This is a genomic window from Pectobacterium sp. F1-1, from assembly GCF_025643735.1.
GTDB classification, from domain to species: domain Bacteria; phylum Pseudomonadota; class Gammaproteobacteria; order Enterobacterales; family Enterobacteriaceae; genus Pectobacterium; species Pectobacterium colocasium.
In genome coordinates, this window is the sequence record NZ_CP104733.1 from 2,364,528 (window position 1) to 2,479,870 (window position 115,343).

At 52.0% G+C, this 115,343-nt stretch carries 100 protein-coding genes and 12 pseudogenes (2 of these 112 cut by a window edge); 44 read left to right on the plus strand and 68 right to left on the minus strand.

Features of this window, described 5'->3' with window-relative positions:
• From araG to NAL19_RS10425, 5 genes are all read left to right on the plus strand, one after another.
• On the plus strand, positions 1–1,165 hold the 3' portion of the coding sequence (gene araG / locus NAL19_RS10405) for an L-arabinose ABC transporter ATP-binding protein AraG (protein WP_225084668.1). The gene continues 359 nt to the left of window position 1, outside the view; only the last 1,165 of its 1,524 coding nucleotides appear in the window; its start codon lies off the left edge, out of view; its stop codon occupies positions 1,163–1,165.
• Positions 1,166–1,183: 18 nt separating this feature from the next.
• Complete coding sequence (gene araH / locus NAL19_RS10410; protein ID WP_225084669.1) at positions 1,184–2,170, plus strand: L-arabinose ABC transporter permease AraH; 987 nt, start codon at positions 1,184–1,186, stop codon at positions 2,168–2,170.
• Positions 2,171–2,246: 76 nt separating this feature from the next.
• Complete coding sequence (araC, locus tag NAL19_RS10415) at positions 2,247–3,179, plus strand: arabinose operon transcriptional regulator AraC (protein ID WP_263059614.1); 933 nt, start codon at positions 2,247–2,249, stop codon at positions 3,177–3,179.
• Positions 3,180–3,283: 104 nt separating this feature from the next.
• Complete coding sequence (locus NAL19_RS10420; protein WP_263059615.1) at positions 3,284–4,330, plus strand: oxidoreductase; 1,047 nt, start codon at positions 3,284–3,286, stop codon at positions 4,328–4,330.
• A gap of 152 nt (positions 4,331–4,482) precedes the next feature.
• Positions 4,483–5,472, plus strand: coding sequence for a bile acid:sodium symporter family protein (locus tag NAL19_RS10425; RefSeq protein ID WP_263059616.1), 990 nt, complete (start codon positions 4,483–4,485; stop codon positions 5,470–5,472).
• A gap of 253 nt (positions 5,473–5,725) precedes the next feature.
• Here NAL19_RS10425 and add read toward each other — a convergent pair whose 3' ends face one another.
• From add to manA, 4 genes are all read right to left on the minus strand, one after another.
• On the minus strand, positions 5,726–6,739 hold the full coding sequence (add, locus tag NAL19_RS10430; protein ID WP_263059617.1) for an adenosine deaminase: 1,014 nt from the start codon (positions 6,737–6,739) through the stop codon (positions 5,726–5,728).
• Between the two features lie 121 nt (positions 6,740–6,860).
• Complete coding sequence (locus tag NAL19_RS10435; RefSeq protein ID WP_263059618.1) at positions 6,861–7,838, minus strand: arsenic resistance protein; 978 nt, start codon at positions 7,836–7,838, stop codon at positions 6,861–6,863.
• Between the two features lie 99 nt (positions 7,839–7,937).
• The gene (locus tag NAL19_RS10440; protein ID WP_263059619.1) at positions 7,938–9,491 is read right to left on the minus strand and encodes a YdgA family protein; all 1,554 of its coding nucleotides are present in this window, start codon (positions 9,489–9,491) and stop codon (positions 7,938–7,940) included.
• Positions 9,492–9,629: 138 nt separating this feature from the next.
• Positions 9,630–10,802 (minus strand): mannose-6-phosphate isomerase, encoded by a 1,173-nt coding sequence (manA, locus tag NAL19_RS10445; RefSeq protein WP_263059620.1) that lies wholly within the window; start codon positions 10,800–10,802, stop codon positions 9,630–9,632.
• Between the two features lie 240 nt (positions 10,803–11,042).
• Here manA and fumC point away from each other — a divergent pair, with 240 nt between their 5' ends.
• Positions 11,043–12,440, plus strand: coding sequence for a class II fumarate hydratase (gene fumC / locus NAL19_RS10450; RefSeq protein ID WP_263059621.1), 1,398 nt, complete (start codon positions 11,043–11,045; stop codon positions 12,438–12,440).
• A 58-nt stretch (positions 12,441–12,498) separates the two neighbouring features.
• On the opposite strand, the gene tus is transcribed toward fumC, so the two are convergent.
• Positions 12,499–13,434: a DNA replication terminus site-binding protein gene (gene tus, locus NAL19_RS10455; RefSeq protein WP_263059696.1), complete on the minus strand. Its 936-nt coding sequence runs from the start codon at positions 13,432–13,434 to the stop codon at positions 12,499–12,501.
• A gap of 171 nt (positions 13,435–13,605) precedes the next feature.
• Positions 13,606–14,874 (minus strand): MFS transporter, encoded by a 1,269-nt coding sequence (locus tag NAL19_RS10460; protein ID WP_263059622.1) that lies wholly within the window; start codon positions 14,872–14,874, stop codon positions 13,606–13,608.
• 114 nt (positions 14,875–14,988) lie between these two features.
• Here NAL19_RS10460 and NAL19_RS10465 point away from each other — a divergent pair, with 114 nt between their 5' ends.
• From NAL19_RS10465 to NAL19_RS10480, 4 genes and pseudogenes are all read left to right on the plus strand, one after another.
• Positions 14,989–15,885 carry a LysR family transcriptional regulator gene (locus NAL19_RS10465; protein WP_225084680.1) on the plus strand — a complete coding sequence of 299 codons (897 nt, stop codon included), beginning with the start codon at positions 14,989–14,991 and terminating at the stop codon, positions 15,883–15,885.
• Positions 15,886–16,066: 181 nt separating this feature from the next.
• Positions 16,067–17,284, plus strand: coding sequence for an ROK family transcriptional regulator (locus NAL19_RS10470; protein ID WP_263059623.1), 1,218 nt, complete (start codon positions 16,067–16,069; stop codon positions 17,282–17,284).
• A 133-nt stretch (positions 17,285–17,417) separates the two neighbouring features.
• Entirely contained in the window at positions 17,418–18,083 is a 666-nt protein-coding gene (bioD, locus tag NAL19_RS10475) for a dethiobiotin synthase (protein WP_263059624.1), read from the plus strand.
• A 102-nt stretch (positions 18,084–18,185) separates the two neighbouring features.
• Positions 18,186–19,674, plus strand: a pseudogene (locus tag NAL19_RS10480) (MDR family MFS transporter).
• A 63-nt stretch (positions 19,675–19,737) separates the two neighbouring features.
• Here the strand turns inward: NAL19_RS10480 and NAL19_RS10485 are convergent.
• From NAL19_RS10485 to NAL19_RS10515, 7 genes and pseudogenes are all read right to left on the minus strand, one after another.
• Positions 19,738–20,037: a DUF1161 domain-containing protein gene (locus tag NAL19_RS10485; RefSeq protein WP_263059625.1), complete on the minus strand. Its 300-nt coding sequence runs from the start codon at positions 20,035–20,037 to the stop codon at positions 19,738–19,740.
• Between the two features lie 104 nt (positions 20,038–20,141).
• Positions 20,142–20,759, minus strand: coding sequence for a hypothetical protein (locus tag NAL19_RS10490; RefSeq protein ID WP_317630316.1), 618 nt, complete (start codon positions 20,757–20,759; stop codon positions 20,142–20,144).
• Between the two features lie 282 nt (positions 20,760–21,041).
• Positions 21,042–21,392, minus strand: a complete 351-nt coding sequence (locus NAL19_RS10495; protein ID WP_263059627.1) for a DUF1283 family protein — start codon at positions 21,390–21,392, stop codon at positions 21,042–21,044.
• A gap of 286 nt (positions 21,393–21,678) precedes the next feature.
• Entirely contained in the window at positions 21,679–22,428 is a 750-nt protein-coding gene (gene ydfG, locus NAL19_RS10500) for a bifunctional NADP-dependent 3-hydroxy acid dehydrogenase/3-hydroxypropionate dehydrogenase YdfG (RefSeq protein ID WP_263059628.1), read from the minus strand.
• 601 nt (positions 22,429–23,029) lie between these two features.
• Positions 23,030–23,284 (minus strand): annotated as a pseudogene (locus NAL19_RS10505) (glycosyl transferase); the annotation flags it as partial.
• A 91-nt stretch (positions 23,285–23,375) separates the two neighbouring features.
• Positions 23,376–23,534: pseudogene (locus NAL19_RS10510) on the minus strand (helix-turn-helix domain-containing protein); the annotation flags it as partial.
• A 2-nt stretch (positions 23,535–23,536) separates the two neighbouring features.
• A pseudogene (locus NAL19_RS10515) lies at positions 23,537–23,638 on the minus strand (MBL fold metallo-hydrolase); the annotation flags it as partial.
• A gap of 259 nt (positions 23,639–23,897) precedes the next feature.
• Here NAL19_RS10515 and pptA point away from each other — a divergent pair.
• Entirely contained in the window at positions 23,898–24,128 is a 231-nt protein-coding gene (pptA, locus tag NAL19_RS10520; RefSeq protein ID WP_225084689.1) for a tautomerase PptA, read from the plus strand.
• 298 nt (positions 24,129–24,426) lie between these two features.
• Here the strand turns inward: pptA and NAL19_RS10525 are convergent, their stop codons facing one another.
• Both NAL19_RS10525 and NAL19_RS10530 read right to left on the minus strand, forming a co-directional pair.
• On the minus strand, positions 24,427–25,923 hold the full coding sequence (locus NAL19_RS10525) for a pyridoxal phosphate-dependent decarboxylase family protein (protein ID WP_225084690.1): 1,497 nt from the start codon (positions 25,921–25,923) through the stop codon (positions 24,427–24,429).
• 9 nt (positions 25,924–25,932) lie between these two features.
• On the minus strand, positions 25,933–27,318 hold the full coding sequence (locus NAL19_RS10530) for a diaminobutyrate--2-oxoglutarate transaminase (protein WP_263059629.1): 1,386 nt from the start codon (positions 27,316–27,318) through the stop codon (positions 25,933–25,935).
• Between the two features lie 518 nt (positions 27,319–27,836).
• On the opposite strand from NAL19_RS10530, the gene NAL19_RS10535 reads away from it, so the two are divergent.
• On the plus strand, positions 27,837–28,064 hold the full coding sequence (locus NAL19_RS10535) for a hypothetical protein (RefSeq protein ID WP_263059630.1): 228 nt from the start codon (positions 27,837–27,839) through the stop codon (positions 28,062–28,064).
• A gap of 63 nt (positions 28,065–28,127) precedes the next feature.
• On the opposite strand, the gene NAL19_RS10540 is transcribed toward NAL19_RS10535, so the two are convergent.
• Both NAL19_RS10540 and NAL19_RS10545 read right to left on the minus strand, forming a co-directional pair.
• The gene (locus NAL19_RS10540) at positions 28,128–29,420 is read right to left on the minus strand and encodes a glycoside hydrolase family 10 protein (protein ID WP_225084691.1); all 1,293 of its coding nucleotides are present in this window, start codon (positions 29,418–29,420) and stop codon (positions 28,128–28,130) included.
• A gap of 5 nt (positions 29,421–29,425) precedes the next feature.
• Complete coding sequence (locus NAL19_RS10545) at positions 29,426–29,713, minus strand: VF530 family DNA-binding protein (protein ID WP_225084692.1); 288 nt, start codon at positions 29,711–29,713, stop codon at positions 29,426–29,428.
• A gap of 256 nt (positions 29,714–29,969) precedes the next feature.
• On the opposite strand from NAL19_RS10545, the pseudogene NAL19_RS21830 reads away from it, so the two are divergent.
• Positions 29,970–30,050 (plus strand): annotated as a pseudogene (locus NAL19_RS21830) (IS1 family transposase); the annotation flags it as partial.
• 14 nt (positions 30,051–30,064) lie between these two features.
• On the opposite strand, the pseudogene NAL19_RS10555 reads toward NAL19_RS21830, so the two are convergent.
• From NAL19_RS10555 to NAL19_RS10570, 4 genes and pseudogenes are all read right to left on the minus strand, one after another.
• Positions 30,065–30,919, minus strand: a pseudogene (locus NAL19_RS10555) (site-specific integrase); the annotation flags it as partial.
• Positions 30,903–32,300 carry a site-specific integrase gene (locus NAL19_RS10560; protein ID WP_263059632.1) on the minus strand — a complete coding sequence of 466 codons (1,398 nt, stop codon included), beginning with the start codon at positions 32,298–32,300 and terminating at the stop codon, positions 30,903–30,905. The gene NAL19_RS10560 and the pseudogene NAL19_RS10555, both read right to left, overlap by 17 nt.
• A gap of 250 nt (positions 32,301–32,550) precedes the next feature.
• Complete coding sequence (locus tag NAL19_RS10565; protein WP_263059633.1) at positions 32,551–32,940, minus strand: nuclear transport factor 2 family protein; 390 nt, start codon at positions 32,938–32,940, stop codon at positions 32,551–32,553.
• A gap of 25 nt (positions 32,941–32,965) precedes the next feature.
• A complete protein-coding gene (locus NAL19_RS10570) occupies positions 32,966–33,301 on the minus strand; it encodes a nuclear transport factor 2 family protein (protein ID WP_263059634.1) in 336 nt (111 codons plus the stop codon).
• An 81-nt stretch (positions 33,302–33,382) separates the two neighbouring features.
• Here NAL19_RS10570 and NAL19_RS10575 point away from each other — a divergent pair, with 81 nt between their 5' ends.
• On the plus strand, positions 33,383–33,928 hold the full coding sequence (locus tag NAL19_RS10575; protein ID WP_263059635.1) for a GNAT family N-acetyltransferase: 546 nt from the start codon (positions 33,383–33,385) through the stop codon (positions 33,926–33,928).
• A gap of 14 nt (positions 33,929–33,942) precedes the next feature.
• Here NAL19_RS10575 and NAL19_RS10580 read toward each other — a convergent pair whose 3' ends face one another.
• The 6 genes and pseudogenes from NAL19_RS10580 to NAL19_RS10605 form a co-directional block, all read right to left on the minus strand.
• Positions 33,943–34,824, minus strand: a complete 882-nt coding sequence (locus tag NAL19_RS10580; protein ID WP_263059636.1) for an HTH-type transcriptional regulator ArgP — start codon at positions 34,822–34,824, stop codon at positions 33,943–33,945.
• Between the two features lie 177 nt (positions 34,825–35,001).
• Positions 35,002–36,975: a methyl-accepting chemotaxis protein gene (locus NAL19_RS10585; protein ID WP_263059637.1), complete on the minus strand. Its 1,974-nt coding sequence runs from the start codon at positions 36,973–36,975 to the stop codon at positions 35,002–35,004.
• A 151-nt stretch (positions 36,976–37,126) separates the two neighbouring features.
• Positions 37,127–37,603, minus strand: a complete 477-nt coding sequence (locus tag NAL19_RS10590) for a GNAT family N-acetyltransferase (protein ID WP_225084699.1) — start codon at positions 37,601–37,603, stop codon at positions 37,127–37,129.
• A gap of 71 nt (positions 37,604–37,674) precedes the next feature.
• Positions 37,675–37,857, minus strand: a pseudogene (locus NAL19_RS10595) (MFS transporter); the annotation flags it as partial.
• Positions 37,858–38,019: 162 nt separating this feature from the next.
• Positions 38,020–38,415: a cytochrome b562 gene (locus NAL19_RS10600; RefSeq protein WP_263059638.1), complete on the minus strand. Its 396-nt coding sequence runs from the start codon at positions 38,413–38,415 to the stop codon at positions 38,020–38,022.
• Between the two features lie 317 nt (positions 38,416–38,732).
• A complete protein-coding gene (locus NAL19_RS10605; RefSeq protein ID WP_263059639.1) occupies positions 38,733–39,161 on the minus strand; it encodes an OsmC family protein in 429 nt (142 codons plus the stop codon).
• Positions 39,162–39,496: 335 nt separating this feature from the next.
• Between NAL19_RS10605 and NAL19_RS10610 the strand changes: the two genes are divergently transcribed.
• The 8 genes and pseudogenes from NAL19_RS10610 to NAL19_RS10645 form a co-directional block, all read left to right on the plus strand.
• The gene (locus tag NAL19_RS10610; RefSeq protein ID WP_225084701.1) at positions 39,497–40,186 is read left to right on the plus strand and encodes an expansin EXLX1 family cellulose-binding protein; all 690 of its coding nucleotides are present in this window, start codon (positions 39,497–39,499) and stop codon (positions 40,184–40,186) included.
• Positions 40,187–40,492: 306 nt separating this feature from the next.
• Positions 40,493–41,908, plus strand: coding sequence for an SrfA family protein (locus tag NAL19_RS10615; protein ID WP_263059640.1), 1,416 nt, complete (start codon positions 40,493–40,495; stop codon positions 41,906–41,908).
• A 2-nt stretch (positions 41,909–41,910) separates the two neighbouring features.
• A complete protein-coding gene (locus tag NAL19_RS10620) occupies positions 41,911–44,898 on the plus strand; it encodes a virulence factor SrfB (RefSeq protein ID WP_263059641.1) in 2,988 nt (995 codons plus the stop codon).
• Positions 44,895–47,357: a putative virulence factor gene (locus NAL19_RS10625; RefSeq protein WP_263057304.1), complete on the plus strand. Its 2,463-nt coding sequence runs from the start codon at positions 44,895–44,897 to the stop codon at positions 47,355–47,357. The genes NAL19_RS10620 and NAL19_RS10625 overlap by 4 nt, the downstream gene beginning before the upstream one ends.
• Before the next feature lie 253 nt (positions 47,358–47,610).
• A complete protein-coding gene (locus NAL19_RS10630; RefSeq protein WP_225084705.1) occupies positions 47,611–48,090 on the plus strand; it encodes a nuclear transport factor 2 family protein in 480 nt (159 codons plus the stop codon).
• Positions 48,083–48,460: pseudogene (locus NAL19_RS10635) on the plus strand (FAD-dependent oxidoreductase); the annotation flags it as partial. The gene NAL19_RS10630 and the pseudogene NAL19_RS10635, both read left to right, overlap by 8 nt.
• A 130-nt stretch (positions 48,461–48,590) precedes the next feature.
• Positions 48,591–49,056, plus strand: a pseudogene (locus tag NAL19_RS10640) (FAD-dependent oxidoreductase); the annotation flags it as partial.
• A 12-nt stretch (positions 49,057–49,068) separates the two neighbouring features.
• Positions 49,069–49,508 (plus strand): annotated as a pseudogene (locus NAL19_RS10645) (class I SAM-dependent methyltransferase); the annotation flags it as partial.
• A 68-nt stretch (positions 49,509–49,576) separates the two neighbouring features.
• Here NAL19_RS10645 and NAL19_RS10650 read toward each other — a convergent pair.
• Positions 49,577–50,896: an ABC transporter substrate-binding protein gene (locus NAL19_RS10650; RefSeq protein ID WP_225084706.1), complete on the minus strand. Its 1,320-nt coding sequence runs from the start codon at positions 50,894–50,896 to the stop codon at positions 49,577–49,579.
• A gap of 115 nt (positions 50,897–51,011) precedes the next feature.
• Entirely contained in the window at positions 51,012–52,307 is a 1,296-nt protein-coding gene (locus NAL19_RS10655) for a Gfo/Idh/MocA family oxidoreductase (protein ID WP_263057305.1), read from the minus strand.
• A 502-nt stretch (positions 52,308–52,809) separates the two neighbouring features.
• On the opposite strand from NAL19_RS10655, the gene ogt reads away from it, so the two are divergent.
• The 3 genes from ogt to uspE all read left to right on the plus strand — a co-directional run bounded on the left by ogt (position 52,810) and on the right by uspE (position 55,517).
• Positions 52,810–53,343, plus strand: coding sequence for a methylated-DNA--[protein]-cysteine S-methyltransferase (ogt, locus tag NAL19_RS10660; RefSeq protein ID WP_263057306.1), 534 nt, complete (start codon positions 52,810–52,812; stop codon positions 53,341–53,343).
• 285 nt (positions 53,344–53,628) lie between these two features.
• On the plus strand, positions 53,629–54,375 hold the full coding sequence (gene fnr, locus NAL19_RS10665; RefSeq protein ID WP_010274971.1) for a fumarate/nitrate reduction transcriptional regulator Fnr: 747 nt from the start codon (positions 53,629–53,631) through the stop codon (positions 54,373–54,375).
• Positions 54,376–54,566: 191 nt separating this feature from the next.
• Entirely contained in the window at positions 54,567–55,517 is a 951-nt protein-coding gene (gene uspE, locus NAL19_RS10670; protein ID WP_225084709.1) for a universal stress protein UspE, read from the plus strand.
• A 133-nt stretch (positions 55,518–55,650) separates the two neighbouring features.
• Here uspE and pntB read toward each other — a convergent pair whose 3' ends face one another.
• The gene (gene pntB, locus NAL19_RS10675) at positions 55,651–57,039 is read right to left on the minus strand and encodes a Re/Si-specific NAD(P)(+) transhydrogenase subunit beta (protein WP_263057307.1); all 1,389 of its coding nucleotides are present in this window, start codon (positions 57,037–57,039) and stop codon (positions 55,651–55,653) included.
• A 10-nt stretch (positions 57,040–57,049) separates the two neighbouring features.
• Positions 57,050–58,579: a Re/Si-specific NAD(P)(+) transhydrogenase subunit alpha gene (gene pntA / locus NAL19_RS10680; RefSeq protein WP_225084711.1), complete on the minus strand. Its 1,530-nt coding sequence runs from the start codon at positions 58,577–58,579 to the stop codon at positions 57,050–57,052.
• A 581-nt stretch (positions 58,580–59,160) separates the two neighbouring features.
• Between pntA and ydgH the strand changes: the two genes are divergently transcribed.
• Complete coding sequence (gene ydgH, locus NAL19_RS10685) at positions 59,161–60,114, plus strand: DUF1471 family protein YdgH (RefSeq protein ID WP_263057308.1); 954 nt, start codon at positions 59,161–59,163, stop codon at positions 60,112–60,114.
• 164 nt (positions 60,115–60,278) lie between these two features.
• On the opposite strand, the gene kdsA is transcribed toward ydgH, so the two are convergent.
• From kdsA to hemA, 6 genes are all read right to left on the minus strand, one after another.
• Positions 60,279–61,133, minus strand: a complete 855-nt coding sequence (gene kdsA, locus NAL19_RS10690) for a 3-deoxy-8-phosphooctulonate synthase (protein WP_180740953.1) — start codon at positions 61,131–61,133, stop codon at positions 60,279–60,281.
• 75 nt (positions 61,134–61,208) lie between these two features.
• Positions 61,209–62,018, minus strand: coding sequence for an invasion regulator SirB1 (gene sirB1, locus NAL19_RS10695; RefSeq protein ID WP_263057309.1), 810 nt, complete (start codon positions 62,016–62,018; stop codon positions 61,209–61,211).
• A gap of 2 nt (positions 62,019–62,020) precedes the next feature.
• Positions 62,021–62,422: a SirB2 family protein gene (locus tag NAL19_RS10700; RefSeq protein ID WP_263057310.1), complete on the minus strand. Its 402-nt coding sequence runs from the start codon at positions 62,420–62,422 to the stop codon at positions 62,021–62,023.
• A gap of 5 nt (positions 62,423–62,427) precedes the next feature.
• Entirely contained in the window at positions 62,428–63,273 is an 846-nt protein-coding gene (prmC, locus tag NAL19_RS10705; protein ID WP_263057311.1) for a peptide chain release factor N(5)-glutamine methyltransferase, read from the minus strand.
• On the minus strand, positions 63,273–64,355 hold the full coding sequence (prfA, locus tag NAL19_RS10710; RefSeq protein ID WP_015840345.1) for a peptide chain release factor 1: 1,083 nt from the start codon (positions 64,353–64,355) through the stop codon (positions 63,273–63,275). Before prfA ends, prmC begins: the two co-directional genes overlap by 1 nt.
• Before the next feature lie 46 nt (positions 64,356–64,401).
• Complete coding sequence (gene hemA, locus NAL19_RS10715; RefSeq protein ID WP_225084716.1) at positions 64,402–65,658, minus strand: glutamyl-tRNA reductase; 1,257 nt, start codon at positions 65,656–65,658, stop codon at positions 64,402–64,404.
• A 232-nt stretch (positions 65,659–65,890) separates the two neighbouring features.
• Here hemA and lolB point away from each other — a divergent pair, with 232 nt between their 5' ends.
• The 3 genes from lolB to prs all read left to right on the plus strand — a co-directional run bounded on the left by lolB (position 65,891) and on the right by prs (position 68,475).
• Positions 65,891–66,514, plus strand: coding sequence for a lipoprotein insertase outer membrane protein LolB (gene lolB, locus NAL19_RS10720; protein ID WP_263057312.1), 624 nt, complete (start codon positions 65,891–65,893; stop codon positions 66,512–66,514).
• A gap of 3 nt (positions 66,515–66,517) precedes the next feature.
• Positions 66,518–67,390: a 4-(cytidine 5'-diphospho)-2-C-methyl-D-erythritol kinase gene (gene ispE / locus NAL19_RS10725; RefSeq protein WP_225084718.1), complete on the plus strand. Its 873-nt coding sequence runs from the start codon at positions 66,518–66,520 to the stop codon at positions 67,388–67,390.
• 137 nt (positions 67,391–67,527) lie between these two features.
• A complete protein-coding gene (gene prs, locus NAL19_RS10730; RefSeq protein ID WP_010274915.1) occupies positions 67,528–68,475 on the plus strand; it encodes a ribose-phosphate diphosphokinase in 948 nt (315 codons plus the stop codon).
• A 159-nt stretch (positions 68,476–68,634) separates the two neighbouring features.
• On the opposite strand, the gene ychH is transcribed toward prs, so the two are convergent.
• Positions 68,635–68,904, minus strand: coding sequence for a stress-induced protein YchH (gene ychH, locus NAL19_RS10735; RefSeq protein ID WP_263057313.1), 270 nt, complete (start codon positions 68,902–68,904; stop codon positions 68,635–68,637).
• A gap of 314 nt (positions 68,905–69,218) precedes the next feature.
• Here ychH and pth point away from each other — a divergent pair, with 314 nt between their 5' ends.
• Both pth and ychF read left to right on the plus strand, forming a co-directional pair.
• Complete coding sequence (gene pth / locus NAL19_RS10740) at positions 69,219–69,806, plus strand: aminoacyl-tRNA hydrolase (RefSeq protein ID WP_263057314.1); 588 nt, start codon at positions 69,219–69,221, stop codon at positions 69,804–69,806.
• A gap of 129 nt (positions 69,807–69,935) precedes the next feature.
• Positions 69,936–71,027: a redox-regulated ATPase YchF gene (gene ychF, locus NAL19_RS10745; RefSeq protein WP_263057315.1), complete on the plus strand. Its 1,092-nt coding sequence runs from the start codon at positions 69,936–69,938 to the stop codon at positions 71,025–71,027.
• A gap of 177 nt (positions 71,028–71,204) precedes the next feature.
• On the opposite strand, the gene NAL19_RS10750 is transcribed toward ychF, so the two are convergent.
• Complete coding sequence (locus NAL19_RS10750) at positions 71,205–71,483, minus strand: hypothetical protein (RefSeq protein WP_225084721.1); 279 nt, start codon at positions 71,481–71,483, stop codon at positions 71,205–71,207.
• 56 nt (positions 71,484–71,539) lie between these two features.
• The gene (locus NAL19_RS10755; protein ID WP_250160533.1) at positions 71,540–71,827 is read right to left on the minus strand and encodes a sulfatase-like hydrolase/transferase; all 288 of its coding nucleotides are present in this window, start codon (positions 71,825–71,827) and stop codon (positions 71,540–71,542) included.
• 23 nt (positions 71,828–71,850) lie between these two features.
• Here NAL19_RS10755 and NAL19_RS10760 point away from each other — a divergent pair, with 23 nt between their 5' ends.
• Positions 71,851–72,393 carry a sensor histidine kinase gene (locus tag NAL19_RS10760; protein ID WP_263057316.1) on the plus strand — a complete coding sequence of 181 codons (543 nt, stop codon included), beginning with the start codon at positions 71,851–71,853 and terminating at the stop codon, positions 72,391–72,393.
• A gap of 20 nt (positions 72,394–72,413) precedes the next feature.
• Here NAL19_RS10760 and NAL19_RS10765 read toward each other — a convergent pair whose 3' ends face one another.
• Both NAL19_RS10765 and NAL19_RS10770 read right to left on the minus strand, forming a co-directional pair.
• On the minus strand, positions 72,414–73,490 hold the full coding sequence (locus tag NAL19_RS10765; RefSeq protein WP_263057317.1) for an MBL fold metallo-hydrolase: 1,077 nt from the start codon (positions 73,488–73,490) through the stop codon (positions 72,414–72,416).
• Positions 73,491–73,737: 247 nt separating this feature from the next.
• Positions 73,738–74,331 carry a hypothetical protein gene (locus NAL19_RS10770; protein WP_263057318.1) on the minus strand — a complete coding sequence of 198 codons (594 nt, stop codon included), beginning with the start codon at positions 74,329–74,331 and terminating at the stop codon, positions 73,738–73,740.
• Between the two features lie 501 nt (positions 74,332–74,832).
• On the opposite strand from NAL19_RS10770, the gene NAL19_RS10775 reads away from it, so the two are divergent.
• Both NAL19_RS10775 and NAL19_RS10780 read left to right on the plus strand, forming a co-directional pair.
• Complete coding sequence (locus NAL19_RS10775; protein ID WP_263057319.1) at positions 74,833–75,726, plus strand: RNA ligase family protein; 894 nt, start codon at positions 74,833–74,835, stop codon at positions 75,724–75,726.
• Entirely contained in the window at positions 75,723–76,868 is a 1,146-nt protein-coding gene (locus NAL19_RS10780; RefSeq protein WP_317630274.1) for an AAA family ATPase, read from the plus strand. Before NAL19_RS10775 ends, NAL19_RS10780 begins: the two co-directional genes overlap by 4 nt.
• Here the strand turns inward: NAL19_RS10780 and NAL19_RS10785 are convergent.
• From NAL19_RS10785 to ascF, 5 genes are all read right to left on the minus strand, one after another.
• A complete protein-coding gene (locus NAL19_RS10785) occupies positions 76,865–77,281 on the minus strand; it encodes a hypothetical protein (protein ID WP_263057321.1) in 417 nt (138 codons plus the stop codon). The two genes, NAL19_RS10780 and NAL19_RS10785, sit on opposite strands and share 4 nt — an antisense overlap.
• A gap of 16 nt (positions 77,282–77,297) precedes the next feature.
• Positions 77,298–77,684, minus strand: coding sequence for a VOC family protein (locus tag NAL19_RS10790; RefSeq protein ID WP_263059697.1), 387 nt, complete (start codon positions 77,682–77,684; stop codon positions 77,298–77,300).
• Positions 77,685–77,737: 53 nt separating this feature from the next.
• Positions 77,738–78,538, minus strand: coding sequence for a histidinol-phosphatase (gene hisN / locus NAL19_RS10795; protein ID WP_225084730.1), 801 nt, complete (start codon positions 78,536–78,538; stop codon positions 77,738–77,740).
• 234 nt (positions 78,539–78,772) lie between these two features.
• Positions 78,773–80,203, minus strand: coding sequence for a 6-phospho-beta-glucosidase (locus NAL19_RS10800; RefSeq protein WP_263057322.1), 1,431 nt, complete (start codon positions 80,201–80,203; stop codon positions 78,773–78,775).
• Positions 80,204–80,243: 40 nt separating this feature from the next.
• Positions 80,244–81,704, minus strand: a complete 1,461-nt coding sequence (ascF, locus tag NAL19_RS10805) for a PTS cellobiose/arbutin/salicin transporter subunit IIBC (RefSeq protein ID WP_263057323.1) — start codon at positions 81,702–81,704, stop codon at positions 80,244–80,246.
• A 359-nt stretch (positions 81,705–82,063) separates the two neighbouring features.
• Here ascF and NAL19_RS10810 point away from each other — a divergent pair, with 359 nt between their 5' ends.
• Entirely contained in the window at positions 82,064–83,077 is a 1,014-nt protein-coding gene (locus tag NAL19_RS10810; protein ID WP_263057324.1) for a LacI family DNA-binding transcriptional regulator, read from the plus strand.
• A gap of 96 nt (positions 83,078–83,173) precedes the next feature.
• Here NAL19_RS10810 and NAL19_RS10815 read toward each other — a convergent pair whose 3' ends face one another.
• From NAL19_RS10815 to NAL19_RS10830, 4 genes and pseudogenes are all read right to left on the minus strand, one after another.
• Complete coding sequence (locus NAL19_RS10815; protein ID WP_263057325.1) at positions 83,174–85,126, minus strand: autotransporter domain-containing protein; 1,953 nt, start codon at positions 85,124–85,126, stop codon at positions 83,174–83,176.
• A 399-nt stretch (positions 85,127–85,525) separates the two neighbouring features.
• Positions 85,526–85,753 carry a hypothetical protein gene (locus NAL19_RS10820; RefSeq protein WP_263057326.1) on the minus strand — a complete coding sequence of 76 codons (228 nt, stop codon included), beginning with the start codon at positions 85,751–85,753 and terminating at the stop codon, positions 85,526–85,528.
• A 201-nt stretch (positions 85,754–85,954) separates the two neighbouring features.
• Positions 85,955–86,074, minus strand: a pseudogene (locus NAL19_RS10825) (ClbS/DfsB family four-helix bundle protein); the annotation flags it as partial.
• A gap of 55 nt (positions 86,075–86,129) precedes the next feature.
• Complete coding sequence (locus NAL19_RS10830) at positions 86,130–87,110, minus strand: LLM class flavin-dependent oxidoreductase (protein ID WP_225084736.1); 981 nt, start codon at positions 87,108–87,110, stop codon at positions 86,130–86,132.
• A 418-nt stretch (positions 87,111–87,528) separates the two neighbouring features.
• On the opposite strand from NAL19_RS10830, the gene NAL19_RS10835 reads away from it, so the two are divergent.
• Positions 87,529–88,725: a M20 peptidase aminoacylase family protein gene (locus NAL19_RS10835; RefSeq protein ID WP_263057327.1), complete on the plus strand. Its 1,197-nt coding sequence runs from the start codon at positions 87,529–87,531 to the stop codon at positions 88,723–88,725.
• A 181-nt stretch (positions 88,726–88,906) separates the two neighbouring features.
• Here the strand turns inward: NAL19_RS10835 and NAL19_RS10840 are convergent, their stop codons facing one another.
• Positions 88,907–89,452 carry a flavin reductase gene (locus tag NAL19_RS10840; protein WP_263057328.1) on the minus strand — a complete coding sequence of 182 codons (546 nt, stop codon included), beginning with the start codon at positions 89,450–89,452 and terminating at the stop codon, positions 88,907–88,909.
• A 320-nt stretch (positions 89,453–89,772) separates the two neighbouring features.
• Here NAL19_RS10840 and NAL19_RS10845 point away from each other — a divergent pair, with 320 nt between their 5' ends.
• From NAL19_RS10845 to NAL19_RS10875, 7 genes are all read left to right on the plus strand, one after another.
• The gene (locus NAL19_RS10845) at positions 89,773–91,101 is read left to right on the plus strand and encodes an LLM class flavin-dependent oxidoreductase (RefSeq protein ID WP_225084739.1); all 1,329 of its coding nucleotides are present in this window, start codon (positions 89,773–89,775) and stop codon (positions 91,099–91,101) included.
• 22 nt (positions 91,102–91,123) lie between these two features.
• On the plus strand, positions 91,124–92,059 hold the full coding sequence (locus NAL19_RS10850) for an ABC transporter substrate-binding protein (RefSeq protein ID WP_263057329.1): 936 nt from the start codon (positions 91,124–91,126) through the stop codon (positions 92,057–92,059).
• Between the two features lie 75 nt (positions 92,060–92,134).
• The gene (locus NAL19_RS10855; RefSeq protein WP_263057330.1) at positions 92,135–93,118 is read left to right on the plus strand and encodes an ABC transporter substrate-binding protein; all 984 of its coding nucleotides are present in this window, start codon (positions 92,135–92,137) and stop codon (positions 93,116–93,118) included.
• An 83-nt stretch (positions 93,119–93,201) separates the two neighbouring features.
• On the plus strand, positions 93,202–93,756 hold the full coding sequence (locus NAL19_RS10860) for a GNAT family N-acetyltransferase (RefSeq protein ID WP_263057331.1): 555 nt from the start codon (positions 93,202–93,204) through the stop codon (positions 93,754–93,756).
• 81 nt (positions 93,757–93,837) lie between these two features.
• Positions 93,838–94,782: an amino acid ABC transporter permease gene (locus tag NAL19_RS10865; RefSeq protein ID WP_263057332.1), complete on the plus strand. Its 945-nt coding sequence runs from the start codon at positions 93,838–93,840 to the stop codon at positions 94,780–94,782.
• A gap of 152 nt (positions 94,783–94,934) precedes the next feature.
• Entirely contained in the window at positions 94,935–95,957 is a 1,023-nt protein-coding gene (locus NAL19_RS10870) for an IS110 family transposase (RefSeq protein ID WP_263057333.1), read from the plus strand.
• A 279-nt stretch (positions 95,958–96,236) separates the two neighbouring features.
• Positions 96,237–97,061: an amino acid ABC transporter ATP-binding protein gene (locus NAL19_RS10875; protein WP_284144896.1), complete on the plus strand. Its 825-nt coding sequence runs from the start codon at positions 96,237–96,239 to the stop codon at positions 97,059–97,061.
• An 83-nt stretch (positions 97,062–97,144) separates the two neighbouring features.
• On the opposite strand, the gene NAL19_RS10880 is transcribed toward NAL19_RS10875, so the two are convergent.
• The 15 genes and pseudogenes from NAL19_RS10880 to NAL19_RS10950 all read right to left on the minus strand — a co-directional run bounded on the left by NAL19_RS10880 (position 97,145) and on the right by NAL19_RS10950 (position 113,920).
• Complete coding sequence (locus NAL19_RS10880; RefSeq protein WP_039467335.1) at positions 97,145–97,444, minus strand: TM2 domain-containing protein; 300 nt, start codon at positions 97,442–97,444, stop codon at positions 97,145–97,147.
• Positions 97,445–97,752: 308 nt separating this feature from the next.
• Positions 97,753–98,178 carry a glutaredoxin-dependent arsenate reductase gene (gene arsC, locus NAL19_RS10885; RefSeq protein ID WP_225084744.1) on the minus strand — a complete coding sequence of 142 codons (426 nt, stop codon included), beginning with the start codon at positions 98,176–98,178 and terminating at the stop codon, positions 97,753–97,755.
• Between the two features lie 12 nt (positions 98,179–98,190).
• The gene (locus NAL19_RS10890; protein ID WP_263057334.1) at positions 98,191–99,480 is read right to left on the minus strand and encodes an arsenic transporter; all 1,290 of its coding nucleotides are present in this window, start codon (positions 99,478–99,480) and stop codon (positions 98,191–98,193) included.
• Positions 99,481–99,525: 45 nt separating this feature from the next.
• On the minus strand, positions 99,526–99,846 hold the full coding sequence (locus NAL19_RS10895) for a metalloregulator ArsR/SmtB family transcription factor (RefSeq protein ID WP_225084746.1): 321 nt from the start codon (positions 99,844–99,846) through the stop codon (positions 99,526–99,528).
• A gap of 147 nt (positions 99,847–99,993) precedes the next feature.
• On the minus strand, positions 99,994–100,443 hold the full coding sequence (locus tag NAL19_RS10900) for a hypothetical protein (protein WP_225084747.1): 450 nt from the start codon (positions 100,441–100,443) through the stop codon (positions 99,994–99,996).
• Positions 100,440–100,685: pseudogene (locus tag NAL19_RS10905) on the minus strand (hypothetical protein); the annotation flags it as partial. The pseudogene NAL19_RS10905 and the gene NAL19_RS10900, both read right to left, overlap by 4 nt.
• A 165-nt stretch (positions 100,686–100,850) precedes the next feature.
• Positions 100,851–101,549, minus strand: coding sequence for an urea ABC transporter ATP-binding subunit UrtE (gene urtE / locus NAL19_RS10910; protein WP_225084748.1), 699 nt, complete (start codon positions 101,547–101,549; stop codon positions 100,851–100,853).
• A gap of 1 nt (position 101,550) precedes the next feature.
• Positions 101,551–102,345 (minus strand): urea ABC transporter ATP-binding protein UrtD, encoded by a 795-nt coding sequence (urtD, locus tag NAL19_RS10915; protein ID WP_263059698.1) that lies wholly within the window; start codon positions 102,343–102,345, stop codon positions 101,551–101,553.
• A 70-nt stretch (positions 102,346–102,415) separates the two neighbouring features.
• Positions 102,416–103,492 (minus strand): urea ABC transporter permease subunit UrtC, encoded by a 1,077-nt coding sequence (gene urtC / locus NAL19_RS10920; protein ID WP_263059699.1) that lies wholly within the window; start codon positions 103,490–103,492, stop codon positions 102,416–102,418.
• Between the two features lie 11 nt (positions 103,493–103,503).
• Positions 103,504–105,093, minus strand: coding sequence for an urea ABC transporter permease subunit UrtB (urtB, locus tag NAL19_RS10925; protein ID WP_263057335.1), 1,590 nt, complete (start codon positions 105,091–105,093; stop codon positions 103,504–103,506).
• Positions 105,094–105,144: 51 nt separating this feature from the next.
• Positions 105,145–106,413: an urea ABC transporter substrate-binding protein gene (gene urtA / locus NAL19_RS10930; protein WP_263057336.1), complete on the minus strand. Its 1,269-nt coding sequence runs from the start codon at positions 106,411–106,413 to the stop codon at positions 105,145–105,147.
• A complete protein-coding gene (locus NAL19_RS10935; RefSeq protein WP_263057337.1) occupies positions 106,410–107,228 on the minus strand; it encodes a GntR family transcriptional regulator in 819 nt (272 codons plus the stop codon). Before NAL19_RS10935 ends, urtA begins: the two co-directional genes overlap by 4 nt.
• An 83-nt stretch (positions 107,229–107,311) precedes the next feature.
• Complete coding sequence (gene uca, locus NAL19_RS10940; RefSeq protein WP_263057338.1) at positions 107,312–110,926, minus strand: urea carboxylase; 3,615 nt, start codon at positions 110,924–110,926, stop codon at positions 107,312–107,314.
• Complete coding sequence (gene atzF / locus NAL19_RS10945; protein ID WP_263057339.1) at positions 110,919–112,721, minus strand: allophanate hydrolase; 1,803 nt, start codon at positions 112,719–112,721, stop codon at positions 110,919–110,921. The genes uca and atzF overlap by 8 nt, the downstream gene beginning before the upstream one ends.
• Before the next feature lie 191 nt (positions 112,722–112,912).
• Positions 112,913–113,920: a Gfo/Idh/MocA family protein gene (locus tag NAL19_RS10950; protein ID WP_263057340.1), complete on the minus strand. Its 1,008-nt coding sequence runs from the start codon at positions 113,918–113,920 to the stop codon at positions 112,913–112,915.
• Positions 113,921–114,065: 145 nt separating this feature from the next.
• Between NAL19_RS10950 and NAL19_RS10955 the strand changes: the two genes are divergently transcribed.
• The gene (locus NAL19_RS10955) at positions 114,066–114,242 is read left to right on the plus strand and encodes a hypothetical protein (RefSeq protein WP_180740915.1); all 177 of its coding nucleotides are present in this window, start codon (positions 114,066–114,068) and stop codon (positions 114,240–114,242) included.
• A gap of 40 nt (positions 114,243–114,282) precedes the next feature.
• Here the strand turns inward: NAL19_RS10955 and NAL19_RS10960 are convergent, their stop codons facing one another.
• Positions 114,283–115,343, minus strand: partial view of a type III effector HrpK domain-containing protein gene (locus tag NAL19_RS10960; protein ID WP_263057341.1) — the 3' portion only. It continues 700 nt past the right edge of the window; 1,061 of the gene's 1,761 nt are visible here — the last part of the coding sequence; the start codon falls outside the window, past its right edge; it ends in the stop codon at positions 114,283–114,285.

Here is a 115,343-nt window from a genome sequence, read left to right on the forward strand (position 1 = left end):
GCGTTATGAAGCCAGGCTCCAGCTACAGCATTTGGGATTGGATATCGATCCTGATACGCCGCTGAAATACCTGTCCATCGGGCAATGGCAGATGGTGGAAATCGCCAAGGCGCTAGCCCGCAACGCCAAAATTATCGCTTTTGATGAACCGACCAGTTCGCTGTCTGCCCGTGAAATCGAGCAGCTTTTCCGTGTGATTAAAGAATTACGCAGCGAAGGCCGGGTCATTTTGTATGTTTCGCACCGGATGGAAGAAATTTTTGCACTGAGCGATGCCATTACCGTGTTTAAAGATGGCCGCTATGTGCGCACGTTTGACGATATGCAGCAGGTGAACCATGAGTCGTTGGTACAGGCGATGGTGGGGCGTAATCTGGGGGATATCTATGGTTATGCGCCGCGTCCGCACGGCGAAGCGCGTTTGACGCTGAAAGACGTCAAAGCGCCAGGTGTGAAATCCACGGTCTCTCTGAACGTCAAGCAGGGGGAAATTGTCGGGTTATTTGGTCTGGTAGGGGCGGGCCGTAGCGAACTGATGAAAGGGTTGTTTGGGGCGACCAAAATCACCGGCGGTCAGGTGCTGCTGGATGGTAAGCCGCTGGTGGTGAATTCCCCGATCGATGCGATTCGTCAGGGCGTGATGCTCTGCCCGGAGGATCGTAAGGCGGACGGTATCATTCCGGTGCATTCGGTGCGTGACAACATCAATATCAGTGCGAGGCGTAAAAGCCTGAAAGCCGGTTTTATTATTAATAATCAGTGGGAAGCGGATAACGCTGCGCAGCGTATTGACGCGTTGAACATCAAAACGCCGTCCGATGAACAGCTGATTATGAATCTTTCCGGCGGAAACCAGCAGAAAGCCATTCTTGGGCGCTGGCTGTCTGAAGAGATGAAAGTCATTTTGCTTGATGAACCTACGCGCGGCATCGACGTCGGCGCGAAGCACGAAATTTATCATGTCATCTATGAACTGGCGAATCAGGGGATCGCGGTGCTGTTTGCCTCCAGCGATTTACCAGAAGTGCTTGGGCTGGCCGATCGGATCATTGTTATGCGCGAAGGTGCCGTCTCCGGCGAACTGCTGCATGGCGATGCCACGGAGCAGAAGGTGCTCAGTCTGGCGATGTTACGAACCCCCGATATCGAATCTGCGGTTGCCTGACCGCGAAGGAGCAAAATAATGTCAACGGTTACGTCTGCAACCTCAGAGAAGAAGACCGGCAGTTCGGGGTTATCCCGCATTTGGGATAACTACGGCATGCTGGTGGTTTTTGCCGTGCTGTTTCTTGGCTGTGCGATATTTGTCCCGAATTTCGCGACGTTTATCAATATGAAAGGGCTGGGGCTGGCAATCTCCATGTCCGGTATGGTGGCCTGCGGGATGTTGTTCTGTCTGGCTTCTGGTGATTTCGACCTGTCGGTGGCCTCCATCATTGCCTGCGCAGGGGTGGCCACGGCGGTGGTGATCAATATCAGCGAAAGCCTGTGGATCGGTGTCAGTGCCGGGCTGCTGCTGGGCGTGGCGTTCGGCTTGCTCAACGGTTTTGTTATTGCCCGTTTGAAGATTAACGCGTTGATCACCACGTTGGCGACCATGCAGATTGCGCGCGGGCTGGCGTACATCATTTCCGACGGTAAAGCGGTAGGGATTGAAGATGAGCGTTTCTTCGCGCTGGGCTATGCCAACTGGTTGGGTTTGCCTGCGCCAATCTGGATCACCATTGGTTGCATGATTGTGTTTGGCCTGCTGCTGAACAAAACCACCTTTGGCCGTAATACTCTGGCGATTGGGGGCAATGAAGAAGCGGCGCGTCTGGCCGGGGTGCCGGTTGTGCGTACCAAGATTATCATTTTCGCTTTGTCCGGTTTAGTCTCCGCCGCCGCGGGGATCATTCTGGCCTCGCGTATGACCAGCGGCCAGCCAATGACCTCCATCGGGTATGAGTTGATTGTGATTTCTGCTTGTGTGCTGGGCGGCGTGTCGCTGAAAGGCGGGATCGGTAAAATTTCTTACGTGGTGGCTGGCGTGCTGATTTTGGGGACGGTGGAGAACGCAATGAACCTGCTGAATATCTCTCCGTTTGCCCAGTATGTGGTGCGCGGTCTGATTCTGCTGGCGGCGGTTATCTTTGACCGCTACAAACAGCTGGCGAAGAAAACGGTATAAATGCCCGTGCGGCAGGTGAGTAAGCCTGCCGCGTTCTCTCCTATTTCTCTCATAATTAGCGTGTACCGGAGGCTCGATGTATCACCGTATGGCGCATGAATCTCAGCCTAATCCGCTGCTGCCGGGATATTCGTTCAACGCTTACCTCGTGGCAGGCCTGACGCCGATTCTGGCAGAAGGGCCGCTCGACTTCTTTATCGATCGCCCCGATGGGATGAAAGGCTACATCATTAATCTCACCATGAAAGGACAAGGACAGGTCTTTGATGGCGATGAGACTTTTTTCTGTAATCCTGGCGATCTGCTGTTGTTCCCACCGAAATCGAAGCATTTTTATGGTCGCTCACCGAGCAGCGACTGCTGGTATCACCGCTGGGTCTATTTTCGCCCGCGCGCCTATTGGGCAGATTGGCTGGAGTGGCATACCAAAAGCAGCGGTATTGGCCGCATGAGTCTGCCGAATAATCAACTGCTGCTGGAGTTCGACAGGCTATTTGCCAATATTGAGCAGACGCAGCGTTCCGGGCGGCGTTTTTCCGAAGAGCTAGGCATGAATCTGCTGGAGCGTCTGTTGCTCAGAGCGATGGAAGAAGACCCACAGAGCCCGCAGAAGATTATGGATCCGCGCGTAATAGAAGCCTGCCAGTTTATTACCAGCAATCTGGCTGGTGAACTGCGTATTGATGAAGTGGCGCGGCACGTTTGCTTATCGCCGTCGCGGCTGGCGCATCTGTTCCGCGAGCAGGTGGGGATTAATATCCTACGCTGGCGTGAAGATCAGCGCGTGATTCGCGCCAAACTGCTATTGCAGACGACGCAGGAATCTATCGCCAACATTGGCCGCGTGGTGGGGTATGACGACCAGCTCTATTTTTCACGGGTGTTCCGTAAGCGAGTCGGCGTCAGCCCCAGTGATTTCCGTCGTCGCAGCAGTGAAATCAACTATCCGGCAGCCAAAACGTTGCCCGTAGCGTGGGGAGAGCGGATGCCCAATGCCGTAGGCGGCTAACGAATCAGATTCCCCTGACTCTTATCCCTCTCTGCAATCTGGCGGATGACGAGTATATACTGAGTGAGAAATCACAAAGTCAAACTACGCTAAGGGGAATCGTCATGAGTGAGACCGTTCGTGTTGGGCTGCTGGGCTATGGTTATGCCAGTAAGACATTCCACGCGCCGTTGATTGCCGGTACGGCAGGTATGGAGCTGGTGGCTGTGTCTAGCAGCAGTGCTGAAAAAGTGCATGCGGATTGGGCCAATCTGCGAGTAGAGAAAACCCCTCAGGCGTTGTTTAACGATCCCGATATTGACCTCATTGTTATTCCTACCCCTAATGACACGCATTTCCCGCTGGCGAAACAGGCGCTGGAGGCGGGTAAGCATGTTGTTGTCGATAAACCTTTCACAGTGACGTTGTCACAAACCTATGAGCTGGGTGTGGCGGCTGAACGGGTCGGAAAGGTGCTTTCTGTTTTCCATAACCGCCGCTGGGACAGCGATTTTCTGACGCTGAAGCAGCTACTGTCAGCGGGAACACTAGGGAATGTGGTGTACATGGAATCACATTTCGATCGTTTCCGTCCTGAAGTACGTCAGCGCTGGCGTGAAGATGGCAGCGAAGGCAGCGGGATCTGGTACGATCTGGGGCCACATTTGTTGGATCAGGCGCTGGAGCTGTTTGGCTTGCCGGTAGCGATTCAGGTGGATATGGCGCAGCTAAGGCCGGGCAGTAAGGCCACAGATTATTTCCATGCGACGCTGATTTACCCGCAACGTCGGGTTGTCCTGCACGCCAGCATGCTGGTGGCGGCGGCCTCTGCCCGCTATACCGTGCATGGCACACGCGGCAGTTTTGTCAAATATGGCCTCGATCCACAGGAAGATCGTCTGAAAGCGGGTGAACGTCCGCCGCTGGCCGATTGGGGACAGGATAAACGTGATGGTGTGCTGACGTTATCGCACGACGGCATCATGGCGGAGCAAACGATCGCCACGATTCCGGGTAACTATCCGGCGTACTACGCTGCCGTGCGCGATGCGCTGCTCGGTAAGGGAGAAAACCCCGTCAGCGTACATCAGGCCATTCAGGTGATGGAACTCATCGAACTGGGGCTGCTTTCTCATGAGCAGAAAAAGGCCGTTACGCTGAAAAATAGCTAGATTTATTGCGTTTTATTCCAGATAGTTAACGGTTTGTTTAAACAGGCGAGCTTAGGATCGCCGTAGGCTACTGTTTTTGGGCGATCTTCGGGTCGCCCGTCTTGTTAGAGTGTGAAGTAGATCGATAACAGGCTAGGGGAAAGGTGTCAGGCATGGGGTGGTTACAACGGTTACGCATTGATAAGTTCTTATTGGTTTTGATTCTGGTCGTGGCGACGGCATCGGTTCTTCCTGCTCAAGGCATCGCGAAGGTTTTCTTTGAAAATCTGACAACAGCGGCGATTGCTCTGCTGTTCTTTATGCACGGCGCGAAGCTGTCGCGTGAAGCGATTACCGCCGGTATGGGGCATTGGCGTTTGCATCTGGTGGTATTTGCCAGCACGTTTATTCTGTTTCCGCTGCTGGGCATCGGCATGAGTCTGCTGTCACCGGTGGTGCTGACGCCGACGTTATATCTTGGCTTCCTCTATTTGTGTGCGCTCCCTGCAACGGTGCAGTCGGCTATTGCGTATACCTCGATGGCTGGCGGCAATGTGGCGGCGGCGATCTGTAGTGCATCTGCATCCAGTATTTTAGGCGTGTTTCTTTCGCCGATTCTGGTCGGTTTGTTGATGCACACGCAGGGCGGAGAAACGGATACGCTGCATGCTATCGGTTCCATTATCATGCAGTTGATGGTGCCTTTCGTGATTGGCCATCTGTCTCGTCCGTTGATAGCTGGCTGGGTCGATCGCCACCGTAAGCTGATTAATATCACTGACCGGTCATCCATTCTTTTGGTGGTGTATGTCGCTTTCAGTGAGGCGGTTGTGCAAGGCATTTGGGGACAAATCAATTTCTGGTCATTGCTCGCAGTCGTGGGTTGTTCGATGGTGCTGTTAGCGATTGTGCTGGTGGTAAATACGCTGGCTGCCCGCAAGTTGGGCTTTAACACCGCGGATGAAATAACCATCGTGTTCTGTGGTTCGAAGAAAAGCCTGGCGAATGGGATCCCGATGGCTAACGTGCTATTTCCTGCCGCAGCGGTGGGGGCGATGGTGCTACCGTTAATGATTTTCCATCAAATCCAACTGATGGTGTGCGCCGCATTGGCTCAGCGTTATGCTAAACGGCTACACAAGGAACAGGAGCCTCATCAGTAAGGGATTATCGGTCTCTCTGACATACAAAACGCCCCCGGTCTGTGTAAGGCCAGGGGCGTTTTGCTTTGTCGCCATCACTTGTCACAATCGTTTGTAACTACATCTGGGACGTGAAGCAGAAACAGTGGTTGATTAGTTCACACCATTCCTCTGCGACCCCTAGCGACTGAATTCTGTAACCCATTGGAAACAAAATTATGTCAAACGGCTAACCTTTGTTAGCCGTTTCTTCATGCACATTGATATGACGTTATCAGGCAGCGCCGCGTTTCCGCAGAACCTTTTCACGTAGTTGCTGTTTTTCCTGCTCGCTGATAAACGCAATATTCAGACCATTTTCCTGCGCTTTACGGGTTTCTACCGCTGTCAGGCCAGCAAGTGGTGCGGCGATCTCATATTCGTGGCGGATCTCTATGCCCTGAACTGCCGGATCATCCGTATTGATAGTGGCGGGGATTTCATAACGCAGGAAGTGGATGAGCGGGTGCTTATCCAGAGATTCCACCGTACTGGTCTGAATGTTGGATGTCAGGCAGGATTCAATCCCGATTCCCTGTTCTGCCATGTGTGTCATCAGATGCGGATCGATAATGGCGGTCACGCCGTGTCCGATACGCTCCGCCCCCAGATGATTAATCGCCTGCCAGATACTTTCCGGCCCAGCCGCTTCACCTGCGTGAACGGTGATGTGCCAGCCGGCATCGCGAGCCTGTCGGAAATGGGACGTGAATAACGCACCAGGGTGCCCCAGCTCATCGCCAGCCAGATCGAGTGCGATGATGTGGTCACGCTGGGACAGCAGGGCGTCCAGCTCTTGTTGACACGCCTCGGTGCCGAATGTCCGGCTCATGATGCCAATCAGGCGAATGTCGGTATCGAAATCACGGCAGCCCGCAGTAATGCCGTCGATCACCGCTTCAACCACGCCAGCAACCGGAAGCTTATGGTTCATCGCCATATAGTAGGGAGAGAAACGCAGTTCTGCGTAATCTAATCCGGCTTTCACGGCATCTTCAACGTTCTCATAAGCAACGCGGCGACAGGCGTCCAGTGAACCGAGCACAGCCACGCCCCAGTCGAGTTTTTGTAAAAAGCTTACCAGATCAGGCTCATTTTGGGTGACCTGAACGTGAGGGCGAAGCGCTTCAAGATCGCGGGCAGGTAACGTGACATTGTACTGGTGTCCGAGCTCCAGAATACTCTGGGCGCGGATATTGCCATCCAAATGGCGGTGGATATCCGTCAATGGCAGGTGTAAATCAATCATAATGTTATTGTCTGATTACTGTTTTTCGTACGACAAAGTATAAAAAGAAATCGTGGTAAATAGCCAATTGTAACCGCTGAAACCCGAACGCCCTGGACAATCATTGAGCAAAAACAAACTGTTATTGCTTTTCCTGCCCCGTGTCACGTGCGTTCAACTTAGGAATTACACGGATATAAATGAGTTCGCTGAGCAGTTCCACCAAGGTTTGGCTGACGATGACGGCGGGAAGGAGCGGCAACGCGCCCGGTATAGCCAGCGCCAGCGGCAAGATAACCAGAGAATTACGCGTGCTGGCACTAAAGGCTACGGCGCGTCCGCCAGTAGAATCCAATCGGAACGCGCGACCAGTGAACCAGCCGAGTAGCGGTGCCAGTAGCGCGAAGAGTAGGTAAAACGGTATCGCAAGCAGTACTGACGTCCAACTGGCGCGCAATTGTGGAATCACCGCCGCAACCACGATAAACAGCACCAGCGCGGTAGCCGGGACGGGAAGATAGCCCAATCCATCCGACAATGCCGACATCGTGCGCTGACGTGCCGCCAACCATTGCAGAAGCGCGGCCAGCGCTAAAGGCACGGCAATCAGCCAGATAAACGCGTCGATAAAGAGCGCGAAGGTGACGAGTCCGGCGGCGTCGCTGCCGAGAAACAGCGTCAGGTAGAACGGCAAGGCCAGCATTTGCAGCAACAGTAAAATAGGCGTTGCAGCCAGCAGGCGTGCGGCATCAGCTCGTCCCACGTGCGCGAAGGTCACCACGTAGTCAATACACGGCGCGAGTAACACCAGTATGATGCCTAGCCTGACCAGCGGCTCGTCAGGGAGAAAGGGTAACAGCGCCGCGACCAGCAAGGGAATCACGATGAAGTTGGCAACGAGCAATGCGCCGATGAATCTGAGCTGCGTGATGCTTTTTCCGATCGTGGTCAGCGGGACTTGTAGAAACGTGACAAACAGCATCAGTGCCAGCGCCGGATTAATCACGACATCCCATTGCTCCGTTTCCGGCAGCACCCTGGCCGTTGCCATCGCCGCTATCACAGCAACAAAGTAGATCGCAGCCTGATGGGATTCCAGAAAGGGTTTTAACGCGGACATGGCGTAATCTCAAAATCAAACTGAAGAGGCGGGCAGAAAAAACGGTGGCTGAACGGCGGCCACCGTGTGTATTAGCACGTAATATTACCGTGTGTCGGCTTATTGCGCAGGGGGTGGTGTAACGGGTTCTTCCTGCGCGCCAGGCTGTGATTCTTCACCTTCTTCCGTTGGGACGGAGAAATAAGGCGCGATGAAATCGGCCAGCGAAATTTTGTTGCCGTTGAAGTCAATTTGACCATCGGCATAGTGCAGCGAGCTGGTAATAGCGTTGTCTTTCGTGACGCTCAACTGGTTCTCCTGACCCATCTCGGCCATCATGGTAACCTGCTGTTTCGCCATGTCCTCCAGCTGTTTTTGCTCTTCCGCATTGGCCGTTTTGGGGGCGCTCAGAACCATTAATTCCGTCAGCATATCCAGCGGCAGATTGAGTTTGGCATCGAGTTTTTTGACCGACTGACGAATGATTTTTTCTTCGTCAGATACCGCTGATTCAGCGGCTTTATCCGTGCTTTGCAAGGGATCGGTTAAATCCAGCGCCAGTGTGAACGTCCCTTCACCTTTGCTGTTTTTCCAACTGATCGGGGAGATAGCAATGTTCGGGTTGCCTTTCAACAGCTGCGGCAGGTATTGCAGAACAGACATGACAACTTCGTGCTGATACGTGTCGGGATCCATGGCGGCCGGATCCTGTAACAGCTTCTGCACTTTTTCCTGATAGGCGGTGAGGAATTGCTTGGTGCCCGCGCCATCAAGCTGTGAGATAGACATGTTTATGTTACCCGAACCCAGATTGCGGTCACCGATGATTAACGAGCCCAGCGTCACAGCCATGTTGCCCGCCAGGTTTTTGTCATCTTCCGTTGCGCTACTTTTTAAAGAAAAATCGTTCAACGTAACGGGTTCGCCACCTTCTACGGTAAACGTCATCGCTTTAAGAGTCAGTGCGCCATCGCCTAAATCAAGATCGAATTTGCCTTTTTGATTGGTTCCCTTAATGGAGAAATCGGTGATATCGACGTTCTCTGTCTGGCCCCAGGCATTTTTCCTTTCCATCTTCACGCTGCTGATGGTGGTGTCCAGCTTGCTGCTGCGCAGGTCATGCCCGATATCCACCAAGGCTTCCGCACCGCTGAAAGAGAATTTCTGTTCTGGCGACTGGTGGTCAATCGGTGCCAGCGTAACAAGTGATTGTGTATCACCGTTGTAAGCGACGCGAGTTTCCGCCGTAAAGAACGGTTTGTCTTTAGTCAGCTCAAACCAGGCTTTGACGGCTGGCGTGTTGGCTAACTCGGTATGGACAGAACCCATTGCCGGTAACAGGTTGAATTTCTTGAGATGTGCCAGCGGGAATGGGCCGTGAGACACCGTTTCGTTGAAGACCAGTTCTTCACCGGATGCCAGGAACTGGGCGCCTTTTGCTGTGCCGTCTGTCTGTAAAACATAGGACAGCGTGCTGCTGAATACACCGCCCTGATAGTCGCGATAGACGACTTTCAATCCTGCGTTAGGGTAGGACTGCTTGAGTTTAGTATTCAGCGTATCGGTAAAACCATCAATCTGCTGAGCCAACTGCTTGCCGGTGTACCAGGATGCGCCGGTCCAGACGGCACCCAGAGCAACAATAACGCCTACGGCGGCTAACGACTTCTTCATTTTTATTCATCCTTTAGTAAAAAAATGCGCGTTTTCAACGCGAAACGCAGGTAACTATCAAGCAATTAACCACCACGTAATTCACTATCACCGCAATGTGAAACGCGATGTGCGGGTAGTGGCAGTGTGGGGAACAAGTTATCGGTTAAATACGCGAGCGAGACGTCCCTGTCCCTCAACCGTTATCGGTGACTCATTGGCGGAAATAAAGCAGGATTCTCCCGGACGTAGCGAGAGCCGCTGCTCATTTTTTTGCAGGACGGCGTGGCCGTCAACGCAAAAGACAATCGCGGCACTGTCCTGATTGAGCGTTTGCGGGCTCTGGCTCAGTTCGTGCAGCGAAAAAGCAAAATCATCAACAGGGATCGGGAAACTGAGTTCATTACCCTGTCGACGTGGCGTTGTCAGCAAGTGGTTTGCGGGTTTGGCTTCAAACACGACATTATCCAGTAGCTCTGGAATATCAATGTATTTCGGCGTGAGCCCGGCCCGCAGTACGTTATCCGAATTCGCCATGACTTCTAATGCCACACCTTTCAGATAAGCATGTGGCGTTTGCGCAAACAGGAACATGGCTTCGCCAGGCTGAAGCGTAATGACGTTCAGCAACAGCGGGGAGAACAATCCGCTGTCATCGGAATAGTATTGTGTAATCGCGCGGATGGTTGCCCAGGGCTCGTCATTCTGACTGTTTAGCGCGGCTTTCAGCACGCCGATCGCCCGTGTTTTTTGCTCACCGTCCATACTCAACAGGTTGGCGAACAGCATGGCGAGATTCTTCGCGTCAGGCTGTTGTAAAAACGCTGTGATTGACGGATGTGCGTTGGCAACCGGCTCCAGCAGGCGCACAATTTCAGATAATTCTCGGAACCCGTTCATGGCCTGAAAAGGGGTTAATGCATAGACCAGTTCCGGTTTGTGATTGGCATCTTTGTAGTTTCTTTCGGCCGCATCTAGCGGGATGCCGGCGGCATTTTCTTTTGCAAAGCCTTGTTCTGCCGCTGTTTTACTGGGGTGAACCTGAATAGAAAGTGGCTGTTCCGCGCACAATACCTTAAACAAAAAGGGCAGTTCGCCGAAACGTTGCGCGGTGGTTGCGCCAAGATGCGTCGTTACGTCTTCGGCAATAACGTCCCGCAGATTACGAGTGTCGCCTTTTTCATCAATAATCGTCGAACTACTTTTAGGATGGGCGCCCATCCACAGTTCTGCCATAGGTAAATCGTTAGGATTATCAATGCCGTATAGCTCGGTTAAGGCGTGTTTACTGCCCCAGGCATAGTGCTGGACGCAGTTGAGCATTTTTTGCATGTCGGCTTCCTGCTATTACATTAATTGTTAATTTCTGTGATGCTAGCTGTTAATTACTTGAGTGATTATGAATACACTGCATCTTCTTCGCTTCATGGTAATGTTTTATGTAGCGCGATACCAGACAGTGTTAGTCGACCCGTACGTGTTATCAGGCCAGTGAGTGTTACCAGAATAGGCCCAGCGATGTGATTCAATGTCTTCTACTAGTTAATTGTGTATTTTTAAGGAGGAAAAGTAATGAGCACGACGCGTAGTGAAAAAGACTCAATGGGACCGATTGATGTTCCTGCCGAACGTTTATGGGGAGCACAAACGCAGCGGTCGCTGGAACACTTCCGTATTTCTGAAGAGAAAATGCCGCGTGCGCTGATTTATGCATTGGCGCAAACCAAGCGCGCGGCGGCCCGCGTCAACATGGATCTCTCGCTTCTGCCTGCCGATCGGGGAAATGCGATTATTCAGGCGGCGGACGAAGTGTTAGCCGGCAAACATGCTGGGGAATTCCCGTTAGCGATCTGGCAAACGGGATCGGGCACGCAAAGCAATATGAATATGAATGAGGTGCTGGCTAACCGCGCCAGTGAACTACTGGGGGGAGAGCGGGGTAATAATCGACTCGTTCATCCCAATGATGATGTAAACAAAAGTCAGAGTTCCAATGATGTCTTTCCTACGGCGATGCATGTCGCGGCCGTGGTTGCGATCAACGAACATCTGATTCCTGAATTGAAGGCGCTACACGCCACGCTGGCGTCGAAGGCTGAGCAGTTTAAGGACATCGTCAAGATTGGCCGTACGCATTTACAGGACGCGACGCCGCTGACGCTGGGACAGGAAATCTCTGGCTGGGCCGCGATGTTGCAGCATAATCTGAAGCATATCGAAAACAGCGTCCCGCACATTTGCGAGCTGGCGCTGGGCGGCACCGCCGTTGGTACGGGACTCAACACGCATCCTGAATATGCGGTGCGTGTAGCGGCGGAATTGGCGAAACTCACCGGTCAGCCGTTTGTTACTTCACCGAATAAATTCGAAGCGCTGGGGACCTGTGATGCACTGGTCCACGGGCACGGTGCCTTGAAAGGGTTGGCCGCATCGTTAATGAAGATTGCCAATGATGTACGTTGGCTGGCCTCTGGCCCGCGCTGTGGTATCGGCGAATTGAGTATTCCTGAAAACGAACCGGGTAGCTCCATCATGCCGGGCAAGGTCAACCCGACACAGTGTGAAGCGCTGACAATGTTGTGTTGTCAGGTGATGGGCAATGATGTTGCCGTGAATATCGGCGGGGCGTCCGGCAATTTTGAGCTGAACGTGTACCGCCCGATGGTGATTCATAACTTCCTGCAATCGATTCGCCTGCTGGCTGATGGCATGAAGAGCTTCGATGAGCACTGTGCGGTGGGGATCGAACCGAATCGCGATCGTATCAATCAGTTACTGAATGAATCGCTGATGCTGGTGACGGCGCTGAATACGCACATTGGTTATGACAAAGCGGCAGAAATTGCCAAAAAAGCGCACAAAGAAGGGCTGACCCTGAAGGCCGCCGCGCTCAAACTGAACTACCTGACGGAAACGCAGTTTGATGAATGGGTTCGCCCGGAAGATATGGTCGGTAGCCTGAAAAAGTAATGGCGCGGTAACTAGCGCGTTATCCCGCAGCCTGCTGGTGTTGAACAGCAGGCTTTTTTCATTCTGGAGCATCGGTATACAGGTGCAAACGCGGTATCAGCAGGCGAAGTTCGGCCGCTTTCGGTTTGTGTTTATGCTTGATGTTGTTGGCGTCATAAGGATTCAGTTCGCCGATGATTGGCACATCACCGCCGGATTCCTGCTGGCAAAGCACCAGTAGGGGAGACGGGCAGGGATGCTGAACCTGTTTCTGCTGTTCGGAATACCACACACGAGCGATGGGCTGCACTTTCACCGGGCGTTTGATTTTCAAGACGGCGTCTTCCGGTAGCGGCAATACCGCGTCAATTTCCTGCTCGATATGCTCAACCCATTGCGCTTTGGTATACGGCGCCGTGTGTTTTGCAGCATTGCGGCTTTTGGTCAGTTGTTCCAGCAGTTCCCCGCGCGTCATATTTTTGATGACGTGTTTATTCGCCCAGCCAAAGCGGACTGACGCCGGGTTTGTAATCAGCGCTAACGACCGGTAAGCGCTAAGCGTGATCAATCCTTTCAAGTGCGTGTGGACGAATTCAAAGCGCTGTTCCGGCTCCAGCCCGGACTCGACGGTAATAATATGTTCCAGCTCTTTTTTCAGCTTATTAATTTCCGCGATGAGTGACTGTGCCTGCTGATATTGTGCGGCGCTTACGCCAAAACAGAGCGCGCCGGGTAAACGAATCGCACTTTTACTGCTGAGCGTTTCTGGGTAGTGGTGAATGAACAGACGCTGAAAATGCGCCAACCCTTTATCGCGTGCCTCCTGCCCGACGTACTGTGTTACCGCGATATGCTCGATCGGATCATGCTCCGCGCCTTTTTCCACCGGGGGAAGGGAATAGACGCGGCCTGCCAGCAACCGATACTCGGCAAACTGTTGTTGCATCAGGGCAAGTTTCTTCTCTAGCATCTGAAAATTGTGGTTCATGCGATCGATTAGCGTGTAGCGATTCATCATTTACATCTTTTTAGTTACAACATACTTATAGTTATACTCATAAACACACACTTCAGCAATCATGAATATCATCGGTTTTAACAGGGCTGGTGGGGGAAAGACAAGTGAAGTGGGCAGGAGCAGCACGGAGTTTACCTGAATGCAGGTAAACTCCGGTAAGAAAGGGGTTTAAAGACGTTTTTTAAGTATCAGACTTACTCCCAGCGCGAGCAGTAAGAGTGCGCTCAAAAAGACGGTGATACCCGTCCACCCAAATGAATGCCAGAAGAATCCCCCCAGCGTGCCAGCCAGGCTTGACCCCAGATAATAAGAGAAGAGATACATTGACGATGCCTGACCCTTCGCACGCCGTGCCCGTTGACCAATCCAACTGCTGGCTACCGAGTGCGCCGCGAAAAAGCCAGCGGTAAAGAGCATCATCCCGCCAAAGATAGCGAATACCGGTGTCAGCGCCGTTATCCCCAGTCCTGTCAGCATCAGGAGGATAGAAATGCTGAGTACGGGGCCGCGTCCGTAGCGAGCCGTTAATGCTCCGGCTTTTGGCGAGCTGTAACTTCCGGTGAGATAAACCACGGAAAGTAAGCCCACTACCGCCTGACTGAGTAAATACGGTGGGGCTAACAGCCGATACCCAATGTAATTAAACAGGGTAACGAACGCCCCCATCAGTAAAAATCCCTGAAGGAACAGCAGTGGCAAACCCGCATCACGCCAGTGCAGTTTGCTATTCAGCAACAGCGTTTTCGGCCGTAACGATCCGGGGCGGAAATGGCGTGATTCGGGCAGAATACGCCAGAAGGTTATCGCCGCAATGAGCGCCAGTACGCCGATCGTGCCGATGGCAACCCGCCACGGGAAGTAGTCCGTCAAGACGCCACTGACCAAGCGGCCACTCATGCCACCAATCGAGTTACCGCTGATATATAACCCCATCGAGAACGCCAGCACGCTTGGATGAATTTCTTCACTCAGGTAACTCATGGCGACCGCTGCGACACCGCTTAGCGACAAGCCAATCATCGCCCGCATGATCAATATGCCATTCCAACTGGTCATAAATGCGCAGATTACGGTACAGAGCGCAGCCAGCATTAAGGACACGACCATGACATTCTTACGACCGATGGTGTCGGAGAGCGGGCCGGTGAACAGTAGACCAAACGCCAGCATCACGGTTGATACGGAAAGCGACAAACTACTGGTAGCCGGCGAGATACCGAAATCCTGAGACAGTACCGGCAGCAGTGGCTGAACACAATACAGCAGGGCAAACGTCGCTAATCCGGCAGAAAACAGCGCCAGCGTGACACGGATAAATTGTGGTGTACCACGAGCAATATAAGGGGTTTTGCCCGACACTTTCAGGGCAATATCATCTGCATCGTCGGCCGCAGAAAGAGGCCAGTCGTTTGGTGCAGAGGATGGCAGGTTACTCACAATAATTCCTTACCAGAAAAGGCAAATCAGGCGTAAAACAACTGTAGGACGATCATAGAAGAGTGATATTATTTTGTATAATATATTAATAATCATGATTGATATGTTTAAAATATGAATATTGAACTCCGCCACCTTCGTTATTTTATTGCGGTCGCCGAAGAGTTGCATTTTGGCCGAGCCGCAGAAAGATTACGCATTTCACAGCCGCCGCTGAGCCAACAAATTCAAATACTGGAAGAGCAGGTGGGGGCGAAACTGCTGGCGCGCAACAACCGTAATGTCCAGCTCACTCCTGCGGGCGAGATGTTCCTGAAAGAAGCCTGGTCAATTATCAGCCAGGTCGATCAGGCGGCGGAGCGAGCTTCTCGTATTCAACGTGGCGAAATTGGGGAATTAACGATCGGCTTTACGTCATCTGCGCCGTTTATCAAAAAGATCTCCAGTAGCCTGCTGCGTTTTCGTCAAACCTACCCGGAAGTGCATATTCAGATGATGGAGCTCAACACCAAACAGCAAATTGAACCACTGCTGAACGGTAAGCTTGATATCGGCATTATGCGCAATAACCCGTTGCCGGAGGCACTGGATCACCAGTTGCTATTACGTGAGCCGCTGATTGCCGTCGTACAGGAGTCCCATCCCTTAGCGCAGCAGGACGCAGGGCGAGCAATCAACATCACACAACTGGCGAATGAACCGTTCGTTTTCTTCTCCCGTGCGGTTGGCACCGCGCTGTATGACGATACACTGACACTGCTGAAACGCTATGGCATCAGCCCCTACATTACGCAAGAAGTGGGTGAGGCGATGACCATCGTCGGGCTGGTGTCGGCGGGGTTGGGCGTGTCCATTTTACCGGCGTCATTTTTGCGTATTCGGGTCGATGGCGTGAAATATTTGCTGCTGGAAGAAGAGGACGCCACAACGGAAGTCTGGCTGGTCACCGCGCGACATCATCCGCAAAGTGCGGCGGCTAAAATGCTAATGTCGCTGATGCTGGGTGGATAATCGTTAAAATATGCGCGCTAAATCACATAACGAATCAAATATTTGACGAGTTTAGTGAAAAGCCCCACCATACCCGCAGTTTTTTTATTTTGCAGCGTGAAAAATAGTTATGCCGCAATAATAAAGATAAATTTTTCAACAGCAGTGCCAGATATAATACGAATGCGTAGGAGCCAGGTTTGTGATTGCCGACGGTCAACCAGGACACATCGATCAAATCAAACAAGTGAATGCCGGAGCGGTGTATCGGCTGATCGATAAGTACGGCCCGATATCACGTATCGAACTGTCAAAACGCGCTCAGCTCGCCCCCGCCAGTATTACCAAAATTGTCCGTGAACTACTGGAAGCTCATCTGGTGCAGGAAACCGAATACCAGGATGTAGGCAGCAGAGGGCGCCCTGCGATCGGCCTGATTCTGGATACCGAAGCCTGGCACTATCTTTCCGCCCGCATCAGCCACAATAGCATTTCATTGGCGCTGCGCGATCTCAGCAGCAAGCTGGTTGTGGAAGAGGATATCCTGCTTCCCGCAGAGGCGCCGCAGCCGCTGCTTGACCGTATTCTGAATGAAATCGACCAGTTCTTTATTCGTCACCAGAAACGGCTGGAGCGATTAACTGCAATCGCGATTACCGCGCCGGGCATGATTGGCGCCACTAAAGGCGTTATTCATCGGATGCCGTTCTATGACGTTGAGGAAATGGCGATTGGCCCGGCGCTGGAACAGCGTACGGGGCTACCGGTGTATTTGCAGCACGATATCTGCGCCTGGACGATGGCCGAAGCGTTATACGGCGCGGCGCGCGATTGCCAAAATGTGATTCAGGTGGTGATCGACCATAACGTTGGCGCGGGTGTGATTACCGGCGGACGCATCCTGCACGCAGGAAGCCGAAATCTGGTTGAAATCGGACACACGCAGGTCGATCCTTATGGCAAGCGTTGTTATTGCGGCAACCATGGCTGTCTGGAAACGGTCGCCAGTACGGAGAATATGCTGGAACTCGCGCAGCAGCGTATGAATACGTCAATGAGTTCACTTCTACATGGGGCGCCGCTTAGCGTTGAGAACCTGTGTGACGCCGCGCTCAGGGGCGATCAGTTAGCCAAAGATATCATTAACGATGTCGGGAATAACGTAGGCCGAATCGTCGCCATCATGGTGAATCTCTTCAACCCCGATAAAATTCTGGTGGGTTCCCCCCTGAATAAAGCGGCCAGCATTTTGCACCCTGCCATTTTAGGCTGTATTCAACAGCAGTCATTCCCTCCCTATAGCCACAACATCCAGGTGGAAGCGACCCAGTTCTACAATCAGGGTACGATGCCCGGTGCTGCACTGGTAAAAGACGCGCTCTATAACGGATCGCTGCTGGTTAAACTGCTACAGGGGTAACCATAAAGGCGTAGACCAACAAAACATTGCGCTAACGCAAACCGCCCGAATGAGGCATAGCCTAGACTTTCACGCTTGGAAAGCATTTTAGCTGTGCTTGTTTTTTGGTATTCAGGTGGTCTGGAGTTATCCCATGTTGAAACGTATTTTTGTCACTGGTACTGATACCGCCGTTGGCAAAACGGTGGTATCCAAGGCGCTACTGCAAAAACTGGCGCTGGCAGGCAAATCGGTCGCGGGCTATAAACCGATAGCGAAAGGGTGCGAAGAGACGGAAGCGGGCCTGAGAAATAAAGATGCACTGCTGCTACAGGCGGCCTCCACGCTGGAATTGCCCTATAACATGGTGAACCCCATCGCACTGCGAGAGGATGAAATCAGCGCCAGTGAAGGAACGATTGATTACTGCATGATGACGCAGGGTCTGCGCCACATGGGCGAGGCGGTCGATGTCGTGGTGGTTGAGGGCACGGGCGGATGGCGGACGGTCATGAACGATCTACGTCCCTATTCCGAGTGGGTAGTACAGGAACAACTGCCCGTTGTGTTGGTTGTCGGTATTAAGCTGGGCTGTATCAGCCATGCACTGCTGACGGCGCAGGCGATCATTAACGATGGTTTACCGCTGGTCGGCTGGGTCGCTAACCGTATTAATCCCGGACTGGCGAATTACGCTGAAATCCTTCATGTCCTGCGGAAAAAAATTCCGGCACCACAGCTGGGCGAATTACCTTACTTACCCCGTGCCGAACAGCGGGATCTCTCGCCTTATATCGATCTTTCTGCCATCAGCGACTAATTCCTGTCGTCTTCAATTCCCGCTTCTCTGCGGGAATACATTTTCTCCGTCACGCCACCTGTTATACTCACTGACAGTTTTTCTTCTTATCCTGAAAATATAATGAAAACAGAGAATAACCAGCAGCAAACACCTGTCCCACATCGCCATTGGATTTTGATTGCCTGTATGCTGGCCATGTTTACGGCGGCGATTGAGGTGACGATTGTCGCCACGGCGCTGCCTACCATCATCGCGGATTTAGGCGGGTTTTCCCTGTTAGGATGGGTCTTTGCGGGTTATTTGCTGACGCAGTCGATCAGTATCCCGATTTATGGCCGCCTGGCCGATCTCTATGGCCGCAAAAAGATTTTCTTTTTCGGTATGCTGGTATTCCTGCTGGGGTCGGTTTTGTGCGGATTTTCGACGCAAATGGGCTGGTTGATTGTCTTCCGTACCTTGCAAGGACTGGGGGCCGGTGCGATAACCCCGATTGCGTTCACTATTGTTGCCGATGTCTACAGCTCGACCGAACGCCCGAAAATACAGGGTTATCTGTCCAGCGTGTGGGGTGTTTCCGCGATTATCGGCCCGCTGCTGGGGGCGTTTATCGTCCAACACTTCAACTGGGCGCTGGTTTTCTGGGTCAATGTACCGATTGGGCTATTTTCCATCTTCCTGCTGGCTCGTTACCTGCCGACGATCAATGCCGTGCGCCAACATCAGTTGGACTGGATGGGCGCGTTCTATCTGGTGGTGTCCGTCGCCAGCCTGCTGATGGCGCTGCTACAGGCTGAGGTGTTTGGTTACTGGGTGATCCCGCTGCTTGCGATCTCTGCCGTGGGCTGCATTCTGCTGGTTCGACAGGAAAAGCGCACAGCAGAGCCGCTGTTCCCGCTAGCGCTCTGGCGCAATCGGGTCATTATTGCCGGTAATCTAGGGGGGATTAGTGGTCGGAGCCGCCATGATGGGCGTGAGCGCCTTTTTACCGACGTTTATTCAGGGCGTGATGGGCAAAACGCCGCTGGAAGCGGGCAGTATATTGGCGATGATGTCGATTGGCTGGCCGCTGGCCAGTACGCTGAGCGGACGCTTAATGCTGTGGACATCTTACCGCTTTACGGCAATGCTCGGCGGCGTTGTGCTGATTATCGGTAGCCTGACGCTGTTAACCGTTCAGCCAGACAGTAATCTCATGTGGGCGCGGCTTGCGGCATTTTTGATCGGTTCGGGAATGGGGCTAAGTAGCACAACGTTTCTGGTGTCGATACAAAACTCGGTGGACTACTCCATCCGCGGCATTGCGACGGCCTCCGCCATGTTTACCCGCATGCTGGGTTCCGCGTTGGGCACGGCAATCCTTGGTGCCACGCTGAACATCAATCTGCACTGGCGATTGCCGGACGTGAGCGATCCACTCCAGACGCTCATGGATCCGGCCAGGCGCATCCTGTTAAGCGTAAACCAGCTCGATACGCTGGCATCGCAAGTCGCTTCATCAATCCACGGCGTATTTATCGTTTCCGCACTGATTGCCGCCATCACGCTACTTTCCGCCAGAATGATTCCGGCAAGCCAGCGGCCAGAGCAGGCCGAAACCAGACAGAAATAACGACGAAAGAAAAGGCGCAAAAAGCGCCTTTTTAACATCTATATTGAACATCCAGAGGAAGGGCTACGGTGTGGTTGTCGGCTGGCCTTCTGCTGGCGCAGGCGCACTTTCAGTATTGGCGTAGCCCTCGGCATGACGGCTGTAAACAATCTTGTGCGAATCATTCTCACAGTGACCAACCACCAGACCACCGGCCTGATTCACCTGATCGTTCGGGACAATATCCAGCGTAAAACCAGATTCTGGCACGCCATTGGCGATGATTTTCTGAGCAATATCCGCTTTCACGCTTTCGCAAGATGCCTGTGCAGCCAACGGAGCAACCAGGAATAACGCGGCACCAAAAATGACGGTTTTTTTCATCTTTTGATCCTTTTCTCTGAAAAAAGTCTCTTTGAGTATATCAAACGATGAAAATAACGCGAAAAAGCAGCGAAATCAGGCCATCAATGATGGCCTGAAGAACGTTAAACGCAGGGGCCGGTGGCGCAGCCATACATCATGAATAGGGGAAAAAGGACAACGGCCGGAATCATGAGAGGGGCAAGTAACACCTCTTTACCGGAATTATCGCTGCTATTGATCACCACTGGAATGGGCTGTGGCAGGCGGCCCGTCGTTGTCGGGCTGACCAGTGAACCTTCTTTCTGACTGAATGTGCCACTCGCGCTAAAGGTGACTTCACCTTTTCCCATTGTCGTGGGAATGTTCGCCGAGAAGAGTTCGCGCAAATCGACTTTCTGCTCTTTGGTCAATCGGCGAGTATCAATCACGTTTTTATACTTCGCGTAAACCTGGCCATTACGGAGAGAAAAATCGACCCTCACACCAAGGATGATGTCTTTGTAATCACGATAAAACGCGTAATAGTCCTGATACTCTTTTTGTGCTCTTGCGTCGGAGAATTTATAAACGTAGGTATCGGACTCAGCAACAATCGTTCCGTTGTTATTGGTGATAGCCGTGATGTTGTCCGTCTCTGGGTACGAGTTTGCACACGAGCTGACTAGTAGGCACATGATGAGCACGCCCCATAGTTTGAGGTGAAAAGCGCGTGAAAATAATCGAGCTGAATCCATATTCATCCTGATGCACTCCATTTTCTGGATATATCCGTCATACTTCAAGCTGCTTGTGCGTTGGCCGCCCTTACTCACCCGAATCACTTACCAGTGTAAGCTCATCGGGATTCCTTCCCTTGCCGCCTTCCTGCAACTCGAATTATTTAGGGTATAAAAGCCAATGTTGCCATGTGATAAAGCGATAATCGTTGAATTGAAAGGGAATGTCATCTTTTGATGATCGGGGGGATGTGCCGTAATACGAAGAAAAGGGGGAAACCCACGCCGGAAGGCGTGGGTGAGGAATCAAGGGGCAACCGGGCGGCCAGTACGGCGATCGAGACAGCGTTCGGTCGTGTTTTCCCAGTAAGCATTGACGTTGTAGCTGGCGTTGCATTTTTCACGCCCATCAATGGCTTTTTCCGTTTTATCGAATTCTTTCTCTACGCGGTTATTCACTTTATTGCGCAGTGAGCGGGTTGATTCCCATTGCTCTTTGCTTTGACGCGCCGCTTCTTTCGACAGCGTGCTGTCGCCGGAATCGACAATGATATGGCGCGTATCTGCCAGTGCGGCAGGCTGCCAGGCAGCGGAAACGATAACCAGAGAAAGCGGGATGAAAGCCCGAATCAAAGAAGAAAAAGAGTAGTGGTTCATGTTTCACCTTGACAGAACGAATGATAAAAACAAACGCCGATGCTGCAGAACGATAACATGCGCACGGCAAGCGGTAGACAACAAAAGGCGACCGCCGTTCCCTGTAACCTTCGCGCGTCGTGCAAAACGAAAGGTTGCCTATAACAGAAGTATACATCCTTCGCTTCAACGGCACTATAACCGTGCTGCATCAACCGTGCCGCGCCGCGCGACAAGGATTATCGCGCCAATAGAAAAGGGCATGAAACCGACGTTCATGCCCCGATTTTTTTCGCCGTGGTGGCTATCAGCCTTCGCGGTGTACGCTTAAACCGGCAAAAGACTGGCTGACCGGCATCATTTCCAGTGTGTTGATATTGACGTGTGCTGGCAAGGTGGCCACCCAGAAAACGGCTTCGGATACATCTTCGGCCGTCAGCGGTGTTGTGTTGTCATAGGTTTTGCTGACTTTCTCATCGTTGCCTTTGAAGCGCACGGCCGAGAACTCGGTTCCACCGACCAGACCCGGTTCAATATTCGTGACGCGAATTCGGGTGCCAGACAGGTCGGCACGCAGACCCAGGCTGAACTGCTGCACAAATGCCTTGCTGGCGCCGTACACGTTACCGCCTGCGTATGGCCAGTTGCCCGCAGTAGAACCGATGTTGATGACATGCCCGATATTACGTTCCACCATGGCAGGCAGCAGCGCACGTGTCATAAACACCAGACCTTTATTGTTGGTATCGATCATATTTTCCCAATCATCTACCGAGGCTTTATGTGCAGGTTCCAGACCCAGCGCGAGTCCGGCGTTGTTCACCAGCACATCAATAGTCCGCCATTCGGCTGGCAGGGTGGCAACCGCCTTTTCAATCGCCTGACGATCGCGCACGTCCAATTTTAACGTATACAGCGCATCACCTAATTCTGCCTTCAGCGCGTCCAGACGTTCTTGACGGCGACCCGTTGCGATCACTTTATGACCTGTGCTAATAAATTTACGTGTAATTGACTCACCAAACCCAGCCGTTGCACCGGTAACAAAAATAATCATACTTTTATTTCTCCCTGACCGTTTTCATATTCTGCTTGTGCCTGATATCACTATAAATAACGAAAGGCATGCGAATCATTTAGCCGCGCAATTTCTCGTGGGTCAAGCGTTACTCGGGTTTCAACGATGTGGCTCAGGAAAAATCGCCCCTCAGAACGAGGGGCGAATGCCGCGCTACCGCAGGCGATAAGGCAGGTATGACGCGGGGTTAAATCCAGTTCTTGCTACGGAATTCGCGCATGGTATCCGCAACCCACTGCATTTCCTGCTGTGTCCCTAACTCTTTTTGCTGTAGGTAATAAATGCCGAATCGTTCATGGATGCGAGTGCAGCATCCACGCCGCTAAAGTTGATTTTCTCACCCGCGACATACCTGCCCATCAACGCGATAACGTTAAGTAAAATACTATTTTCTTACGACACGTTTTCCTGTGTGGCGGGATATTTCAGCTTTTTTGTGTACCGATAAAAGATAAAAAAAATTTATTTATTCATCGGGTAATTAAACCAAGCAATATGAATTACTTATGTGAAGGTTCCACCATGACGCATGAAATGATGCACCCTGATGCACTTGCCCTATGAGGTAGCGAGGAAAGCATCACCTTTCCTGATTGTCAGCTTCTACGGCAGCGTACAGGCGTTCAAGAATATCGGGAAACGCAGACTGCACACGGTTCCAACTCGGTACAAAGGGTTTATCACCAGGGCTATCGCTATAAGCATGACCGTAAAAAGTGATCACATCAGAGAATAATTCGACTGCCGACTCTTCTTTATGCCGATCAAAGCTCAGGCCGTTCATACGAGCGTCATGCTCGAAAGCATCGATCATATCAAGGGCGTTTTGACGGAAGTCGCGTATTTCTCGATATACTGTTTTTTATCCAGATCCGTATATTCGCCAATAGCATAATGATCTGGCTACTTTCCTGTTCGCGATGGGATTAGCGGACGCTGCTTTTATCCTGAAACGTTTTACGCCAGTCGGTCGGGCTCACGCTAAAACGCTGTTTGAATTGCTGGCGAAAGGTTACCGCTGACTGAAACCCGACGCTATCCGCAATCGCTTCGATGGAGTGGGAGGTCGATTCCAGCAATACCTGGATCCAGGATAAGTCGCTTTCGCTGCCAACATAGGATCAATCAAAAACGTTTTTCCACCAAATTCCAATTGCAGTGTCACATTGCGAATCTGCGTTATTTTCATCTTATCGCTTCCTATCAGGTTAACTGGCGGTGCCATTATGCACCAAACAGCAGCAGTATAAGAATCTGACAGAACGCTAACAGTGGCCTGAATGACACACTTCGATGAGTTTAGGCCAATTTATCTCAGGCAGGATGTTTATCATCAAGTTGCTTATCATCGGGCGGGTTATCTATTGCTGTCTTCATGCACACTAGCTATCTTAACCAACTGGCTATATTAACCAACGTGCTGTTTCATCACTGAAAAGGACAATTTCATGCCCCATATTGATGTCAAACACTTTCCAAGAAACCTGTCTGAAGAAGAGAAGAAAGTCATTGCTGAAGATCTTGCTGCGGTTCTGAAGAAGCACTTCGGTTCTTCTGACGATTCGCTTTCTGTCGCGTTCAACGAAATTCAGCCCGATCTCTGGAAGGATGAGGTTTACGATCCGATCATCAAGCCGCAGCTGGATACGTTGGCGAAAAAACCGGGATATTCGTACTAAGTCTTTGTTTTACTCCCATCCCTGCGGGTTTCCCCCGTAGGGCTAAAAAAGCTATTCACGGTAAATCCTTGCAAATACGGGCACCTGAATTTATTGTTATAACATAACAATAAATTCAGGTGCCTGTGCTTATCTGCGCGGGCTATCCAAGAACGTCTATTCATGTATTCGATAGCGTTACAAGCCAGAAAAGGATGCGAATAATGTCTGAAGTTTCCCAATATGAAAGGAGAGTAAAAAGCCGATAACCATTGAGGTTATCGGCTTGTCTTCAGGCAATACTGACGTAGCAGCAGCGTTACGCGTTCAACAACGGCTGAGCCGTGCTTTCAACCAGTGCCAGCAGGACTTTGACATCGTCCAGGCTAACGGTTGGGTTCAATAACGTCAGTTTCAGGCAGGTCACACCATTAAATTCGGTGACACCCACGTTGGCGCGGCCTGATTCCAGCAGAGCATCGCCAATGCGTTGGTTAAGCAGTGCAATAGTCGCATCATCTGCTGTCGCCAGTTGCTGCGGACGATAACGGAACAGTACGCTTGCCAGCTGTGGCTGCATCACCAACTCCAGCGAAGCGTGTTCAGCCACATACTGTGCAACCTGCTGCGCCAGCGTGACGCCGTGATCGATGATCGCCGCGTACTGCTGTTGACCTAACGCTTCCAGACCCATCCACAGTTTCAGCGCGTCAAAACGACGCGTCGTCTGCAATGACTTAGACACCAGATTCGGAACGCCCTGCGCTTCATCGAACTCAGAGTTCAGGTAAGCCGCCTGATAGCGCATCAGTTCATAGTGGCGGGCTTCTTTCAGCAAGAATGCACCACAGCTGATGGTCTGGAAGAATTGCTTGTGGAAATCCAACGTAATGGAATCCACCAGTTCAATACCGTCCAGATAATCGCGATACTTCTCGGACAGCAGCAGGGCGCCGCCCCAGGCTGCATCAACGTGTACCCAAATCTGGTGTTCTGCCGCCAGCGTTGCAATCGCCCGCAGAGGATCGATCGCCCCCGCATCCGTGGTACCCGCTGTCGCGACAATCGCCAGAATCTGCTCGCCGTTAGCTTTGGCCTGCGCCACTTTTTCCGCTAAATCGTTCAGATCCATCCGCGCGAAGCGGTCGGTTTTCACCAGCGTAACGCATTGATAACCCAGCCCCAGTAAAGCCATGTTCTTTTGCACCGAGAAGTGGGCGTTTTCAGAACAAAACACTTTAATTTTCTTCAGGTTACCCACCAATCCATCTTGCTGGATCGAATGTCCCTGACGGGCAAAGAAGGCATCACGCGCCAACATCAACCCCATCAGGTTACTCTGGGTGCCGCCGCTGGTGAACACGCCCGCGTCGCCAGACTGATAGCCAACCTGAGTACGCAGCCATTCAATCAGCTTCATCTCGATGATGGTCGCTGACGGGCTTTGATCCCAGGAGTCCATGCTCTGGTTGGTGGCGTTAATCAAGACTTCCGCCGCCTGACTGACCACCAGACTCGGGCAGTGCAGGTGGGCGACGCACTGTGGGTGATGTACCGACAGACTGTCTTTCAAAAAGTACTCAATCGCACGCTCGATAGCGGCCTGGTTACCCAGGCCCTGAGGATTAAAATCCAGCGTGATGCGTTCACGCAGTTCGGCAACGGTTTTTCCCTGATACATCTCAGGCTGTTGCAGCCACTGCATGACGGCCTGACTACTCTGCGTAATCGCTTCCTGATAGGCTTCGATACTCTGCGCAGAAGAGGCCAGAATCGGGTTAATGGCTGTTTCTACTAATTGGGACATCGTGGTCATTCGCTCCACTCAGACTGGCTTCACGCCAGCAGACAGCAGGGCGTTTTCAAATTTATCCAGGAAGATTTCCAATTCAGCATTGCTGATCAGCAGAGAAGGCAGCAGACGCAGAACGCAACCGTTACGGCCACCGCGCTCCAGAATCAGGCCTGATTCAAAGCATTTTTTCTGCAACAGCGCAGACAACTCGCCGTCAGCTGGGTAGCAACCCATGTGATCCTGCGCTTCGCCAGGTTTAACAATCTCAATCCCGATCATTAATCCCAGACCACGAATGTGACCGATCACCGGATAGCGTTTTTGCAGCTCAGCCAGTTTCGCTTTCAGCCATTCACCTTGTTCAGCGACTTTGTTTGCCACCTGATTATCTTTCAGATGCTTCAGCGTCGTCAGGCCAGTCGCCATCGCGAGTTGGTTACCGCGGAAAGTCCCCGTGTGGTGACCTGGCGCCCAGGCATCGAACTGCTTTTTGATACCCAATACGGCTAATGGCAGACCGCCACCAACGGCTTTGGACATCACGATGATGTCTGGCTCAATGCCGGCGTGTTCAAAGGCGAAGAATTTACCAGTACGTGCAAAACCGGCCTGAACTTCGTCGATAATCAGCAGAATACCGTGTTCCTGCGTCACTTTACGGATGCGTTGCAACCACTCGGCAGGAGCCGGGTTAACGCCGCCTTCACCCTGAACGGCTTCCAGAATGACCGCCGCCGGTTTGCGTACGCCACTCTCAACGTCGTTGATCAGGTTTTCGAAATAGTAGGTTAATGCTTTCACGCCAGCGTCACCGCCTATGCCCAGCGGGCAACGGTACTGATGCGGATAAGGCATAAACTGAACTTCAGGTATCATGCCGTCGACGGCTTCTTTCGGAGACAGGTTACCCGTTACGGACAGCGCGCCATGCGTCATGCCGTGGTAGCCGCCGGAGAAGCTGATCACACCAGAACGACCGGTGTATTTTTTTGCCAGTTTCAGCGCGGCTTCAACCGCATCGGCGCCAGAAGGGCCGGTAAACTGAAGGCAGTACTCTTTGCCTTGACCAGGCAGTAAGGAAAGCAGGTATTCGGAGAACTGATCTTTCAACGGCGTTGTCAGATCCAGTGTATGTAACGGCAAGCCGCTAGTAATGACACTTTGGATGCTTTGCAGCACGTCAGGATGGTTATGTCCAAGCGCGAGCGTACCCGCACCGGCCAGACAATCAAGATATTGATTGTTTTCAACATCGGTGATCCACACACCTTCAGCTTTCGCAATTGCCAGAGGCAATTTGCGTGGATAACTCCTCACGTTCGATTCAAATTCAGCTTGTCTTGCCAAATAGGTTTCATTGTTTCCGGTTAATGAATTCGCACCTAAACTGTCAATACGGACTTTATCCGTCATCATATCTCTCCTACAACCGTGTGCTCGCAGGCAACCACAGTTGAATAAATGAATTAAACATGTAACTGCTATAAGAAAAACGCGGCCAATATAGGGTTTTTCAGTCACTGACTCAATGATTTATTTCGTTTCGAAACTTTTATTTTTTCACATAAAAATCAATACCTTGAATGTTTAATTGCGAATTATGATGTCATGGCTATCTTACATGCTTATTAAATAAGCAAAAAATCTTTCCTGACATTGGGAGGAATATTGAACAAAAAGACGGATGACTACATGAAAAACGCCTGTTAAATACCCTATGCCAAGCTCACTTTCATTCATAAAAATCAAACAAATTGTTTATTTATCAAAATTTTGAATGATTTTTTTCGGCACAGGTAAAAAGCCATATGCCGTTCCATCGCTGGTGACTGCCGATATCGCATTTTATTATCGAGCATGCCACAGCAGACCGAGTTGTTCCTGCGTACGGCGTTTATCGACATTCACAATCAGAGACGGATGACGGAGGAAAAATGGCTATTTATATGACTCAACAGATGAGTAATCCCAAAACCATTACTATCACGTACTACCGTAAGCAGAGCAGCGCGCATGTCAGCCACGACGAATCTGGGCGTTTTACGCAGGATGCAGTGGCGAACTATGCACAATTTAATAATCTTAGCCCCGAAGACGTAGTTCGTGGAAATTATAAGAGTGGGCAAGGCGTGCCAGTAGGCGGTAAGGTTTTTGAAATTTAAGTGTAAAAAGAAAGCCCGCTAAGTCTGTTACCAGATTCTATGCGGGCTTATTTTCGTATAGCGCTAACTGCCCCAGCGGCTTTTAAGGTAATTAACCGCATCCTGAGTTTGTGGCTGATTGAGATAGTTCTCTCTGAACAGAATCGTGCCGTTAATTTGTGGCACAGACTCATTCAAATCGAGCTGCTTTTTCAGTTCCGGCACGCCACCATTTATCGTCCAGTCAGGCTCATTCTTTGAAGGCTCACCCACTTTATACAGGGCAACACCAATATAAAGGCGTGTGTTTGTGGGTTTCACTACCTCTGCCCACCATTTTGCCAAGACATCATAGCGAGCTGCGTCACGCGCGAACGGCCAGTATAGCTGCGGGGCGATATAATCCAGCAGCCCTTGCTGCACCCATAGGCGAGTATCGGCATAGGCTTCATCATAGGCGGCAGCGCCTCGCGTGTCGGAACCGGCCGCATCGTGTGACCGGTTGCGCCATACGCCAGCAGGGCTGACGCCGAACTCAACGTTGGGTTTCAACTGCTTAATGGTGTGGGAAACCTGCTCAATGAGCTGCTGCGTATTATGCCGCCGCCAGTCTGCTTTTGAAGCAAATCCTTGCCCATATATTTTAAAGGTCGCGCTATCGTTCAGTGCGGAACCGGGTGATTCGGCATAGAAATAGTCATCGAACTGCACGCCGTCAATCGGGTAGCGCGCTACGACTTCAGCCACGATACTGGTGATCCAGTTTCGTGCTTCTGGAATGCCGGGGTCGAGCACAAAGCGATCGCCCGCCGTGCGGATCCAGTCACGATGCAACACAAACACGCTGGCCGGATTCTGAGATAATGTGCGGTTTAACTCCGCCACGGTTGCAGACTTCGTATTGACGGAAACGCGATAGGGATTAAACCAAGCATGAACTTTCATACCCCGTTTATGTGCTTCATCCAGCATGAACTGTAGCGGATCGTAGCCAGGGTCTTCACCAATATGGCCAGTCAGCATATCTGACCAAGGCAATATTTTAGAGGGCCAGAGCGCGGTACCATCAGGCTTAACCTGGAAAAAAACGGTATTGATACCGAGGCTTTTCAACTTGTCCAGTTTACTTTTCAGCGCGTCCTGCTGCTGAGCAATGCGGACCGCAGAACTGCTGACATTAACGGATGCCACTGGTGGCCAGTCAAGACGGGAGACGGTCGCCAGCCAGACGCCACGCATCGGCTCCTGATTCTGCGGAGATGTCGTCGGAAGCGGCGGTTGAACAGGGGGGAGTGGGGTAACAAGTGAGCTCGGTGGTTTAGATGCGCAACTGACAAGTAGAAGCGCAGCAGCAATCAGTACAACTGGCTTTTTCACGTTGGTTAGCCCTTATTTCGGCGGCTATTTGCCCATGGATCAACGGCGCTATCATCTGGTTTTACGGAAAAGGAACCATCCAGAGAATCAAGATACAGCGCTTCAACTTCAGCACGCGCCCAGGGCGTCCGACGTAAAAACTTTAAGCTGGACTTGACGCTGGGATCGTTTTTAAAGCAATTGATGTTGATCAGCTTGCCCAGTTGAACCCAGCCAAAACGGGCAACCAGCGCATTAACTTGCATTTCAAGCGTGACACCATGCAATGGGTCTTTAGAATGGTGTGCTGTCATATTGGGTCCGGTGAATTCAAATAGTTGGGATGAGAATCTTCTTTGTGGATGTTACAAGAAAGCGAACGGTTTGAGTAGCGCCCGCTGCTCTCATCTTGCTGCCAGTCTCAGATGGCAGCAAGATGATGAGGCCTTATGTCATATACCCGCCAACCCAAAGCTAAGCCCATAAAATAATCCCCCCACAAGGCCAATGCGATTAGGGGCCAGCTCCATTGCATAAATCAGGATAGAGGCAAATGCACTCGCCATGATCAGGTTAATCGCAATCTCGCGTTCGATAGAATTGCATGAAAAAGTCATCGGGGCATTCATTGAAAAACACATGTTCTACTAATTGGACGCATTACCAGCGCGTTCAATATAGAGCATGATTAACACACCGATTTCTGGTGGTATTGCCAAAAATAGACGTTCAGTTGTCACGTTTCGTTGTTTGGCATACGGCAAAAGTACGCTGTATCGAACCAACCCTGTCTCTTGATTTCGGGTATCAATGCGCAAATCTTTCGCCGCCAGCTTGGCCAGTTGGACAGGCCGTGCACCAGTGACATAAGCCAGTCCCAAAATAGCCGCATCTCGCACACTGCCCAGGTTGTAACTTTTGCCATGGCGTATCGCCTCAGCCATTTCAAACACTCCTTTGATGATCATATTTTTTTCGAATGGATCTAGGACGTTGTCGATTTCCTGATAAATTCCCCAGTTTTGTGAATGTGGTCGCGGGATAAATGCAAGATCTTCATAATCGTCGAGGGTGAACCCGGGTAATTCTTCAGCGCAGAGAATTTTTAGGCCGAAAATGATATAGTAAAAATATTGTGGTTCTATTTCCTGTGTTTCAAGGTAATCTTTCAACACTGTAAACGTGAAAGAAGATTTGGTTATGCAATGATCCGTTGCTAAAGACCATGCATGGAGTACTCTAGGGATCTGAGCTGGACACTTGGCTGACGCATAATGGAAGCAAATATATTTGATTAATTGGTTGCTGATTTTATCCTGACGATAGTGGGCATAGCAGCGGCTACCTGAATAATCGAAAACCCAACTATCACTTGTTGAGTTGATATATTTATCATCGAAAAAATCTGCCGACTTGAGATAAATACTAGCTGGTATATTAACATTGAAAATACGTTCAACAAATACAGATGCGTAAATGGTACTACTCGACTCATTTAGCTGTTTATTGATTCGACTCATATGCACTCCATCCGTCGCATACATTTGAAAAGGTTGCTCTCAGGGCCTCGTTATCCATCGTAATTCGATGAAGATTGGCCGTATTAGCCTGCTGCGATAGAAATCTTTTGGCATAAATATCAGGCATATGGCTATTGTGACTCCAGCCGCCAAGCAGTCGTAATTCATCCTTGGCCTCATTCATCAATCCAGCGTTAGAAAAATCTATGGCCGCTAAACGTGAGTTGACATTAATTCTTTGAAATTTTTCACCATAAATGCGTTGAAGTGTCAAATAGGCCCATGTATGTCGTGTTATATGAGGTGAGATGCTTTCAATGGCATCAAAACATTTATCTGATTTATATTCAGGATGCTGTACACTGTTTATGACATCTATCTTGGAAAAGATGTCATAAACAGTGTGGTATGACAGCGGCGGATGTTGTCTCTGAGTCGAAGTGAACATGAAATTATGCGAGGTTCGATGGCGAATTTTACGGATATAAAGACTTAGAAAGTGGTAGTCCAATTTATCTAACGCCAGTACCCGGTTTGCATAGATATTCTTTAATGAAGGCAATCTTTTTCGTGGATCTGGTATGTCTTTATCCACAGTTGTCACAATTAGGCTGAACTGATCCCCTCGGAGATTTGGTTTGATCGAATGACACTCCAAAAGCAGTAATTCACTGACACGCAATCCATAATTTAAAAGTAATCGGCAAATCAGAAAATTACGTAATTGGATTTCACCAGCAGGGAAGGGATTAAGTGGGTTTTTCTTTGAAGCAGAATCGGGTGTAATGATTTGGTAAAAAGCCATGATCATATCAGCCGTCAGACTTCGAAAGCGCTGATGGGTGATTTTGTTGTTCATCTGACGAGAATAAGCAAGAGTGCGGAATTCTGCTTTATGTATCGATAACCGGCTAGTTAACTGTGTGGCAAGCCGTATGAGTTCTTTAGGCGAGCCATCAACATACCTCGGCGAGATATACGTATTAATCAAATATCTCATAAAGCGAATAACCGCATGTACATACCCAACGTTTGTGCGGCGTGAAGACGTGTTCTGTATAGAGCCGATAGTTAAAATTGGTGCACATGAATGCCCATTTTCCAGATAATGAAAAAAGGCTGTCAGTTCTTCAATGGCGATCAATGGATTGTGGTCCGAGGAATTGAAACTGAAGCAAAACGTCACGCCATGTCTCTGGTACCAGAATTCATAGAAAAACTTGATCGCTTGAAGTGAAGCGGATTGGGTAGCTGCTGTACGCAAAGCCAGGTGGTCTACAAGATATTGTAGCGGGTACAAAAGCGGCAGGCATGTATGAGTATCCATCAGAACCCATAGGCGCTGCCGTTGGTTGATATTGAACTGTGCGAGTACGAACATGCGGTATTTATCCTCACAAATAGTATGTGTATAAAGAAAATAACCGGCAAACATAACGCGCAGCAAGGAGAAGATGAAGTGTAGGGTAAGTGTATGATTGATCGTGGTCTGCAGATGGTTATGAACTAAAGGGATGATGGACTAAATTTAACATAATATACATTATGCGAACCAGTAGAGACACAGACAGGAACTGGCCGTTCAACTAAGTAAATCCCTACATCCAGAAAACACTCTTCTGGCATGCCCCTCATGTCGTTGGTGTTCCCTGATGAAAACGAATTTGCCAGTCATCGGGATCTGGGCGATCGGCATTTTTAATCCACAGCGATGTCCGCCATGTTTTACTGACAATGTCATTCTCGTCGGCCGTGTAACTCAGGTATGTCAGTAGCACACTTTTTTCATCCACTAATGATAACTCGAAATTATCGGCCTGAATCTGTTGCTCAACCGTTTCAGAAATCAGTGCATCGATAACCTGCTGTTTGTTGTACCGCATTCCAGAACGACCAATTTCAAAAAAGTCGCTGTGCAACAGCTTATCAATGACGGTTTTCTGGCAGCGCGTTACCTGGTCATGAAGTTGTCTTTCATAATGCACAATCAGCGACTGTAGCTTTTGTGTTTCTGAAATCATTAGTTCCGCGCTCGTGAATGATTTACTACGAAAAGAAAAACCAGGCTGTTTTGATAAGACTCTGCTCTACCTCAAAAACGGCAATACTTTCTATGGGTTCTGCCGTAAGTCCATGTATCAATTCATGGTCAAACACTTTATTGCCTAATACCGTACGGGATACCAATTCCGCCCTCAGTGCTGGGTTGTTGAATCGGTTATTCACGTAAAACTCTCTCAGCGCCTCTTTTCCTGCCATAGAAGGCGTTTCTGTCGGCATACGGTACGCTTTGAAATCAGGTGCAAAACATGACACGAATGCCTCTATATCATGCTCATTGTAGGCATTAAACTGTGCCGCGACGACCAATTCTGGTGACATGGTTTCTCTCACTATGTGTTTTACTACTCAAGTAAATCACCAATATAATCCGTTAACTATAATTAACAACAGGGACTGGCAATGAAGTTAATGTCAACAGAACGAACAGATATCTATCTTCTCACTGAAGACTTTGTGGAAAATTTACAAGTTTTTCTGGTCGAAAATCGGGATCATTTTGCTCCTTTTGAACCATTACGGCATGACGAGTATTTTACCGCCCCCAGCATATCTAAACGAATTAAGGACTCACTCAGTGAGTTTGAAGAAAGAAAAAGTCTGCTTTTGATTTTCACTATAAAAGGTGAAAAGAAAGTAATAGGCAGCATAAATTTTACAAATTTCGTATATGGCGTTTTTCAGGCTGGTTATCTGGGTTTTTCAATCGATCAGGCCTATCAGGGAAAAGGACTGATGCGCGAAGCGCTCAAAATGGCAATTGATTATGTCCATGAAAATTATGGACTGCATCGCATTATGGCGAATCATCTCCCAACAAACCTCCGCAGCAGTAAGACACTGGAAAGTCTTGGGTTCATAAAAGAAGGATATGCAGCTTCGTATCTTAAAATTAATGGTATTTGGCAGGACCACATACTTAATTCATTGATTCTTGAAGAAAGATAATCCTCACTTATATTTTACTGGAAAAGATGCCGGACGGCTGCCGTTCGCACACTTTGGCTCAACGCATCCAGCGAGGCAGAACGGATATTCCAGCGGTGCCAATACAGGCGGATATCAATCGGGTTCCCGACCTGAAATGGGACTAATTCGCCTTTTTCCGTATGCGATGATGCCATATGTTCTGGGATCATCCCCCACCCTAGCCCTCTGAAAATGGCACCAACAAAGGCTGTCGTTGAGGGAACAAATTTCTGTGGCGGTTCAATCATGGCTGGAATCAGAGATTCGATAAATAAGGATTGTAATCTGTCCTTATTGTTAAATATCAGGAGTGGCGCGTTCTGTAGGCTATCCGCGTTGATGCCGTCAGCAAAGTACGTATCGTGAAATATCTGTGAGCAATAGGCGCGATAGCGCATCGTTCCTAAGTATTCCACACCGCAGCCTTGAATCGGTTCTGCGCTGGCGCTGACCGCAGCCATGACGCGACCTTCGCGTAGCAAAGTTGCCGAATGCTCCTGATCTTCAACAAGCATATCGAGTAAAATACCTGACTGGCGACAGACATCTTCCATCGCATCCAGAAACCATCCATCTATTGAATCAGCATTCACGGCCACTGAAATACGCTGTCTTGCTGGCATTTCAAGTGTGCTGAAAAGCTCGCTCTCCAACATATCTATCTGTTCTGCATGCCGCAGTAGCGCTTGTCCTGTCGACGTCGCTCGGCAAGGATTGCCCCTTACGATCAACACCTGGCCAAGCTGATCTTCCAACTGTTTGATTCGCTGACTGATGGCAGAGGGTGTGACGTGAAGCTTACGCGCCGCAATATCAAAACTGCCGCTGCGGACAATCTCCATGAACGCTCTCAGGGAAGGATAATTTAGGTGCATGGTTATTTTTTATTAACAATATCAGGATAGTTTAATTTGCCTTAATTAAGGCGGCGATACAACTTGCACAGCGTTGCCGAGACGACTGTCGATATTGAGGAAATGTGGGAGGATTACGGGAATGTCGAATATATTCACCCGGCGACCATATGGTCACCGGGTAACAACATTTCTTTTTTACTTTAAGAGCGCATGAGGTAACGCATGCTGCTGCTCCAAACGGAAATGCTCGATCGTTTGCGCCAGCAGCATGGACTGATCTTCCAGCGAGCTGGCTGCAGCAGACATCTGTTGTACCAGTGCGGAGTTTTGCTGCGTCACGCCATCCATTTCATTAACGGCAATCGTGACCTGGCTAATGCCTTTCGCTTGCTCATCCGATGCTGTAACAATCTCACCGATGATGCTTTGTACCGAGCTGACAGCATGTGTCATATCCTGCATGGTTTTACCGGCATCGTTCACCAATTTAACGCCGCTTTCAACCCGCTGACTGGATTCCTCGATCAGGGCCGCAATCTCTTTCACCGCGCTCGCACTGCGCTGTGCCAGATTACGCACTTCTGATGCCACAACAGCGAATCCTCTTCCCTGCTCGCCCGCTCGTGCCGCTTCTACCGCCGCGTTAAGTGCCAGAATATTGGTCTGGAAAGCGATGCTGTTAATCATGGTGGTGATATCACCAATCTTCTTCGCACTCTCATCAATCTGCGCCATCGTATGAACCACCTGGCCAACCAGTGATTCGCCACGCTGGGCTATCTTCGTAGCGTTCTCTGTGAGCGTCGTGGCCTGATGGGCGTTGTTGGCATTGTGTTTTACCGTTGCGGTGATCTCTTCCATGCTTGCTGCGGTTTGCTCCAGTGCAGCGGCCTGCTGCTCGGTACGCGATGCAAGGTTGAGGTTGCCGCTGGCTATTTCTGCCGCGCCCTGTCGCACGGAATCGCTGGCTTCTTTGATCTGTCCGACCACCTGACGCAGCTGTGATTGCATCGTATTCAGCGCGAAGAACAGGCTGTTGCGATCGTTAGGCTTCACGTCAATCACATTACTCAGACGCCCTTCCGCAACGGCCAGCGCGATGGTTGCAGCCTCACGTGGTTCACCACCCAGCGGTTTCAGCACTTTACGGCTGAATACCCAGCCCAGCAGCGCACTCACCAACAGGATACTGATCACCATCATAATGACCGCATTCATTAATTGACGCTCAGAAGCCGCCATTACCTGGCTTACTGGGGCTACAATCCCCAGATACCATTTCTCTGTACTGTTGCCGATGGTCACGGGCTGCCAGGTTACCAACGCTTGTTCGCCCAGAATGGCATCGTCGTGTTGCACTACTGCGGACGTGAAATTATCTGTCGGCCCTTGCCAGGCTTTACTTGTCTGGGACTTATCAGGATAAGAGATGACTTTGCTCGCACTGGATAGCAGCATCGCGTAGCCGCCGCCTTCCCAGGGCTTAATCTGGTTAACTTTTTGCTGCAATGACGCAAGCGAAATATCTGAAGTGACGACGCCCCACAGTTTCCCCTGGCTGACAATCGGTGCAGCGACTGACGTCAGCAGCGTGGGAACGCCGTTGTAAGCATAGGTATAGGGTTCGATCAGCGTGTCTTTCTGGCTCTTTTGCGGCAGCAGGTAGTAATCGCCCTGGCCGGGAGTCAGGTAGGAAAGCAGAGGGTGCATCTTGTAATTGCCAGCCTGATCGCGATCGACAAACCAGGCGTAACGGCCTTTAGGTGCTTGACCAGGCTGTTCGGCAAATTCGGCATCGCGCCCATCAAACGCATTTTCTTCAAAGATAACCGAAATCGAGAGGTATTCTGGGTTATCCCGTAGCGCAGACTCCATGATTTTATCGACCACGGCGCGGTCTTTAACACCTGCGGCAGGCAACGCCACTAGCCCTTGCCCAAGGTTGTGTGCCACATCTCGGGCGTAGTTGAGTTCCTGTTGAATTCTTAGCGCTTCGCTCTGTGCGATCTGCTGTAAATAGCGTTCTGCCAGAGATTTTTGTTCACGACTAGACTGCCAGCTGAGCACCCCAATGGTGACAGCGAAACCGAGTGCGATGGTTAATGCGCCAGTTAACAATACCTGAGCGCGGGTACTCATTGTCTTTTTTTGTATTAATTGTGTGGCCATTATGGCTCTCCTGATGTTGACCTTAGTAGACATCAACCTTCCTTTGCAGTGAGCTCCCTGCTATGTCTATCGGCGCTTTTTTTTTGAACTTTAGTGGCGCAGAGAGCTCAGGATAAGGGACGGAGAGCTGTGATAACTGATTACGACATTTTTACTTTTGTCTGTCTGAATTCAGTATCTTATTCATATTAAAACCGGTAGTCTGGAAGCCGATTTTTTCATACAACGCTTTCGCTGACTGATTATTCACCGCCACTCTTAAACCAATCTCATTGATCCCCACGGCTGCCACCGCGGCTTCCATTTCCAGTAATGATGCTTTTCCCAAACCTAGCCCACGCCACGCAGGCAGAAGGAAAAAGTCGGATACCCAGACAGATTGTTGGTTAAACACGACCCAGAGGTAGCCAATCACCGGATCTGTATTATCAGCGTGAATACACCAGAGTGTATTTTCTGCCGTATCAGGGCCTTGAGGTAACGCGATATCAATCGATTGTGTTGCGATCGCCCTTGCTTTCTCTTCGTTATAGCCACGAGAATCCTGTAGATCCTGAGCATATTCCAGAATAAAACACTGGCGATACGCAGCAAATTCACCAGCCGACATCTTTTTTAAGTTAACCATTTTCCCTCACGACAATATGACTATTAGAATGTGCACGGTTCCGTAACACGCAACAGTACCGTGCAGATATATCAGGATGGGGTGTCAGATACCGTTTTGGCCGAACGTTCGCGGGCGGAAGACGAACAGATAAAAGCCAGAAACACCATGGCCAGAACCGGCAGCATGGCGATGCGTACCCCCGCAACTTCGCCAAGAAACCCTAGCGCAGGCGGGCCGACGAGAAAAGCAAAGTAGCCCAGCGTGGCTTCAAGAATTCTGCATTGTGTATCTTTGCCATCCTGTGTTGCATCGTGTGATGGTGACGTCATTCTGTTTCCCCTTAGCTGGCAATCCTGACTACCGTAACCTTTATAACAAAAAAAGCCGCCAGTGGGTTCGCTCCCACTGGCGGCTTATGGTAAACGAAAAGCGGCTTAGCCTCTCAATTTACTGTGGTATTCACCTTTCAATGTATTGATTTCAGCTAACACCGCTTTGGCTTCGCTCAGTTTACCGGCATCCGCCAGAGCCTGTGCGCTGTCAACTTTTTGCAAAATCTTATCCAGACCTTCCACATAGACTTTTCTGTCTGGGCCATCGGCAGGTTGTTTAGCGAAATCAGGTGGCACCTGCGTTTTAGCATGCTCGACGTGCTCACGGAATGTGCTCAGCGCAGTTTTCAGCGCGGCGGCATCATCCGCTTTCGTTGCAGCGGTATAGCTTTTCTGCATACCACGCATATCTTCCGACGTGGTGGCGTTTGCCAAAACAGGTGTCAGCAAACTACCGGCCAACAGCACAGAAAAACAGATCTTGGTCATTTTATTCATCTTGAACTCTCGCTTGTGTTCCACAGCACGACATACTCAGAGAATCTGGCCGCCACAAGCCGGCCAGCCCAATATTGCTCTTGTTATATTGCGTCCTACGCCATGACCAGATTACATCGTAATGGCTATTCTGATTTTATGGTTATTACTGTAAAGATGTTAAATTATTTTTAATCGTTCCGCTTTTTTTAATTGTGTAAATGTAAAAAAGCTCGCCAGTACAACTCCGGTAAGCCTTTTTATCAGCACAATTTTTATCGCTAACAAAGAGGAACAGCCTTCGGTCAACCGTTCCCCCTTAATTCAAGTGATAGACCTTAGTTCAATTGATAGTCCAGCGTGATCTCGGCTTTGAGCACTTTTGACACCGGGCAGCCCGCCTTCGCTTTTTGGATGATGCTATCAAACGCCGCGTCATCAATACCCGGCAGCTTCACCTTGCTGTGCAAGGCGATTTTGGTGATCGCAAACCCGCCATCGACTTTATCCAGCGACACATCTGCCGTGGTATCAATCAACTCGGGCTTATGGCCTGCTTCACCTAACATCAGCGATAGCGCCATAGAGAAACAGGCCGCATGCGCCGCGCCAATCAACTCTTCCGGATTCGTACCGGGTTTACCTTCAAAACGGGTATTGAAGCCGTAAGGTTGCTGCTGCAACGCACCGCTTTCCGTTGATACAGTACCTTTCCCCTGCTTGATATCACCTTCCCAATGCGCTTGCCCTTTCTTGTGAATGGTCATGTTATCTCCTCTTCATCGTTATGGATTAGCCATTGGCCGCTATCCTGAATACGACGAAATAACGTCATTGTCATACTCTTTAAACCGTAGAACACATTGGGAAGAAACCCAAATCGATTATTTCATTCGCATAATAATTTTACCGCAGAGAAATAAGCCTGCTGATATATTCACTGCTTTATTATTTTAAGAAAAAATCGATTTACATATTTATACAAAAGCCTGATTATCAATATGCCAAAATAATGGGGTTTCAAAAATGGATTTCCGTTTTGGCATTGTTATTTTCACCACTCACCTATTTTATTAATCTTGAATCATATTGGATGTGAAACATGAATAAAATAACTTCATTAGCATTATCTGCATTATGCGTTATCCCCCTGGTTAATACCGCTCACGCCCAGTGGGAACTGGACGACATCTGTTACGGCTACGCCACTGCCACGGGCTCTGGCTATCAGGGCGGCGCGCTCTTACTGGATCCGATTCCACAGAACATGGAGATTACGGCGTTAAACCGGAACCAGTTGGATTATCGCGGCGTGAAGGCGTCGCTGGCCGGAGCCTATCTGAAAGTAAACGGGCCAAAAGGCAGTACGGTGGTTTATGTCACAGATCTCTACCCAGAAGGTGGCGATTGCGCATTGGATTTATCATTTAATGCCTTTGAAAAAATAGGCAACCTACAGGATGGAAAAATTAATATCGACTGGACGCTGATCGAAGCGCCAGTAAATGGCAATGTTATTTACCGTATAAAGGAAGGGTCAAACCCTTATTGGGCTGCGGTACAATTCAGGAATGTAAAATACCCGGTTATTGAGATGAAATACATGCGCAATAACCAGTGGATTGCCGCACAGAAAACCGATTATAACCACTTTATTGTTGAACACGTTGGAATGAATGACATTCCGATCGAGTTTACCGACGTAAAAGGCAACGTCCTCAGTGATACGCTGCCGCCGATGTCACAGAGCACCTCATCCGCTTACCTGATCACGGGCAACGTTCAACTGTAATCCTCACGGCCTTGAGGGAGGCGGCATCACGCAGCGTCCCTCATTTCTGCAAAACAACCGTTCTGCAAAAAATCACGTTGGAAAACGTATGTGATGTTTTTGTCAGCATTTTCATCACATTATCTGGACGCCATCGGCTGCTCATGCATACACTTCGTGTTTCCGACTTTTTCTATTGCTCAAATATTTGTTAGTTTTATCACTTCTTTAAGCGTTTGATTCGCCATCATTCGCACTACAGTATACCCTGTCGCAGATTACATTCTCTTTTCTGCTTTAGGCATCATTACAAAAGGTCTCTTTTGCGTGGCAAAATTATTTTTACGTAGTGGAAGTTTGGATGATTTTCTGGCGCTGGGCGAGAACGGACAGCCAGTTTACGCATCGGCACTTCAATTGCGGGAAACGTTGCGTCTCAGAAAACAACAACAGATTGCCGATTGTCTGGCGATTCCCCAACCCAATGAACATGGCGACCGTATTGACTGGTATTCGCCGGTTGACGGTAAAGTCACCTCCTGGATTGCCGCGAGCGAAGAAGAACGAGAAAAAGCGCTGGCATTACTGGAAACCTATCAAGCTGCCGTGGCCGACATCAGCCAACGCGCGCAAAATGCAGAAAAGGCCGGTCAGAAACTTTTCGGGGTCCTGCTGGCAAAAGCGATACAGTTCCCAGGAGCGAACCACGTCTATCTGGTGGATGGCAAGCCAGTCTTAACGTTCTGGGGCTTCGTTAATCTCGATAAAAAATCCCGCCTTGATGCGCTGGATTGCCTGCGGCCTGTCATCAAAGACGTGGAACCACTTTTTGTTGCCCCCTCGCCCGCAGCAAGCGCACCAACGCTGCCGCTGGTCGAGCCCATTCCCGAGACGAAACCACAGCCTGTCAGCCCACCGGAACCCGTCGAGCCAACGCCAGCGCCTGTCGCCGCGGCAGCAGCCGTTCCTGCTCGCCCGCCGTTCTTCCGTTTATGGTGGCTGTTACCTGCCGCTGCGCTGTTAGCGATTTTGTCATTGCAAATACGCGGTTGTGTGTCTGGGCAAGATGACAAACCCACATCCGATTTAGCTGCAACGGTCAAACCGGAAAAACGCGCCCTGCCTTCTTCCACACCGGCTGAGCCTGCGCCGCAGCAAGAAAGCCCCCCCGTTCCGCCTGTCGCAGAAAAAGAGAGTGTGAAAGCCGCTGAGCCAGCGGTTGCAACGCCTCCTGTTGCTGCTGCACCTGTCGTTGACACCGCTAAGCCAGAAGCCCCTGCGGCCACCGAACCGAAAGAGCCTGTTACACCGCCGGCGGAGCCGGTTGTGGAGCAAGTGCCAGCAATTCCTGCGGGCAAAGATGATTTAGTCATGCCAGCCGACGCGGTGAAAATTGGTTCGATCAAATTCCTGAATGGCAACTGGCGCGTCATTATTGATGGCAAAGCGCCGATTATCGGCAGACCGCCTAGCCTGCGCTACCAGATTCAAAATGGAAAAGGTACAGCGCGTATCACTCATGGTGACGGTGTCACGTGTCGCGCCAACATTGAGGCAGGATTAATGAGCTCCGGCAATCTGATCATCAACAGTCGTTCTGGCGCCCGTTGTTCCGATAATTCTCGTTTCCAAATGCCAGAACTGGTCTGTAAACAAGGCGCTTCCGGCGCTGCAGCGGAGTGTATTGGTCGCTATGACGAAAACACCGTTTTCCCGATGACGATAAAGCGCGAGAGTAAATAATCATGTTGGCGACGATTACCGATTATAAACAACGCATTACGTTGATTCAGGACAGCGGGATTCAGTTTCTGGATTTTGCTTTAAAGCCGCAGCTTTCGGCTGAACAACCTAACAGTTATGTACGTAAAAGTGCCAATGGCCCTTTGCTGCACCTGCTTTACGATGCGCACACGGACAAATTTCTGTTGCCTTCTGCCACTGGGATGCCACCAGAAGTGGTGAAGCCAGAGCTGAGCATTCCGCTTGAGCAATCGCTAAAGCTGCTGGAGAAAATCTGGCTGCCGCTGCCCTTCTTCCGCTTTAATCCGCCGCGCACCTTTATGGGCGGGCCGGATAACTGGGCGCGGATGCAGATTCTGGCGTTGGATACGCCCGATCAGGACGGCAACACGCACCGCATTTGTCTGGCATTCGATACCAAGACTTATCCGGAAGGCCACGAATACGAGTCGCTGGCGCCGAATGCCAATGACATCAAAACCGGCGGGAGCTTCGCGCTGGCTTATCACAGCGACGAGCTTGGCGAATTCCTCGATGAAACCTGGGTCGACGGCTGGCTGCGCGAAGTCTTTACCCAGCGGGTTAAAGCGCTGGAAAACCGGGATAGTCACGATGTGAAAGTGGCGCTCAGGGGATTTGAGTATCAGGCACATTACCTGAATGTGTTGGATATGCTGGGTAACCAGTTAGAAATACCGGAAATTCGCATCAATACCAGCACGTTGCAGGAACCGGCGGTCAACGTTGACCTGATTTTGGATGTCGGTAACTCACACACCTGCGGCATTCTGGTTGAGGATCATGCAGACGAAAGCAACGGCCTGAAGCAGACCTATGAACTGCAATTGCGCGATCTGAGTGAGCCACATTATCTGTATAACGAACTGTTTGAGAGCCGCGTTGAATTTTCACAGGCGAAGTTCGGCAAAGAAAACTTCTCCGTAGAAAGCGGTCGTGATGATGCTTTCATCTGGCCGTCGATCACCCGTGTTGGACATGAAGCCAGCCACATGGCGCTGCTGCGTCAGGGAACGGAAGGATCGAGCGGTATTTCCAGCCCGCGCCGTTACCTGTGGGATGAAGAAAGCTATGCGCCAGGCTGGCGTTTCAGCCAGACGGACGCACATTCGCAGACCGAACCGCTAGCGACAGCCATGCCGTTGACCATCATGCTGAATGATGAAGGGCAGCCGCTCTACAATCAGCCGCTGGAAGAGCGCCTACCGGTGTTTTCGCCGCACTATAGCCGCAGTTCGATCATGACATTCATGCTTTCCGAACTGTTGGCACAGGCGCTTATGCAGATGAACAGCGCCGCACAGCGGTTGAAGATGATCCACAGCACCGCACCGCGCCAACTGCGCAATATCATTCTGACGTTGCCTTCCGCGATGCCGAAACCCGAGCGGGAAATTTTCCGCCGCCGGATGCATGAAGCGATCGCGCTGGTCTGGAAAGCAATGGACTGGCACCCGATGGATGAGGATTTCACCACGCCAGCCGACAAGCAGCAGAGCCGGGTTCCGGTGCCTGACGTGCAAATCGAATGGGATGAAGCCACCTGCGGACAAATGGTTTACCTGTATAACGAAGCACAGGTGAATTTTGGCGGCCGTGCGGAAGATTTCTTCGCCAGTATGGCGCGCCCGGATAAAGAACTCGACGAGGGGGAACCCGCAGGCAAAACGTTGCGCATTGCCTCAATCGACATCGGCGGCGGCACCACCGACCTCGCGATTACCCAATATCTGCTGGATGACGGCATCGGCAACAACGTTAAAATCATTCCTCGCCTGCTGTTCCGTGAAGGTTTTAAGGTCGCCGGCGACGATATTCTGCTGGATGTCATTCAGCTCTATATCCTCCCTGCGCTACAGGCCGCGCTGAAAACCGCGGGAATGGCCAGCCCGGATGCGCTGATGGCGAAGTTGTTCGGCAATGAAGGCCGGATGGACGCACAGCTTACGCTACGCCAGCAGGTGACATTGCAGGTCTTCATTCCGATTGGCCGCGCGATTCTGGAAGCCTATGAGCGCTTTGATCCGCTGGATACCAGCGCTGAAATTGAATCCACTTTCGGTGAATTGTTGGAACAGGCGCCGACGGAAAAAGTGCTGGAATACATCAATACGGAAGTGCAGCGTGAACTGCCGGTTAGCGATAGCGTATTCGATATTTTGCAGGTGCCGCTGATTCTCAAACTGAGCAAACTGCATGGCGAATTCCTGTCTAACAAAATGAACATCACGCAGAACCTGCGCCTGATGTCTGAAGTGGTGTCGCTGTATTCGTGCGATGTATTACTGCTGACTGGCCGCCCTTCGCGCTTCCCAGGGATTCAGGCGCTGTTCCGCCACCTGCAACCGCTGCCGATTAACCGGATGCTGTCTCTCGATGGGTATCACACTAATGACTGGTATCCGTTTAACAAACGTGGGCGCATTGATAACCCGAAATCCACTGCGGCCGTCGGCGCAATGCTGTGCCTGCTGGCGCTCGATCTGCGCCTGCCGGGCTTTTACTTTAAGGTCGGTGATTTCCAGCCGTATTCCACCGTGCGTTACCTCGGCATGATGGACAGCAACAATGCGCTGACGCTGGATAACGTGTATTACAGCGATATCGATCTGGATGCGCCGGATTTCGTGCTTGATCCGCAACATAGCTTCCAGGTACGCGGTTCACTCTGCCTCGGTTTCCGCCAGTTGGACAACGAGCGCTGGCCCGCCTCTTCACTCTACATGCTCTCGATTGTCGATCAGGATTTAGCCCGTAAGGTCGTCGGCGACAGTAAATTGCGCGTCCGACTAGCCGTAACGAAAAGCGACGATCAAGACAGCCCCGAGCGCTTTGAGATTGCCGATGCGGTGCTGGAAGACGGCACTCGCGTTCCACCACATCATTTACGACTCAAATTGAACACATTATCCGCTAACGGCTCAGGTGCGACCCATTATTGGATCGATAGTGGGAGTGTATTTAAAAAATGAAACGATTAACGCCCAAACAGCTTTCTGCCCGGCTCCACGGGCAGCTACAGGCCGTCGCGCAAGGTGTTGAACAGGCCATTGGCTGGGTTGAGACCACACGCCAGAATGCTCCGCGTCTGGATATCGAAGCCGATCGTCTGATCGTCAAACTGCGCCGTAATCACAATAAAGCGCAACATCTGTCCGATGTGGCGCAGAAAGAGATTGCCATCGGCTTTTTTGGCCTGTCTCAGGCGGGAAAATCCTATCTGATCGCGTCGCTGGCCGGGGGGGAAGACGGCAAGCTGGAAACCTCGTTTGAAGGGCAACAGCTGGATTTTATCGATCATATTAATCCGTCTGACCGGGCAACCGCGCTTGTCACGCGCTTTAGTCGACAGTCGGGCGTAAAGAACAAAGCCTTTCCCGTTCAGTTGCAACTCCTTAGCGAACTGGATATCGGCAAGATCATGGCCAACGCGTTTTTAAACGATCTCAATCATGAGACAACGTTTGAAGAGCTGGATGAGCGCCATATTGCCGAGCATATTAAAACGCTGCTGATGCACCGTCAGCCAGAACCCGTTGAAGGGATGAGCCGCGATGAAGTGGTCGAACTGTGGGACTATCTCGCACGGCACGATGTTAAACGGCAAAAACAACTGGAAGCGCACTTCTGGCCGGTGGCGATTGAGTTAGCGCCCTATCTCACCGTTGACGATCGTGCCCAGCTCTTCTCTGTGCTGTGGGGCGAATTGAATTCGTTGACCGCCGCATATCGTCATTTCAGCCACACGCTGCAACACCTGTCTGGCACACGTAAGCTGTTAGTGCCGCTGCGGACACTGGTGGATGATGAGTTAAATCCGGCTGACGGCCTGATCGACGGTTCGGCGCTGGAACGGTTGCACAGCGCCGACGATCCCGGCGTGCTGGTGCGACCGATTCAAAACGGCCGCGCTGGGAAAACGACGGAGCTTTCGCTGGCAGAGTTAACGATGCTGACAGCTGAGCTACTTATTCCATTACATTCACCGCCCAAAGAAGCGCTGTTTGAGCAGGTCGATGTGCTGGATTTCCCCGGCTTCGGTGAGATCCGCGAAACGCGGGACGAGCCACCAGCAAGACGCCAAAGCACAGCGCATCCACTGGCGCACACGCTATTGCGGGCAAAACGCGCCTATCTGCTGGAGCGCTATACCGACAATCAGGAAATGAACGTCCTGATGGTATGCAGCGCCGCTGGCAATCGTGGTGATATTAAAGTGGTCGGCAAGGCGCTGGATCACTGGGTTAAACAGACTCAGGGCGAAAATGCACAGGTACGCAGCCACCGTAAACCGGGGTTGATTTGGGCGGTGACCCGTCACGATCGCCGTATTACGCACGGACAAAACTACGATGCCGCGGTACAGCGTTATGTGGGTAATCCGGGCGATGCCTGGGGTACTATGCTGGCGATGGACAAACGCGGCGTCGCGCGGATGGCCACGTGGCTGGGGGCTGAAGTTCACCGGGATGTCAAACTGGGGCGTATCAGCGAACAACTTAACGAACTGCAACGTGAACTCAGCGATAACCTGCTGGGCAACTGGTATCTGCCCGTTGATGTTGACGATCCAGCGGAAAAACAGCGCATCGCAGAGACCTTGCTCAAGTCGCTCCAGACCCGTACCGGCGTACATGGCGAACTGCTGGAGCGGCTGCTGCCTTCGCGTGATGAACTGCGTCGACTCTATTTGCAACAGAAAGGGGCGAACTATGGCGGTTTCCACGCTGATGCCGAAGATCTCTCTGCCCCGCTAGCCAATAGCGATCCATTTGGCGTCGGGATCGAAATCGATCTGTTTGCCGATGAACCGATCGCGCTCGACCAGCCTGCAATGCCGGTTTTGACCGTCGATCATGGTTATGAGGCCGACTACGCGCACGGCGTTTATCGTTACTGGATTAACTATCTACGTGGCCTGCCAGAGAATGCACCGCTTCTCGAACTGCTGAATGTGCCGAAAGCGACGATAGAAATGCTGGTCGAGGAATTGATTACCGGCAGCATCCGTTTGCGGATCGAAGAAGCGCTGGTCGATATGCTGGTTGATGGTGAACAGTTGGGCATCAACCGCGAGAATAAAGCCGACCGTCAGGTGTCACGCGTGCTGACTATTCTCGGCGACTTTGTCGCCTGGCTCGGTTTCCAGCAGCTTGATGAATCCCTGCGTCCTGCCAGCCGCATCAATCGCGGTCATAAAATTTTCGCCAAACCCGAGAAACAGGCGGTCAGCTTTGGTGCGTCACAGCGCTTAACCAAACTGTCGCTGACACCGACCAACAATACGGCGTTTTATATTTATGACTGGCTGGTTGGCCTAAATGAAATGATTATTCAGAATGCGGGCTACTCCGCTGCACGAGAAGTCAGTGATGAGCAGCGTGAACAGCTGGGCACGATTCTGACGTTGATTAAACCGGCTGATAAATAACATTCAGTCCACCGCTGTCGATCCAGGAAACATGGCGTGACGTTGTCACTAACTTTTGCGCCATGTTTCCTTTTTTCTGCCATACCGTTCCTCTCAATATGCCTCCCCCTAGCCATTCTGAAAAATCTTATTTGACGAACGGCGGATTCAATCTATACCTAACTTGATATCTTTCAATCAATAAGCATGGATGTCCCTCTGGTTGTTCGCCGTTTTCCCGGCGTGAAAATTGGCAACCTTAACAGGAGCGATCATGATGATAGAGAAAACCGGTGAGGAAGATGGCATCTCGGTAGAAAATGGCGAATTCGCCCCTATTTTGCTGAAAGTAAAAGCGTTTTATCGGGAACTGACAGCCGAAGGATTAGCTGAACTGGGTGATATTTATCATCAGGATATTCACTTTATCGACCCCGTTTCAAACCATCATGGGTTGAGTGATTTACATCGCTACTTTTCTCATGCGCTGAAATATCTGAAGTATTGCCAGTTAGATATTGCCGATATCCATACCTTCCGCGGTGGTGCAACGATGTTCTGGACCATGCACTATGCGCATCCATCGTTAAAGCACAACGCGCCGCTGACGTTGGCAGGTTGTAGCCACCTGCTCTTCGCCGACAACAAAGTTATCTATCACCGTGATTATTACGATATGGGGGAAATGCTTTATCAGCATATTCCCGTGCTTAGCTCGCTAATCGACTATCTGAAAACAAGAATTCGGTCATGAAGCACGTGCTGATTCCTCTGCCACGGGCGGAAGCCTACGGAGCCTCAAAGGCAGCGCTGGCCTAGATACGGGATTTATTGTCTATAACGAGCGAACCTACCCTCATTTCATTGCGTTACTGGATGAGTTGGGGTTAACCGGTCACCCCACAGAAATGAGCTTCTCGGTAAGTAATCCGGTTTCCGGCCTGGAGTATAACGGGCATACGCTAAACACGCTGTTCGCTCAACGCCGCAATCTGTTTCGCCCTGCGTTCTATCGCTTCGTTGCGGAGATTGTGCGCTTCAATCGCGTGTGCAAGCGATATCTTGCCAACGGCGATTATCAGGGGCTGACGCTAAGCCACTTATTACAGCAGGAAAAATTCTCCCCCCTTCTTTGCCCTAATGCCGATCGTTTAAGAATCGATATACCGGGGGCTACCACGGTGCGAGGTATCCCTACGGGAACCTCATCACCGTGTTTCCCCCTAAATCCATGCTTAAGTGAACAGCATTACCTTCTTTGCCCAGCATTATCTGTTACCGATGGGCGCGGCGATCTAGTCGTCATCGCTTGACGATATGCGGCATTTTCCCCTGTCGCTTTTCCTGACTTTCTTTAATCATCATGGGCTACTGGATTTGGTCAATCGTCCGCAGTGGATGGTGATTCCTGGCGGTTCACGGGAGTATGTGCGGTGCATTGTAGAACGTCTACGCGATCGGGCGACCTTTCATCTCCAGACGCCAGTCAGTCAGGTCACCCGTGATGACTCAGGAGTAACCCTGCATGCCTCCGGGCAGACACATCGGTTCGATCAGGTGATCTTTGCCTGCCATTCCGATCAGGCGCTGGCGCTGCTGGCAACGAGTACGCCCGATGAGCGGCGGTATACCCTATCAACCGAACCACGTGATTCTGCATACCGACACCCGCCTTTTACCTCATAATCAACGGGCATGGGCGAGCTGGAATTACCGTCTGCCTGTCGACCCCGTTCTCCAGCTTCTGGCACAGAATCAGACGTTAATTGATAGACTTGACGCGCGTTTTAGCTGGCTGACGGGGCCATTTCATCGCGTTATCCACTGGTGTCGTCGTAATCGTCCACAGCAGGCTCGAAAAAACATCGCCGCGCATTACGACCTGGGTAACCATTTTTACCGCAGCTTTCTCGATCGCGACATGCTCTATTCCAGCGCCTGGTATCAACACCCTGAGATGACGCAGGAAGACGCTCAGCGAGCCAAATTATGGATTACGCCCGCACCCTCAGCGAATGGCGGCAGCGTTTTTATCAACAGTGGCATAGTTTGAGTGCGCAAGGCTTTGACGACGCTTTCCAACGCCTGTGGGTATTTTACCTTTGCTACTGTGAAGCAGGCTTTCGTGCACGCACCATAAGCACGGTACAGCTCACCGCGGAAAGGCCATGAGCAGCGGATAGAAGAAGCGTGCGATGCCATATCTTTCACGATACGGCATCGCACATTAACAGCGGTGGTTAGCGGATTGCGCGTTTTAGTATACGGTTAGCGCTGCTCAGGAAATCATCGGCAACCTTATTCACCTCTCCATTGCCGTAATCCAGTTTTTGCAAACTGCTCGTCCACAGTTGAACCAACTCCTGATTTTCCATAAACGGCGAAACGGGTACCTTAGAGGCCGGTTGCTCTGCTGCCGCACGATAAGCATTCGCTAACAGATTACCAGCGTTAATCACCCCGATGTCTTCCAGCAGTTTTTGCGCTTTCGGATTAGCGGGCATGCCGTTTTGCAATCCTAATGCCTTTACGCCCTCAGGGTTGCTCAGCATGAAACTCATCAACATCGCCGCTTCTTTAGGATGCTTACTGTTCTTGCTGATCGCAAACAGCGAAGACGGTTTGGTGGTCAGCCCCGAATCTTTGGCATCTGGCATCGTGATAAATGGCCCCGTTTCCAGCACCGTCTCTTTCGGCATATTGCTGGAATAGGTGTAAATAGCCGAATCCCACAGGTACATCCCGGCTAATTCACCGTTAATCCACGGACGAATCTCATAGACGTTAGTGCGCCCGAACGACGAGAAATAGCGCTGATCGGGTATCACATGGGAATCAACCAGCTTTTTATAAAAACCGAAGAGTTCCCGTACCTGATCGCGACTGTAGGCAATGCTCTGCTTCTTCTCATCGATAAGGTCAATACCGTATTTCTGTGCCATGTAGCTACGGCCAAGCGTGAGGATATCCAACACATCACTTGACCCCTGGGCAACGCCAAGCGGGTAATAATTATCGCCCAGTTTTTGTTTAAATACCGGACCGGCGGCAAACAGCTCATCCCAGGTTTTTGGATAGGCGACGCCTGCCTTGTCCCAGGTTGTTTTGTTGTAAATCATGCTGCGGGATGTCATCGAAATCGGCAGACCTTGCAACTTCCCTTTAACGTCAGAGGTTTGCAGGTAGTTAGGCGGGAAATCACCCAACGCCAGAATCTCTTTTTGCTTATTCAAATCATAAAAGCCGTCGCCGTTGCGAGAAAACTGCGGCAGCCAGTTCCAGTCAATACGAATAACATCTGGTTCCTGCCCGCCAGCCATCTGGGTTGACAGGCGGGAAAGGTAGCCGTCCCAACCAGCATATTCCGCTTTGACGGTAATGGTCGGGTTGGCTTTTTGAAATGCGTTAATCGCAGCCAGAGTGGCCTCATGCCGCTGATTTCCCCCCCACCACGAGATGCGGATCTCGGCAGCATCAGCAGAATGAGAAAATGCGGCTCCCACGGGAAGCGCAGCACAGAGTAGGAGCAGGTGAGATAATGTGTTCCGTGTTTTCGCCATAATAAAACCCTTATAATAGTATTCGGAGGTTTCCACAGTCTGTCGGTATGCAGACAGACCGGTACTACGGATGCGGAAGCATTTACTGCCTGAAATATCCGGGCAGAGACTCTGATTAATTCCCTCTTTTCAGGTTAACGGCCAGTTCGCTTATTTTTACTGGCAGTTCGGTGCGTAATGATCGATTGGCTGCAATGCCGGTTAAAATAGACATCGCCCCATCACGATAATCCGCTGCACGATGTAATGGATCCGGTTCCGGTGTACCAAACAGATCGTTTAACATGACCTGATCGCCGCCGCCATGTCCGCCGGCTTTAAATTCAACCGGCACGACATAGGGTTCATCAAACATCGGATAGATCTTTATTTCACATTCATTCAGCGCACCTTCATCCTCTTTTTGTCCGCCTCCGTTTACGTAAGATTTTTCCACCAGTTTCATTTCCAACCGGCCCTTGCTGCCATTAAATACCACGTTCAGCCCTTCCCAGGGCAAATACGCGTTGAGTGAGTACGTCATGATGGCTTTGCTTTTATAACGCACCACCACGCCCAGCACGTCTTCAATATTAATGCCGTCATCGAACACGCTTTTATCACGGTAATAGCCGTCTTCATGTTCGGCGTCTAAATATAATGCCGTGAGCTGCTCGCTTTGGTTCATATGTAGCGCAAACGGATCGTTTTCTGCTGCGGCGCTATTATGTGAACGCGAATAAAATTCTGTGACCCCGCGTGCTTCAGCATTCGCTTTACCGTAAAAACGCAAGTCACCTTGCGCATAAACCGTTTCCGGCTCGCTATTCAGCCAGAAATTCACCAAATCAAAATGGTGAGTGGACTTGTGTACCAACAGCCCGCCGCTATTACGCTTGTCACGGTGCCAACGACGGAAATAATCGGCCCCGTGCTCAGTATTCAACAGCCACTCAAAATGAACCGAATAAACCTCGCCAATCACCCCAGCGGCGATCAGTTCACGGACTTTACTGTGATGCGGGGCATAGCGGTAATTAAAGGTCACACGTAATTTACGACCGGTACGGTTAATCGCATCAATAATCGCCTGACATTTCTCTTCATCGATCGTCATCGGTTTTTCACTGATGACATCACAACCTAATTCCATCGCCCGGATAATATAATAATGATGCGTCCGATCTATAGACGTCACAATAACCACATCGGGTTGGGTTTCCGCGATCATCTGCTCGAACTGTTCGGCACGATATGTCGGTACATTATCGTGTCCATATTTATGGACAATCTGGTTGGCATAATTCATTCGCGTCTGGTTGGTATCGCAAAACGCAACAAACTGACCCTGATCCTGATAATCCCTGGCAATTGATTCCAAATAAAGGCCCGCTCGGCCCCCCGTTCCCACCACGGCATATTTCTTTTTCATTCTGCGCATTTCCTCCAAATAACGTAGGGCACATAGCTATTCGTACATAAAACGCCTGTGCCATAAAAATAGAGCATACCAATACCGTTCACCTTCATATTATTGCCATGCGATGGTGTTATCTGGCAGTAGGATAAAGATTGGCATGCTCGATCTCTCATAAATACAAATTGAATGTTTACTATATTACTGTTTGATTTTATTGGTAATGTTAGATGCGATTGATCCCACAGACCTCACACTACATCCCATTGCACCTCTTAAGTGCCCATGCGCCAACGAGATTCTCTTTAGGATGACGCGGCGACACATTCAAAGCCCTCTCTCTTCGGGCTGCGTACATGACGGACGAAGCGGGGTTACGATTGTGATAGCTTTCTCTTTTTTCATCTCACTGCGTGACATACTTCGCATTTTATTTTCAATCCGCCTGAGGATGCCGGATAATCGACACGTAACTAATGAGAGAAGCAAGAAAGCGATAAGTGCGTAAGGAATCACTATGCAGACTTTTTTTCAGGACACCATGGCAACGCCACTTGGAGAGTTATTGATTGTTGCGGATGAAAATAATCATTTGCGTGCCGTCGAGTGGCGCGAGTATGAAGACGATTTATTTCGCTCGCTCAATCGCAGTTATCGAAATGATCCTTTTTCGTTACAGTCGAGTCATAATCCCGGAGGCCTGACAGACAGCCTACAGCGCTATTTTGAGGGTGAATTAACGATTATTGATACGCTGCCTGTGGCGTCCGTCGGAACCGAATTTCAACAGCAAGTTTGGCGGGAATTACGTCGCATTCCCTGCGGAGAAATTACCACCTACGGTGAACTCGCAACGCTGCTGGGACGTACTGGCGCAGCGCGTGCCGTTGGTATGGCAAACGGCTCAAACCCTGTCAGCATCGTGGTTCCGTGCCACCGCGTCATCGGAACTGGCGGCGCACTGACAGGCTATGCGGGGGGCATTCACCGCAAACAGTGGCTGTTAGCTCACGAAGGGTATTTGCCTCAACAGCTATTTACACTTAACTGAATAGCTCACCATTATAATTTTTTTCGCTTTCAATACGCAAAAATGACCTGCCGAATTGCTTATTACCATAAGTGATTCGGATTAATCAATGTGTTAACCGTTCGGTAACCTAATGGAAAAATATTATCTCCGAACAGATCTTATATATCGGAATATTTTCCAGCAAAATCGAAAAATTATAGTTAGTTCACTATTTATTGGTCTATTCCAGTGATTGCCGGTCTTATCACGACCGATAAAAGCTGTTAAAATTGACCAATATCAATTATTGCCTGAGCAAAGCCTATGATCCCGGAAAAGCGAATTATCCGACGCATCCAGTCTGGCGGTTGTGCAATCCACTGTCAGGATTGCAGTATCAGTCAGCTATGCATCCCTTTCACTCTGAATGAACACGAGCTCGATCAGCTCGACAACATCATCGAAAGGAAGAAGCCTATCCAGAAGGGGCAAGCGCTGTTTAAAGCAGGCGATGAACTGAGATCGCTGTATGCCATCCGTTCCGGTACGATAAAAAGCTATACCATTACAGAGCAGGGCGACGAGCAGATCACCGGTTTTCATCTGGCAGGTGATTTGGTGGGCTTTGATGCGATTGGTACGGCTCAACATCCGAGCTTCGCTCAGGCGCTGGAAACGTCAATGGTCTGCGAAATTCCTTTCGAGACGCTGGACGATCTCTCAGGGAAAATGCCTAACCTGCGTCAGCAGATGATGCGCCTGATGAGCGGCGAAATCCGCGGCGATCAGGACATGATTCTGCTGCTGTCGAAGAAGAATGCTGAAGAGCGTCTGGCGGCGTTTGTCTATAACCTCTCCCGCCGTTTTGCTCAGCGTGGTTTCTCGCCACGTGAGTTCCGTCTGACCATGACGCGTGGTGATATTGGCAACTATCTGGGGCTGACCGTTGAAACCATAAGCCGTCTACTTGGCCGTTTCCAGAAAAGCGGAACGCTGGCAGTAAAAGGAAAATACATCACGATCGAGAATCTTGATGCGCTTTCCGAATTAGCCGGTTCCTCACGTAAATAGTCGTTACCGCGTAACTCGTTGACGTTGCCACTTTTTCTACTGTCGCAGCGTCAACGTTCTTCCCCACTGTTCTGCACCTTCCGTGATATTTCCTATTTTGTTACTCTGCGGCTTATCTCTGTTGTCCAAAACGATCCCATTGCGGTACTCTTGAATTATCGGCTGTGGAGTAACAGCTGTTTGGAGGAGCTATGGCAAAGTATCAGAACTTACTGGTAGCTATTGACCCAAATCAGGATGACCAACCAGCGCTGCGTCGGGCGGTTTACCTGGTTCAGCGACTTGGCGGCCGCATCAAGGCATTTCTGCCGATTTATGATTTCTCTTATGAAATGACAACCCTGCTTTCGCCTGATGAACGGGTGGAAATGCGCCAGGGTGTTATCCAGCAGCGGACGGAGTGGATTGCCGAACAGTGCAAGTACTACCTTGAAGCGGGCATTCCAATCGAAATCAAAGTGGTGTGGCACAATAAGCCTTTTGAAGCCATCATTCGGGAAGTCACTTCCGGCCAGCATGACCTGTTGTTAAAAATGGCGCATCAGCACGATCGGCTGGAAGCCGTTATCTTTACGCCGACCGACTGGCAGTTACTGCGCAAGTGCCCTTGCCCCGTGTGGATGGTCAAAGATCAGCCCTGGCCAACCGAAGGTCGAGCGCTGGTTGCCGTCAATCTGGCCAGCGAAGACCCTTATCACGATCCGCTTAATATCAAACTGGTATCGGAAACGCTGGAACTAGCACAGCAGGTTGACCAGACCGAAGTTCATCTGGTCGGTGCCTACCCCGTTACCCCCATTAATATCGCCATTGAGCTGCCTGATTTCGATCCCAGCGTCTACAACGATGCAATTCGAGGACAGCACCTTATCGCCATGAAATCGCTACGGCAGAAATTCGGTCTGGATGAACGAGTAACGCACGTAGAAAAAGGCCTGCCAGAGGAAGTCATTCCCGATCTGGCGGAGCATTTACAGGCAGGTGTCGTGGTGTTGGGTTCACTGGGCAGAACCGGCCTTTCCGCTGCGTTTATCGGCAACACCGTCGAGCACGTCATCGATCATTTGAAGTGTGACTTGCTTGCAATTAAACCCGATGACTTTGTGTCACCGATCGCTTCAGAAGACGGCGACAACAGCTGATTTCTTGTCTCGCTCGATTAGCGCCACATAATGCCAGCCTCTTAGCGCTGGCATTATTTTTTGCAGCATAAAAACGATAGGCACAAAAAAGGGGCGATTGTTCGCCCCTTTCGTTTTCTACGCTCTGTCGCGCTTACAGCGCTTTCAGAATCGCCTCGACGCTATCTTTGGCATCGCCAAACAGCATCTGCGTATTCTCTTTAAAGAACAGCGGATTCTGCACGCCAGCGTAACCGGTATTCATAGAACGCTTGAACACGATAACATTCTGCGCTTTCCACACTTCCAGAACAGGCATACCTGCGATTGGGCTATGTGGATCTTCCTGCGCAGCCGGGTTAACAGTGTCATTCGCACCAATGACCAGCACGGTGTCGGTATCGGTGAAATCATCGTTGATTTCATCCATTTCCAACACGATGTCGTAAGGCACTTTGGCTTCTGCCAACAGCACGTTCATGTGACCAGGCAAGCGCCCTGCAACCGGGTGAATACCAAAGCGAACGTTGATGCCGCGCGCGCGCAGTTTTGCGGTGATGTCATGCACAGGGTACTGCGCCTGTGCGACTGCCATGCCGTATCCCGGTGTGATGATGACCGAGGTTGAGTTCTTGAGCAAATCAGCCACGTCTTCCGCTGAAGCCTCACGATATTCACCGACCTCTTCACTCTCACCAGAAGAAACGCCATCTGTACCAAAACCACCTGCAATAACGCTGATGAAGGAGCGGTTCATCGCTTTACACATGATGTAAGACAGAATCGCACCCGAAGAACCCACCAGAGCACCGGTTACGATCAGCAGGTCATTGCTCAACATGAAGCCCGCCGCCGCCGCCGCCCAACCGGAATAAGAGTTCAGCATAGAAACGACGACCGGCATGTCCGCGCCGCCAATCGAAGCAACCAGATGCCAGCCGAATACCAGCGCAATCACCGTCATCAGAATCAGTGCCAGAACCTGCAACGCCACGCTGCCGGTATTGATGAAAACCAGAAGCAGGAGGAAGGACACAACCAACGCCGCCAGATTCATTTTGTGGCGATGAGGCAGCATCAACGGCTTGGAAGAGATTTTTCCGCGCAATTTTCCAAAAGCGACAACCGAACCCGTGAAGGTTACGGCACCGATGAAGATACCCAGGAAGACTTCCGTCAAATGGATATTGACCATCACCGGATCGGTGATTTCACCGTGATCGAGGAAACTGTTAAAACCAACCAGTACCGCGGCCAGGCCCACAAAACTGTGGAGGATAGCGACCAGTTCTGGCATTTCGGTCATTTCAACCTTGCGCGCCAGATAAATACCGATTGACCCACCGATCGCCATCGCAACGATAATCCAGCCAACGTTACCAGAATCAGGCCCCAGAATCGTCGCGATCAGCGCAAGCGCCATCCCGCTGATACCGAAGATATTCCCTTGCTGCGACGTTTCGTGCTTGGACAACCCTGCCAAACTGAAAATAAAGAGAATTGCGGCAACAATGTATGCAGCAGTTACTAATCCACCAGACATGTGTTACCCCTTAGTTTTTACGGAACATTTTCAGCATGCGCTGAGTCACGGTGAAACCACCGAAAATATTGATGCTGGCGATCAATACGGCAATGAATGAGAAGAACGACACCCATCCGCCGTGGCCGATCTGCAACAATGCTCCGACAACGATAATGCCTGATATCGCGTTAGTCACCGACATCAGTGGCGTGTGCAAGGCGTGGCTGACATTCCAGACAACGTAATAGCCCACGACGCAGGACAACGCAAAAACGGTAAAGTGAGACAGGAATTCCTTCGGTGCGGCATCGGCCAACCAGCCAAACAGCAGAATGGCAATCGCGAGGAACGCATATTTCTTCCACGGCGACGTAGGTTTAGCGTCTTCCTTCACTACCGCAGCGGCAGGTTTTGCCTGCTGTGGCTGCGCTGAAACCTGAATTGGCGGTGCTGGCCAGGTTATTTCACCTTCTTTAACGACGGTAACACCGCGAATAACGGTATCGTCAAAATCGACAGTGATCTCGCCGTTTTTCTCTTTGCAGAGCAATTTCAGCAAGTTAACCAGGTTTGTGCCGTAAAGCTGTGAGGATTGGGTCGGCAGACGGCTAGGTAAATCGGTATAACCGATAATTTTGACGCCGTTTTCCGTCACGGTAACGCGATCGGCCACGGTTAACTCACAGTTTCCGCCCGTTTGCGCCGCTAAATCGACAATCACGCTGCCGGGCTTCATGCTCAGCACCATTTCTTTGGTGATCAGGCGCGGAGCCGGTTTTCCAGGAATCAGTGCGGTAGTGACGATAATGTCGACTTCTTTCGCCTGTGCGGCAAACAGTTCCATTTCGGCTTTGATAAAGGCTTCAGACATGACTTTGGCATAGCCGTCACCGCTGCCCGCTTCTTCTTCAAAGTCGAGTTCAAGGAACTCGGCGCCCATGCTTTTAACCTGCTCTTTTACTTCAGGACGAGTATCAAAAGCACGAACGATAGCACCTAAGCTACCCGCTGCGCCGATCGCAGCCAAACCGGCTACACCGGCACCGATAATCATGACTTTGGCAGGTGGAACCTTACCCGCAGCGGTAATTTGCCCGGTAAAGAAGCGGCCAAATTCGTGGGCAGCTTCAACGATAGCGCGATAACCGGCAATGTTGGCCATTGAACTGAGCGCATCGAGTGACTGCGCGCGCGAAATACGCGGCACGGAATCCATCGCCATCACCGTCACCTGACGGGCCGCCAGTTTCTCCAGCAGAGCTGGATTTTGCGCTGGCCAGATAAAGCTGACAACCGTACTGCCTGCACGGGTCAGTTCGATTTCATCATCCTGCGGCGCATTCACCTTCAGGACGATGTCGGATTGCCAGACCTCCGAACTGTCAACAATTGACGCGCCAGCTTCTTCATATGCCGCATCGTCAAAACTTGCCAGTTTCCCCGCTTCACGTTCTACCGAGACCGTAAAACCCAGTTTCAGCAGCTGTTCAACCGTTTTCGGCGTCGCTGCGACACGGGCTTCATTGGCCAACCGCTCTCTTGGCACACCAATACGCATACTGATACCCTTTTCGCTTATTTTTAACGAAGGTTATTATTCTCACCCTACTCTGTTATACGAATTCGCCGAGACCTGCTGCACCCTGTATACCCGCATTCACGCGGTAGGAAGAGGGTTTTATCATCTTCTTGCCACACGCTTTTTTGGGGCGTCTCACTGTAGGCGAACTCATTTATAACGTACTGAAAATGTGATCGATGATCCATAAATAAAATGAATTTCACAGAAAAGCCGAGTTATTACAGGTTATGTAAGGCTTTCTTGGTCGAAAATCATGCTCTTCTCTGCCTTTTGTAGCATTATTACAGAAGTATTTTTCGGTGCTGTTTCACAAAAACGTTGTGTTACAGGGTTGTTAATGTGATAAATCACATAAATATCCCTTATGATGGCAAAACAATCATTAACCATTATTATTAGCACTTTTCTTGTTCAGAGCCGAAGCATTACGGCTTTGCAGTCCTGCTGAAAATGCTAAAGCACAAGAATTTATTCCGTGCGATAATCAGCCCTATTCCGTTACAGGTTGATTGCTATACCTAAATAATTCGAGTTGCAGGAAGGCGAAAGGATTTTTTATGAAGCTGAAGACTACTGTTATTGCGTCCACGTTATTGTTATCACTCTCGGCATTTTCAGCGCAGGCTGCACAGGAACTGACACCTGAGCAGGCAAAATCCCTGCAACCCTTTGAGAGAATCACGTTTAAGGGGCGTTTTCATGCGATCAATGAAGCAGTCGCAGCAGCCTCAACGCGTGCTGACAAATTGGGTGCAGAGTCGTTTTATGTTCAGTCAATGACGGATACTAACTCCGGCGACTACTGGAATGTGACTGTCGATCTGTACCATAAAGATGCTCCTAAAGCGGAACAGAACGTGCAATATCGCACCATCTACGGTGTGAAAGAACTGCCGAAAGATGCCGCCTATCTGATAGAACCCTATGACACCGTAACGGTAAGTGGTTTATTCAGCACTCAGCCCGACCTGATCGATGCCATCGCGAAAGCGGCAAAAGAGAAAAATGCGGACTCGTTTTACATCGTCCGCCAGATCGACGTGAACTCGAATAGTGCGAATCAAAGAGCTACCGCATTTATCTATAAAGCCGATGCGCCAAAACGTCAGCTTCAACGCCCTGATGCAATCCCTGCTGATTCTGATGCGGGTCGCGCCGCTCTGGCTGCCGGTGGAGCAGAAGCCGCCAAAGTAGAAATTCCAGGGGTTGCTTACTCGGATAGCCCCAGCCGCAGCGTGGGCAACTTCTTTGAAACACAGTCATCAAAAGGTGGACGTTACACGGTAACGCTATCTGATGGCACACAGATTCAGGAACTGAATAATGCCACGGCGGCTCAGATGGTGCCTTTCGACTCCATCCAGTTCCGCGGCAGCTACACCAATATTACACAGATATCAGAAGCCGTTGCTAAACGTGCGGGCGAGAAAGGTGCCAAGTACTACCACATCACCAGACAGTGGGAAGGCAAAGGCAACAATATGACCATCAGCGCCGACCTCTATAAATAACAACGGTAGCGCTGCATTGTAGAAAACGACGAATATGATAAACACAAAACCCGCGATATCGCGGGTTTTTTTATGGTGAGCTTCCTGCCCGCCGCCGCAGGCGACGTTGAAAAACGTTCCCTACGGTTTTTTATGTCAGTAATCAATCGACGGTAAGCAGAGGATTACTTACTGGTATCCAGCTCTGGGAAGTTTTTCACCAGATCGTCAATCGCCTTGATCTGTTGCAGGAACGGCTCCAGCTTATCCAGCGGCAGCGCAGACGGGCCATCGCATTTTGCATTCGCGGGATCCGGGTGAGCTTCAATGAATAGCCCCGCCAGACCAACAGCCATACCGGCGCGCGCCAGTTCCGTCACCTGTCCACGACGGCCACCGGATGCGGCACCAAACGGGTCGCGGCACTGTAGCGCGTGCGTAACGTCAAAAATCACTGGCGAACCGTTAGAAACCTGCTTCATGACATTGAAGCCGAGCATATCAACAACCAGATTGTCGTAACCGAAGTTGCTACCGCGATCGCACAAAATGACCTGATCGTTGCCGCCTTCGATGAACTTATCGACGATGTTGCCCATTTGCCCTGGGCTGACGAACTGGGGCTTTTTCACGTTGATGACCGCACCCGTTTTCGCCATTGCTTCGACCAGGTCAGTTTGACGAGCCAGAAACGCAGGAAGCTGGATCACATCAACCACATCGGCAACCGGCTGCGCCTGATGTGCTTCATGCACGTCAGTGATAATTTTTACACCAAAGGTTTGTTTCAGTTCCTGGAAGATTTTCATCCCTTCTTCCAGACCAGGACCACGGTAAGAGTGAATTGAAGAGCGGTTAGCCTTATCGAATGACGCCTTGAACACGTAAGGAATACCTAACTTCTGCGTGACCGTGACGTAATGCTCACAAATGCGCATCGCCAGATCGCGTGATTCAAGAACATTCATGCCGCCAAACAGCACAAAAGGCAGATTATTGGCGACGGGGATATCCCCTATCTTGACCACTTTATTCGTCATACTTTTACCTTCATGTCGGGAAATAAATTAACGCTGCATTACTGCAAAACGGGTTCTTAATGTAAGACTGTTTTTTTAATGCAAGACAATCTGTTTCTGCTCTATCGAGTGAATCTGTACTTTTATCATTTCACTCACTGGGTCTTCCGGGCACTGTTCAACGAAATAGTTGAGATCGGACAGCGCAATATGGTCGCAATCCAGCTGCGCATAAATCAGGCCGCGATCGCGGATTTCATACGGATCATCCGGGTCAAATTGCAGCACCGCTTCGCTGGCTCTTAACGCGAGTTCCATCTGTTTTTCTTCCATCAGCGCAACTTTCAATGTGTCGAGCATTTTACGCACGATCAGGACGTTCTCTGCTTCATCCAGATCTTCATCCAGCAGACGGGTTGACGGGCCGATATTACCTTTCAACCACACTTCCAACACATGCTCACTCAGCGTATCGCCGTTTAGCGGGTTAATCAGCCACATCTCTTCGTCGAGCCAGTCAGCACGTAGGATCAGTTGGGTTGGGAAAATGACGGGCATCAGCGGCAGGCCGAGTTCATTGGCAATATGCAGGAAGATGACGCCAAGTGACACGGGCAGACCCTGACGAGATTCAAGCACCTGATCGAGCCACAGTGCATCAGACAGGCGATAAACCCCACCCGCACCGCCGAACCCCCAGGTGTGATAAAACAGCTCAATCAGCTTTTCAAGCTGAAGATCTTGCTCGAGATCGTCAGGAATAGCGGTTCGAGCGTTCTCAACCAGCTGTTGCAGATTTTGCCGCACATCCTGAGCGGGAAAGTCGCGGCGAATAGCCTGTGAAACCAACACGACACCATCACTTAGCAGCGACTGGTTGAATTCAAAATCAGCAATAGCACTCATAATTATTCCATCAGCAACGGTGACTGAGTCAGAGCCAGCAGCACGACCCCACCAAAGCATATTAAAGCAGATACAAACGCCAGCCAGCGAACGTTCTGGCTACGGGGGCGTTTCCCCAAGGCGATCGCGCCAAGAAGGATATAAATAATAACGCCAAACAGCTTTTCCGTCAGCCAGCTTTGCTCGGGAGTAAACGGATAAGTGTGGCTAAGCGTGATTAAACCAATACCGCTGATTAATAACAAGGTATCGTTAATATGCGGCAGGATTTTTACCCAGCGCTGTTGCAGCAACGCTGATTGCCGACACAGCCAGAAAAAACGAATAACAAACAGAGAAATACTGATGCCAACCGTTGCCAGATGCAGATATATCGTGGCTGGGTAAAGAGTTATCACGTCCATTGCTCCTAATGCGTTGGCGCATCCAACCAGCGTCCTAATGACACCCGGTCATTGCCACCATAGTCCTGACAGGTTTCTATTTGTGTGAATCCGCGTGCCTGCAAAAGCTGACGCACTGCCTCAGCCTGTTGCCAGCCATGTTCCAGCAGCAACCAGCCACCGCTCTCTAAATAATGCGGGGCAGATTCAATGATGATGCGTAAATCCGCCAACCCGTTGTCAGCGGCAATCAACGCGCTGGCCGGCTCAAAACGAACATCGCCCTGCGACAGATGCACATCATCCGCATCAATATACGGTGGATTACTGGCGATGAGCGCAAAGCGCGTTTGATCAAGCGGTGAATACCAGCTTCCTGACAGGAAACGGGCGTTGTTGAGCCCCAATTGCCGGGCATTTTTCGTCGCTAACGCGACAGCGTCTGGTTGAACATCAACGCCCGTCACCCAGCAATCGTGCCGTTCACTGGCCAGCGCCAGCGCAATTGCCCCAGTTCCAGTACCCAAATCCAGTACGGCACACGGCGTTTGAGGCAGGCGCAGCAGCGCCTGTTCGACCAGGCACTCGGTATCGGGGCGAGGAATCAGCGTCGCCGGCGACACGGCCAAAGGCAGTGACCAGAACTCACGCTCGCCAGTCAAATAAGCGATAGGTTCGCCTTGTTCACGACGCGCCAGCAGTTCAGCCAATTGCTGCTGTTCAACCGCGTTCAGCTCAGTTTCACCAAACGCCAGAAGGAACGTGCGGGGCTTGCCAGTTACAAAACCCAGCAAAATTTCCGCATCTCGCTTTGGGCTTTCTCCCGCCGCAAGCTGAGTTGCGGCAGAGAGTAACCAATCCTGATAGGTCATTATTCCTGCTCGGACAGCGCAGCAAGCTGATCGGCCTGGTATTCCTGCACAACTGGCTGAATCAGCGTATCCAGTTTACCTTCCATGACTTCATCCAGACGGTAAAGCGTCAGGTTAATGCGATGATCGGTCACCCTTCCCTGCGGGAAATTGTAGGTACGGATGCGGTCAGAGCGATCGCCGCTGCCGAGCAGGTTACGGCGAGTTGACGCTTCTTCCTGCTGACGTTTCTGCACTTCTGCCGCACGAATACGCGCCCCCAGCACAGACAGCGCTTTGGCTTTGTTTTTATGCTGTGAACGCTCGTCCTGACATTCCACGACAATACCGGTTGGCAAGTGAGTAATACGGATGGCGGAATCGGTGGTGTTAACGTGCTGGCCGCCCGCGCCAGAAGAACGGAAGGTGTCAATACGCAAATCCGCCGGGTTGATGTCGGGCAGTTCAGCTTCCGGTACTTCCGCCATCACAGCGACCGTACAGGCCGAGGTATGAATACGCCCTTGAGACTCCGTGGCAGGAACACGCTGCACGCGATGGCCGCCGGATTCGAACTTGAGTTGACCGTACACGCCGTCCCCGGAGATTTTAGCGATAACTTCTTTATAGCCGCCATGTTCGCCATCGCTGGCGCTCATCACCTCAACGCGCCAGCGGCGTGATTCGGCATAGCGGCTGTACATGCGAAACAGATCGCCGGCAAAAATCGCGGCTTCGTCGCCGCCTGTCCCCGCACGCACTTCCAGAAAACAGCCGCGCTCATCATCGGGATCTTTCGGCAACAACAGCACCTGGAGCTGTTGCTCCAGCGCTTCAATGGTCGCTTTACCCTCTTTCAATTCTTCCTGCGCCATATCGCGCATTTCAGGATCGTCCAGCATCATTTCTGCGGTCTGTTGATCCTCTTGCGCCTGCTGCCATTGCTGGAAACAGCGAGTAATATCAGTGAGCTGAGCATACTCTCGCGACAACGCGCGAAAACGATCCATATCAGCGATGACGCTGGGCTCACCGAGCAACGCCTGGACTTCTTCATGGCGTTCTTGTAACGCTTCCAGTTTAGCAACAATAGAAGGCTTCATGCGGGCGGTTAAATCCTGTAGTAGAAATAAATAGTAGAGATGAATGCTAGTCCAGCCCAAGGCTGTCACGTAAAATTTGTAACCGATTTTGGTCGCCGTCACGAGCGGCTTGCTGAAGAGATTTGGTCGGCGCGTGAATCAGGCGATTGGTTAAACGGTGTGTCAGTTCCTGAATCACCGCTTCAACGTCATTGCCTTGCTGGATGGCAGCCAGCGCCTTGGCCGTCATTTCCGCACGCAGCTCATCGGCCTGAGCGCGATAATCGCGAATGGTCTCCACCGCTGACTGCGCACGCAGCCAGGCCATGAAATCGGAGCTTTCCTGCTGCACGATGGATTCGGCCTGCACCGCTGCCGCTTTGCGCTGCGCGAGGTTATGCTGAATAATCGCGTGCAGATCGTCCACGCTGTAGAGATAAACGTTCGGTAATTTGCCGACTTCCGGCTCAATATCACGCGGAACTGCAATATCCACCATCAACATTGGCTGATTCCGTCTCGCCTTCAGCGTCCGTTCCATCATCCCTTTTCCGATAATCGGCAGCGTACTGGCCGTTGAACTGATCACAATGTCAGCCTGAACGAGTTGTTCATCCAGCTCGGCTAACGTGATGACCTCTGCGCCCACTTCCGTTGCCAGCGCCTGAGCGCGTTCACGGGTTCGGTTTGCGATCACCATTTTCTGTACATTGTGCTCACGAAGATAGCGTGCGACCAGTTCAATGGTTTCTCCGGCACCAACCAGCAGCACCGTAACATCTGCCAGTGATTCAAAGATCTGCCGCGCCAGCGTACAGGCGGCAAAAGCCACCGACACCGCGCTGGCACCGATATCCGTTTCCGTACGAACGCGCTTGGCCACGGTAAAAGATTTCTGGAACAGCCGCTCCAGTTCGCTGGACAGGGAATGACCCCGTTGTGATTCGGCAAACGCTTTTTTCACCTGTCCCAAAATCTGTGGTTCGCCTAACACCAGCGAATCCAGACCGCTGGCCACGCGCATTAGATGACTAACAGCGGCGTTATCCTGATGCCAGTACAGACTGCCGTTGACCTCTTCCGGGCGCAATTGATGATATTCACACAGCCAGCGAATCAGCTGTTCACGCTGGTTTTCCTGTTCGTCAACGCTAAGATAGAGTTCTGTACGATTGCAGGTAGACAGCACAACGCCGCCCTGCACCAGCGGTTGCTGTAGCAGACTGTCGAGTGCCACGCCTAATTTATCTGGTGAGAACACAACGCGTTCACGCAGAGAAACCGGTGCGGTTTTGTGATTAATACCAAGCGCAAGCAGGGTCATTAGGCTGTTTCTGAGTAATACCGGTCTTAGTATGGATTTCGTCTGAGTCGCATTCTACTTGATGCAGGGGAGCAAGAAAAGCGACAGCGCGCGATACACCTCGTCTGAGGTAGTCACTTTTTGACAAAAAACAATAAACACCATTAACGAATAACAACCATTGACGCTGAGCGGTAAGCCCGTTAGCGTGACGTATTTCACGAACTTCGTTCATTTACAGGATACGACCGACATGCCAACCCAAACCGTCCGATGCCTGCGTTTACTGCCTTTAGCCAGCCTGTTGCTAGCCGCCTGTAGCGTTCATCAACCCCCTCAAACGGGTAAAAGCCCCACCTCACCAGAGTGGCAACAACATCAGCAAAAAGTACAGCAACTCAGCCAATATCAGACTCGCGGCGCTTTTGCCTATATCTCCGATAGCAAAAGAGTATCAGCCAATTTTTTCTGGCAGGACACACCGCCACAGCGTTATCGGCTGCTGCTGACCAATCCACTCGGCAGTACCGAATTAGAACTACGCGCCCAGCCTGACGGCGTGCAAATCACTGATAATCAGGGCAAGCGTTACGTGGGGAAAGATGCCGAATACATGATCCAGCAACTCACCGGTATGTCGATCCCGCTGAACAATTTGCGCCAGTGGATCCTCGGTATTCCAGGCGATGCGACCGAATTCACGTTGGATGAACGCTATCTGCTGAAAACCGTCACCTATCGTCAGGGTAATCAAAACTGGAATGTCAGCTATCAGAGTTACAACACCGAGCTGACGCCTCCGCTCCCAACCAGCCTGGAACTGGTTCAGGGTGAACAGCGTATTAAGCTGAAAATGAATAGCTGGATGGTTAAATAAGCGATGCAACCGACGGTTATCGAGACATGGCCTGCCCCCGCCAAACTGAATCTGTTTCTTTATATTACCGGTCAGAGAAAAGATGGGTATCACCTGCTGCAAACGCTATTCCAGTTTCTGGATTACGGTGACACCCTGACGATTAGGCCACGTGATGACGACCAGATTAACCTGCTTACCCCCGTGGATGGCGTAGAGAATGAGCAAAACCTGATCGTCCGCGCCGCACGCTTATTACAGCGGCACTGCGAATGCCATGATCTTCGTCCTGCCCGGTTCGGCGCAGATATCAGTATCGACAAATGCCTGCCAATGGGCGGCGGACTGGGCGGTGGCTCATCCAACGCGGCTACCGTATTGGTCGCCCTTAATCATTTGTGGCAAAGCGGGCTGAGCGTTGATACGTTGGCCGAGTTGGGACTGCAATTAGGTGCGGACGTTCCCGTGTTTGTTCGTGGACATGCCGCCTTTGCCGAAGGTATTGGTGAACAGCTAACCCCCGCGAATCCACCAGAGAAATGGTACCTGGTGGCGCATCCTGGCGTGAGTATCGCCACACCGTTGATCTTCGGCGATCCCGAGTTGACGCGTAATTCGCCAGTTCGTGATTTAGAAACTTTATTAAACCAGACCTTCGTCAATGATTGTGAAGCTATCGCAAGAAAACGTTTTCGTGAGGTTGAACAGCTACTTTCATGGCTGCTAGAATATGCCCCGGCGCGCCTGACTGGAACGGGGGCTTGTGTGTTTGCAGAGTTTGACACCGAGTTCGCAGCCCGTCAGGTGCTTGACCAGGCCCCGGAATGGCTAAACGGTTTCGTCGCGCGAGGCGTTAACGTCTCTCCGCTGCAACGTACGCTTTCTGGGCAACTTTAGGTTTTGCCACACACCGGCTGCCATGCGGCCAGTCTGTAGCAAACTTAATTCATACACCCGTATGCATATTGTGCCTGTTGCTTGTCCCTGCCCGGCAGGCGCAATATTTCTCTGGACGCAAGCCTGAGGTTCTTCTCGTGCCTGATATGAAGCTTTTTGCTGGTAACGCCATCCCGGAACTAGCACAACGTATTGCCAACCGTTTGTACACTAGCCTTGGCGACGCCGCTGTCGGTCGTTTTAGCGATGGCGAAGTCAGCGTGCAAATCAATGAAAATGTACGCGGTGGTGATATTTTCATCATCCAGTCCACCTGTGCACCCACCAATGACAACCTGATGGAACTGGTTGTGATGGTCGATGCTCTGCGTCGCGCTTCCGCGGGACGTATTACCGCTGTTATCCCCTACTTCGGCTATGCCCGTCAGGATCGTCGTGTGCGTTCCGCACGTGTGCCAATCACCGCGAAAGTCGTTGCTGACTTCCTGTCCAGCGTCGGTGTTGACCGTGTTCTGACCGTTGATCTGCACGCTGAGCAGATTCAGGGTTTCTTCGATGTTCCGGTAGATAACGTATTCGGTAGCCCGATCCTGCTGGAAGATATGCTGCAACAGAATCTGGAAAACCCGATCGTGGTTTCTCCTGATATCGGTGGCGTTGTGCGCGCGCGCGCCATCGCTAAACTGCTGAACGATACCGACATGGCGATCATCGACAAGCGCCGTCCACGTGCCAACGTTTCTCAGGTGATGCACATCATCGGTGACGTCGCTGGCCGTGACTGTGTACTGGTTGACGATATGATCGACACTGGCGGTACGCTGTGTAAAGCGGCGGAAGCGCTGAAAGAGCGTGGTGCTAAACGCGTATTCGCTTACGCTACACATCCGATCTTCTCAGGCAATGCTTACGAGAACATCAAGAACTCTGTCATTGATGAAGTGATTGTCTGCGATACCATTCCGCTGGCGGAAAACATTCGTTCACTGCCGAATGTTCGTACGTTAACGCTGTCTGGGATGTTGGCCGAAGCGATTCGTCGTATCAGCAACGAAGAATCTATTTCTGCGATGTTTGAACATTAATCGCTGCTGACCGAGTAACCGCTCGCAAACGCTGATGAAGCCACCTGTAACAAGGTGGCTTTCTTATTTCTATCACGATCAAAAACAAAAAACCGCCATAGCAAAGCTACAGCGGCTCTCATGTTCAATTTTCATTAACGCCTATGGCGCCATTAACGGTTATGGGTGACGCTGGCGGCGGCAACGCTTATCAAAGTGTTTAACCCACCAATAACGGTCTGCGACTTCCTCACGCCCGCTAATACGTGCTCCCACTAACCAAAATATTGCGCCAGAAAAAATACCAACCAGATCAATATAAGTCATATATTCAGGGACATTCAGTTTAGGGAATTGGCTGGCGATGGAAAAGCCAATACCGCCAATCATCAGGATCATACCAAACCCCATCAACATGTTACCCAATACTGTCACGTTTTTACGTTTCATCTGCCACCTCCAGATTAATTCTGTGGATGAATCGGAGTGCCATTACCGCTGACTTTCTTATTATTGATGTAATTATAGACAATAATGTGCATGGATGATTGCGGGAGGGATCACAGATAAAAGGAATGATTAATGTTTTTTTACGTTTAAACAAATAAATAGACAAAAATCCGAATAATCACATTACTAAACAAATAACATTGTACTTACATTCCAACACCGCAATTTGGCTATCTACCACACGGTGTGTAAACTAGCGCTTTCGTTTATCACGCTACCCTGCTTAAGTGTAAGCACGTAATCTGGAATATACCGTGAGCAGCATTAAATTAATTGTCGGCCTGGCGAATCCCGGTGCTGAATATGCCGCCACCCGCCATAATGCGGGCGCCTGGTTTGTCGATCGGCTGGCGGACGCTTACCGTCAGCCGCTGAAAGAAGAAAGCAAATTTTTTGGTTACACGTCTCGCCTGAATCTGGCTGGTCAAGATGTACGCCTGCTGGTTCCCACCACGTTCATGAATCTGAGCGGCAAGGCCGTTGCGGCAATGGCCACGTTCTATCGCATCCAGCCTGATGAAATCCTGGTTGCCCACGATGAACTGGATTTATTACCGGGGATTGCCAAACTTAAACTGGGTGGCGGACACGGCGGCCACAACGGGCTGAAAGATATCATCAGCAAATTGGGTAACAACCCAAACTTCCATCGTTTACGCATTGGTATCGGCCATCCGGGCGATAAAAGCAAAGTGACTGGTTTTGTGCTGGGTAAACCACCGGCAAGCGAACAGACGCTGATCGACGATGCCATTGATGAAGCCGTGCGCTGCACAGAAATTCTAATGAAAGAAGACATGATCAAAGCGATGAACCGTTTACATGCCTTCAAAGCGGCATAATCTGGCCAGAATACGGATGGTAGATCGAGATAAATCGCCATTCCGTGTATAATCGGCCGAAATATTTCCATTCTGACAGACGATACACAGTAATCGTCTGATTAATAAGTTATTTAAGGTGATATAAACATGGGATTCAAATGCGGTATCGTTGGGCTGCCTAACGTCGGTAAATCCACTCTGTTCAATGCGTTGACCAAAGCCGGCATCGAAGCGGCCAACTTCCCGTTTTGTACCATCGAGCCGAATACCGGCGTCGTGCCGATGCCCGACCCACGTCTGGACAAACTGGCTGAAATCGTTAAGCCACAGCGTATCCTCCCTACCACCATGGAATTTGTTGATATCGCCGGTCTGGTAAAAGGTGCGTCCAAAGGTGAAGGTTTGGGTAACCAGTTCCTGACCAACATCCGTGAGACGGAAGCCATCGGCCACGTTGTGCGCTGCTTCGAAAATGACAACATCATCCACGTAAACAACAAAGTTGACCCGGCCGATGACATCGATGTGATCAACACTGAGCTGGCGTTGTCTGATCTCGATACCTGTGAACGCGCCATTCATCGCGTGCAGAAGAGAGCCAAAGGTGGCGATAAAGATGCGAAAGCTGAACTGGCTGCGCTGGAGAAATGCTTACCGCAGTTGGAGAACGCCGGGATGCTGCGTTCGCTGGATTTAAGCGATGAAGATAAAGCCGCAATCAAATATCTGAGCTTCCTGACGCTGAAACCAACCATGTACATCGCCAACGTCAACGAAGACGGTTTTGAAAATAACCCGTACCTCGATAAAGTGCGCGAAATCGCTGCCGCTGAAGGTTCTGTCGTCGTGGCCGTCTGTGCCGCTGTTGAATCAGATATCGCGGAACTGGATGACGCTGACCGCGAAGAGTTTATGGCTGAGTTAGGTCTGGAAGAACCGGGACTGAACCGCGTTATCCGCGCGGGCTATGAACTGCTGAACCTGCAAACCTACTTCACCGCGGGCGTGAAAGAAGTTCGTGCATGGACCATCCCTGTCGGCGCTACCGCCCCGCAGGCCGCGGGTAAAATTCACACCGACTTCGAGAAAGGCTTCATCCGCGCCCAGACTATCGCCTATGAAGATTTCATTTCCTACAAAGGTGAGCAAGGCGCGAAAGAAGCCGGAAAAATGCGTTCAGAAGGCAAGGACTACATCGTAAAAGATGGCGACGTCATGAACTTCCTGTTTAACGTCTAAATAGCTTCTGTTGTCTCATGAGGCGCACTGCAACCTCGTGAATATCACAAAAATCCACGCAACTGCGTGGATTTTTGTTTTCATGGCGTCTCATGAAGTCATTCGCATCGTCTTTCCTTTGTCTCACCTCACTACAGCGCAGCAAAAAATGAAGCTGCGCTGGAAACTGACAGTGACTCAGGAACGTTGAAGGGAACGGTACTTATCGCCCGCCGGCGGTACAGAGATGACTACCGTTTTTTGCACACAATCCTCAACCACCTCGATCGAAGAGGAATATGGCGTACCCAGTTTGTTGGCACCGAGAATAGCCGGGATGTCTATACCTCGGTCAGCAAGCTCACTCATTGCAGACGCTGGCAAAAGCTGAGCAAGGATATTTACGGCGAATGTAGGAACGTCAAAACTTTTTTCCAGAGTTCCAGCAACGAATTTTTCCACGTTGATTTTTGACACAAGCTGCTCCTTGTATGGGGGAATAGGCTAACGGCTAAGTTGCAACGAAACTCACATCAGCTCGCGACATGGCGCGAACACATCCAGTTCGGATTGGTACACCCTGCTTTGAACAGCAAACAGGCCAAGCCTGGAATAGTAAAATTGTCGTGGCTATAGTCTTTGTTCTCCGCGTTATTGCGCAGACAGGTGAGATTGAAGCCGGCATCTTGCACAAATACCGGTGAGAACCACATCACCATAGGCACCTGCATTCGCTCTTTGGACGCAATAAGGTAAGGCGTGCCGTGTAGATAGATACCCCGCTCTCCCAACAACTCACCATGATCGGAAAGGTAGATCATGGCTACCTCGCGACAGTCACCTGATGCCAAGCGCTGAACGTATCGTGCGCACTACGCAGGAAATGCAACGCCAGTTGACTTGCCTGTTGCTGCTCTCGCGCGATCCGCAAACCCTGCCTCTAGCCGATGTGCCTCTACATCCATTATTCGAGGAATGCATTACGCGATGCCAACCCTGGCTGGCAAAAAAGCCCGTAACACTGGCGCTGGATGCGCCGCAAAACGCCCATCTGCACACCAATGCCGAACTGGCGCGCAGCGTGGTCTGGAACCTGCTGCGTAACGCCTGCCAATACACGGATGAAGGTGAAGTACGTATTGCACTGCATGGCACGACGCTGGTTATTTCTGACACCGGCCCGGGCCTGCCGCCCAGCATCGATCCGCAACAATTTCAGCGTTTTTTGCCCAGCGCACGTCAAAATGGCGAGGGGCTTGGTTTATCCATCGTACAACGTATTGTGGAACATCTGGGTTGGCACATGACGGTCGAAAGCTCAGAAAAAGGTTGTCGCTTTACGCTAGAAATGTGTCGCGCGTCGTCTATTCACGCATCATTACCCTAGCAGTGCATGATATGAGCTATTTAATCATTCAGATCCCACCACTGGCTAAACGTCTGCTGCGGGTTATCAACCTGAACGCGTTCACCAATGCGGGGTGTCATCAGTCGCCAGTCCTGGTTTTGGCTGGCCTGCGAAATACGCGCCAGCGGGTCGTTCCAGCGGTGGTGCGCCAGCTTAAATTTGCTGTTATGACTCGGTAGTACCGCTTTAGCCTGTAAATCACTGGCGGCCAGTGCGCTCTCTTCCGGCGTCATGTGAACGTAGGGCCAGTCCCGATCGTACTGTCCACATTCCAGTATCGCGATATCGAATCCGCCCAGACGCGCAGCAATTTCTTTGTAGTGTGCGCCATAGCCGCTGTCCCCACCGAGATACAGGCGATGTTGTGGCGTGATCAGCGCAAACGACCCCCACAGCGTTTGATTATGCTTGAGGAGTCGGCCGGAAAAATGCTGTGTCGGGAGCACATGGATTTCCACCCCGTTCTCTTTCAGGCTGCTGAACCAGCCGCCTTCCGTAATGTCTTTCTGTGGGAAGCCCCATTTTACAAAGTAGGAACCCACGCCCGTTGGCGTGACAATGCGGCGGATTTTCCCGCGTAACGCGTTCAGCGTGGGGTAATCCAGATGATCCCAGTGATCGTGGGTAATCAGCAGGTAATCGATAGGAGGAACATCGTCCGGTGAATACACATTGCTGCCCTTGAAGGCGACATTGGTACGTGGCACTGGCGAAGCGTTGTCGCTAAATACCGGATCCAGCAGGAAGGTTTTTCCTTCCAGTTGAATAAAGTAGCTGGAATGTCCCATCCAGATGATGACGTTATCCGTTTTCTTTAACTGATGCAGATCGGTTTTTTCCGACGGCAGTTGGGTATCTGGCAACGCGCCAGCGTCTTTCTCGAAAAGAAAGCGGTACAGCAGTGCGAACCGGTTCTGGTTCCCTACCGTCGGACGAGCAACCGGGTTGTGAAACGCGCCATTGCGAAAGAGTGGGTTTTCCGGCTGGGGTTCTACCTCTGGTGATACATACTGCGGCTGCTTTAACCAGCCGTAAACGGCGACTGCAATTACAGCCAAAACGAGTAACAAAAGCATAGCGTTTATCCGGTGTTATTTCGTAATGGAGTCGTTTCGTGGTGAATATGGGTTCGTAATGATGCTGTCAGGGATCGACTTTATGGCACCGGCAGTTATGCACGAACGCCAGGAATCTGGCAAGGGCGTATCAGGGGATTTTTGGTGCAAAAAAAGCGAAGGCGCACTCGCCTTCGCTCTTGGGCTCTGATGAGAAACAGTGACAGTCTGTCACCGATGGTGCCCGTTCAGGTGCATCAGGCGTGTATTATTTTTTAAGCGCCAGCAGCGTTTTTCCCATCCCGATAACGAATTCATTCTGCTGCCCGATGACCTTATGCAGCCCGGCTTCATCCTGAATATTATCGACCGTATTAATGGCCTGTACTTCCAGCACACGTCCTTTAATCAGCGTTGCACACAGCGAATGCAGAACTTTGTTATTTAGGATCGTTTGTAAACAACGATAAGGCGTTGCATCGTCAATGTTTCCCGCCCGCTGATCGGGTTTGATGCGCTGGCGCAGCATCTCTTTTTCCGTGCTGGCGATTACCGCATCCAGATCGCTGGGCGTCGAAGCAATGGGAATGGTGCCTTTGCTGTTTGGCGGTAGCATATACAGGGAAACCAGCGCCTTATTGCCTGTCGTAGGATCGATATATTCGGTCTGCACCATGTGGTTTGCCGCATCGACCACTTTTTCTCTCTGAATCATGTTCAGCAGCTGCGCCGGTAATGCATCGGTCAGATCCTGCGTGGTATAGCCGACGAACAAATCTGGAGCTGTTGTCTCTGCGACACCATAGAGCGGCAGCGCCAGTAACAGGCCAACAATCCCTTTCTTTATCACACTGATTTTCATTATATTCCTCGACGATTCATTGTGTGCTCTCCCCTATCCCACTACGCGTTATTCTTCGCTCGCTGATGTGGATAACCTCAGGCGTTTTTTTATCACGTTTACGCGCAACAACGCATTCTACAACAACAGGAAAGCATAGCATTTTTTATACAAAAACTTGTTGTCGGAGGATTGCTTCGCTAGAATCGCGCCGTTTACTCACCCCTATGTGTCATTTGGAGCCGCAAAGTGCCCTGTACGTCAGCCTCCCACTAACCGCCGACGACTGCATTAAGCAGCTTCGATTCGGCGCAGTCTGCGCCAGCGTTGGCTGCGGTACGAATTCCCTTCTTTCCCCGCGATTGTGCGGAGCAAAGAACGAATCTCCCGCTTCCTCCCCCGCGACTCTGACCTCTGGAATGCCAGCGGCCAGCTATTGACTCGCGCCAGAACACGTTCGTCGGCCCTCTTTTTTTACCGTAGATGGGCCTGGCTGCGCCAATAACGCAGCAGGCGAAAAATATGAATTTACATTCAATACCGTTATTAAAATATCCGCGTATCCCTCATCTGGAAGGTTCGCGTTTACAGTCCGGCGATGATGGGTCGGACCAAATTGCACTGAAAGCGCTGGCAGGCCGCTATGTCGTCATCGAAGAAAAGATCGACGGCGCGAACAGCGGCGTGTCCTTCAATGAAACGGCAGAACTCTTGCTCCAGTCGCGCGGCCATTATCTGGCTGGCGGCTCGCGGGAACGGCAGTTCAACCAGTTCAAGCTTTGGGCCACCGCGCACGAAATGCGTTTTCTTGAGCTATTGGAAGACCGTTTCGTGATGTACGGCGAATGGGCTTACAGCAAGCATTCCGTGTTTTACGACCGTTTGCCGCACTATTTTCATGAATTTGATATTTACGATCGTCGTGACGGCATTTTTTTATCGACGGCACGCCGACACGCGATGCTGGCCGGTTCGCCCGTGTTGTCTGTTCCGGTACTTTACGCTGGGGAAATGCCCACTCACCCGGCGTTGCTGTGGAAGCTGGTGTTCCGTTCACTGGCGAAAAGCCCAAGTTGGCAGACCACGTTTGAATCCACCGTGCAGCGTGAAGGTTTGCCGCTTGCGCTGTGCTGGCATCAAACCGATAAATCAGACCGTTCGGAAGGCCTGTATCTGAAGGTAGAAGATGATGAACAGGTACTGGCGCGTTACAAGCTGGTACGCCATGACTTCATCCAAACCATTCTGGACAGCGGCTCACATCATTCCCGACGTCCTATTTTGCCGAACCAACTGGCAGAAGGCGTTGATCTGTTCGCGCCCTGTCCAACTGTATCCTGGGAAATGCTGGGGCTGAATACGCTGCGTTCTTTAGACGCGCTCGCCGCCGCCATGCCCGATAAGTCAGGAGTATGATTATCATGGATTGGAATACCATTAGGGGATTGGTCCCCGCCTCTGGCGCACAGCCAGATTTTGCTGATTGTCTGGACGCGTTTCCGGTGCTTCAACGCGCGAAAGAGACGCCGCAAGAGCCGCGTTACCACGGTGAAGGTGATGTCTGGACACACACCATTATGGTTATTGAGTCGCTTTTGCAGCTTCCCGATTACCAGACTGCCACACGCGAGCAGCAGGAAATCTTGTTTTTTGCCGCATTGCTGCATGACGTTGCGAAATACCGCACGACGGTGATTGACCCGGTGACGGGGCAAATTGGTCAGCCAGGGCATTCTCGCAAAGGGGCCATCGACGCTCGTGTGCTGCTGTGGGATACCGGCGTTCCGTTTGCGATTCGGGAAGCGATTTGCCGCTTAATTTCGGTGCATCAGGTGCCGTTTTACTGCCTTGAGGATGAGCGGCGTCGGATGTCGCCACTCTTTACGATTCGCGAATTATCGTGGCAGTTAAGCATCCCGCTGCTGGCAACGCTGGCGGAAGCCGATATGCGTGGGCGCATCTGTCAGGATCAAGCGCGCGTGCTCGACAGTATTGAGCTGTTCCGCGAGCTGGCGCGGGAAGAAGGCTGTTACGGCCAGCCGAGAGCATTTGTCGATGCCCACACGCGCCTGAGCTATTTTCGCGGTGCCGATGTGCATCCAGATTATCCGCTGTTTCAGGAGCCGGGTTCGAAAGTCACCGTCATGTGCGGCTTACCCGCTTCGGGAAAAGACACCTGGGTACAGGCGAATCGGCGCGGTTTACCCGTGGTTTCTTTCGACGATGCGCGAACCGAGTTGGGGTTAAAACACGGCGAAAACGAAGGAAAAGCGGTGCATTGGGCGACCGACAAAGCGCGTTCACTGCTGCGAACGCATGAACCGTTCGTGTGGAACGCCACACACCTGAGCCAGCAAATGCGCACCCGCACGTTGGATCTGTGCTACGCCTACGGCGCAGAAGTGGAGATTATCTATCTGGAGCGCCCACGGCAGGAATTACTGCGCCGCAACGGCAAACGGGACACCACATTGAGCAACAAAACGCTGCAAGGTATGCTAACGAAATGGGAACTTCCCGCACCGACGGAAGCGCATGCGGTGAGCTATGAAGCCTAACGCAGCCGCAGTTCCTCCCAGCGCGGAAGCGTGGTAAACGGGATCTCGTATTCCGTGATACCGTTTTTCTTTGCGCCAAAATACTGTTTTTCATAGACTAACTTATCGTCCTCAAAACGCACGGGGACGATAAATCCCCCCGCCGCCTGAGAAACCTGACATTGCCTTTCTTCAAGCACATCAATGCAGAGTAACGCCGTTTGTGGGCCGTCGCGTTCCGCCGTAGAGAGCCACTCTTGCACTGCAAGATAACGCGAATCCGGCGACCACAGCATGTCTTTGCCGAAAACGCGATCTTCCAGCGTTTTCCCGTCGATGGATAGCGAAAAATAAGGCGGGCCAAACCGAATTTCACCGATACAAATCACTACCGCGTTATGTTGTTGATCGAATGAGGACAGTTTGTGCAGCATAGGAAAAAATTCCAAATCAGTCTGATGTTATCTCAATCAGATTACCATCAGGGTCGCGGAGGATCGCTTCATAAAAACCGTCTCCCGTCATCCGAGGTTGAGCAACTAAAATGCCGCGCTCTGCGGCTTTGCTGGCTAGTGCCTCGACATCCACCTTGCTCCCGACCGAAATCGCGACGTGCGCCCAGCCGCAGCCTTCTTTATTGGCTAAGGCTTCCGCCAACACCGGCAGCGTCATTAGTTCAATAGAGGCGCCTTCACTCAGTTGAACGAAATGCGATTCAAAACCGGGGCGATTCCGGCTCACATATTTTTCCCCCACCTGCGCGGCGAAGAACTCTTGCCAAAATGCCGCCTGCGCGGCCAGATCGGTCGTCCATAGCGCAACGTGTGCCACTTTCATCATGATTCCTTCTTAACAACCATCGTTTTTCATATCGTCTGGATGGGTCGCGGCTATGACCGCGTTCCGTTCAGAATGGCTAAAACCTGTTGATGCAATGCCGGATCACCGGTCGCGACAACGGTACCCCCCGCTTCCGCTCGCTGCCCGTTGAGATCGGTGATGATGCCACCTGCCTGCTCAATAATCGGGATCAGCGCGACAATGTCGTAGGGCTGCAATGCAAATTCCACGCAGATGTCAATCTGGCCTGCTGCCAGCATCGCCATGGCGTAACATTCTCCGCCATAGCGCGTCATCAGCGTGGTTTCTGCTAGTTCTGCGAAGTGAACCGCCGGGTGCATGCTCAGGGCTTCTGGCGCCGTAGTGTGAAGAATGGCCTGTTCGAGCGACACACCTTTACGCGTGCTTAAACGAACGTCCCCATTGCGGTCGCTACGCCAGGCCTGTGAACCCTCCGCCCAAAAGCACTCCCCGGTAAACGGCTGGCTCATCATCCCCATCACGGCACGTTCATGATGCAGCAGACCGATAAGCGTTCCCCACACGGGTAAGCCACACAAGAAAGGTCGGGTGCCATCGACAGGATCCAAAACCCAACGCACCGGGCCTTCCCCACTCAGGCCAAATTCTTCGCCCATAATCGCGTGATCGGGATAACGACGCGTAATGTGCTCGCGGATGACCCGCTCAGCCTCCCGATCGGCTTCTGTCACCGGATCAAAACGGAAACCTTCTTTTGGCTTCGTCTCAATTTGGTTTGCGGTAAGGGAACGAAAACGCGGTAACGTCTCCTGGCTGGCAAGCGTGGCGAGTTCATGGAAAAAGGCAATATCGGGAAGTAACTGGCTCATGGTGTTTTACCTTCCTATCGCATGGGTATAACGGTGCCGGTAGGCATTGAAGAGGATTAATGATAACGCTCATTAATGCTCGGTTATGAGTTATTTTGCGTAATTATATCGCTCGATTATGCACAAAGACATCGGCAACCACAATTCACATTCTTATGGTCTGGATAAAAAAATAGCCCCCAAACGTCTCCGTCAGGGGGCTAGAGTAGGCATCGCTGGGCGATCTTATTGCCTTTAACTCAGGTCGGCACCGTTGCTGGCAATCACCTTCTTATACCAGTAGAACGATTTCTTTTTCTTTCTGGCTAATGTGCCTTCGCCCCGGTCGTCGCGATCGACATAGATGAAGCCATAGCGTTTGCTCATCTCACCGGTGGAGGCGGAGACCAGATCAATGCAGCCCCATGAGGTATAACCGATGACCGGAATACCATCGCCAATCGCGTCCGCCATCGCACTGATGTGCTCACGCAGGTAGCTGATGCGATAGTCATCATCAATCTCGCCCTGTGCGTTAATCTCGTCCTTCGCGCCCAGTCCGTTCTCGACCAAAAACAGCGGTTTCTGATAGCGGTCATACATCATGTTCATGGTGATGCGCAGGCCCAGTGGGTCAATTCCCCAGCCCCATTCGCTTGCCTTGATATGCGGGTTCTTCAGCGATTTAACGATGTTCGCCGCACTGCTGTTGTGCTCGTTCATATCCGCCGACGCACAGCGGGAGGCGTAATAGCTGAAGGACACAAAATCCACCGTGTTCGTGAGAATCTCATCATCACCCGGTTCGGACGCAATCGTGATGCCCTTCTCTTTAAATAACCGGCCGGTATACGCCGGATAGGTGCCGCGCGCCTGCACGTCGATAAAGAACAGGTTCTCACGATCTTTATTCAACGCTGCCCAAACGTCTTCCGGTTTGCACGACCACGGATAGAAATTACCGCCAGCCAGCATACAACCGACCTGATTTTCCGGATTGACGTCATGCGCAATCTTCGTCGCCAGCGCGCTCGCCACCAGTTCATGGTGTGCGGCCTGATATTTCACCTGTTCCTGATTTTCCCCATCGGCGAAGACCAGCCCCGCGCCGGAAAATGGGCTATGCAGCAAAATATTGATTTCATTGAACGTCAGCCAATATTTCACTAACCCGTCAAAGGCTTCAAAACAGGTTCGGGCGTAACGTGCAAAGAACTCCACCATTTTCCGGTTACGCCATGATCCGTACTCGGTGACCAGATGCATCGGCACATCGAAATGGCACAGCGTCACCAGCGGCTCGATGTTGTATTTCTTGCATTCGGCAAACATATCGCGATAAAAGGCGATGCCGTCGGCGTTGGGCGTCAGCTCATCCCCATTCGGGTAGAGCCGACTCCAGGCGATGGAGGTACGGAACACCGTGAACCCCATTTCCGCCATCAGTGCGATATCGTCCTTATAGCGATGATAGAAATCGATCGCCTGATGGCTGGGATAAAACTCGTCCTCGCGCAGCGCGAAACGCGGTTCTTGCCCCAGTTTCACCGGCAGACGATTCACGCCGTGAGGGATCATATCTACCGTCGTCAGCCCTTTACCGCCTTCAAGGTACGCGCCTTCTGCCTGATTGGCCGCAATCGCGCCCCCCCATAAGAATCCATCGGGAAATGTTGATGCAGACATACGCTTTTCTCCTTCGTACTTCATTTAATGAGTGCCTAACTTAATTCGTATTCGTTGCGTGCTGCGGCGCGGCAACCGTATCGCCCTGTACGTGTTTCTCTTCCGGTTTTTCTTCTACCGGAATGTCTTCAAAGCCCAGCAGCAAAGTAACGAAGAAGGAAATCACGACAGACAGAATCATGACGCCGAATACCCAGGCAATGCTCATTGGGTTGGCAGGATCGAAGAACTGTACGCTGGTAAACAGCCCCGGCGACGCCATTGAATGGCTTGCCAACCCGCCGATACCAGCAACGGCGCCACAGATAAAACCGGTCATTAAACAGGCGATCAGCGGACGCTTCAGGCGCAAAGCCACACCGTACAGCGCAGGTTCAGAGATCCCGGCAACAATCGCCGATGCCGCCGCGGCCAGCGCGGTCTGACGCAGTTCCGGGTTTTTGGTACGCCAGGCGACGGCGAGTGAAGACCCGCCAAGCGACAGGTTCGCGCCGATTTCAGACGGCATCACCATCCCTTCTTTACCGGTTTCGGCGATGGTCTGAATAATGGTTGGTGTAAACACGCGGTGCATACCGGTCATCACCAGCAGCGGCCAAATAGCGCCCATAATGGCAACGGACAACCAGCCCAGATAATCATGTACGGTGTACACCACCGCAGAAATACCGCTACCGATCCAGATCCCAATCGGGCCGATAAGCATGATGGCAATCGGAGACGCAATCAGCACAATTAACATCGGCTTCAGGAAATTCTTGGTCACCGCTGGCGTAATGCGGTCTACCCATTTTTCAATGTAAGACAGAATCCAGGTCATGCACAGTGCCGGAATCACGGTGTAGGTGTATTTCACCGCCGTGACGGACAGCCCCATAAATACGACCTGCTGACCCTGCGCCGCTTTTGCCATCAGATCGATAAACGTCGGATGAACCAGCACCCCAGCGATAGCAATCGCCAGCGACATATTGGTTTTGAATTTGACCGCCGCAGACGCGGCCACCATGATCGGCAGGAAGAAAAATGCACCATCGCCAATCACGTTCAGAATCGTCAGCGTGGAAGATCCCTTCTCGAATATGCCCGTCATATCCAGAATCATGGCGAGCAGTTTCACCATTGACCCGCCGATAATCGCCGGAATGAGCGGTGACATCGTACCAATCAGCGCATCCAGAATGCCCGCTCCAATGCGTCGCAGCGTAATTTTGTTGTTCACCGGTACCGCTTTTTCTGCCGCGGCGCCTTCCGGCAACAGTTTTACCACCTCGGCATAGGCCTGAGAAACGGTGTTGCCGATGATGACCTGGCACTGGTTATCGTTTTTCACGACGCCCAACACGCCGCTTATTGCCTTCAGTTCAGCCACATTCGCTGCATCATTATCTTTAAGCACAAAGCGCAGGCGGGTCATACAGTGTGTCACGGCAGCGATGTTATCAGCACCACCGATGGCATCAACGATCGAACGGGATACAGCCGCATAATTCTTTGACATGGATAGACAATCTCTCGTAATCGCGCACGCCCCCTGGTTCAACAAACGACTTAACGCGTCCGAAACGGGGATATGATTGGATGTGCGTACATTTATTATTCAATTTCATACGGTTATAAACGTATTCATGCCGGTATCCCTTCTCTAGGCAACGTAATGAAACGCTGATGAGTAACCGGTTCCACATGATAGTGTTTATATATGAATAGTATTTCAATAGATTTATTATGAATATTTTACTTATGTGAACACGATCGCCATGAATCGCGTTCACGGCTCCACTCTCATCGGTTCTGTCCTTATCACCCTGCTTCTGCCAGTGTAAAATGGTAAACGTGTTCAACGTGTCAGGATGTCCCATGTCGACAATGCAGGAAGTGGCGAAGAAAGCAGGCGTATCAAAAGCGACGGTATCGCGCGTGCTATCGGGTAAAGGCTATACCAGTGAGGAAACCAAAACGCTGGTCTATCAGGCCATTGAGGAGACGGGATATCGGCCAAATTTACTGGCGCGAAATCTGGCGACCAGCAAATCCGCCTGTATTGGTTTGGTGGTAACCAACACACTCTATAACGGCAGCTATTTCAACGAACTGCTGTCACAAGCCGCCAAAAAACTGGAAGACAATGGACGCCAGTTGATTCTGGTCGATGGCAAACACAGCGCCGATGAAGAGAGAGCCGCGATTCAATTCCTGCTCGGGTTGCGCTGTGATGCGATTATCATCTATCCCCGTTTTCTTAACGTGGATGAAATGGATGACATCATTGAGAAGCACAAGCAGCCGATCATGGTGGTCAACCGTAAACTGCGTAAACACCAGAGCCATTGCATCTGCTGCGATCACAAAGGTTCCAGCTATCACGCCACGCAGCATCTGATCGCACGCGGCCATAGAGATATTGCTTTTATCACCGGCTCTCTGGATTCGCCGACCGCTATCGAACGCCTTTCCGGCTATAAAGAGGCGCTGACGGCGGCCAATATCGCAGTACGGGACGAGCTGATTGTGAGAGGAAAATGGACACCGCACAGCGGATCGCTCGCCATTACCACCCTGCGCGATAGCCGGGTATCGTTCAGTGCCGTTCTCGCCAGCAATGACGACATGGCGATTGGCGCGATAAAAGCGCTGGATGAAGCTGGCGTTGCTGTCCCACATGACGTTTCTGTCGTCGGGTTCGACGATATTCCCACCGCGCCGTTTTTGAAGCCGTCGCTCTCCAGCGTTAAAGATCCGGTGAGCGATATGATCAATGAAGTGATTAACCGCCTGATCGCGATGCTGGATGGCGGATACTTCTCGAAAGACAATCTGTTCTTGTCCGAACTTCGAGTCAGAGATTCCATTCAGGACGGGCCGTACTTGTAACCAACCCGTCCGAATCCGCTACGGGGTCGTTTCAGACCCCGTTTTAACGCCGAATTTCCCTTTCAGTCGCTGAGCGCATTCTGCACAGCAACAGGTTTAGAATTGCCACTGGACGCCCACGCTGTAGCGCGTTTGATCGCCATCCCGATGACCGAAACGGCTGCCGACTTCGGAATACAGATTCAGACTTTCTGCCGCAAGCCACTGTACGCCGACCGTTGCCCGACCGAAGTTCTTATCCTGTTCACCCACCGCCACGCGGCGGTTTGCGCCATCGACACGATCTTTCACCGTAAAGCTGGAATCGAGCCCATCAGCCAATTCTCGCACCCACGCCACCGTAGCATAAGGTTGCAGCGACGTTTTGTTGCTGAATTCCACTTTGCCACGCACGCGCCAGCCCAGACTGGCTTCCAGCGAATCTACATCCTGTTTTTCATACCGCACGCCCGTCCGCAGGTTGCCTTTATCATCAAACGCATTGATGCGGTAGCGTGCGTAATCCAGCCCGACAACCGGACCGGTACGCAGTTCGCTGAGCGGAAAATCATAGCCGCCGGTTACGCGGGCACCGACAAATTGTGCTTCGGTATTGCCATCCAACGTGTTGTCCAATAGCACCGGACCACCCGCAGATTGCAGATACACCGAGCGGCGTGACGAAATGGCCGCCCGGCCCGCCGTCACGTCGCTGCTCAACCAGACTGGCCCTCCCTGATTCAGCAAACCGTAAATACCTGCTTGCCAGGTATCGCTTTCAATATGTCCATTACGCTCAAGCTTATCCTTGCTACGCAGAAGGCTCAGGCTGCCACCAATCGTGACACCGTCACTTAACTGATAATCGACCAGTGCATAGGCCATCGCCTGACGGGCACGCTGCTGCGGTGTACGGTCGAAGCCATTTGACGGAATCACATCGCCCTCAACCCCGACGGCCGTATCCAGCGTCCCTGCGCTACGCGTGGTATTTTGCAGCAGCAGCCAGCGCTGATTGTGCAACTCACTCAGCGACTGGCGCTGACGTTTCAGGCTCTCTTCCATAGCCCGTTGCATCGCGGCAGCAGAATACGCCGAATGCAGTAAATCGGTATTGGAGATCTCCAGCAGCAGCCGTGTCACCAGCCGTGAAACGTCACGCAGGCGCTGATCGACACGTTCCTGACCCAGCACGCTGGTCAGAAAGGCTTCGTTATCCACTGTGGGGTTATGCCACGTCGCCCCTCCCGGCACCGCAGGGTTCGTGGTTTGCTCATAGCCATCCTGATCGCCAATATCCCAGTTGGTCGCCTCCATATAGAGCACGGGAATATCAAACGCCGCGTTGAAGCTATCGCCATCGCTGCAACAGCCAGTACCTGCCGGATAACTCGCATTCAGCCCCGGATTGGTGAACAATTCGATACCCAGTTCGTTTGCAATACGCAGCGTCTGTTGACGCAGGCTGGCTAACTCAGGATTCGCCACGCTGTTATCGCCAGCGTGGGCGTAGAGTTTGTCACCGGTGATCATACTGTCCATATTAATCATGGCCTTAAGGCCGCCCGCGGTTCCCTGCGCGATCAACTCGTTAACCATCGCGCGCGAACCGCGCAGCCCTTCTTCTTCCGCACCAAAGGCTGCGAAGACCAGCGTTTTTTCCGTCTGAATACCGCTAAAATTACGCGCCACTTCTGTCAGGATCGATGCACCGGAGGCGTTATCATCCAGCCCTTGCAGCGTCGGCCGACCGAAGAAGGTATCAAAGTGCGCGCCAGTAATAATGTATTCGCTGCTTAGCCCGGTATTATAGGCCAACACGTTTTGTGACGAACGTGTCGTACCGCCTGCCGTCCAGGAGAAATCCTGCCTGACGGTGGTATAACCGGGTGCCATACGTTGCGTCATCCAGTCTGCCGCGCCGGCAAAATTGGCCGTACCGCGATAGCGCCCTGGATAATCATTAATGAGCGTATCTACGGTCTCGCGCGCATAATCCCCGTAATCATAAGCCCATGCGGGTACACATAAACACGCCATCCCCACCGCCACTGCAACTTGCTTAAACATGAACATCACTCCCTTTTCTCATTATCAACAACACCAGAGGAACCTTATTCAGGTCATGTCTTTGTTAAAAAAAGAAAAATAGCAGCAATATTCATTCCAATGCTATAGAAGCAAAAGAAATATGATGAAATGTGTCAAAGCGCAGCAAAGCGAAAGTAAATAGTCAGAATTGTGTAAGGCTGATTAATCATAGCGTTAGTCATGAATAAACCTGACTTGACACAGGTTACAGACGAAGGGGGATCGAGAAAAAAAAGAGAACAGGAACGAGACGGGCTTGGTAAAAATATTTTTATGAAGAGGCATCGATGAGATGCAATGAGGATAAAAAAACAAAATACGCACCGAAAACGATCGTTTTCGGTGCGCGATTATCCATTTTACCAGATTGAGACAGCCCTAAACGTAGACGTTAAGCTGGTTATTTGCCGTTGGACGATTGATCCCATCGGCAATGGGTGGCTTAAATACGGAACCGCTATTTTCGTACGTGACCCGAGAACGGGTAGACGCATCCGGGTGAGGATAACCAGAGAGTTGCGACGAGCGGGAAATACCTTGCACATAATCAAGTTTGTCAGGCGTGGAGTAATATGACACCGGAGAAACCAGGTTGAGACCAATCATTTTTTCCCCCTATTTATCTCATCGGCCAGTAAAACTTATCTTGCTTACTAATGAGTATAGAACAGTCAAGCAGAGGGAATATGTAAGGTTTTGTCTGAAAAAACACCGTGGGCACGACTTTGACAAAGAAAGAAAAAAAGACGACTAATAAAAAGAGACAACAAACAACCAGTTTTATTTTTTCTATTTATTATCAAAATGTTACTTATTGCCCTCCCACACGCGCAGGCGGCCAGCCGCATTTTTATACGGCGAAGCCGTGTTGAACTGAATCATCCGACCACGGGTCTACTTACCGTACCAGCATTCACCATAGAGCTGTGTACTGATCAAACGGCGGTACCGCTTTGTCATCGCTCACATTTTTCGGTCTTACTCAGCGCTGAGCCAGCAGGCGGATTGATGCCTCGCGCTCGCGGGGGGACGTCACGGGCGTATGGATGATGAATTCATCCACGCCAAAGCGCTGATGGTAAGTTTCCAGACGCTGATGAATATGTTCCGGCGTGCCGTAAAGCACATTGCGCGGCTCCTGAACGATGCGGAAATCCGTTGCGCCCGCCTGCCGAACGAAATTGTCGGCCAGCTCTTGAGTGCCCACCGTCAACGGCGGTTTGTTCTCAATATAAACCTTATAGTTATGCTGCGTGCTGGCCAGCGCTTCCGCCTCTTCATGGTGTTCGGCGGCAATCACCGACAGCGACAGCAGCGTCTGGGCGCTGTCGGGCTTCAATTCCCGATAGCTCAGGAGAGACTCCGTCAGTAGCGTTTCACTGGCGTTAATGAACCCGGCGAAGACAAAACTCCAGCCCAACGACGCGGCTAAGCGCGCACTCTCCTGGCTGGCACCCAGCAGAAAGCGCTGTGGCGCGTGTTCCGGTAACGGCGTGGCATTCAGGCGCTCGGCCGTCTCATCATGGCTGTCGAGAAAACGGTTTAATTGCTGTAATTTCTCCGTGAAGGTCACCCGTGTCGCTTCACTGATTTCCTGCTGTAGCGCACGCGTTGCCAACGGCAGCCCGCCCGGCGCTTTGCCGATCCCCAAATCGACACGTCCACCCGACAATGCACCGATCACATGGAAATTCTCTGCGACCTTATACGGGCTGTAATGCTGTAACATCACCCCGCCGGAACCAATGCGCAGCGTGGTGGTGTGTGCCAACAGCCAGGTGATTAAAACCTCGGGAGATGACCCCGCCAACTCATCAGAATTATGATGCTCGGAAACCCAAAAACGATGATAGCCAAGCGCTTCTGCCACTTGCGCCAGCGAAACGGTTTGTGCCAACGCCTGTTCCACGCTCATGCCTTCGGCAATCGGGCTTTGATCTAATAAACTGAGCTTATATCCCACGATGTTTCCTTATTTTCAGCGACGCTATTTTCAGCAACCATCCGTCAACGTCATTTATTAATAATGACGTTTTATTTCAAAACCATTCATTACATAATGATTTATTTCAAATAAAGCGTCACAGTAAAAATCAGGAAAAGGAAAAACAGAATAAGAAGCATGTTGCATAACAGCGTGAAATATAAATATCAATAACGGATTTTGTTAGCAGGAATTTTAATAAAGAAAAGTTGTCATTACTAAAAAAACAAGTTACGCATAAATCATTCGCATTACGAATAGAAAATGGCATTGCAATCCCAAAACCTTAAATAATTCGGGATAAAAAGGCATGAAATATAACCAGATGGTATTTATCCACTGAGTCGCTATCGGCTACCTTTATCATGTTTGAGTTTTGTTAAGGAGGTGTATTGATATGGCTGAATCTATCCCCTGTTGTGATACGTCATTCGAGCAACAGCTAATTAACTGGCGACGGCACCTGCATCAGCACCCGGAACTGTCCAATCAGGAACACCAAACCACCGCGCACATCACCCGCTGGCTACAAGAGAAAGACATCCGCCTGTTGCCCCTGACGCTGACCACTGGCGTCGTTGCCGAGATCGGCCACGGTAGCGGCCCGACGATTGCGCTGCGGGCCGATATTGATGCCCTGCCGATTGAAGAGTTGGTGGATGTACCGTTTCGCTCTCAGCACGCAGGCGTCATGCATGCCTGTGGGCACGATTTCCATACTGCGGTGATGCTGGGTGCCGCCTGTTTGCTAAAAAAACGCGAATCTGTCTTACCGGGTAAAATCCGCGTCTTTTTCCAACCGGCAGAAGAGGTTTCTACCGGCGCTAAACAGTTCATCCGCGCGGGTGCACTCGCCGATGTGGCCGCCGTTTTCGGTCTGCACAACGCGCCTGAGCTTCCCGCTGGCACCTTCGCCACACGCAGCGGCCCGTTTTATGCCAACGTGGATCGCTTCGCCATTCACATTACGGGCAAAGGCGCGCACGCCGCCAAACCCGAACAAGGCATCGACAGCATCGTCACCGCCTGCAATATCGTCAATGCGCTGCAAACGTTGCCCAGTCGCAGTTTCAGTTCGCTGGAATCGCTGGTCATCAGCGTTACGCGCATTCAGGGCGGCAATACCTGGAATGTACTGCCGCAAACGGTAGAACTGGAAGGTACGGTACGCACCTACAATGCCGCGATTCGCGCGGAAATACCGGAACGCATTGAACAACTGATCGGCGGTATCGCCCTTGCGCTGGGCGCCAAAGCGGAACTGAAATGGTACCCCGGCCCACCCGCGGTCGTGAATACCAGCGAATGGGCAGATTTCAGCAAACAGATTGCCCGAGACGCAGGCTATCAGGTGGAAAACGCCGAGCTGCAAATGAGCGGCGAGGACTTTGCACTTTACCTTCAGGAAATACCGGGCACCTTCGTCAGCATTGGTTCAAACAGCGAATTTGGCCTGCACCATCCTCAGTTTAACCCGGATGAAAGTGCGATTGCGCCAGCCTCACGGTATTTCGCACAGCTGGCGGAGGCCGCGTTACATCGCCTGCGTACCACGAAAGTCACTCCGCCGCAGGCCGTACTGTCTTCATCGTAATAGCTTGTTCTACAAATAAAATCCCCTCTGCACGATCAATTCGGCAGAGGGGTATTGATTACATTAATCCGATATTAGGAGAGACACGGGGATGACGTTCCCGCAGGGATGCCTCACCCCGTGGTTGCTCCGGGTATCTCGATCGTGAAACGGTCGGAATTAAGCGAGAAAGTGATACAAATTAACCGCGAACAGCATGATAACGGCGGGAAAAATACACCAGACCATCGGTGCTTTCACCCTGCTTCAGTGCTAACACTCGGCAAATAAAGATATCGTGCGTCGCCGCACTCACCACTTCCTCAATCAGGCAGTCAAACGCAACCAGTGCATCCCGCAACACCGGTGATCCGGTGTGCAGCACGTCCCACTCCGCTGCCGCAAACCGCTCTTCGGTAGACGAGCGGCTACCAAACAGCGTCGACAGCGCTTCATGATGGGAAGCCAACGTATTGATGCACAAATGCGCATTCGCCTGAAACGCGGGATACACCGACGAACCGCGATTCAAACATACCAGCAGCGTACCGGGCGAATCGCTGACGCTGGACACCGCGGAAGCCGTAAATCCAGCTTTACCCGCCGGGCCATCCGTCGTCACGACATTAACCGCAGCGCTCAGCCTTGCCATCGCATCGCGAAACGCCTGCCGGTCAACCGTAACAGCCGCAGCAGAGAACGCCGCGTCATTCGCGGTTACGTGTCGTTCAGCTATCAAATCAGACATTAAATACTTCCTTTAGATACGGCGAAGAGACATGATTGTTAACATTATACTAACAAAATAAGCCGCGTCATCATCTGAAATTTTTGAATTTTATTATCCATTTTTGTTGTTTTACATCACGCCTCGCCTCATCAATAGTGAAAAAACGCTATTAACGCATGATTAACTTTTATTGAATCCATGAATTTCTATTGATTGCTTGCTTATTGATAGCCGGTTTATTGATGGACTATTTTCACTTTTACGGAGAGTCGTTCAATGAAAAATAGGCACTTTCAATTAATGACAAACACATTCAATTAATAAAAAGGTTTCTGATAATGAGTGAAAAACAACTCTCTACCAAACGGCAATTAAGACTGGGTTTAATATTACAGGGCGCAGCGGGAAATATGTCCGCATGGCGACATAAAAATGTCGTGCCAGATGCCAGTATTAATTTTGGTTTTGTTCTGGATGCGGTAAAAAAAGCCGAACAAGGGAAGTTTGATTTTGTCTTCGTGGCTGACGGCTTATATATCAATGAAAAATCGATCCCTCACTTTCTCAATCGCTTTGAACCGTTAACGCTGCTGTCCGCATTAGCCACCGTTACCACGCATATAGGTCTGGTCGGCACACTTTCGACGTCGTATTCCGAACCGTTCACCACGGCGCGTCAATTCTCCAGCCTCGACCATCTCAGCAATGGCCGCGCGGGCTGGAACGTGGTGACCTCACCGTTGGAAGGCTCGGCGAAAAACTTCTCCCGCGCACAACACCCGGAACACGCGCTGCGCTACCGTATTGCCGATGAATTCCTTCAGGTGGCAAAAGGCCTATGGGATTCCTGGGAAGACGATGCCTTTATTCGCGACCAAGCCAGCGGACAGTTCTTCGATCCCGAGAAGCTGCACACGCTACACCATAAAGGTGAATTCTTCTCCGTGCAGGGGCCGCTGAATATCGGCCGATCCGCGCAGGGCCGCCCTATTGTGTTTCAGGCTGGCGCATCGGAAGACGGCCAAAAACTGGCCGCCAAGCACGCCGATGCCATTTTCACCCATCAACACACGCTGGAAGAATCACAGCGTTATTACCGCGAGGTAAAACAGAAGCTGGAAGAAAACGGCCGCCGGGCCGATCAGCTACACATCTTTCAGGGCGTCAGCGTGATTGTTGGCAACGACGCGGAAGACGTGGAGCGTCAATATCAGGAAACCGCCCAACTGGTCACGATTGAGGACGCCCTCAATTATCTGGGGCGCTACTTTGAGCACTATGACTTCTCCCAACATCCGCTGGATGAGCCTTTCCCCGATATCGGCGATCTGGGGAAAAACAGCTTCCGTAGCACCACTGACGAAATCAAACGCAACGCGCAGGAAAAAGGCTTAACGCTGCGGCAGGTCGCGTTGGAAGCCGCATCACCACGCCCCGTATTCAGCGGCACGCCCGAACAGGTGGCGGATGGCTTACAGCTCTGGTTTGAAAACGGTGCGGCCGATGGCTTCATCATTCAGGGGGGGACGCCGGAGACACTCAACCACTTTGTCGATCGCGTGGTTCCTCTGCTGCAACAGCGCGGCCTGTTCCGTCAGGATTACGCAGGCTACACGCTGCGGGAAAATCTGGCGCTGGATTATCCGGTGAATCAATTCACGCGCTAATTTGCGCCACAGGAGATTCATCGTGAAGCGTTCCCCTTTTCTTGCTGTGACGACTCTGGCGGCCGTACTGAGCACCGTGCTGGTAACCCACGTGCAGGCGCAAGACACCGGATTCGTCAGCCGTATTGACCTGAAGGCAAATCAGAATCCCATTCGCATCGGAAAAAACGCTGAAGCCATCGCGCAGATTCCCGCTAATTTCAAATTCGTCACGCCGGGGAAGCTGACCATTGCCGTTTCAGCGCTCAGCTCGCCGCCGCTGTCGCTGCTGGCTGATGACAACAAAACGATTGTTGGCAGCGATGCCGATATTGCACGGCTGGTAGCCGACGGCCTCGGGCTGGAGCTGAAACTGGTTCCGGCCTCCTGGGAAGACTGGCCGCTAGGCATCACTGCCGGGAAATACGATGCCGCGATTTTTAATATCGCCGTGACCAAACTCCGCAAAGAGAAGTTTGATTTCGCCACGTATCGCATTGATACGCTGGGTTTCTACGTGAAATCGATCAGTAAGATTACGTCGATTAATAAGCCGGAAGACGTGGCGGGTCTGAAAGTCATTGTCGGCTCCGGCACCAATCAGGAAAACATTCTGCTGGGCTGGGATCGGCAAAACCGCGCTAACGGCCTTCCTCCTGTACAGCCGGTTTACGTCACCGACGATGCTGCCGCCAACCTGAGCATTCAGTCTGGGCGCGTCGATGCGTTTTTCGGCCCGCACTCTATCGGCGCTTATAAAGCGGCGCTGACGGGTAAAACACGCATGGTAGGCAAAGGCCCGACGGTCGCTTACGTCGCGGTCACCACGCAGAAAGGTAATGGTCTGGCCCAGCCAATCAGCACCGCCATCAATGGCGCCATCAAGAACGGCAGCTATGCGCAGGTGCTGGATCGCTGGGGTGAAGAGGATGAAAAAATCACGCAATCCGTCGTGAACCCACCGGGTATCGGCGATTAAGTAAACGCGACATACTCATAAAAGTGACGGCGTCACGAAAATCATTATAAATAATCATCTGCAAGGGAAAAACTGATGCAAAAAGAGATTGCCCACACCATCGCACCGTCATCCCACTCACATCGCCTGCGTCCATCGCGTTTGACAACGTTACTGACGGTAGCGTTGCTGCTCGGTACGCTGTTCGTAGTGACTGGCGCACAGGCGGCTATCGATCTGAAAGCCAATCAGCAGCCGATCCATGCACCGAAGAACGCAGAAGCTATCGCGCAAATACCGGCTGATTTTACCTTTGTCACACCGGGTAAATTCACCGTAGCGATTGCTGCACTGGGATCGTCACCGCCGCTAGCGTTTCTGGCCGACGACAACAAAACCGTGGTGGGCAGCGAACCGGATATTGCCCGATTGGTGGCCGACAGCCTCGGGCTGGAGTTGAACATCGTCCCCACCTCATGGGAAGACTGGCCGCTCGGTGTGACTTCCGGCAAGTACGACGCCGCCATCATCAACATTACCGTCACCAAAGCGCGCAAGGAAAAGTTTGATTTCGCCACCTACCGCGTCGACTCGCTGGGCTTCTATGTGAAATCCACCAGTAAGATTCAATCCATCAACGAAGCGAAAGACATCGCCGGACTGAAGATTATTGTTGGCTCCGGCACCAATCAGGAAGCCGTGCTGCTGGCCTGGGATAAACAGAATCGCGCCAACGGCCTGCCCGCCTTTCAGCCAATTTATGTCACGGACGATGCCGCCGCCAACCTGAGCCTGCAATCCGGTCGTTCCGACGCCTATTTCGGCCCCAACGTGATCGGGGCGTACAAAGCCGAGCTGACTGGCAAGGTTAAGCATGTCGGTACGGTCAACGGCGGCTACCCCAATGTTGCACATATCGCGGTCACCACACGTAAAGGCAGCGGGCTGGTTCAGCCAATTAATACCGCGCTGAACGGCGTGATTAAAAGTGGCGAATACGACCAGGTGCTAAATCGCTGGGGCGAAAGCATCGAACGTATCGACCGTTCAGAAATCAATCCGCCGGGACTGGGCGATTAATCCCGTCCAATGACTATCGGTACGCCACGATCGACACACCGTGGTTACCGATAGCGCGTACCCGAATGAATCAGGAGCACGTCATGTCCAACGACATCTTCATTGTTACTCAGCCCGAAGACCCTATCGTGGCCCCCATTATCGACGGCCTGTTCGCGGAATATGAGCAGCGTTATGGCGACTTTTTTGGCGAACGGGAAAACGACCCGCCGGGGATCTACCAGCAACCGCACGGCATTTTTATTGCGCTGCTGCGTCAGGGTGTACCGATTGCGACTGGCGCGTTTAAACGCTACGACAGCACCACTGCCGAAATTAAGCGCGTATGGACAGATAATGCACTGCGCCGTCAGGGGCTGGCAGGGAAAGTGATGCAAGAGCTGGAGCAACATGCCCGTCGGTTAGGCTATCAGCACTTTTTCCTGACCACCGGCTTCCGCCAGCCTGAAGCGGTGCGCCTCTACCTGAGCCACGGCTATACCCCGCAGTTCGACATCAACGTCGATCCCGTGACCTACAGCATTCCGCCTTACGATGGGCGACTGCCGTTCAAGAAAGCGCTGTTTGACGCAGCAACGCCTCGGGCTGCTCGACAAACGGAAGTCGATCTTATCGTTCGCCATGTGAAAGTGTGTTGACCCAACACGCTGCGACTCACCCTGTGCGGTGATGAAAAGCAAAGGGACATTTTTCACAATCACTTTCAAAGGGTATCGATTATGACGCAATCTCTACACACATCTTCTCAGCAAGCGCCGCTGAGCCAGGCACAGGACGCGCCGTTGCGCATCGTGCCGGCGCGCTATCCCTTTCGCTTTGCTGGCGCGCTGTTTTCGCTGTTCATTTTTGCCGGCATAGTTCAGTCGATCGCACTGAATCCGCGCTGGGAATGGGCGGTCTTTGCCGAGTGGTTTTTCAATCCGGTCATTCTCACCGGTCTGGGACAAACGCTGCTGTTGACCGCGCTGGGCACACTATTCAGCATCATTTTCGGCACCGCACTGGCGCTCGCTCGCCTTTCGCCGTCTTATCTGTTGTCCACCCTGTCGTGGCTCTATATCTGGCTGTTCCGATCGCTGCCGCTGATTCTGGTGCTGATCATTCTCTACAATTTCTCGTACCTCTATGACGAGCTGGCGCTGGGAATTCCGTTTACCTCTATCGTTTTCCTGAACTATCCGACCATTGACTTACTGGATCAATTTTCCGTCGCCGTGCTTGGCCTGACGCTGGTGCAATCTGCCTATACGGCAGAGATTATTCGCGGCGGTATTCTTGGCGTAGATGCCGGACAGTTTGAAGCCTCCGCCGCGCTCGGGCTGCCCGGTGGGCGCCGTACCGTACGCATCATTCTGCCGCAGGCGCTGCGTTCGATTCTGCCTACCGGTTTCAACGAGATCATCAGTCTGGCAAAAGGGACGTCTATCGTTTACGTGCTGGCGCTGCCGGAGCTGTTCTATACCGTTCAGGTCATCTACAACCGTACCCAGCAGGTCATTCCGCTGCTGATGGTCGCCACCATCTGGTATCTGCTGATCACCACGGTGCTATCCGTCATCCAATACTACGTGGAACGCTATGTCGCCCGTGGTGCCGTGCGTGAAATGCCGCCAACGCCGCGCCAGAGGCTCGTCCGTTTCCTGACGCGCAAGCGTACACGTTAATTCACCCGATTCTGGAGAATGAGATGAACGCATCCCAACTATTTGACGAGTAGCACAGAGGCTGAAAGACGGGGTGTGGAGCCTCGCAGATTTCCGGCATCATCGTGCCTATAACGGGATACTCATCGTTCCCCTGACTGGAGACTCCACACATGAATAACTATACCCCTGTTGGCGTTGATATCGCAAAACACCTGATTCAGGTTCACTTCATCGACAAACATAGCGGCGAAGTGGTGGATAAACAGCTGCGACGTCAGGATGTTCTGACCTTCTTCAGCAACCGTGAACCCTGCCTGATTGGTATGGAAGCCTGTGGCGGCTCTCAGCACTGGGCCCGGGAGTTGAAGAAACTTGGTCATCAGGTTCGCCTGCTTCAGGCGAAATTCGTCAAAGCCTTCCTGATGGGCAACAAGAACGATGTCATGGACTCCCGCGCCATATGGATGGCGGTCCAGCAACCGGGACGGGGGATTGCCGTAAAGAGCGAAGAGCAGCAGGCCGTTCTGGCACTGCATCGCATGCGCCGCCAGTGGGTGAAGTTCCGCACCGCGCAGACCAATGCCCTGCATGGCTTACTGCTCGAATTTGGTGAAACAGTACGCAAAGGACGTACCGCGCTGGACAAGGCTCTGCCCGTGGCGCTGGAGAGGCTGAAAAACCGCCTGCCGCTGTTCCTCATCGCCCAGATTGAAGAGCAGCACCGTCGCTTGAGTGAGCTGGATGCTCAGATTAACGGCATTGAGCAACAACTGACGGCGCTGGCGAAACAGAACGAGACCTGCCGACGGCTGATGGCTATACCCGGCGTAGGGCCACTGATAGCCACGGCGGCGGTGGCTACGATGGGCGAGGCTCATGCGTTCCGGTCGGGACGGGAGTTCGCGGCCTATGTCGGACTCGTCCCAAAACAGACCGGCACTGGCGGCAAGGTTCGCCTGCTGGGGATAAGCAAACGCGGTGACACCTACCTGCGTACGCTGTTTATCCATGGAGCGAGGGCAGCGAGCCTGTTGGCGAAAGAGCCGGGACCGTGGATAACGGAGTTAAAGAAACGGCGGCCGACCAGTGTGGCGATAGTCGCGATGGCCAACAAACTGGCGCGCACGGTGTGGGCGGTGGCGGCGCACGAACGGGAGTACCGGAAAGATTACGTCAGCATCAGGCCGTATTAACAGCGGATGCTGAAAACCATTAACCCTTAACAAAAGGATGAATGCGGAAAGGTTGCGAGGGCAGCCAGCGTGATGACGACGACAGGTAAGACCGGGACTTGCTAAACCTGAATGGTGTGTCGGGCATAAAGCCCGCCAGGAGAATAAGGAGCAAGTCGGCGAATCTCATCGAGGCCCGCGGCACAGGCTGCAATAAGGCCGGATATAGAGCTGCGACCTATCCGTCAACGTCAACACAACGGAAGCCTTGCAAACGGGATGCGTTCATATAGATTCACCATGTCTGAAGCTATTGATTATTTGGCTCATTCGCGCACCACCGCGCAGCCACAGGCAGGAAACGCTCAGGGGCTGATCGAGATCCGCAACGTGGCAAAACATTTTGGTCAGCATAAAGCGCTGGACGATATCAATTTGACGCTGGCACCCGGTTCCGTCACGGTGATCCTCGGCCCGTCCGGTTCGGGGAAATCCACGCTGCTGCGCACCATTAACCACCTTGAGCGGGTTGACGACGGCTTTATCCGCATCGACGGCGACTACATCGGCTATCGCCGCAAAGGGAATACGCTCTATGAATTGAAAGAAAAGGACGTGCTACGTCAGCGCATCAACGTCGGTTATGTGTTCCAGAACTTCAATCTGTTCCCCCACCTTTCCGTGTTGGAGAACATCATTGAAGCCCCGCTGGCGCATAAGCTGTATTCACGTCAGGAGGCCGAAGATATCGCCTTTACTCTGCTGGAAAGCGTCGGCCTGCGCCATAAAGCGCAATCTTATCCCCGCCATCTGTCTGGCGGTCAGCAGCAGCGTGTTGCCATTGCTCGTGCGCTGGCGCTTAAGCCGAAAGTCATGCTATTTGACGAACCGACGTCCGCGCTCGATCCCGAACTGGTCGGCGAAGTGCTGGACGTGATCAAATCACTTGCCCGCTCCGGCGTGACGCTGGTCGTCGTCACACATGAAATCGGCTTTGCACGTGAAGTCGCTGACCGCGTGGTGTTTATGGTCGATGGAAAAATCGTCGAAAGCGGGGATTCCTGGCAGGTGCTGAACAATCCCCGTCACCCACGGACGATCAATTTTTTGAATAAGGTGCTGTGAGGAAAAGGAGAAGGTGAGTTATCGATTGAATATTAATCAGGCCCACCGTAGTGAGCCTGATTACATGATGCATGGATTACGTTTCAACCATATTTTCTGGCGAATTCTTCATCAGAATCGCACAGGTAAATAATAAATTCTACAAGCGCAATAAGCGTTGGGATAAACGTCCAGAAAAAAAGTAAATATAAAATCCCTTGTCCGACTTTTCCTAAATAGAATTTATGGGCACCAAAACCGCCGAGAAAAGCAGCAAATAGTGCAGCAGAGATTCTGTTTTTCTCGCCTTTACCGCTAGCTTGCGTGGCACCACACTGCGGGCATGCTTTCGCTGTGCTATGGATTTGCTTACCGCATCCTCGGCAAAACACCATGGAAGACATAATAATTAGACTCCTAATAATATTTTATACTAATTTTAACTTTATTTACTACTATACAACCCCACCCCAGGCAATCAACAGCGTACTGCGTCGTGATTTATACACCACTGATTTTCAGTGTTCAATTTAAAACTATCATGTTAACGGTATACATAGCACGACAGCGCTCGCGAATCGATGGTGTCGATTAAGGACGGTAAATGATAAAAATCACACAAGTCAGGATAGCATTGTGAGGATTTGGTAAATAAAGCGGATTATTTAATTAATAGCTGGAAGACATCATTGGAGTCCCGCTGGCGCATCCCCTATTTCACACGTTTACCCGACTCATCAGTGACTTTTTCTCCATCTTCTTTTGTGAATGCGCCTTGCTGCGGATTGGGGAGAATATCCAGCACCCGTTCTGATGGACGACATAGCCGGGTTCCTCGAGGGGTAACCACAATCGGACGATTGATCAGGATCGGATAGTGCAACATAAAATCAAGGAGTTGCTCGTCAGTAAAGCGTTCTTCCGCCAGCCCCAATAATGCGTAAGGTTCTACGTTTTGGCGCAACAAGGTACGCACCGTTATTCCCATGTCGCCAATCAGTGTGACTAGTTCATCACGGGAAGGCGGCGTATCAAGATAGTAAATAATCGTGGGTTCTGTGCCGCTGTTACGAATCATCTCGAGTGTATTACGCGAGGTGCCGCAGTCTGGGTTGTGATAAATCGTTATTTTGCTCATATCAATATCTCATTACAACGTGATGGATAGCCGCAGCGCCAGTGCAGCCAACGTGACAAACAGCACAGGCAGCGTCATGACAATCCCAGTGCGGACATAGTATCCCCAACTGATCGTCATGTTTTTCTGTGATAACACATGCAACCAAAGCAGTGTCGCCAGGCTACCAATAGGGGTGATTTTGGGGCCCAAATCGCAACCAATGACGTTGGCATAAATCATCGCGTCTTTGACAACACCGGATGCCGTGCTGCCGTCGATGGATAAGGCGCCAATCAACACGGTGGGCATATTGTTCATGATTGAGGAAAGCAGTGCGGTCATAAAGCCCGTGCCCAGTGTGGCAGTCCACAGCCCTTTCTCCGCAAACAGATTCAGAATGCTGGAAAGATATTCCGTTAACCCCGCGTTACGCAGGCCATAGACCACTAAATACATACCGAGCGAGAAGATTACGATCTGCCACGGCGCGCCACGCAGTACCTTACCCGTATTGATGGCATGACCTTTTTTTGCCACTGCAAGCAGAATAGCGGCGCCCACGGCCGCAATGGCGCTGACGGGAATACCCAACGGTTCAAGGACGAAGAATCCTGTAAGCAGAAGCACTAAAACAATCCACCCTGCTCTGAACGTTGCCAGGTCTTTAATGGCGCTAGCGGGTGCTTTCAGCCGCGATACATCATAGGTTGCGGGGATATCCTTGCGAAAGAATAAATGCAGCATAACCAGCGTCGCGAGAATCGCTGCGATATCGACAGGTACCATGACCGAGGCATATTCAGTAAAACCGAGGCTGAAAAAATCGGCAGACACAATATTAACCAAATTAGACACAATGAGCGGCAGGCTAGCCGTGTCGGCAATAAATCCGGCAGCCATAACAAACGCCAACGTCGTGCCTTTACTGAAGCCCAGTGCCAATAACATAGCAATCACAATCGGCGTGAGGATGAGCGCCGCGCCATCGTTGGCAAACAACGCAGAAACAGCCGCTCCCAACAAGACAATCCAGGTAAACAGCAGACGCCCGCGTCCGTTTCCCCATCGGGATACGTGCAGTGCCGCCCATTCGAAAAAACCCGATTCATCGAGCAATAGGCTGATAATAATCACCGCAATAAACGTCGCCGTCGCGTTCCAGACGATATCCCAGACAATCGGAATATCACTGAGATGAATAACCCCGCTAAGCAGCGCGAATATTGCACCGATACTGGCACTCCAACCGATACCCAGGCCTCTGGGTTGCCAGATCACAAAGATCAACGTCAGCAAAAATATTATCCCTGCCAGTAGCATACTTAGCCCAATCACATATGTATAAATGAATGTGTTTTTTTATCTTCAGCATGAAGAAGAAACGGATGTAGCCAGACACAGGCGCACGTCATCACGCAGGCATTGCCATGCGGTATGAATCGTTTCTGCGGCCCAGGCAGGCATGTGTGGAGACAATCGATAATGAATCCATTTCCCTTCTCGGCGATCAAGAACTAAACCTGACTCACGCAATATCCCCATATGACGGGAAATTTTAGGTTGAGACTCCGTGGTGGCCGCGCAGATATCACAGACGCACAATTCTCCCGCTTCTCTGAGCAGCAGGATGATGGATAGCCGAGTTTCATCGGAAAGGATTTTGAAAAGTTGGACGGGCTGTAGCATCTTGGGTTCTCAATACACTCAGTTAACACATATGATAAATCACATATGTTAACTTTAAAACCGCCCAATGCAAAATACGATCAGATAAGGCAAAGCAAGAATGACGCAGTGATTTGACAACAGTAGAGCCACTGCGTCCTTACATGATTACTCAAGCGATAATCGTTCAGCATACGGACTGCTATAAACCTGAACCATCACGCTTTTATCCGTATCAAACGTCGCCACCGTCACAACGTCATGAGTGCCGGCCGTTCGCCAGCATTCAGCCTCAACATCGCAACGTTTCTGCTTCTCATAACCTATCGACGTCAAATAGGTGTGAACCTTGCCAGTATCGTCAGTGCCATAGAAGTTCACCGTCCATACTTTAGCTTCCGGGCCCGTTACGTTCGAAAAATTGAAGTCATAGTGGTTTGTAATGCGCGGCATGTTTTTCAAAATATCCGGGGTATAGAACGCATATTCCCTTTTATCCTGCTCGGTAGAGTGCGCGCTGCTGGCAAAATTCATGTTGATATACGGCCATATCGTACCGATCACAGTAGCAACACCAATGATGCCGATCGCTGCAAAAAACTTCAGCGATTTACTCATAGCCCTAGTGTCCTATTTTTTGCTGAGTCGATAAAAGATCCATCTCGGCTAGCGACACCTACATTTCCAGATTCGAAGTCGTTGTAGGGAGTGACCATTTGCATAAATGGCGGTAAAACTCCCCTATACGGTCTGGCGTTATTGGGAAATCGTTCAGGATCGGGGAAAAGGAGTGGTGTGAATCTATCGTTTTTGAAAGAACCGATCTTACCGTAATAATCCCATCGTTTAAGTGCTTCTTCGAAGCAGCGGCTTTAGTGCCATCCAGTATTTCGTAGCGTTTACTCATCCTTAAGTCTCCTTCCCTTTTTAACTGAAGATAAACAATGCATTATCTGTTTAAGCGGTATTGTAAACAACTTGCTCGTTTGGCCTGAAACTTTTGTACCCATGGCATGAAGCTAAAATTAAATCGCGACCAATCCTCGCACGCCGTCCTGTTCCATCGTTTCACCTCGTCCGCGCTGGATGATTTCCCCGCGTGACATCACCAGATAGCTGTCCGCCAGCTCGGCGGCGAAGTCGTAAAACTGCTCGACCAGCAGAATCGCCATGTCTCCACGCTGCGCCAGTTGGCGAATCACCGCGCCAATCTCTTTGATCACCGACGGCTGTATGCCTTCTGTCGGCTCATCCAGAATCAACAACTGTGGTTTACAGGCCAGCGCACGCCCAATGGCTAATTGCTGCTGTTGCCCGCCGGACAAATCGCCGCCGCGCCGCTGTTTCATCTCATCCAGCACCGGAAAAAGCTGGTAGATCTCATCCGGCACCTGCCGCGCCTGTTTACCGGGAAAGCGCGACAGCCCCATCAGCAGGTTTTCTTCTACCGTCAGACGAGGAAAAATTTCCCGTCCTTGCGGTACATAGGCAATGCCAGCCTGCACACGCTGGTAAGGCTTGCGCGTATTGATCGCTTCGCCCTGCCAGCGAATCGTGCCGGATTTCGCCGGAATCAGCCCCATCAGGCATTTCAGCAGCGTGGTTTTCCCCACACCGTTGCGCCCTAACAGGCAGGTAATTTCGCCGGCTTTGACCTCAAAGGACAGGCCGCGCAGGATGTGGCTGCCGCCGTAGTATTGATTCAGTTCAGCAATCTCTAACATGTTAGCGCCCCAGATAAACGTCAATCACCAGCTCATTCGCCTGCACCTCGCGCAGCGACCCTTCCGCCAGCACCTGCCCCTGATGCAGCACGGTGACACGATCGGCAATGCTCTCGACAAAACCCATATCGTGCTCCACCACCATCAGCGAGTGTTTACCCGCCAGACTGCGGAACAGTTCGGCGGTGTACGCCGTTTCTGCGTCGGTCATCCCCGCCGCAGGTTCATCGAGCAGCAGCAGATGGGGTTCCTGTACCAGCAGCATGCCGATCTCCAGAAACTGTTTTTGCCCGTGCGACAGCAGCCCTGCGGGTCGCTGCCGTTCATGACCGAGTCGCAACAACGTCAGCGCTTCGTCAATCCGGTCACGCTGCTCGCTGTTTAGTTTGGCACGCAGACTCGCCCACACCGATTTGTCGGTTTTCAGCGCAATATCGAGGTTTTCAAATACCGTCAGCGCTTCAAACACCGTCGGTTTTTGGAATTTCCGCCCAATTCCCGCGCGGGCTATTTCTACCGGAGATAGCATCGTCAGGTCGGTGTACTGATCGTAAAACGCGTTGCCGTTGTCGGGTCGCGTTTTACCGGTGATGACATCCATCAGCGTGGTTTTTCCCGCGCCGTTGGGGCCGATAATGCAACGCAGCTCTCCCACGCCAATCTGCAACGACAGATCGGTGAGCGCTCGGAAACCATCAAAGCTCACGTTAATCTTGTCGAGTTGCAGCACCGGATCGGTCTGATGACGATGACGATCCGACGGGTGCGGCTGTGCAAACATGGGTTGTTCAAACATGGATTGTGTAAACATCGGCTGAGCGGCAACCGTGTGCGCAGGCTCGGAGATAGATGGCACAGATAAAGACTCAGTCATGTTTTTTCCTCGTCAGCAAGCCAATCACGCCACGCGGCAAAAACAGCGTGACGAGAATAAACATCAGTCCCAAAAAGAACAGCCAGTATTCAGGGAAGGCCACGGTAAACCAACTTTTCGCCCCGTTGACGATGCCCGCGCCAAGTAGCGCTCCGATCAGCGTTCCACGCCCGCCCAGCGCCACCCAAATAGCCGCCTCGATGGAGTTGGTCGGCGACATTTCGCCAGGATTGATAATACCGACCTGCGGCACATACAGCGCCCCCGCTAGCCCGCACAGCACGGCGGAAAGTGTCCAGACAAACAACTTGAAGCCTTTCGGATCGTAGCCGCAGAACATCAGACGATTTTCCGCATCACGCACCGCCGTCAGCACACGGCCAAATTTACTGCGCGCCAACGCAAAGCCCACCAGCAGGCTAGCCATTAACAACAACACGGTGGCGACAAACAGCCCGATGCGCGTCCCCGTCGCTGTAATAGGGAAACCGAGCAGCGTGGTAAAACCGGTAAATCCGTTATTACCACCAAAACCGGTTTCGTTACGGAAGAACAGCAGCATGCCCGCGTAGGTCAGCGCCTGCGTCATGATCGAGAAATACACGCCCTTAATTTTGGAGCGGAACGCAAACCAGCCGAAGACAAAAGCCAGCACGCCCGGCACCAGTACAATCAGGCACAGCGCCCAGGCGAAATACTGGGTTCCCGCCCAGAACCACGGCAGTTCCGTCCACGACAGAAAGGACATAAACGCAGGCATTCCTTCACCCGCAGCCTGTCGCATCAGGTACATGCCCATCGCGTAACCACCCAGCGCGAAAAACAGGCCGTGTCCGAGCGACAGCAGCCCGGCATAGCCCCACACCAGATCCAGCGCGACGGCAACAATCGCATAGCACAAGATTTTGCCGATCAACGTCAGCGTATAAGTCGACATCGCCAGCGGATTCTCTGCGGGCAACAGCGCGAGGAACGGCAGCGTCAGCAAAACCAGAAAAGCGATCGAACCGAGGCCAAATATCAGTCGCGGCGCGCGCTGCGTCAGGGTTATCGTCATGGGTTGCGTAATAGGTTGCGTCATCAGTCAATCACCCGTCCTTTGAATGCAAACAGCCCCTGTGGCCGCTTCTGAATAAACAGTACGATCAGCACCAGAATGACAATTTTGCCCAACACGGCACCGATCTGCGGCTCCAGCACTTTGTTGAGAATGCCGAGGCTGAATGCAGCCACCACCGTTCCGGCAAGCTGCCCGACGCCCCCCAGCACCACAACAAGGAATGAATCGATGATGTAGCCCTGTCCCAGTTCCGGCCCGACGTTGCCTAGCTGCGACAGAGCCACACCGCCCAACCCGGCGATACCGGATCCCAGCCCAAAGGCCAGCATATCGACGCGTCCGGTCGGCACACCGCAGCAGTCCGCCATCGCCCGATTTTGCGTCACCGCACGGACATTCATGCCGAGGCGAGTTTTATTGAGCAATAACCAAGTGAGCAGCAGCACACCGAGGACAAACAGGATCACCGAGATGCGGTTATACGGCAGCACCAGATTCGGCAACAGACGTAGCCCGCCGGACAGCCACGCGGGGTTCGCCACTTCCAGATTTTGCGTACCGAACAGCATCCGCACCAGTTGAATCAGCATCAGGCTAATCCCCCAGGTCGCCAGCAGCGTTTCCAGCGGTCGGCCATACAGATGACGGATCACCGTACGTTCCAGCGCCATACCGACGCCAGCCGTAATGAAGAAGGCGACAGGCAACGCCAGCAGCGGATAGTACGCCAGCCAGTCGGGGGCAAACTGCTGGCACAGCGACTGCACCAGCCAGGTTGCGTATGCTCCCAACATCAGCATTTCGCCGTGCGCCATGTTGATGACGCCCAACAGCCCATACGTGATCGCCAGCCCCAGCGCCGCCAGCAGCAAAATAGAACCGAGTGACAGTCCGGTGAATGCTTGCCCCAGCAGATCGCCGACGATCAAACTTTGCTTAATCTGATCCAAACTTTCCTGCGCCGCCGCACGCACGCCGGTATCCGGCTCGTTTTGCGCCTGTGTCAACGGCTGTAAGCGTGCCTGCATTTGTGGATCGCCGGTCTGCCCTAAGCGTTTGACCGCCTCCAGACGTATCAACGGATTGGGATCGCTTAACTGCCGGGTCGCAATCGCGGTATTCAGCGCATCGTGCACTTGCGCATCTTTTTCTACCTCAAGTCGCTGCACCAACAGCGGCAATTGGTCCGCACTGCTCTCGCTTTGCAACTGCCGTACGGCATTCAGACGCGTTGCGGCATCGTCGCTAACAAGCTGATGTGAGGCCAGCGCGGTGGCAATTAGCACACGCAGGCGGTTATTCATAAACAGCTTTTTGGTCGCACCAACCGGCTCCGCGTGTCCTTCCAGCGGCGTTAACGTCCCCTGCACATCCCTAAATGGCTGTTGGTTCTGATCGAGCACCACGGATTCATCGCGCAGTGCCTGTAACAGCGGTAAACGGGCGGGATCCGGCGCAACGGCCCATTGTTGCAACAGTTCGGCCTGCTGCGTGCGGTTGGCCGCGGCGAAATCAGCCGCCGACCCGGCCTGTGCCAGCAGAGGAAGCATCAGACACAGCGACAGCACAAACGTAGATAATCGACAGCTCATCATCGCAATGTCCGCCATATAAGAGAGAGAATATCCCGTCCGGTATGCTGGACGGGGGAAAGATGACGCTTACTGTGCGGCTTTGATTGGATGATCGGGTTTCTTATCGTTACCGGCGATGTACGGGCTCCACGGCTGCGCGCGAACCGTTTTATCCGTTTGCCAGACCACGTTGAACTGACCGTTTTCCTCAATCTCTCCAATCATCACCGGCTTGTGCAGATGGTGGTTGGTCTTGTCCATCGTCAGCGTAAAACCATCCGGTGCGGCAAAGGTCTGACCGGCCATCGCGGCGCGGACTTTATCCACGTCTGTCGTACCCGCTTTCTCTACCGCCTGCGCCCACATATGAATGCCTACATAAGTGGCTTCCATCGGATCGTTAGTGACCACCGTGCCTGCGTTCGGCAGATTTTTCGCTTTGGCATAGGCTTTGTAGGCTTCGACGAAGTCGGCATTGGTTGGGTTATCTACCGATTCAAAGTAGTTCCACGCGGCTAAATGGCCGACCAGCGGCTTGGTGTCGATCCCGCGCAGTTCTTCTTCACCGACCGAGAACGCGACAACCGGCACATCCGTCGCTTTGATTCCCTGATTTGCCAGCTCTTTATAGAACGGCACGTTGGAGTCACCGTTGATGGTGGACACCACCGCCGTCTTGCCGCCCGTCGAGAACTTCTTAATATTGGCAACAATGGTCTGGTAATCGCTGTGACCAAACGGCGTATAAACTTCCTCAATATCTTTGTCCTGCACGCCTTTGGAATGCAGGAAGGCGCGCAAAATCTTATTGGTGGTACGCGGATACACATAGTCGGTACCCAGCAGGAAGAAGCGTTTCGCCGCCCCGCCGTCTTCGCTCATCAGGTATTCCACCGCAGGAATCGCCTGCTGATTCGGTGCGGCGCCGGTGTAGAACACGTTCGGCGACATCTCTTCACCTTCATACTGCACCGGGTAGAACAGCAATCCGTTCAGTTCCTCAAACACCGGCAGAACCGATTTACGTGACACCGATGTCCAGCAGCCGAACACCACCGCTGCTTTATCCTGCGTCAGCAGCTGGCGGGCTTTTTCGGCAAACAGCGGCCAGTTTGATGCCGGATCGACCACCACCGGTTCCAGTTTTTTACCCAACACGCCGCCTTTGGCGTTGATTTCATCAATGGTCATCAGCGCCACATCCTTCAGCGGCGTTTCCGAAATCGCCATCGTGCCGGACAGTGAATGCATAATGCCGACTTTGATGGTGTCCGCCGCCTCCACGCTCCAGGTCAACCCCATGCCAACCACCGTCGCAGAAAGCGCAAAAACTTTTAGCAATGAACGTCTTTTCATTTATTAGCCCTTAAGTCGTGTTGAGTGAGAATGGAATCGTGTGATGCATCAGATGAAATGCCTTCCGTTGAAACAGATGGCATTGAAACGGATGACATTGAAACGGATTGCGGTGAAGCAGATTGAGGCCGCGCCTGCTGTAGCATGTGCAGGGTGATCTTCCTGACTTCGGCCTTACTGACGGCAATGTGGTCGGTCAGAATGCGCTGCGCCTCCTCGGTGTGTTGCTGTAGTATCGCCAGCAGAATGCGGGCGTGCTCTTTATAGGTCGCGTCGATACGATCCTCGCGGGTAAAATCGAGACGCCGAATAATGCGAATTTTCTCCGTCAGCTCGCCGTGAACCCGCGCCATTTCGCTATTGCCTGCCGCTGTTACTAGCCCGCGGTGAAACCCTTCGTCGTAGCGGGAAACGATCTTGCCGTCATCCAGACGCGGTTCTTCAATCCAGAAGCGTTTCAGATCCGTCAATAGCTCGGCACAGCGCCCCGGCGGCATTCCGCACAGCCGTCGAATGGCTTCACGCTCCAGCACGATGCGGAAGTCATACAGTTCTTCGAAATAGGCGAAATCAAACGGACGAACCTGCCAGCCGCTGCGGAAATAGACTTCGACATAGCCTTCCCGCTCCAGCCAGAACAGTGCCTGACGCACTGGCGTACGGCTGACCGACATCCGCTCGGCAATTTCATTTTCACTAAAGCGGTCGCCCGGCATCAGGCGAAAGTCAAAAATGTCGTTTTTCAGTGCTTGATACACCCGCTCTGCCAGTGCTTCCGGGCGATCTTTATTGCTCTTTTGGGTACCTGCTCGCATCGTTTTCTTCGCCTCGCCGTTTGTTACCGTTCGTCCGTTTATTCAGGGCATGCTTATTTCAGCCAGCCTTTTTGTCCCAGTGCCTACTCCAACCACAGCAAGGCATCGCCGGGGCTGACCGGCCGTCCCGGCTGGCAACCGATGCGCTTCACCCGGCCAGACTGCGGCGCGCTAATCGTCAGTTCCATCTTCATGGCTTCGACGATAATCAGCGGCTGTCCGGCTTCGATGACATCCCCCACCTTCACCAGCACTTTCCAGATGTTGCCATTCATGTCTGCACTGACCTGAAACGCATCGTCATCGTTCTCTACCGGCTCAGCCGATATCGCCTCCTGTTGCGCGCTGTCATCCTCCTGCTGCCACAGCGCCACTTCCGTTTCAAACGCGGTAGCCTGACGCTGGCGGAATGCGGCAATATCGTCGGCCTGCTCCGTCAGGAAATGGGTGTGTTCAGCGAAATCAAATTCGGTTTCTTCGATGTGGATCGCAGCACGTCCTTCGCGGAAATCCTCACGCAACGTGGTCAGTTCTGCTTCACTGACCGGGTAAAACCGCACCTGATCGAAGAAACGCAGCAGCCACGGTTCATCTGCAATGAACTGATCGTTTTTGAGAAATTTGTTCCAGATAGGCAGCGTGCGCCCCACCAGTTGATAGCCACCCGGTGAATCCATGCCATAGATGCACATGTACATGCCACCGATGCCGACGGTGCCTTCAGCGGTAAAGGTGCGTGCCGGATTGTATTTGGAACTCAATAAGCGATGGCGCGGATCGACTGGCACCGCACAAGGCGCGCCGAGATAAACGTCGCCCAGCCCCAGAATCAGGTAGCTGGCATCAAAAATGATGTCTCGCACATCCTCACGGCTCGCTAATCCGTTAATACGCTGAATGAAATCGACGTTATTCGGCAGCCACGGCGCGCTGGGGCGTACGGTTTCGCGGTAGCGCTCCACCGCACCGAGTGTGGCGCTGTCTTCAAACGCCATCGGCAAATGGACGATGCGCGACGGCACTTTCATCTGGCTAACGTCGCCCAACTGATGTTCCAGATGCAGCAATACGTCCAACAACGCCTGTTGGCGGATAACCTGACTGTCATAACGCACCTGTAGCGACCGCACGCCGGGAGACAGTTCTTCGATCCCTGCGGTTTCGGAGGCACGAATCGCAGCCATCAGGAGATGGACGCGCAACCGCAGCGCCAGATCCAACACGTTGTCGCCGTATTCAATCAGAACGTAGTTATCTCCTGCCTGACGATACACGGCAGCGGGGGTGGTCGCGGTGGCGGCCACGGCAGCCAACACCGTTGCAGAGCCGTGTTCTGTCGTCGCCAGCGAGGGCACGTCAAATGCAGGTATCTGCGTCATACCCAGTGTGGCAATACGATCAGACTGCGCCTGTTCCAACGCCAGCGCTTCATCTGCGCTGATAGGATGGAAACGGATACGATCGCCCGGCTTAACCTGACCGACTTTCCACAGTTCCGCTTTAGCAATGGTGACCGGACAGACAAATCCGCCCAGACTCGGGCCGTCCCGCGTGAGGATCACCGGGAAATCACCGGTAAAATTCACCGCGCCGATTGCGTATTCACAGTCGTGAACGTTGGAAGGATGGAGACCCGCCTCACCGCCGTTCGCCCGCGTCCAGGTGGGTTTCGGCCCGACCAGTCGCACGCCCAACCGGTTCGAGTTGTAGTGCACCTGCCATTCCGCCGCGAAAAATTCGTCGATTGCCGCGTGGGTAAAGAAATCCGGCGCGCCGTGCGGGCCATAGAGCACGCCAATACGCCACTCATCGCCATACTGCGGAATCAGCGCGGCGTCCACCGCTTGCGGCTCGCTCACGGGCGCAGGCGTGGTGCAGGCGGGCAATGCCGGTTGAGAGATCGCCAACATATCGGCCACGCGCAGCGTTCGTCCGGCATGACCGCCAAATTCCCCCAGTGCAAAGGTCGAACGGCTACCGAGATATTGCGGCACATCAATGCCGTTACGCACTGCCAGATAGGTGCGACAGCCGGACTGCGCGCGACCCAGTGCCAGAGTTTGTCCCGCCGTTACCGTAACGGGTTGCCAGTATGGCACCGTTTCCCCATCCAGCGTCGCCGGGCAATCCGCCCCCGTCAGCGCAATCACTGACTCGCGGTGGAAACGCAGCGTCGGGCCTTGTAGCGTAAATTCCAGTCCGGCGGCAGTTTCATCGTTGCCGACAATACGGTTCGCCAGACGGAACGCAAAATCATCCATCGGGCCAGACGGCGGCACGCCGATGTCCCAGTAGCCGAGGCGTCCAGGGTAGTCCTGCACGCTGCTCCAGGTGCCGGGTTGAACCACCTCAATCACCGAGGCCGATGGCGTAAAGCTATCGAGCATCCGCGTCCACACGGTTCCGCTGCGGAACGCCTCAGTGGCGATAATCTGGCGCAGGTAATCGAGATTGGTGGCAATGCCGTGCAAACGCGTGGCATTCAGCGCCTGCTGCATCTTCTCCAACGCCAGCTCACGGGTCTCTGCGTGAACGATCAGCTTGGCGATCATCGGATCGTAATACGCCGACACCTCGGTGCCGGTACTCACCCAGCCGTCAACCCGCACGCCAACAGGAAACGCCACTTCGGTCAGCACGCCGGGGCTGGGTTGGAAATTTTTCAGTGGATCTTCCGCGTAAATGCGGACTTCAATCGCGGCACCACGCGGTGCCTGCGTCAATTGCGCCCAGTCCAGCGGTTCATCCGCCGCGACGCGCAGCATACATTCGACCAAATCTAGCCCGGTGACACACTCCGTTACCGGGTGTTCCACCTGCAAACGGGTATTCACTTCAAGGAAGAAAAACGCATCACGTTCGGCATCGTAGATATATTCCACCGTTCCCGCGCTGCGATAGCTAACCAGCTCACCCAGCTTTACCGCCGAGGCCAGCAGCGCCGCTCGCGTGCTTTCCGGCAAATGCGGTGCGGGCGTTTCTTCCACGACTTTCTGGTTGCGCCGCTGCAATGAGCAATCACGTTCGCCCAATGCCACCACGCGGCCTTTACCATCGCCAAAAATCTGGACTTCGACGTGACGCGCCCGATCGATACAGCGTTCGAGGAACACACCCGCATCGCTGAAGAACTGCTCACCCAGACGACGCACGCTCTCCCACGCGGTCTGTAGCGCCACGGCATCGGCACAGCGCGTCAGGCCGATGCCACCGCCCCCAGCGGTGCTTTTCAACATGACCGGATAGCCGATGTCTGCGGCGGCGGCCAGTGCATCCTCCAGCGAGGCCAGCAACGGTGTTCCCGGCGTCATCGGCACACCCGCGGCAGCGGCTAATTCACGGGCACGGTGCTTCAGACCAAATTCACCAATTTGCTGGGCGGTTGGCCCAACAAACGCAATACCGGCCTTTTCACACGCCGCAGCAAACGGCAGGCTCTCGGACAGAAAACCATAGCCCGGCCAGACAGCCTCTGCCCCTGTCTGCTGTGCGGCGGCAAGCACTTTGTCGATACACAGATAGCTGTCGCTGGCCTTTTCGCCGCCAATCGATACGGCGATGTCGGCCTCTTTCACGTGTTGTGCGTTTTTATCCGCGTCGGAATAAATCGCCACGCTGGTGATACCCAGGCGCTTCAGCGTGCGTATGGCGCGGCAGGCAATTTCCCCTCGGTTAGCGATCAGTACGGTCTTAAACATGAGACGCCTCCTGATGAGCAAGCCAGTGACGCCAGCCGCCGAATTCAGTGATATCCACGGCATCGTTCAGCGCTGCCGGTTCGCAAATAAAGCCTTTTACCTGCCGTCCATCGGCTAACGTCAGCGTACCAATACCCAGCGGCGCCGGAATTTCCGCGACAAACTCGCCAAAATGCGCCAGCGGAATGTCCCACAGCTCGACGATAATCGCCGCGCCGTCGTTGCTTTTCGCTAAACCAGGCTTGGCTGGTTGTGTATTCGCCAGCGCATAAAGACGATAGTTCTCCGCCGTGCGCGTCTCTTCCACCCACACGGCATCGCGGCGGGTCAGTTGATGGTTCAGCGGCATGCCCGTCAGGTGCGCCCCGACGACAGCAAGGCGGACGTGTGATTTAGAAAACGGCAAGGTGGCCGATCCCGCTGGCAGCATTTTTCCTGTTGCCCCCAGCGGAAGCGCCAGCTGTGCTTGCCAACGCAGGCCAAAGCTCGCTAATGCACGGTCGTGCCAGGCAGGCGCAATCAGCGTGATCCCCGCAGGCAAGCCATCGGAACGGAAAGGTGCTGGCAGCGCCAGCGCCGAGAGATCGGCCAGATTAGTAAAGTTGGTGTAGGCACCCAACTGAGAGTTGTAGCGTACCGGTTCCTGCTTCATCGCTTCACGCGTGTGGATTGTCGGCGAGGTCGGCACGACCAATGCGTCGAACGATGCCAGCGCTTGCTGAATCTGACGCGCCAGTTCGGCACGCAGGTATTCTGCCCTGAACGCCTCTACCGCGCTGAAGCGTTCGCCGCTGGCCACAATACCGTGCACCACCGGATCCATGTTCTCTGGCTGCCGCAGCATGTCGCCCACCGCGACGGTGCGCTCTGCCACCCAGGGGCCTTGATACAGTTGGTCGGCTAGCTGCGTGAAAATACTGAAATCGATCGGATGCAGCGTCGCGCCCGCCGCTTCCAGTTCGACCAACGCCTGCTGCCATGCAGCCTGTGCGACAACGTCGGCAAAGAAAGTCGGATCGCTGGGAATAGCAAAACGCGGCTGCGCTGGCAGCGCCGCAGGCGCGCTGGCGGTATGGCTGCGCGAGTAGGCATCCGCAGCATCGTACCCGCCAGCCAGTTCAGCGACGGTAAACGCATCCTCGACGGTTAGCGCAAACACGGAGATGGTGTCGTTCAGGCGGCAGGCTGGCACCACACCACTTGCCGATAACCACCCTTTCGTCGGCTTCAGGCCGACAACATTGTTAAACCCGGCAGGAACGCGCCCCGACCCGGCGGTATCGGTTCCTAGGGAAAAAGCAACCAGCCCGCGCGCCAGTACCGAAGCCGACCCTGAGCTGGAACCGCCGCTGATGTACTCGGCGTTAAAGGTGTTCGGCACTTCACCGAACGGTGAGCGAGTGCCGACCAGACCGGTCGCAAACTGATCAAGATTGGTTTTGCCAATGACAATTGCTCCTGCCGCTTTCAGTTTGGCAACGGCAGTGGCATCTTCGTCAGCCAGATAGGTAAATGCCGGGCATGCCGCGCTCGTTGGCCAGCCTGCGACATCAATATTATCTTTGACGGCAAAAGGAACGCCAAACAGCGGCAGCGCATCGGGATTTTCACGATACCGAGGCAATAGCGCCGCGATTTGTGCCTGAAGCAATTCAGGCGTCGCGAGCGCGATCCACGCGGGATCGTCCGTCGACAAGCTGGCGAGCAGCGCGCCTAGCGTTTCACCAACGCGATCGGCCTGCTGTTGGTAATGCTGTTTCCATTCCTGAAGCGTGAGTCCTGTCATTCTCGGCATGATGTGAATCCCATCTGGTATACAAGATTGAATTCACTAAAGCGAAAACCATGCCAGCTTTTATTTCATTGATTTATATACTGTTAAAATAAATCGCCGCATTGCGATGCACAGAAAAGGAACAACCGTGCGCCATCGCGGAGCACGGTTGCAAAAAAGCGTGGGTCATTGATACAGGGAAAATGCTTCTCTCAGGCGATCTTTTTCGCGGCCTGCTGCGCCAGAATCGACAGTTCCGTCGCCTTAAAGATATGTGCTTGCGACATCGCAAGCTCGGTACGCTCACGGCAATCACGCAGAAAATCCGGGAAAAAGGCGCGTTCGACGCGGCCTGCGGGGGTAAAGCGCTGTTCCCCCTTGCCATTCACCAGATAGACGACGTTGCTTTCACCGCGCGTCAGATCGACGTATTTCCTGATTTCGATGTAGCCTTCCGTCCCCAGTATCGTCAGGCGGCCGTCGCCCCAGACGCTCAACCCATCCGGCGTAAACCAGTCACAGCGAAAATAGCCCGTTGCCCCATTGTCACCCAGCAGCATCGCGTCGCCAAAATCCTCAAATTCTGGCTGGTGCGGATGATGATAATTCGCCGTCTGGCTGGTCACCACTTGTGCATCGGTGTTGCCGGTAAAATAGAGAAACTGTTCAATCTGGTGAATACCGATATCGCAGAGGATCCCGCCGTATTGACGCTTTTGATAAAACCAGTCAGGCCGCGCGCCGCGTTCACGGTGCGGGCCAACGCCGATCGTCTGAATCACGCGACCAATTTCCCCCCGTTGCACCAGTTCACCAGCAAACAGCGCACTATCCACATTGATGCGTTCATTAAAGTACACAGCAAATTTTCGACCGGTTTCCGCGACGCGACGCTGGACAGCATCCAACTGATCCAGCGAGGTCAGCGGCGGTTTGGCAGTGAAGAAATCTTTGCCTGCATCCAACGTGCGCAGCGCCAGTTCGGCTCGGTCACAGGGAATGACCGCACAGGCAATAAGATCGATAGACGCATCGGCAATCAGTTGCTCCGCAGAATCAGCAAAAGGAACAGAAGGAAAAAGCGAGATGAATTTTTCCCGATGATGCGGATCGGACTCGAACACGCCGACCAGTTCCGCTCCTGCATCAACCAGTTGCCGACACATGTCATAAATGTGGTTGTGCGCTAACCCAATCGCCGCAAATCGAATCTTTTTCATCTTCACCTCTGCCGATGTCGCCATGCCAAACCACAACAATAAGGTGGAAACCGGGCAGGCTAAAGACAAAAGCCGCGTAACGCGTTAGAATTTTTCCTGTTTTTTTAACATATCCACATTTTCTGCAACGCAACCAAAGATAACCATGAAAAGAAAACGTATTCTGATCCCCCTCATCCTGCTGATCCTGTTTGTGCTCTATCTGAATCGCGATGCGTTGAATCCCTTTGCGCCTGACTGTAAAAACCTCCCGGCGAATCAACCCAAGCCCGAAGAGTGTAAAAAACCCGTGAAAGAAGTCGCTCCCGGTTTTGAAATCTAATGCGTTGAAAATCTCATGCTTTGAAATTTAAGCGAGCGCATCAGCGCGGTTTAGGAATATTGAACTGTTCCAGCGCGGGATTAACCGTTTTGGCAAAATCTTCCCGCCGGTGTTTGAGCTTGCTTTTGGCATTGAAGAAATTCACCAGTTCCGCAATCCCCATGCCGATGCTGAGCGCCCCGCTCACTGCCCATCCTATCGGCCCTGATGCCGCGCCAACGGCAGAGGCCGCCGCCGCACCAGCGGCTTCACCGGCGATAGCCCCCACCACCTTTCCGGCAATCGCTGCGCCCGCTTTGCCAGCCAATCCAATGGCCGTTCTACTCCCTGCGGCTTTGGTTAAATCCTCTGCGTGCAGCGACGATTTAGCAAAACTCATCACGCTGCGACCGGCCTCTTTCACCGCCTGCGCATCGCTTTTTACTCCCGCTCCCGCATGGGGTGCAGCCGAAAGCGCGGAATCAAGCCCAACCGTTCGCGGGGCTGCCGGTGACGCCGTAGAAAAACGTTGGCTCATCGCCGCCTGCGCGAGCAATGGATCGGACAGTAAAATGGTGTTTACCTCACGCGGTACCGCCTGCTCAAAATGCTGAATCACATCCCCGTCTTTCTGTAGCGCTTCAATACGTTGATGTAATACCTTTTCTGTTTCTTCGGTATTCCGATATTCCCGCCCCGCCATCACCTGTTCCAGCGTTTGTTGCAGTTTGACCAGCGTCGCCGACTTTTGCGCCCCGCTGTACTGCTGCGGCTGGGTAAAAACCGCCTCATTCAACTGGCTGATATCGGTTTTTGCCGCCAGCCCCAACGCCGCCGCATTGTGTAGCGTATCTGCCGTTTCCTGACGGTTTACCGGCGCTTGTTCACGAATCCAGCTTTTCATATCCTTCATCATCAACTTGCCATCATGCGGAACTCGCGCCAGTTTCTCCCCTTTGACATCCGCATGTTCCAGAATCCCGAATAACCCAGGGTGCGACCACAGCCGGGCAGCCGCTTTTAACTGAGGCGACAGCGTCGGGTTGTCGGTCATAATCGCGTTCAGGTCAGTCAGTGTGCTGGTGCGATCGTTCTCTTTCGGCGGAGAATCCACGTAGGATT

What these genes read in the sequence shown, in the direction of transcription:
- araH (WP_225084669.1), top strand. Translation starts at nt 1,184, where the DNA reads ATGTCAACGGTTACGTCTGCAACCTCAGAGAAGAAGACCGGCAGTTCG.
- araC (WP_263059614.1), top strand. Translation starts at nt 2,247, where the DNA reads ATGTATCACCGTATGGCGCATGAATCTCAGCCTAATCCGCTGCTGCCG.
- NAL19_RS10420 (WP_263059615.1), top strand. Translation starts at nt 3,284, where the DNA reads ATGAGTGAGACCGTTCGTGTTGGGCTGCTGGGCTATGGTTATGCCAGT.
- NAL19_RS10425 (WP_263059616.1), top strand. Translation starts at nt 4,483, where the DNA reads ATGGGGTGGTTACAACGGTTACGCATTGATAAGTTCTTATTGGTTTTG.
- add (WP_263059617.1), bottom strand. Translation starts at nt 6,739, where the DNA reads ATGATTGATTTACACCTGCCATTGACGGATATCCACCGCCATTTGGAT.
- NAL19_RS10435 (WP_263059618.1), bottom strand. Translation starts at nt 7,838, where the DNA reads ATGTCCGCGTTAAAACCCTTTCTGGAATCCCATCAGGCTGCGATCTAC.
- NAL19_RS10440 (WP_263059619.1), bottom strand. Translation starts at nt 9,491, where the DNA reads ATGAAGAAGTCGTTAGCCGCCGTAGGCGTTATTGTTGCTCTGGGTGCC.
- manA (WP_263059620.1), bottom strand. Translation starts at nt 10,802, where the DNA reads ATGCAAAAAATGCTCAACTGCGTCCAGCACTATGCCTGGGGCAGTAAA.
- fumC (WP_263059621.1), top strand. Translation starts at nt 11,043, where the DNA reads ATGAGCACGACGCGTAGTGAAAAAGACTCAATGGGACCGATTGATGTT.
- tus (WP_263059696.1), bottom strand. Translation starts at nt 13,434, where the DNA reads ATGAATCGCTACACGCTAATCGATCGCATGAACCACAATTTTCAGATG.
- NAL19_RS10465 (WP_225084680.1), top strand. Translation starts at nt 14,989, where the DNA reads ATGAATATTGAACTCCGCCACCTTCGTTATTTTATTGCGGTCGCCGAA.
- bioD (WP_263059624.1), top strand. Translation starts at nt 17,418, where the DNA reads ATGTTGAAACGTATTTTTGTCACTGGTACTGATACCGCCGTTGGCAAA.
- NAL19_RS10485 (WP_263059625.1), bottom strand. Translation starts at nt 20,037, where the DNA reads ATGAAAAAAACCGTCATTTTTGGTGCCGCGTTATTCCTGGTTGCTCCG.
- NAL19_RS10490 (WP_317630316.1), bottom strand. Translation starts at nt 20,759, where the DNA reads ATGAATATGGATTCAGCTCGATTATTTTCACGCGCTTTTCACCTCAAA.
- NAL19_RS10495 (WP_263059627.1), bottom strand. Translation starts at nt 21,392, where the DNA reads ATGAACCACTACTCTTTTTCTTCTTTGATTCGGGCTTTCATCCCGCTT.
- ydfG (WP_263059628.1), bottom strand. Translation starts at nt 22,428, where the DNA reads ATGATTATTTTTGTTACCGGTGCAACGGCTGGGTTTGGTGAGTCAATT.
- pptA (WP_225084689.1), top strand. Translation starts at nt 23,898, where the DNA reads ATGCCCCATATTGATGTCAAACACTTTCCAAGAAACCTGTCTGAAGAA.
- NAL19_RS10525 (WP_225084690.1), bottom strand. Translation starts at nt 25,923, where the DNA reads ATGACCACGATGTCCCAATTAGTAGAAACAGCCATTAACCCGATTCTG.
- NAL19_RS10530 (WP_263059629.1), bottom strand. Translation starts at nt 27,318, where the DNA reads ATGATGACGGATAAAGTCCGTATTGACAGTTTAGGTGCGAATTCATTA.
- NAL19_RS10535 (WP_263059630.1), top strand. Translation starts at nt 27,837, where the DNA reads ATGGCTATTTATATGACTCAACAGATGAGTAATCCCAAAACCATTACT.
- NAL19_RS10545 (WP_225084692.1), bottom strand. Translation starts at nt 29,713, where the DNA reads ATGACAGCACACCATTCTAAAGACCCATTGCATGGTGTCACGCTTGAA.
- NAL19_RS10560 (WP_263059632.1), bottom strand. Translation starts at nt 32,300, where the DNA reads ATGTTCGTACTCGCACAGTTCAATATCAACCAACGGCAGCGCCTATGG.
- NAL19_RS10565 (WP_263059633.1), bottom strand. Translation starts at nt 32,940, where the DNA reads ATGATTTCAGAAACACAAAAGCTACAGTCGCTGATTGTGCATTATGAA.
- NAL19_RS10570 (WP_263059634.1), bottom strand. Translation starts at nt 33,301, where the DNA reads ATGTCACCAGAATTGGTCGTCGCGGCACAGTTTAATGCCTACAATGAG.
- NAL19_RS10575 (WP_263059635.1), top strand. Translation starts at nt 33,383, where the DNA reads ATGAAGTTAATGTCAACAGAACGAACAGATATCTATCTTCTCACTGAA.
- NAL19_RS10580 (WP_263059636.1), bottom strand. Translation starts at nt 34,824, where the DNA reads ATGCACCTAAATTATCCTTCCCTGAGAGCGTTCATGGAGATTGTCCGC.
- NAL19_RS10585 (WP_263059637.1), bottom strand. Translation starts at nt 36,975, where the DNA reads ATGGCCACACAATTAATACAAAAAAAGACAATGAGTACCCGCGCTCAG.
- NAL19_RS10590 (WP_225084699.1), bottom strand. Translation starts at nt 37,603, where the DNA reads ATGGTTAACTTAAAAAAGATGTCGGCTGGTGAATTTGCTGCGTATCGC.
- NAL19_RS10600 (WP_263059638.1), bottom strand. Translation starts at nt 38,415, where the DNA reads ATGAATAAAATGACCAAGATCTGTTTTTCTGTGCTGTTGGCCGGTAGT.
- NAL19_RS10605 (WP_263059639.1), bottom strand. Translation starts at nt 39,161, where the DNA reads ATGACCATTCACAAGAAAGGGCAAGCGCATTGGGAAGGTGATATCAAG.
- NAL19_RS10610 (WP_225084701.1), top strand. Translation starts at nt 39,497, where the DNA reads ATGAATAAAATAACTTCATTAGCATTATCTGCATTATGCGTTATCCCC.
- NAL19_RS10620 (WP_263059641.1), top strand. Translation starts at nt 41,911, where the DNA reads ATGTTGGCGACGATTACCGATTATAAACAACGCATTACGTTGATTCAG.
- NAL19_RS10625 (WP_263057304.1), top strand. Translation starts at nt 44,895, where the DNA reads ATGAAACGATTAACGCCCAAACAGCTTTCTGCCCGGCTCCACGGGCAG.
- NAL19_RS10630 (WP_225084705.1), top strand. Translation starts at nt 47,611, where the DNA reads ATGATGATAGAGAAAACCGGTGAGGAAGATGGCATCTCGGTAGAAAAT.
- NAL19_RS10650 (WP_225084706.1), bottom strand. Translation starts at nt 50,896, where the DNA reads ATGGCGAAAACACGGAACACATTATCTCACCTGCTCCTACTCTGTGCT.
- NAL19_RS10655 (WP_263057305.1), bottom strand. Translation starts at nt 52,307, where the DNA reads ATGAAAAAGAAATATGCCGTGGTGGGAACGGGGGGCCGAGCGGGCCTT.
- ogt (WP_263057306.1), top strand. Translation starts at nt 52,810, where the DNA reads ATGCAGACTTTTTTTCAGGACACCATGGCAACGCCACTTGGAGAGTTA.
- fnr (WP_010274971.1), top strand. Translation starts at nt 53,629, where the DNA reads ATGATCCCGGAAAAGCGAATTATCCGACGCATCCAGTCTGGCGGTTGT.
- uspE (WP_225084709.1), top strand. Translation starts at nt 54,567, where the DNA reads ATGGCAAAGTATCAGAACTTACTGGTAGCTATTGACCCAAATCAGGAT.
- pntB (WP_263057307.1), bottom strand. Translation starts at nt 57,039, where the DNA reads ATGTCTGGTGGATTAGTAACTGCTGCATACATTGTTGCCGCAATTCTC.
- pntA (WP_225084711.1), bottom strand. Translation starts at nt 58,579, where the DNA reads ATGCGTATTGGTGTGCCAAGAGAGCGGTTGGCCAATGAAGCCCGTGTC.
- ydgH (WP_263057308.1), top strand. Translation starts at nt 59,161, where the DNA reads ATGAAGCTGAAGACTACTGTTATTGCGTCCACGTTATTGTTATCACTC.
- kdsA (WP_180740953.1), bottom strand. Translation starts at nt 61,133, where the DNA reads ATGACGAATAAAGTGGTCAAGATAGGGGATATCCCCGTCGCCAATAAT.
- sirB1 (WP_263057309.1), bottom strand. Translation starts at nt 62,018, where the DNA reads ATGAGTGCTATTGCTGATTTTGAATTCAACCAGTCGCTGCTAAGTGAT.
- NAL19_RS10700 (WP_263057310.1), bottom strand. Translation starts at nt 62,422, where the DNA reads ATGGACGTGATAACTCTTTACCCAGCCACGATATATCTGCATCTGGCA.
- prmC (WP_263057311.1), bottom strand. Translation starts at nt 63,273, where the DNA reads ATGACCTATCAGGATTGGTTACTCTCTGCCGCAACTCAGCTTGCGGCG.
- prfA (WP_015840345.1), bottom strand. Translation starts at nt 64,355, where the DNA reads ATGAAGCCTTCTATTGTTGCTAAACTGGAAGCGTTACAAGAACGCCAT.
- hemA (WP_225084716.1), bottom strand. Translation starts at nt 65,658, where the DNA reads ATGACCCTGCTTGCGCTTGGTATTAATCACAAAACCGCACCGGTTTCT.
- lolB (WP_263057312.1), top strand. Translation starts at nt 65,891, where the DNA reads ATGCCAACCCAAACCGTCCGATGCCTGCGTTTACTGCCTTTAGCCAGC.
- ispE (WP_225084718.1), top strand. Translation starts at nt 66,518, where the DNA reads ATGCAACCGACGGTTATCGAGACATGGCCTGCCCCCGCCAAACTGAAT.
- ychH (WP_263057313.1), bottom strand. Translation starts at nt 68,904, where the DNA reads ATGAAACGTAAAAACGTGACAGTATTGGGTAACATGTTGATGGGGTTT.
- ychF (WP_263057315.1), top strand. Translation starts at nt 69,936, where the DNA reads ATGGGATTCAAATGCGGTATCGTTGGGCTGCCTAACGTCGGTAAATCC.
- NAL19_RS10755 (WP_250160533.1), bottom strand. Translation starts at nt 71,827, where the DNA reads ATGATCTACCTTTCCGATCATGGTGAGTTGTTGGGAGAGCGGGGTATC.
- NAL19_RS10760 (WP_263057316.1), top strand. Translation starts at nt 71,851, where the DNA reads ATGCCAAGCGCTGAACGTATCGTGCGCACTACGCAGGAAATGCAACGC.
- NAL19_RS10765 (WP_263057317.1), bottom strand. Translation starts at nt 73,490, where the DNA reads ATGCTTTTGTTACTCGTTTTGGCTGTAATTGCAGTCGCCGTTTACGGC.
- NAL19_RS10770 (WP_263057318.1), bottom strand. Translation starts at nt 74,331, where the DNA reads ATGAAAATCAGTGTGATAAAGAAAGGGATTGTTGGCCTGTTACTGGCG.
- NAL19_RS10775 (WP_263057319.1), top strand. Translation starts at nt 74,833, where the DNA reads ATGAATTTACATTCAATACCGTTATTAAAATATCCGCGTATCCCTCAT.
- NAL19_RS10780 (WP_317630274.1), top strand. Translation starts at nt 75,723, where the DNA reads ATGATTATCATGGATTGGAATACCATTAGGGGATTGGTCCCCGCCTCT.
- NAL19_RS10785 (WP_263057321.1), bottom strand. Translation starts at nt 77,281, where the DNA reads ATGCTGCACAAACTGTCCTCATTCGATCAACAACATAACGCGGTAGTG.
- NAL19_RS10790 (WP_263059697.1), bottom strand. Translation starts at nt 77,684, where the DNA reads ATGAAAGTGGCACACGTTGCGCTATGGACGACCGATCTGGCCGCGCAG.
- hisN (WP_225084730.1), bottom strand. Translation starts at nt 78,538, where the DNA reads ATGAGCCAGTTACTTCCCGATATTGCCTTTTTCCATGAACTCGCCACG.
- NAL19_RS10800 (WP_263057322.1), bottom strand. Translation starts at nt 80,203, where the DNA reads ATGTCTGCATCAACATTTCCCGATGGATTCTTATGGGGGGGCGCGATT.
- ascF (WP_263057323.1), bottom strand. Translation starts at nt 81,704, where the DNA reads ATGTCAAAGAATTATGCGGCTGTATCCCGTTCGATCGTTGATGCCATC.
- NAL19_RS10810 (WP_263057324.1), top strand. Translation starts at nt 82,064, where the DNA reads ATGTCGACAATGCAGGAAGTGGCGAAGAAAGCAGGCGTATCAAAAGCG.
- NAL19_RS10815 (WP_263057325.1), bottom strand. Translation starts at nt 85,126, where the DNA reads ATGTTTAAGCAAGTTGCAGTGGCGGTGGGGATGGCGTGTTTATGTGTA.
- NAL19_RS10820 (WP_263057326.1), bottom strand. Translation starts at nt 85,753, where the DNA reads ATGATTGGTCTCAACCTGGTTTCTCCGGTGTCATATTACTCCACGCCT.
- NAL19_RS10835 (WP_263057327.1), top strand. Translation starts at nt 87,529, where the DNA reads ATGGCTGAATCTATCCCCTGTTGTGATACGTCATTCGAGCAACAGCTA.
- NAL19_RS10840 (WP_263057328.1), bottom strand. Translation starts at nt 89,452, where the DNA reads ATGTCTGATTTGATAGCTGAACGACACGTAACCGCGAATGACGCGGCG.
- NAL19_RS10845 (WP_225084739.1), top strand. Translation starts at nt 89,773, where the DNA reads ATGAGTGAAAAACAACTCTCTACCAAACGGCAATTAAGACTGGGTTTA.
- NAL19_RS10855 (WP_263057330.1), top strand. Translation starts at nt 92,135, where the DNA reads ATGCAAAAAGAGATTGCCCACACCATCGCACCGTCATCCCACTCACAT.
- NAL19_RS10860 (WP_263057331.1), top strand. Translation starts at nt 93,202, where the DNA reads ATGTCCAACGACATCTTCATTGTTACTCAGCCCGAAGACCCTATCGTG.
- NAL19_RS10865 (WP_263057332.1), top strand. Translation starts at nt 93,838, where the DNA reads ATGACGCAATCTCTACACACATCTTCTCAGCAAGCGCCGCTGAGCCAG.
- NAL19_RS10870 (WP_263057333.1), top strand. Translation starts at nt 94,935, where the DNA reads ATGAATAACTATACCCCTGTTGGCGTTGATATCGCAAAACACCTGATT.
- NAL19_RS10875 (WP_284144896.1), top strand. Translation starts at nt 96,237, where the DNA reads ATGTCTGAAGCTATTGATTATTTGGCTCATTCGCGCACCACCGCGCAG.
- NAL19_RS10880 (WP_039467335.1), bottom strand. Translation starts at nt 97,444, where the DNA reads ATGTCTTCCATGGTGTTTTGCCGAGGATGCGGTAAGCAAATCCATAGC.
- arsC (WP_225084744.1), bottom strand. Translation starts at nt 98,178, where the DNA reads ATGAGCAAAATAACGATTTATCACAACCCAGACTGCGGCACCTCGCGT.
- NAL19_RS10890 (WP_263057334.1), bottom strand. Translation starts at nt 99,480, where the DNA reads ATGCTACTGGCAGGGATAATATTTTTGCTGACGTTGATCTTTGTGATC.
- NAL19_RS10895 (WP_225084746.1), bottom strand. Translation starts at nt 99,846, where the DNA reads ATGCTACAGCCCGTCCAACTTTTCAAAATCCTTTCCGATGAAACTCGG.
- NAL19_RS10900 (WP_225084747.1), bottom strand. Translation starts at nt 100,443, where the DNA reads ATGAGTAAATCGCTGAAGTTTTTTGCAGCGATCGGCATCATTGGTGTT.
- urtE (WP_225084748.1), bottom strand. Translation starts at nt 101,549, where the DNA reads ATGTTAGAGATTGCTGAACTGAATCAATACTACGGCGGCAGCCACATC.
- urtD (WP_263059698.1), bottom strand. Translation starts at nt 102,345, where the DNA reads ATGTTTGAACAACCCATGTTTGCACAGCCGCACCCGTCGGATCGTCAT.
- urtB (WP_263057335.1), bottom strand. Translation starts at nt 105,093, where the DNA reads ATGGCGGACATTGCGATGATGAGCTGTCGATTATCTACGTTTGTGCTG.
- urtA (WP_263057336.1), bottom strand. Translation starts at nt 106,413, where the DNA reads ATGAAAAGACGTTCATTGCTAAAAGTTTTTGCGCTTTCTGCGACGGTG.
- NAL19_RS10935 (WP_263057337.1), bottom strand. Translation starts at nt 107,228, where the DNA reads ATGCGAGCAGGTACCCAAAAGAGCAATAAAGATCGCCCGGAAGCACTG.
- uca (WP_263057338.1), bottom strand. Translation starts at nt 110,926, where the DNA reads ATGTTTAAGACCGTACTGATCGCTAACCGAGGGGAAATTGCCTGCCGC.
- atzF (WP_263057339.1), bottom strand. Translation starts at nt 112,721, where the DNA reads ATGCCGAGAATGACAGGACTCACGCTTCAGGAATGGAAACAGCATTAC.
- NAL19_RS10950 (WP_263057340.1), bottom strand. Translation starts at nt 113,920, where the DNA reads ATGAAAAAGATTCGATTTGCGGCGATTGGGTTAGCGCACAACCACATT.
- NAL19_RS10955 (WP_180740915.1), top strand. Translation starts at nt 114,066, where the DNA reads ATGAAAAGAAAACGTATTCTGATCCCCCTCATCCTGCTGATCCTGTTT.